This is a genomic window from Thermomonas sp., from assembly GCF_041919455.1.
Taxonomy (GTDB): Bacteria; Pseudomonadota; Gammaproteobacteria; order Xanthomonadales; family Xanthomonadaceae; genus Thermomonas.
In genome coordinates this window covers 55682-160372 of sequence record NZ_JAYRTQ010000008.1, presented here as the reverse complement: position 1 = coordinate 160372, position 104691 = coordinate 55682, and the positions used below count along the sequence as shown (strand labels likewise).

Below are 104691 nucleotides of genomic sequence, written 5' to 3'. Positions count from 1 at the left end.
CCCAGCGAGCTGGGCAATACAATCGCCGTCGGCCACGGCCGACCCCCGGTTTGTTGTCTCGACAACGACAAACTAACCGGGTCGGCCGTGTGCCTCTTCCCTCAGTTGGGAGATGAACCAAAAAAAATCCCGGGCCATTCACATTTGTGCCCGAAAACAGGTTATGGTGCGCCCACTGTTTCAAGCGGGATCACGGTACATCGTGACCCGATGCGGTAGATCCGAGTGATCCGCTACATCGTGTGCGTTACCCCTTGCTCGACAGTCGCGACTTGTACCCGGTTCCCCCGGCGGGTCGTGTCACCATTTCAAACTGTTCTAGGAGTAATACAACATGTCGGATCGTCAGACTGGTACCGTCAAGTGGTTCAACGACGCGAAGGGCTTCGGCTTCATCACCCCGGAAAGCGGCCCGGACGTTTTCGTCCACTTCCGCTCGATCCAGGGCACCGGCTTCAAGTCGCTGCAGGAAGGCCAGAAGGTGACCTTCAAGGTCGTGCAGGGCCAGAAGGGCCTGCAGGCCGATGAAGTGCAGGCCTCGTAAGAGACCCGCGCATCGCGCTGAAAAAACCCGGCTTCGGCCGGGTTTTTTTTATGCGCGTCGTTCTCTGCATCGAAACGACTGCATCCACCCGACCGGTGATCAGGCATCATGGCGGTCGTCCGGTCCCATCCCCCGATTCGTCCAGACCGCCCATGATTCGCCGTACCCCGACCTTCGTCCTCGCCCCCGCATTCGCCCTTGTCCTGCTGTCCGGCTGTGGCCGCGAAGGCGGTTCGCCTGCGCCCGCCGTGGCTGGTCCCGAGGCGATGCAACCAGGCACCGTGGCCGCCCCGGTTGCGCTGCAGGACGTGATCGAGACCAAGCCGGACTACATCGTCGGCATCAGCTATCCGCAGGGGATCGGCAAGCACCCGATGCTCGCGCAGGCCTTGCAGGCCTACGCCGAGTCCGCCCGCGCCGACTTGATGCAGGCGGTGGCGGGACTGAAGGGCAGCAAGCCCACTGCTCCGTATGACCTCAGCCTGCAGTTCACCGGCCTGGTGGACACGCCGCGGATCGTCGCGGCCGCGGCCGACGGCAGCAGCTATACCGGTGGTGCGCACGGCAACCCGCTTGTGCAGCGCTTCGTCTGGCTGCCCCAGCGCAACGAGATGCTCGGCTCGCAGCAACTGATCGTCGATGCGTCGGGTTGGAAAACCGTGTCCGACTATTGCCGCGAACAACTGATGACCGCGCTGTCGCAGCAACTGGACGAGGATGCGCTGGAGGGCGACGAGCGCGCCCAGGCGCTGCGCAGCGGCAGCAGGATGATCGACGACGGCACCGCGCCGGCCGCCGCGAACTTCACCCGCTTCGAGCCGGTGATGAACGCCGATGGCAGCATCCGTGCCCTGCGCTTCGTGTTCCCGCCGGCGCAGGTGGGACCGTATTCGGACGGCACGCGCACCGTGGACGTGCCGGCGCAGGTCCTGGTGCCGCTGGTGGCGCCCGACTACAAGCCGCTGTTCCGCGCCGGCTGATCGTTCTCATCCGCTGAGACCGCATCTGCGCACGCTGCGCGGGTGAACGCGCAGATCCGCTTCGATTTCAGCCCGACGGCTCGCACCGTGCGTGGCAGCCATGCCGATGCGGCGGATAATCCGGGCATGCACGTGCGACCTCCCGCTGCCTCGGTGCTCGACGGCTTCCACCCGGCCGTCGCCGACTGGTTCGCGCGCCGCTTTCCCGCGCCCACCGAGGCCCAGCAGCAGGCTTGGCCGGCGATCGCGTCGGGCCACGACACCCTCGTCGCCGCGCCGACCGGTTCCGGCAAGACGCTCACCGCGTTCCTTGCCGCGATCGACGCGCTGGTCCGTGAAGGGCTGGCGCACGGACTGCCGGACGCCACCCTGGTGCTGTACGTGTCGCCATTGAAGGCGCTGTCGAACGACATCCATCTGAACCTCGACGCGCCGTTGGCCGGCATCCGCGAGGAACTGGCCGCGCAGGCATTGCCCGATATCGACATCCGCACCGCGGTGCGCACCGGCGATACCCCGCAGTCCGAGCGTGCGGCCTTGCGCAAGCGGCCACCGCACATCCTGGTGACCACGCCCGAATCGCTTTACGTGCTGTTGGGCTCCGAGTCGGGCCGCACGATGTTGGGCGGCGTGCGCACGGTGATCGTCGACGAAATCCATGCCCTGCTGCCAGGCAAGCGTGGCAGCCATCTCTCGCTCTCGCTGGAACGCCTGGATGCATTGGTCGGCCAGCGAGCGACGCGCGTCGGGCTCTCTGCCACGCAGAAGCCGATCGTGGACGCGGCGCGATTCCTGGTCGGCAGCGCCTGCGTGGATGCGGACGGCCAGCCCGATTGCCGCATCGTCGACGTCGGCCACGACAAGCCGCGCGACCTTGCGCTCGAACTGCCGCTGTCGCCCTTGAGCGCGGTCGCCAGCGGCGAGCAGTGGGAGCAGGTGCACGATCGCCTGCAGGCGCTGGCCGGGGAACATCGCACGACGCTCGTCTTCGTCAACACGCGGCGGATGGCGGAGCGTGCGGCGCGCCACCTGAGTGAGCGACTCGGCAAGGAGCACGTGGCCGCGCACCACGGCTCGTTGTCGAAGGAACTGCGGCTGGACGCCGAGCAACGCCTGAAGCGCGGCGAGTTGAAGGTGCTGGTGGCCACCGCGTCGCTGGAACTCGGCATCGACATCGGCGACGTCGACCTGGTCTGCCAGCTCGGCAGCCCGCGCAGCATGGCGGCGTTCCTGCAGCGCGTGGGTCGCGCCAGCCACCATGTCGGCGGCGTCCCGAAGGGACGGCTGTTCGCGACCACGCGCGACGACCTGATGGAATGCACGGCGCTGCTGGACGGCGTGCGTCGTGGCGAGCTGGACCGCATGCCGATGCCGGAAGCGCCGCTGGACGTGCTGGCGCAGGTGATCGTGGCGGAGGTGGCCAGCCGCGACTGGGACGAAGACGCGCTGTTCGCGATGCTTCAGCGCGCCTGGCCGTATCGCGCACTCACCCGCGAGGCATTCGACGGCGTGCTGAAGATGCTGGCCGAAGGCTATGCCAGCCGCTTTGGCACCCGCGGTGCGTGGGTCCATCGCGATGGCGTCAACCGGCAATTGCGTGCACGTCGTGGCGCGCGCCAGGTGGCGATCCAGAGTGGCGGCACGATTCCCGATGTCGGGGATTATTCGGTGCTGCTGGAGCCGGAAAGCGTGGGCATCGGCACGGTCAACGAAGACTTCGCGATCGAGAGCCTGGCCGGCGACATCTTCCAGTTGGGCAATGCGAGTTACCGGATCCTGCGCATCGAGCCCGGCCGCTTGCGGGTGGAGGACGCGCAGGGTGCACCGCCGTCGATCCCGTTCTGGCTGGGCGAAGCGCCGGGCCGCACGGATGCGCTCTCGCACGCCGTCTCGCGGTTACGCGAGGAACTGCAGGCGAAGCTGGCGGAAGGCGAGGGCATCGCACAACGCTGGCTGGTGGACGAGGTCGGGCTTTCGGCGGAAGGCGCGCGCCAGCTGCTCGAGTACTGCGCGTCGCAGGTCGCCGGCTTCGGCCTGCTGCCGACGCAGCGGCAGTTGGCGATGGAACGCTTCTTCGACGAGGCCGGCTCCACCCACCTGGTGATCCACGCACCGTTCGGAAGCCGCATCAACAAGGCGTGGGGCCTTGCCCTGCGCAAGCGCTTCTGCCGCAGCTTCAACTTCGAATTGCAGGCGGCGGCGACCGAGAACGCGATCGTGCTGTCGCTGTCGACCAGCCACAGTTTCCCGTTGCTCGACGTGGCGTCGTTCCTGCATTCGAATACCGCCCGCGACATCCTCGTCCAGGCGCTGCTCGACGCGCCGCTGTTCCCGACGCGTTTCCGCTGGAACGCGAGCACCGCCTTGGCATTGCCGCGTTTCAGCGGCGGCAAGAAAGTCGCGCCGCAACTGCAGCGAATGAAGTCCGAAGACCTGATGGCGACGGTGTTCCCGGACCAAGTGGCCTGCCTGGAGAACATCGTCGGCGACCGCCAGGTGCCCGATCATCCGCTGGTGCAGCAGTCACTCACCGATTGCCTGTGCGAGGCGATGGATGCCGAGGGCTGGCTGGAGGTGCTGCGCGGACTGGAAAGCGGCCGCATCGACATCGTCGCCCGCGACCTCACCGCGCCGAGTCCGTTTGCCGCGGAGGCGCTGAATGCCGCGCCATATGCTTTCCTCGATGATGCGCCGCTCGAGGAACGCCGCACGCAGGCGGTGCAGTCGCGGCGGTTCGGCGATGCAGGCGCGGTGCGCGACCTCGGCCTGCTGGATGCCGGCGCGATCGCCGGCGTGCGTGAGGACGCCTGGCCCGATGTGCGCAACGCCGACGAGATGCACGAGGCGCTGGTGCAGCTCGGTGCGATCGCTGCCGCCGAAGCCGTCTCGTCGCATTGGACGCCGCTGCTCACGCTGCTGGCCGCGGGCCGTCGCGCGACCTGCGTGCAGGTTGGTGGCGGCTTGTGGACGGCGGTCGAACGGCTTCCGCAGTTGCAGGTGCTGCATCCGGATGCACCGCTCGCCCCGCCGCTGGAACTCACGCATGGCGCGGAGGTTCCGGCGACGCGCGAGGACGCCCTGCGCGAACTGGTGCGCGGCCGCTTGAGCGCAAGCGGGCCGACACGTGCACTCGATCTCGCGGCCGTGCTGCAGGTGCCGGCCAGCGACATCGAATGCGCGCTCGCCGCACTCGAAGTGGAAGGCACCGCGATGCGCGGCAGCTTCGATCCCGCGCTGGTCGGCGAACAGTGGTGCGAGCGCCACCTGCTGGCGCGTATCCATCGCAACACGCTGGGCCGGTTGCGGCGCGAGATCGAACCGGTCTCTCTGGCCGATGCGATGCGTTTCCTCTGCGACTGGCAGCACCTGTCGGCGCGCAGCCGATTGCGCGGGCCGGATGCACTGGCCAGCGTCCTTGCGCAACTGGAAGGCTGGGAGTGCGCGGCCAGCAGTTGGGAAGCGGAGGTCTTGCCCGCAAGGCTGGCCGATTACGGGATCGACTGGCTGGATGCGCAGTGCAGCGCCGGCCGCATCGCATGGGCGCGGCTGCGCATGCAGGCCGGTGCCGATACCGGCAAGGGCGGTCGCGCGCCGGTGCGGGCCACGCCGCTGGTGCTGGTGCCGCGACGCGAATTGCCGCGCTGGGCCGCGATCGCCGGCACCACGGCGAACAGCGACGGGATCTCCTCGCGCGCACGGTTGGTGGTCGAGGCGTTGCGTTCGCATGGCGCATCCTTCTTCGACGAGTTGCTGGATGTCTGCCGCCTGCTGCACGTCGAACTGGAAGAGGCGCTGGCCGAACTGGTGGCGCGCGGCATCGCCCATTGCGACAGCTATGCCGGCCTGCGTGCGTTGCTGCTGCCGCAGGGCAAGCGGCCGAATCCCGGCAGCCGGCGGATGCGCCGCGGTGCGATTTCGGGAATCCGCGATGCCGGGCGCTGGAGCCTTGCGCGCAGCGCGGCCGGTCCGCCTGATGCGGATGCCATCGAGTACGTGGCGCAGGTGCTGTTGCGCCGCTACGGCGTGGTGGCATGGCGCCTGCTGGAACGCGAAGCCGCCTGGCTGCCGCCGTGGCGGGAACTGGCGCGGGTGTACCGGCGCATGGAAGCACGCGGCGAACTCCGCGGTGGGCGCTTCGTGGCCGGTATCGCCGGCGAGCAGTTCGCCTTGCCGGAAGCGGTGGCGGGCCTGCGCGAAACCCGCAGCCGGCCCAAGGATGGCGAACTCATCATGATTGCCGCCAGCGATCCGTTGAATCTGGTTGGCACGCTGCTTCCGGGCGAGAAGCTGCCGCGCCAGTCGGGTGCGCGACTGCTCCTGTGCGACGGCGTGCCCGTGGCCCGCAAGATCGGCAACACGGTCGAGATGCTGGTAGCGCTTTCGCCGTCCGATGCGGATGCGGCACGCCAGCGATTGCTGCGCGATCCGCGCCTGTTGTCGCACGCGCAGGTCGCGATGCAGGCGTCGGTCGAGGGCTGAGCTCAACGCGCGCCGAGGCTCACCAGCGCGCTGCCATTGCAGAGCACGGCCACATCGCCACGGCCAAGCCGCAGCGGATGGCCACCGGTGAAGGCCGAAAACGCCGGCAATATCGTGCAGCCCGGCTGCAACCAGAACGCCTGCGTGCGTGGCTGCCCGGGCAGTTTCAGCACCGGATGCAGATGCCCGCACAGCACATGGCCACGCGGGTCGAACGCCGGTGCATGCCGCAGCACGAACGGACCGTCGCGCACCGCATCGCCAAGAAGTTCGATGTCCAGTCCGGCGTGGTGCAGGGCGCGATCGTGGTTGCCGTCGACGACGGCGATCGACAGGCGCGGATGTCGCTCTCGAAACGCGTCCCAAGCGGTGCGCCACGACGACAGGTCGGTGCGCCCGTGCAGCATGTCGCCGAGTATCCACACCGAATCGGCCTCGGCGGCATCGACCAGCGCGGCGATGCGGCTGAGGTCCAGTGCGGTACCGCCACGCGGCAAGGCAATGCCGGCGGCACGGAAGGTGTCTGCCTTGCCCAGGTGCAGGTCGGCGATGAACAGGCGTCGCCGCGCTGGCCAATGCAGCGCGCGATCGGCGAGCAAGCGAACCGGTTCGCCGGCAAGGACGATGTCCATCGACTCAGGCATGCGTGCGTTCCAGCGCGTCCGCGGCGCGCCGCATCCGCGTGCTCCAGTCCTCGGTGCTCAGGCTGCCGCGCATCGCCTCGGCCCACAGTGGGAATGACAGTGGTGTGAGCGAGGCGGGTTGCTGCAGCGACAACGTGCGCCGCGTGCAATCGGCCAGCGTGGCGCGCAGCGTCTGCACGTCCAATTGCGCTTCGAAGACCTCGCGGCGCGCCTGCTCCAGCAGCAAATGGTCGGTATCGAAGCGCGACAGCACGTCGAACAGCAGGCCACTCGAGGCCTGCAACTGGCGCATCGAGCGCGGCGCGCGGCCGGGCAGGGCAGGCGACAGCAGGCCCGACACCCGCGCGATGTCGCGGAACTGGCGGCGCGCCAGTTCCGCCAGGTTGAGGCTGGACTGCAGGTCGTCGAAGAGGTCGCCTTCTTCCAGCAGCGCGCGCAACGCATCGGCGTCCAGCACATGGCGGGCCTGCGCGGTGATAGCCAGTCCGTAGTCGTTCACCGCGAACGCGAAGGTGTTCGGGTGCAGGCGACCCCAGCGCAGCGCGAGCAACGCGGCCAGGCCTTCGTGCACGGCGCGACCGGCGAAGGGATACAGGAACAGGTGCCAACCCTCGCGCGTGGCCAGTTGTTCGACCAGCAAGGTGTCGGGTGTCGGCAGTGCGGACAGCCGCGCCTGGGTATCCAGCATCGGCGCGACGGCGCGCAGTTCGGGCGTATCGCGCGGGCCCGCCAACGTGGCCTGCACCGCGTCGGCCAGCATGCTCGACAGCGGCATGCGGCTGCCCTGCCAGCGCGGCACGATGCCGTCATTGCGCTTGGCCAGGCGCACGTAGGCGGTCATGTCCTTCAGCTGGATGAGATCCAGGGTCTTGCCGGCGAACTGGAAGCGGTCGCGCGGACGCAGGCGACCGATGAAGCTTTCCTCGACCGAACCGAGGCGCCCGCCCTTGGCGAACTGCACGGACACGTGGCCGTCGCTGGTGATGGTGCCGATCGACAGCCGGTGCCGGAATGCGAGCTTGCGATCGACGACGCGATACGTGCCTTCTTCGTCGCGGACCACGCGGTGGTAGTCGGGGTAGTGCACCAGCGCCTTGCCGCCCTGCACGATGAAGTCGAGCACGGCCTGCCAGGTGGCGGCATCGAGGTCGGCGAAGGCATGCGTGCCGCGGACTTCCGCGAACAACGCATCGGCGTCGAAGCCACCCCCGAGCGCCAGGGTCACGCAATGCTGCGCCAGGACATCCAGCGACAGGCGTGGCGGCACTCGCGCCTCGACCTTGCCGGCGTTGAGCGACTTGCGCGCGGCGGCGTACTCGACCAGTTCCAGCGCGTGGGTCGGCACGCACAGGATGTGGCCGACTTCGCCGGGACGATGACGCGCGCGCCCGGCGCGTTGCAGCAGTCGCGCCATGCCCTTCGGGCTGCCGATCTGGATGACCTGGTCCACCGCCGGGAAGTCGACGCCCAGGTCCAGGCTGGAGGTCGCGACCACGCAACGCACGCTGCCATCGCGCAATCCCTGTTCGGCGGCATGCCGGAGTTTCGGGTCGATGGAGCCGTGATGCAGTGCCAGCATGCCGGGGTCGTCCAGCCACACCGACTGCAAGGCCTTGTGCCACAGCTCCGCCTGCGAGCGCGTGTTGGCGAACAGCAACGTGCTGCGCACACCCTGCAGGCGCGCGACCACGCGTTGCAATTGCGACAGGCCCAGGTGGCCCGCCCACGCGAAACGCTCGTGGGCCTCCGGCAGCAGCGTTTCCAGCGTCAGCGAACGCGGCTTGGCGGCGTCGATGATCGGTGCATCGGGCGCGTGCGGCAGCAGGGCGTCGCGTGCTTGCTCGAGGTTGCCGAGTGTCGCCGACAGTCCCCATGTGCGCAGCGTCGGCGACAACGCCCGCAAGCGCGCCAGGCAGAGTTGCAGCAACACGCCGCGCTTGCTGCCCAGCAGTTCGTGCCACTCGTCGACGACGACGGCGCGCAGTCCGCGCAATTGTTCGGCGGTTTCCGCATACGACAGCAGCAGGGCGAGCGATTCGGGCGTGATGACGAGTACATCGGACTGGCCGTTGCGCGACAGTCGCTTGTCTCGCGCATTGGCGTCGCCGGTGCGCATCGCCACGGTCCACGGCAGGCCGAGCGCTTCGATCGGCGCGCGCAGCGCACGCGTGGTGTCGTTTGCCAGTGCGCGCAACGGGCTGATCCAGAGCACGCGGGTACGCGCGGGAACCAGTTCGCCACGCTTGCGCTTGGGTGCAGGCGGATCGCGCAAGGCCTGCAACAGCGGTCCCCCGAACGCAGCCAGGGTCTTGCCGCTGCCGGTCGGCGTCACCAGCAGGCCGTCGCGCCCGGCCAGGTAGTGCTTCCAGGCGGCGCGCTGGAACGGCGCGGGTGTCCAGCCCTGGTGGGCGAACCAGGCCGCCAACGGTGCGTCGAACGTGGTGCGTGGCCGGGTCGTCGCCTTCATCGCGCAAGCGCCTGCAACGTTTCGAGGCGGTCGGCTTCCTGCATCGGCTTGTCGTGGCGCCAGCGCAGGATGCGCGGGAAGCGGACTGCGATGCCGGATTTGTGCCGGCTGGAACGATTCACGGCCTCGAAGCCAAGCTCGAATACATGCTGCGGCGTCACTGCGCGCACCGGACCGAAGCGCTCGGTGGTGTGGCCGCGGATCCAGGTGTCGAGTTTCAGGATTTCCTTGTCGTCCAGCCCCGAGTAGGCCTTGGCGACCGGCACCAGCGCCTCGCCATCCCAGACGGCGAAGGTGTAGTCGGTATACAGCGTGCTGCGGCGACCGTGCCCGGCCTGCGCGTAGATCAACACCGCATCGATGGTCAGTGGGTCGATCTTCCACTTCCACCAGTCGCCACGCTTGCGTCCGTGCTGGTACGGCGCGGCCAGGCGCTTGAGCATCAGGCCTTCGACACCGCGTGCGCGGCTGCCTTCGCGCAACGCTGCGGCCTCGTCCCATGACGCGGCCTCAATGCGCGGTGAGATCACGATCCGCGGATCGCCGTGCGTCGCGAGCAATTCTTCCAGCAACGCCCGTCGCTCGGACAAGGGACGCGCGCGCAGGTCCTCGCCATCGAGTTCCAGCAGGTCGTAGGCGAGCACGCGCACCGGCGTGTCGGCCAGTGTCTTCGCACCGGGCTTGCGACGCTGGATGCGGGTCTGCAAGGCGGTGAACGGCATCGGCTGGTCGCCGTCGCGCCAGGCGAGCAGTTCGCCATCGATGACCGAATGGCGCGGCAGTGTGGCGAGGGCGGCTTCGATTTCCGGGAAGCGACCATCCAGGCGTTCCTCGCCGCGCGACCACAGGGCGATGTCGCCACCGCGGCGGATCAGTTGCAGGCGGATGCCGTCCCACTTCCATTCCAGCAACCAATCCTCGATTGCACCGAGCGATGCCGCGCCGGCTTCCAGCGGCGAGGCCAGGAAGAACGGATAGGGCGATGCCGCATCGCCCGGTTGCGCCTCGCGCGAGGTCAGGCGTTGCAGGAAGTCCGGCGTGGGCGACCACGCGCCGAGCATGCGTTGCGCGATCAGCGCGATGTCGACGCCCGATGCTTCCGCAAGTGCCTGCTGCACGAGTCCACGCGACACGCCGACGCGCAATGCACCGGTCAGCAATTTGTTGAAGACGAAGCGCTGCGCGAACGGCAGCGTGCGCCAGGCATCGACGACCATTGCGCGGCGGATCGACGGATCGGCATTGGCCACCGGCGCGATACGTTGTTCGATCCACGCGTGGAGGGGGGCGTCGTCGGCCGTTTCGAGCGGATCATCGAGCAGCAGCGCCAACGTTTCCGCGAGGTCGCCGACCGCGTCGTAGCTCTCGTCCACCAGCCAGGCGGGCGTGCCGCTTTCCTCCGCGACCCAGGCGCGCAACTCCGCGCTGCCCGCGATCCGCGCCTTGGCGCCGCCGATTTTTTCGCCGGCCAGCAACCACAAGGCCCACGCGACATCTTCGGGTGGCGCATCGCGGAAGTAGTCCACCAACGCGGCGCGCTTGTCGGAGGTCGCGGTACTGCGATCCAGCCGGGTGAACAGGTCGGTGAAGCGGCGCATCAGTCTTCGCCGCCGAAGTCGGTGCGGAACACGCCGGTGTCGATGCCGTCTTCGTTGAGCGCCCGTACCAGCGCGTCGGCCGCGCCATGGGTCGCGATGATGCGACGCGCGCCGGTCTGTCGTACGGTCTGCAGCAGCGCCGGCCAGTCGGCATGGTCGGAGACCACGAAACCGCGGTCGTAGTTGCGCCGGCGGCGGTTGCCGCGGATCCGCATCCAGCCCGAGGCGAAGCCCTGCTGCGCATTGCGGAAGCGGCGGATCCAGCTGCTGCCGGCGGCCGAGGGCGGGGCCAGCACCAGTTCGCCGGCGAAGTCGCTGCCGCGCGGTTCGTCGGCGATGCGGCGTGTCTCCAGCATCGGGATGCCGGCCTCGCGGTAGATCGCGGTGCCGGTGTCGATGGCGCCGTGCAGGAAGGCGGGGCGATCGGTGTGCGCCGCGAGTTCCGCCAGCAGGCGCTGCGATTTGCCCAGCGCGTAGCAATACAGGATCGCGGTTTCGCCACGCGCCGCGCATTCGTCGCGCCAGGCGACGATGTCGCGCGCGACGTCACCGGTGTCGGGCCAGCGGTAGATCGGCAGGCCGAAGGTCGCCTCGGTGATGAAGACGTCGCAGGGCACGACCTCGAAGGGCGCGCAGGTGGGATCGTGCTGGCGCTTGTAGTCGCCCGACGCGACCCAGACCTCGCCATCGACCTCGATCCGGACCTGTGCGCTGCCCAGCACATGGCCCGCCGAATGCAACGAGACGCGTGCATCGCCGAGCGTGAAAACCTCGCCGTAGTCGTGCGGGTGATAGACCTGTTCACCCAGCCGCCACTGCAGGATCGGCAGGCCCGGCGCGGCGGCGTGGTATTCGCCCATGCCGATGCGCGCATGGTCGCTGTGGCCATGGGTAATGACGGCGCGCGTGACGGGTCGCCACGGATCGATATGGAAATCGCCCGCCGGGCAATACAGGCCTTCGGGGCGCAGGACGACGAGATCTGGCATCGGGCAAGGATGGGGGCGGGCGTGTGCAGGCCAAGCGATGAATGATTCAGCTTGCTGACCGCCCATCGCAGGGATTGCGACCAGATTCCTGCAGACTTTGGCCGTGGAAACCATCAAGAAACTGGCGATCCTGGCCGACGCCGCCAAGTACGACGCCTCCTGCGCGTCCAGCGGCGCGAACAAGCGCAATTCCAGCAAGACCGGCGGGATCGGCAGCACCGAGGGCATGGGCATCTGCCACAGCTACACGCCGGATGGGCGATGCGTGTCGCTGCTGAAAATCCTGCTCACGAACTTCTGCGTGTTCGACTGCGCCTACTGCGTCAACCGGGTGTCCAGCAACGTGCCGCGCGCGCGTTTCGCGACGGACGAAGTGGTGCGCCTGACCCTCGATTTCTACAAGCGCAACTACATCGAAGGCCTGTTCCTCTCCAGCGGCATCATCCGCAGCGGCGACTACACGATGGAGCAACTGGTCGAGGTGGCGCGGTGCCTGCGCGAGGACCATCGCTTCGCCGGCTACATCCACCTCAAGACTATCCCGGATGCGTCGCCGGAATTGCTTGCCGCGGCAGGCCGTTACGCGGATCGCCTCTCGATCAACGTCGAGTTGCCGACCGAGGGCGGCTTGAAGCAGTTCGCACCGGAAAAATCCCAGGCCGGCATCCGCGGCGCGATGGGGCAGCTGCGCTGGCGCATCGAGGAAGCGAAGGAGGCGCGCAAGCCGGCCAATGCCGGTATCGCCACGCCCACGCGCAAGGCGCGCCCGCCGCGCTACGCACCGGCCGGGCAGAGCACGCAGATGATCGTGGGGGCGGATGGGGCGAACGATCGCGATGTCCTGATCGCGTCGGATCGCCTGTACGGCGATTACCGCATGCGCCGCGTGTACTACTCGGCCTTCAGTCCGATCCCGGATGCGTCGAAGGCGTTGCCGGTCATCGCGCCGCCACTGCAGCGCGAGCATCGCCTGTACCAGGCCGACTGGCTGCTGCGCTTCTACGACTTCAAGGTGGAAGAGATCGCGCCGCCGTCCGCCAGCGGGATGCTCGACCTCGACATCGATCCCAAGCTGGCCTGGGCGCTACGCCACCCGCAAGCGTTCCCGGTCGACCTCAATACCGCACCGAAGGAAGCGTTGCTGCGCGTGCCCGGGCTCGGCGTGCGCAACGTCAAGCGCGTGCTGATGGCGCGCCGGCACACGCGGTTGCGGCTTGCCGATATCGCCCGCCTGCGCGCACCGATGAGCAAGCTGATGCCGTTCATCGCGACCAGCGACCACCACCCGCGGCAACGGCTGGACGATCCCGTGGCGCTGCGTGCGCAGCTGGCGCCGAAGCCGCGCCAGGCCGACCTGTTCGGATGAGCGTGTCGGCATGAGTTGGCTTCGATGAGCATGTGGTCGGCGGTGTTGGCGCTGTCCTGGTCGGTCGAGTCGTTCCGCGAGGCCGCGCGTGCCGCGTTGCGCGCCGGCATCGCACCCGAATGCATCGAGTGGCTTGCCGATGGCCAGGGCGGTCTGTTGGCGCTGCCCGACGTGCGCGATGCGCCTGTGTTGCACCCGTCGCCGCGGGTGCCGCGTGCGTTCCTGGGCATCGCCGAAACCGTGCTCTGCCATCGCGACCCGCAACGGCATGCCTTGCTGTATCGCCTGCTGTGGCGCATCGCCCACGGCGAGCCGCATGTGCTGGCGACGCCGACCGATGCCGATATGCGGCGGGCGATGCAACTGGCGCAGGAGGTCCGCCGCGACGCGCACAAGATGAAGGCCTTCGTGCGCTTCCGCGAGGTACCGGGCGACCACGACAATTTCATTGCGTGGTTCGAGCCGTCCCACCACATCCTGCAACGCGTCGCGCCGTTCTTCGCGCGCCGCTTCGCCGGCATGCGCTGGGCGATCCTCACGCCCGAGGCCAGCGCGATCTGGGACGGCGAGGCCTTGAGTTTCGGACCCGGTGGCACGCCCGCCGATGCGCCCGATTTCGATGCCGGCGAAGAGCTCTGGCGCACCTACTACGCGCACATCTTCAATCCGGCGCGACTCAATCCGCGGATGATGACCCAGGAGATGCCGCAGCGTTACTGGAAGCACCTGCCCGAGGCGCACCTGCTGCCGTCGCTGATCCAGGGTGCCGGCATGCGCGTGCGCGAGATGGCGGAACGCGAACACGCCGCGCCGAAGCGGCGCATTCCCGCACCGCCATTGGTTCTGCCGAGCGAGGACATCCGCCGCGAGGAATCGTTGGCCGCGCTGCGCAACGCCGCGCAAGGCTGCCGCGCCTGCCCGCTTTGGGAGCCGGCGACGCAGACCGTGTTCGGCGAAGGCCCGGAGGACGCACGCGTGCTTTTGCTGGGCGAACAACCGGGCGACATGGAGGATCTGTCCGGCCGGCCATTCGTGGGACCCGCCGGCAAGTTGCTGGATCGCGCGCTGGCAGATCTCGGCATCGATCGCGCGCAGCTGTACCTGACCAATGCGGTGAAGCATTTCCGCTTCGAGCGGCGCGGCAAGTTCCGCCTGCATCGCAACCCGGAGCCGTCGCACGTGCAGGCGTGCCGCAGTTGGCTGGCCGGCGAAATCGAACGCGTGCGCCCGCAGGTCATCGTCTGCCTGGGCGGCACCGCCGCACTGGCGGTGTTCGGCAACGGGTTCCGGCTGATGGAGCAGCGCGGCACCTGGCAGACCTTGCACGATGGCACCCGCGCGTTCGCGACCGTGCATCCGGCGTGGATCCTGCGGCAGCCGGCGGATCGGCAGCAGGAGGCGTATGCGAACTGGCTTGATGACTTGCGCCTGCTGCTCACGCTGCCCGCAGGGAATGCGGCGATCCCGCATCGCTGACCGCACCAACGAAAACGCCGCCAAGCGGCGGCGTTTTCGCATCGCAAACGGCGTCTGTTACTTCGAGGTCAGGCCACGCTTCTCCAGCAGCGGCTCGATCTTCGCTTCGTAGCCGGCGAAGTTCGGGAACAGCTTGCCGGCTTCGATCTCGCCGCCAGGCGCCAGCACGAACTTGCGCAGGCGATCGCCGTTCTGCAGGGTCAGGCCGCCGTTCTTGCGGATCCATTGCTCGGTGTTCGCGCCCAGCACTTCCGACCAGATGTAGGCGTAATAGCCGGCCGCGTAGCCGCCCATGATGTGGCTGAAGTACGGTGTCTTGTAGCGTGGCGGCACCGGCGCGTAGTCGAAGCCGTCGGCCTTCAGCGCCTGCGCCTCGAATGCCATCACGCCGGATGCCGCCGGAATCCGGTCGGCCGGCAACTGGTGCCAGCGCTGGTCGAGCATCGCCGCTTCCAGGTACTCGGTGGTGGCGAAGCCCTGGTTGAACTTGGCGGCGGCGATCACCTTGTCCAGCAGCGCCTTCGGCATCGGCTTGCCGGTTTCGTAGTGCTTGGCGTAGTTGCCCAGCACGCTCGGCCAGTCGGCCCACATCTCGTTGACCTGCGACGGATACTCCACGAAGTCGCGCGGCACGTTCATCGAGTAATACGGGTAGCGCACGTCCTGGAAGAAGCCGTGCAGGGCGTGGCCGAACTCGTGGAAGGTGGTGGTGACCTCGTCCCAGGTCATCAGCGTGGGCTTGCCGGCCGAGGGCTTGGGGATGTTGAGGTGGTTGGCCACCACCGGCTTGTCGCCGGTCAGGGCGGACTGCGCCACGTAGGTGTTCATCCACGCGCCGCCGCGCTTGGAGGAGCGCGCGTACGGATCCCAGATGAAGATCGACAGCAGGCTGCCGTCCTTGTCGTAGACGTCGTAGATCCAGGTGTCCGGGTGGTACTTCGGCAGGTCGGTGCGCGGCTTGAAGGTGATGCCGTAGAGCTTGGTGGCGGCGAAGAACACGCCGTCCTCGAGCACGCGCTGCATCTCGAAATACGGCTTGAGCTGCGATTCGTCGAAGCTGTACTTCTGCGCGCGCACCTTCTCGCTGTAGTACGCCCAGTCCCACGGCGCCAGCTGGAACGAGGGCTGGCCCTTGGCCTTCTGGTCGGCGTCGATCATCGCCTGCAGGTCGGCGCCCTCGCGGCGTGCGTTCTTGACCGCGGCCGGCGCGAGCTGGCGCAGCAGGCGGTTGGCGTTGTCCTGGTTCGCCGCGGTCTCATCGGCCAGCACGTAGTTGGCGCTGGTGTCGTAGCCGAGCAGCGCCGCGCGTTCGGCGCGCAGCTTCAGCACCTGCGAGACGATCCCGGTGTTGTCCCACTGGTTGCCGCGGCTGCCGCGCGCCACCGAGGCCTTGTGCAGGCGTTCGCGCAGGGCGCGGTTCTCGAGCTGCGCCTCGGCCGGCTGGCCGGTGGTGTTGAGCAGGGCGATCACGTACTTGCCTTCCAGCTTGCGCGCCTTGGCGGCCTCCGCGGCGGCGGCGATCTGTTCCTCGCCCATGCCCTTCAGCTCGTCGCGGCTGTCGACCACGATGGCGGAATCGTTCACTTCGGCCAGCACGTTCTGGTTGAACTGCGTGCCCAGCTTGGAGAGGTCGGTATTGATCGCGCGGATGCGCGCCTTCTGCGCGTCGTTCAATGCAGCACCGCTGCGCACGAAATCGGTGTAACGGCGTTCCAGCAGGCGCAAGTCGATGGCATCCAGGCCGAGCGTGGCGCGGGCGTCGTGCAGCGCCTTGATCCGCGCGAACAGCTTCGGGTTGAGGGCGATGGCATCACGGTGCGCGGAGAACTTCGGCGCGTATTCGGATTCCAGCTTCTCGCGGGCGTCGTTCTTGTCGGTGCCGATCAGGTTGAAGAACACGTTGGTCGCGCGATCCAGCACCTGGCCGCTCTTTTCCATGGCGACGATGGTGTTCTGGAAGGTCGGCGCCTCCGGGTTGTTGGCGATGGCGTCCATCTCGCGCAGCTGTTCGGCCATGCCGGCATCGAAGGCCGGGGCGAAGTCGCTGTCCTTGATGCCGTCGAACTGCGGGTAGTGCAGGTCGAGGGTGCTCGGGGCGGCGAATGGACCGCTGTAGGCGGCGGTGGCGGGCATGGTGGCCTCCGAGGCAGTGGTCGCAGGCGTGGCGGTGGCGCAGCCGGCCAATGCGGTGGCGATCGCGAGCGCGAGCGCGCAGCTGATGGGATGCTTCATGGGATCCTCGACGGGCGTTGTGGCGACCGCAGAGCCTAGCGCAGCGGGCCGGGCAGGGCGCGTGACGAATGGCAGGGGCGTTGTCCGGGCTTGTCGGAATGTCCGTCGGCGGACGCATCGGGCGTTCACACCCGGTGTCAGGACTGCCAGAATCGCGACTCCCCCGACGACGATACGACCATGTCCACCACTGCCTACGATTTCGACGCCACTGCCCTGGATGGCAGCCCGCAACCGCTCTCGGACTGGCGTGGCAAGGTCCTGCTGATCGTCAACGTGGCCAGCAAGTGCGGCTTCACCCCGCAGTACGCCGGGCTGGAGAAGCTCTGGCGCGACTACGGCGACAAGGGCCTGGTGGTGCTGGGCTTCCCCAGCGACCAGTTCGGCCACCAGGAACCGGGCAATGCCGAGGAAATCCGCAATTTCTGTTCGCTGACCTATGACGTCAGCTTCCCGATGTTCGCCAAGATCGACGTCAACGGCACCCACGCGCATCCGCTGTGGACCTGGCTGAAGGACGAGAAGGGCGGCCTGCTCGGCTTCGACGGGATCAAGTGGAACTTCACCAAGTTCCTGGTCGGCCGCGATGGCAAGGTGATCAAGCGCTATGCGCCGACCGACAAGCCGGAATCGCTGGCGCGCGACATCGAGAAGGCGCTGGGATGACGTCGTCGTCGCCAGGCGATGCCTACCGGCTGACCTTCAAGCACCAGCCACCCTTGCTGCTGGCCTGGGTGTCCGGCGGCGAGGACACCCGGTTGGAAGTCACCTTCGACTACTGGATGCGGATCGCCGCCGAAGTGCGTGCCACCGGTGCCACCCAGCTGCTGGTGGTCGACGAGATGCAGGGCGAGGTCATGACCGATGACGACCTCGAGCGCTTCTTCACCGGCGTGCGTGGACAGGGGCTGGAGGGTGTGCGGATCGCCTATGTCGAGGGTCGTCCGGACCAGATGCAGCGCATCGAGTTCGTCGAGCAGATGGCGCTGGAGCGTGGCTACACGATCCGCATGTTCGGCAATGAGCGCGACGCGGTGTTCTGGCTGCGCCACGGCCTGCAGTAGCGCCGGCTACGACGGCGCGGGCGTCACTTCTCGACGAACGCGCGCTCGAACACGTACTCGCCGGCGGTGCCGATGCGCGGCGAGGCGGTGAAACCGCGGCGATCGAGGATGCCGCGGAAATCCGCCAGCATCTGCGGGCTGCCGCAGATCATCGCGCGGTCGCGCGCGGGGTCGAGGTCTTCGATGCCCAACGCCGCCGCGATGCGGCCCTGGTCGAGGTGGTCGGTGATGCGTCCGTGGTGGTCGCGGCCGTTGTACGCGAACGGTTCGCGCGAGACCGCCGGGTAGTAGAGCAGGCGGTCGCGCAGGGTGTCGCCCAGCAGTTCGTGGTGCGGCAGTTCGCGCTCGATGTAGTCGCGATACGCCAGGTCGTCGGCCCCGCGCACGCCGTGGCAGAGCACCACCCGCTCGAAGCGTTCGTAGGTGTCCGGATCCTTGATCACCGACAGCCAAGGCGCGAAGCCGGTGCCGGTGCCCAGCAGGTAGAGGTTGCGGCCAACGTGCAGGTCGGAGACCAGCAGGGTGCCGGTGGGCTTGCGGCCGATCAGGATCGAATCGCCCGGCTGGATGTGCTGCAGGCGCGAAGTCAGCGGGCCGTCCTGGACCTTGATGCTGAAGAACTCGAGCTGTTCTTCCCAGTTCGCGCTGGCGATGGAATAGGCGCGCATCAGCGGCTTGCGCGCGCCGTCCGGCTGCTCGACCTCCAGCCCGATCATCACGAACTGGCCGTTGTCGAACCGGAAGCCGTCGTCGCGGGTGGTGGTGAAGCTGAAGTACGCGTCCGTCCAGTGACGAACGTCGAGCACCGTCTCGGTGCCGAACGGGGAGGCCATGCGGGGGTCTGGGGAAAGCGGGGCAGGCAACCATTTTACGCTGCGGCGCAGCGTGGTGCGTCTTGACTTGGCGCATCGGGTTGCCGCGCCATGATGACGGCATGGCGCACCGAACCACCGGGACCCTCTGGACCATCGGACACTCCAACCGCAGCTGGGAGGTGTTTGCGTCGATGCTGTCCGACGCCGGGATCGAGATACTGGCGGACGTCCGGCGGTTTCCCGGGTCCCGCCGCCATCCGCAGTTCTCGCGTGATGCGCTGCCAGCAGCGTTGGCACAGGCCGGCATCCGCTATTGGCCGCTCCCCGCGCTGGGTGGGCGCCGCGCGCCGCGGGCGGATTCGCCCAACACCGCATGGCGGGTGGAGGCTTTCCGTGGCTATGCGGACCACCTGGCCAGCAAGGAATACACAGAGGCCGGCGACGCGTTGATGGCGACCGCGCGACGGAGCAGGACCTCCGTGACGTGTGCCGAGGCGCTCTGGTGGCAATGCCACCGCCGGCTCATCGCCGACGATTTCGTGGCCCGCGGCTGGGCCGTGCAGCACCTGATGGCCCCGGGCAAGCACGCGCCGCACGCCCTGCATCCCGACGCGGTGATGGTGGATGGCGTACTGCGATATCCGGCCACGCAACCGCCGTTGATCTGACGGCGGTCGATCAGGACCCGGGCGCGGCGCTGTCGACCGCCTCGGCCAGGGCCGCCTCGCCCAGCGTCGGGCGGGCCCTGTCACGCGCGACTTCGGCATCGACCGCGGCGATCGTCGCCCCGTCGACCAGTCCGAGCGAAGCTGCGTGTCGGGCGATCGCGGCGCTGTCGGCGACCCGCAGCATGGGGACGCCCGTGCCTTCCACCCGATGGATGTAGCCGTCGACGCTGAGGTCGCGCGGCGAATCCGCGTCGGGATCGACATCGCGGATGTAGATCGCGGCAATCCGGTCGCGGAACATGCGCGCCGCCTCGGCATAGAGCTCGGCGTCGGCCTGGCCGGAATCGCCCAGCAGCACCCAGCGCAGGCGCGGGAAGCGCTCGATCAGCTGGATTGCACGTTCGAGCTTGTGCGCATGCCCCGGCGTCTTGATGAACTTTCCGGTGTCGGTGCCGATGTCGCGCAGGTGGATCGGACCTAACGGGATGCCGTTGAGCTCCATGAAATCTTCCAGCAGGTCGTACAGGTTCCACGGCGAGCTGGACACGTAGAAGATCGGGTTGCGTTGCGCCTGCAGCGCGCGATAGAGCGCGGCGACGCCGGCCAGCGGCTTGCGGGTGCGGGCGTTGTGCAGGAAGGTCAGCTGGGCGGCGGTTTTCCAGTCGGTGATCCCGCTGTGCAGGATGGTGTCGTCGATATCGGAGATGATGCCGATCCGGGCGCGCGGGCCCACCTGCAGCACCGGTTGCGGAGTCAGCAGGCTGCCGTCGGCGAGGCTGGCGATCGCGTTGTCCCAGAGCAGGTCGCTCATCGCACCCGTCGCGTCGAAGCGCGCGTTCCAGTAACCCTCGTGGTCGCTGCGCACCTCCAGCGCGCCGCCGCGGAACTGCAACCGCAAGGGGACATCGGGCACCTCGTCGCTCTCGAAGCGGCGGTAGGTGTCGAGCAGGTTGTCCCACCAACCGGCGTCTTCGAGCGGCCCGCCTTGCGGCTTCTCCGCAAGGACGCGGCCGATCAGCTCCACGCCGTTTTCGTCCGCGAATCCACGATACGCGGCGAGGTGGCGTGGCTTGCCGCGTCCGAGGCGGGCGTCGAAGCGGCGCCACATCGCGTCCAGATGATCGTCCGCGTCGATGACCGAGCTTTTCAGGTGCTGCAAGGCCCGACCCGGCCAGCGGTGCGCGGGCGCACGGCTCATGGGACGGCGGAACGTGGCGGCACCAGTTCCAGCAATTGGCCATCGTCCTCGTCGGTGAGCACGTAGACCTTGCCATCGGCGGATACCCGTACGTCGCGGATGCGCTTTTCGAGGTCGCCGAGCAGGCGCTCCTCGGACACGATCCTGTCGCCATCCAGGGTCAGCCGGATCAGGTTGCGATCCGCCAGTGCGCCCAGCAGCAGGCTGTTGTTCCAGGGATGCCCGGGGCGGCCCACGTAGAACGCCATGCCCGACAGCGCCGGCGATTTTTCCCACACATGATGCGGTGGTTCCATGCCGGCCTTGCTCTTGCCCTCTGCCTCCGGGATCTTCAATCCGGAATAGTTGATGCCGTGGGTGATGACCGGCCACCCGTAGTTCTTGCCGGCCTGCGGCAGGTTGAGCTCGTCGCCGCCGCGCGGACCGTGTTCGCTCTGCCACAGGGTGCCGGTGCGTGGATCCACCGCCATGCCCTGCATGTTGCGATGGCCGTAGCTCCAGATCGCCTTGCGCACGCCCACGCCGCTGGCGAAGGGGTTGTCCGCAGGCTGGGTCCCGTCGAGGTTCAACCGCACCAGCTTGCCCTGCAGCACTTCCAGGTCCTGCGCCATCGCGCGTTCGTTGCGTTCGCCCTGGCTGATGAAGACGTGGCCCTTGCCGTCGAACGCGATGCGCGACCCGAAGTGGTTGCCGCCTTCCAGTTTGGGCAGTTGCCGGTAGATCACGCCCACGTCGGTCAGCGCGGCATCGCCCAGCGTCGCGGTGGCCACCGCGGTGCCGGCGGTATCGCCCTCGCCGGGTTCGGCGAAGCTCAGCCAGATGCGCCGGTTGCGGGCGAAATCCGGATCGAGCACCACGTCCAGCAAGCCGCCCTGGCCCTGCGCGAACACCGTCGGCACGCCCGCGATCGGTGCCGAGACCGTGCCGTCGGCCGCGATCCGGCGCAACCGGCCGGGCCGCTCGGTGACCAGGAAGTCGCCGCCCGGCAGCACCGCGACCGCCCAGGGATGATCCAGTCCGGAGGCGATCGGCCGCACCTGCAGGGCACCGGCCTGGCTCGGCAGCGTGCGCGCGGGGTCGGCCGAGGCTACCGGCTGCGCCGGTGCGCTTGATTGTGCGCAGGCGTTGAGTGCCAGCGACATCGCGATGCAGGAAGCGACGATGCGGAGTCGGTGCATGGGGAGTCCTTGTTCAGCGATAGCCGGCGGCTTGCAGTTCGAACAGTTCGGCATAGCGTCCGCCCTGGGCCATCAATTGGTCGTGAGTGCCGCTGGATTCGACCTTGCCGTCGGCGAGTACCAGGATGCGGTCGGCCATGCGCACGCTGCTGAAGCGATGGCTGATCAGCACGGCGGTCTTGCCGTCCGACAATTCCTTGAAGCGTTCGAACACTTCGAACTCGCTGCGCGCGTCGAGTGCGGCGGTGGGTTCGTCGAGGATCATCACCTGTGCGTCGCGCATGTAGGCGCGGGCGATCGCGATCTTCTGCCACTGGCCGCCGGACAGGTCCACGCCTTCCTTGAAGCGCCGGCCGATGATCTGGTCGTAGCCCTTCGGCAGCGCCGCCACGACCTCGTCTGCCATGCCCTTGCGCGCGGCCATCTCCACCCGCGCGCGGTCGCCCATCGCCTCGATCAGGCCCACGCCGATGTTCTCTGCCGCGGTCAGGTGGTAGCGCACGAAGTCCTGGAAGATCACCCCTGTGTTGGCGCGCAGGTCGTCGAGGTCGTAGTCCTTGAGGTCGCGGCCATCCAGCAGGATGCGGCCTTCGTCCGGGTCGTACAGGCGCGCGAGCAGTTTCACCAGGGTGGTCTTGCCGGCGCCGTTCTCGCCGACCAGGGCCAGCACTTCGCCGGCATGCAGCTCGAAGCTCAGGCCGCGCAAGGCCCAGCGTTCCGCGCCTTCGTAGCGAAAGCCGACATTCTCGAACACGAAGCCGCTGCGGATCGGATCCGGCACTGCGATCGCATCCGGCTTGCTGCGGATCTCCGGTTCGATCTCGAAGAACGAATACAGGTCGTCGAGGTACAGCGCCTGCCCGGCCACCTGCGAAAACCCGACCAGCAGGCTTTCCAGCAACTGGCGCAGGCGGCGGAAACTGCCGGCCAGGAAGGTGAGGTCGCCGATGCTGAAGTCGCCGCGCACCGTGCGCCACGCGATGTAGGCATAGGCCACGTAGTAGCCCAGCGTGCCCAGCGCGGCCAGCAGCACGCCCCAGAACGCGCGCTTGCCGGCCAGCTTCGCGTTCGCTTCGTAGAACTTCTGCGAGAGCGTGCGGAAGCGCCCGATGAAGAAGCGGTTGAGGTTGAAGATCTTGACCTCTTTCGCAGTCTCCACGCTGGCGCCGACCTGGCGCAGGTATTCCAGCTGGCGGCGTTCCGGCGTCCACTGGAAATTGAGCGAGTAGTTCAGCGCGTTGAAATGCGATTCGCCGACGAAGGCCGGGATCAGCGCCACCGCCAGCAGCACCATCAACCACGGGGCGTAGGCGAGCAGGCCGATGGCGAAGCTGACCACGGTGATCGCGTCCTGGGCCTGGCCGAACAGCTGGCCCATCAGGTTCATCCGGCCCATGGTCTGCCGGCGTGCGCGATCCAGCTTGTCCTGCAGCTCGGCGTCCTCGAAATCCTCCAGGTCAAGGGTGGCCGCGTGTTCCATCAGGCGCACGCTGGTCGCATTGGTGAAGCGCTCGGACAGCAGGGTGTCGACATAGCTGGTCAGGCGGCCGAGCAGGTCGGAGCCGATCGCCAATCCGAATTCCAGCGCCAGCAAGGCCAGCAGGTGGTCGAGCGCACCGGAGCGCCAGGCCTCGCCCAGCGCAGTGCCGACATCCAGCCCGATCAGGCGGATCGCTTCGTCGATGATCAGCTTGCCGACGTACAGCGTGGCGATCGGCAGGAAGGCGCGCACCAGCCGCAGGCCGATGGAGGCCAGGGTCAGCGGCTTGCTGGTCGCCCAGATCTCGCGCAGGAACGGTTTGATGTTGCGCATCGCGTTGAAACGCTGGCGCAGGTTGAGCTGGGCGGCGGGGAGGGGCGGCGGCATCCGCCGATTGTGCGGGAAACGCCCGTGCAGGGCGTTTCACGATGGGCATCGCGGCGTTGCATCGGTGCGTGTCGACGCGACGTGCGGATCAGGCATCAAAGCGAAGCGCCCGCCCCGCGACGGGCGGGACGGGCGCAAGGGTGGAACGGTCAGCGCGGCGCGGGTGGTGGCAGGCGCGCGTACAGGGTTTCCGGCGGCAAGCCGAGCGATTTGGTGATCTGCGCCATGACATCGTACTCGCGCTGGTCGAGCTTGGAGTCGGACGCCGCGAGCCGCACCAGCACGTCGTACAGGCGCTTGGAGTCCTCCGAACCGGCCGGATGCGCATCGGTGAAGCGCAGCAGTTCGCCCTGCAGGTTGATGTTGCGGTGCATGCCGCGCTCGAAGGCTTCCGACGCGACGCGGCGCGCGGCCATCGAGAGGTCGAGTTCGTCCATGAAGCGGTTGGCCAGGTCGGACTCGTGGCTGGTGACCAGGCGGTCCGCCTTGGCCAGGTACCCCATCACGCTGAAGAACACTTCGATGACCATTTGCTGGTCGGGCGTGGGCCGGCCCATCGCCAGCATGTCGCCCAGCATCAGGCGCAGGTCGTTGAGGATCCCGCGGATCCCCTCGAAGCGCCTCGAAACCTCGTCGTTGCCGCTCATCGTGTCCCCCTCCAGAACGTTGGCCAAGGAGTCCATCCTGCGCCACCCGCGGCCTGCTGAAAAGGGCGGCGCGATATCATTCGCGTCCCCCCGCGTCCAGCCAGCCAGATCCGTGACCGCCATCAAGCAGGAAGACCTCGTCCAGTCCGTCGCCGACGCCCTCCAGTACATCAGCTACTACCATCCGGTGGACTACATCCGCAGCCTCGCCGCCGCCCATGAGCGCGAGGAATCGCCGGCCGCCAAGGACGCGATGGCGCAGATCCTGATCAATTCGCGGATGTGCGCCGAAGGGCACCGCCCGATCTGCCAGGACACCGGCATCGTCACCGTGTTCCTGGACGTAGGCATGGACGTGCGCTGGGAAGGCTTCACCGGTTCGCTGGAGGATGCCGTCAACGAGGGCGTGCGCCGCGCCTACAACCACCCGGACAACAAGCTGCGCGCCAGCGTGCTGGCCGACCCCGCCGGCAAGCGCACGAACACGAAGGACAACACGCCGGCCGTCGTCAACATGAAGATCGTCCCCGGCGACAAGCTGGACGTGATCGTGGCGGCCAAGGGCGGCGGCTCGGAAGCCAAGTCCAAGTTCGCGATGCTCAACCCGTCCGATTCGATCGTCGACTGGGTGCTCAAGACGGTGCCGACGATGGGCGCCGGCTGGTGTCCGCCGGGCATGCTCGGCATCGGCATCGGCGGTACCGCGGAGAAGGCGATGCTGCTGGCGAAGGAATCGCTGATGGAGCACATCGACATCCAGGAACTGATCGAACGCGGTCCGTCCAACAAGGTCGAGGAACTGCGCATCGAGCTGTACGAAAAGGTCAATGCGCTCGGCATCGGTGCGCAGGGCCTGGGCGGCCTGACCACGGTGCTCGACGTCAAGATCAAGGACTACCCGACCCATGCCGCGAACCTGCCGGTGGCGATGATCCCGAACTGCGCGGCCACCCGGCATGCGCATTTCACCCTCGACGGCAACGGCCCGGTCGCGCTGGAACCGCCGGCGCTGGAGGATTGGCCGACGCTGACTTACAACCCGCAGAACGCGCGCCGGGTCGACCTGGACACACTCACCCGCGATGACGTGCTGACGTTCAAGCCCGGCGAGGTGCTGCTGCTCAACGGAAAAATGCTCACCGGCCGCGATGCCGCGCACAAGCGCATCGTCGAGATGCTCGACAAGGGCGAGCCGCTGCCGGTCGACCTGGCCGGCCGCTTCATCTACTACGTCGGCCCGGTGGACCCGGTGCGCGACGAGGTCGTCGGCCCGGCCGGCCCGACCACGGCGACGCGCATGGACAAGTTCACCGAACAGGTGCTGGCGCAGACCGGCCTGCTGGGCATGATCGGCAAGGCCGAGCGCGGCCCGTTGGCGCTGGAGGCGATCCGCAAGCACCAGTCGGTCTACCTGATGGCGGTCGGTGGTTCCGCTTACCTGGTGTCGAAGGCGATCAAGGCGGCGCGCGTGGTCGGATTCGCCGACCTCGGCATGGAGGCGATCTACGAATTCGAGGTCAGGGACATGCCGGTGACCGTGGCGGTCGATTCGCAAGGCACGTCGGTGCACGTGACCGGTCCGAAGGAATGGCAGGCGCGGATCGCCGGCGGCACCCTGGGCGGCATCCCGGTGGTGGTGGCATGAGCAATACCCGCGTCGTCAACGGGCCGGGCTTCAAGGTCTGCTACGAGGACGAGCCGGGCTACCTGCGTGCCTACGTGTTCGACGGCACCGACTCGGTGGCGATCTCGATCGCGATGTGGCGGATGCTCGCCGCCGAAGGCGCGGCAGTCGGCGCCACGAAGATGCTCATCCTCGAGGACCTGGTGTCGACGGTGGGACTGGAGGATCTCGGCACGGTGATCGACGGCATCGAGGCCGCCGGCATGGGCCGCTTCCGCAGCGCCTTCGTCGAACTTCGCGACGACATCCAGGGCAGCGAGCTCGGCGAGATCCTGCTGCAGGAGCGCGGCATCACCATCCGCATCTTTTCCAACGAGAACGAAGCGCGGCACTGGCTGTTGTACGGCAGCTGATTCAGCCCGGTGGCGCGGCCGGCGGCGGTTGCAGCAGGTCGCCACCATCCTCCAGCCGTTGCGCGCTGCCGACCTGCGCGTCCAGCGCACGATCCACCGAGGTGTCGCGCGGCCGGGCGGTTTCGTGGACATGCGGTTCGTCGACCTCGCCGCGCTGCAGGATCATCTTCTGAACCGTTTCCGGCGGCATGATGCCGGCCTTGCGCACGGCCTTGCGCACCTGCCGCATCGCCTCGCTGCGGGTCCGCGCCAGGTCGTTGCTGCGCTGGTCGATCCAGCCGCTGAACTGCAGGATCGCGCCGTCGCTCGACAGCGTGCGGATCAGCGCGCCCGGCGGTGGATCGGCCAGCACGCCGTCGATCGCCGCGATCGCACCGATGCCGGTGTCCATCGCGTCATGCCAGGACGCACGGTTGTCGATGCTGGTCTCGAAATCGAAGCGGCGCTTGGGATTGCGGCTGTAATTGAGCAGCACCGACTTGAACACCAGGCTGTTCGGCAATTGCAGGTGGTTGCCGTCGGCGGTCATCAGGATCGTCGCGCGCGCGGTCAGCGCGACGACCTTGCCCTCGAAACTGTCGATGCGCACGGTGTCGCCCGGCGAGAACGGCTTGCGCAGGCTGAGCAGCACGCCGGCGATGTAGTTCTCGGCGATGTCCTTGAAGCCGAAGCCCAGCACCAGGCCGATCACGCCCGCCGAGCCCAGCACCGCGCCGACCAGCGAGGTGGCGTTGAGCAGGTCCAGCGCGACCACCACGCCAGCCACGGTGATCACGATCCGTACCGTGCTGCGCAGCAGGCCTTCCATGTAGGGATTGGTGCTGCTCAGCCGCTTCACCACGCGCATGCGCCGGCTGATGAAGCCGCCCAACCAACTGGCGAACAGCACGATCACCAGGGCCACCAGCAGCAGCGGCGCGCTGGCCACCAGGTGCAGCAACTTGTCCTGGACCTGCTCGAGCGCCTGCATGAAGCGCTCCCCGAGGCTGCTGGCGGTGGGGAGTTTGTCGGGATCGAGGATCGGCATCGGCTCTCGTCAGAGTTGGGACTTGATCGGGAGGATGAATTTCTCGGCCAGCTTGTCCTTGAGCGGGCGTTCCTTCCACATCCGGTAGGTGAACTGCACGGTCGGCTTGAGGTCCGCCTCGAACACCTCGGTCATGCGCGCGGCGAACCCGGCGTCGTAGACATTGAGGCTCGCCTCGTCGTTGAGTTGGAACGAGCGCACGTCGAAGTTGGTGGATCCCACCGATGTCATTTCGCCATCCACGATCAGCAGCTTGTTGTGCATCATCGTCGGCTGGTACTCGTAGATCTCGACGCCCCCGAGCAGCAATTCGCCCCAATGCGCCTTGGACGCCAGGCGCACGGTTTCGGAGTCGATGTGCTTGCCGGGAAGGATCACCCGGACCCTGACGCCACGGTGGCGGGCCGCGAGCAGGGCCTTGATGATCAGCTCGTCGGGGACGAAATACGCCGCCTGGAGGTCGATGCTGCGTTCCGCGGCAGCGATCGCCATCAGGTACATCAGGTGCATGCTCTCGCTGCCGCCGGCAGGCGAGGCCACGAACATGTGTGCGTCCATGTCGCCGGCTCGCTCCAGCGGCGGGAAGTAATCCGCGCCGTTCAGGACCTCGCCGGTGGTCTTGATCCAGTTGTCGTTGAATGCCGCCTGCACCTGCGCCACCACCGGGCCTTCGATGCGGAAATGCAGGTCGCGCCAGTGGTCGGGATCCTGTGCATGGCCCTCCCACTGGTCGGCGATGCCCACGCCGCCGGTGAATCCGACTTTGCCATCCACCACCAGCAATTTGCGGTGGGTGCGATTGTTGAGGCGGCCGAGGTTGTACCACTTCAAGGGACGGTACTGGCGGACGTCGATCCCGGCATCCTTCATGTCCTGCAGCAGGCTGTCTTCCATCTTGATGCTGCCGGCCCAGTCGATCATGACCTTGACCTTGACCCCGGCGCGGGCGCGCTCGGCCAGCGCATCGGCGAACTTCGCGCCGATGTCGCCGGACCAGTAGATGTAGGTCTCGAAGGTGATCGTCTTCGTCGCGGCGCGGATCGCCTCCAGCATCGCCGGGAAGATTTCGTCGCCGTTCTCCAGGTCGGTGACCCGGTTGCCGGGGATGATGCCGGGGCCGAGCAGGACGCCCATTTCGCGGCGGAACTGCGGATCGGCCACCGCGTAGCGATGCTCGATCTTGCGCTCCAGGGTTTTTTCCGAGGTCTTGAAGTTCATCGCCAGGGTGACCACCAGCAGGGTCACGAGGGCGGTAATGGCAATCGTCCAGGCCATGCGTTTGCGGCTCCAGCGTTTGGGCATCGCGGCGATCCGGTGTGGATGCAGTGGCCGCGAAGCTTGGCGCTGTCGCATTCAGCGTGGCGTGAAAGCCGCGTCGCTACAGCCACCAGGCCAGTGCGAACAGGCCCAGCATGGTGAAGGCCAGCGCGAGCTTGAGCACGGTGCCGAACAGGATGCCGAACCAGGTACCGAACCCGATCTTTGCAGCCTGTCCAAGGTCCTGCTTCTGCAGGCTGCGCCGATGGATCAGCTCGCCGGCGATCGCTCCGCCGAATGGCCCAAGCAGCAGCCCGATCGGCCCCAGGAACAAGCCCGCCAGGGTGCCGACCATCGCGCCGATGATCGCCAGTTTGCTGGCGCCGACGCGCTTGGCGCCGAGTGCGGTCGCCCAGAAGTCGACGGCAAGCGAGAACACGGTCAACAGTCCCAACGCCACCAGCATCGGCACGCCGACCTGCTGGAAATCGCCGGCCCATGCGGCAAGCAGCATCCCCGCGAACACCAGCGGCAGGCCCGGCAGGGCGGGCAGGATCGTCCCGGCGATACCGACCAGCACCAGCAAGACGGCAAGCACGTAATACAGGGTGGTCGGTTCCATGGGGATTCCAGCGGAGGGGCGGCGACATTCTGCAGGAATGCAGGGTCATGCAAGCGAACGGCCCGCAGTGCGGGCCGTTCTGGTGGAGCATGAAGCGCGTCTTGGTGGCTTACTGCAGGTAGGCACGACCGTCGGAGACGCGGACGCGCGAACCCTCGCGGAAGCCGGACACGTCGCCTTGCGTCACCGCGGTGGTGCGGCCGTCATCCATGCGGACATGCACCGTGTAGCCATCGCTGCGGTTCTTCTGGATCGCGTTGCCGGCGGCGGCGCCGGCGACCGCACCTGCGGCAGCGGAGATGTTCTGGTTGCCTTTGCTGCCGCCGGTCTGCGCGGAGATCTCGTGGCCGGCGACCGCGCCGATGATGCCGCCGATCACGGCACCGGCCTTGCCCGACTCGCCGCCCACGGTGATGCGGGTGACGGTGCCGCAGTTCTGGCAGGTATTGCCATAGTTGCCGCCGTAGCTCGGTCCGCCGGAATACCCGGACGAACCGGTGCTGGCGCAGCCGGTGCCGGCGGCAAGGGCGAGGCCAAGCATGGCCGCGCCGAGGGTGCGGAGGTGTGGGGTGCGGATCGTCATGTCGGGTCTCCTTCCGATGGATCGAATGTGGGAGTCGCCGATCTTGGCGACGAACCGATCCTGTTACCCCTCGCGTGAACGAAGTCCGAAATTGGCGTGTGCCACGCCATCGCTGCTTACCGGTGATTTACCGACGTGGAAGCGCCGTCAACGCGGATTTGCGCATTGCCGAAACGACGAGGCCGCCCTTGGGCGGCCTCGTTGGAAGGCATCGCGAGAACTGTCAGCCGCGGAAATCCTGGTGGCAGGCCTTGCACGCTTCGTCGATGGATTGCAACGTCGCGCCGACGCCTTCACAGGTCAGCGGCGGATTGGCGATCGCCTTGTCGGTGGCGGCACGCATCGCCGCGCTTGCGGTGGTGAAGCGGGTGTCGTCGCGCAGATCGGGGAACGCGGCATCGAGATCGTTCGCGGTGACCCGCAGTGCCTGCAGCCGCGGCAGGATGTCGGTCGCGTTGCAGCGGTTCGCGTCCATGGCGGCCTTCAGTTGCCCCATCTGCCATTGCTGCACGTGCATCAGCGCATCGGGGAAATGATCCTTGCGCTCGTTGAGTGCGCGCATCGCCATGACCGTGGCGATCACGCCCAGCACCAGGCCGAGGATCAGCAGGAAGGCGTAACGGCCGGCATTCGAGGGGCGGCGGTTGGGATCGACGTTGGACATGGGGGCTCCGTGGCGGTGTGGCTGGGGCGATGATTCGGATCGATTTTGTCACAGGCAGCGTATTGGTGCCCCAGCCCCCTGAGTCAGGGGGCGATTCGCGCCGCGGGCGCGAATGGGGGGTGAGCAGGGAACTCGAGCGGCGAAGCCGCGAGCCTGCGAACGCCCGCCGGCATGCAGGCCGGCGGGCCGGGCAACTGCTTACCAACCCATGTGGTGCCCACCGTTGATGTCCAGGTTGGAGCCGGTGATCCAGCCCGCCTGCTCGTCGGCGAGGAAGCCCACGCCATACGCGATCTCTTCCGGCGTGCCCAAGCGTCCGGTCGGGATGTCGGCCACGATCTTGGCGCGGACTTCTTCCGGCACCGCCATCACCATGTCGGTGGCGATGTAGCCCGGCGAGATGGTGTTGACGGTGACGCCGTTGCGGGCGTTCTCGCGCGCCAGCGAGATGGTGAAGCCGTGCATGCCGGCCTTGGCCGCGGCGTAGTTGGCCTGGCCGTACTGGCCCTTCAGGCCGTTGATCGAGCTGATCTGGATGACGCGACCCCACTTGCGGTCGCGCATGCCCTCGATCACCGGGCGGGTGACGTTGAACACCGAGTTGAGGTTGGTGTTGATCACGTCGCCCCACTGGTCGGCCTTCATCTTGTGGAAGGTGCCGTCGCGGGTGATGCCGGCGTTGTTGACCAGGATGTCGACCGGGCCCAGCGTCGCTTCGACTTCGCGCACCATCGCGTCGGCTTCCTCCGGCGAGGTCACGTCGCCCTTGACGATGGCGATGTCGTAGCCGGCCGCCTTCATCTGCTCCTGCCAGGCGCGCGCCTTCTCCTCGTTGCGGTAGTTGGTAGCGACCTTGTGGCCCATGTCGGCCAGTCGCTTGACGATGGCGGTGCCGATGCCGCCGGTACCACCGGTGACGAGTGCGACGCGGGAAGTCATGGGTAAAACTCCTGGAAAGTGGGCAGGTGTGAGCTCGGATTCTAGCGGCGCGATGTTGCATCGGTGTTGTGCGCTGCGGCGGATGCAGGCAACGCCGAGCGCGGAACGCGGTCGATGCGGAAGGCCTCGGTCGCAGCGGTGAGGAAGTCGGCAGGGGACTCGATCGATGCCGGCAACGCGGATTGCCCAAGCGATGACCAGCAAGCGCGCAATCCGGGCAACGGATCAGCGGGATCGACCGGCATGGACGCGCTGGACTTCGACAGCTTGCGACCATCGGTGTCGAGCAACAGCGGCAGGTGCGCGTAACCCGGCGTCGGCAAGTCCAACGCGCGCTGCAGCAGGATCTGGCGCGGGGTGGAGTCCAGCAGGTCGGCACCACGGACGACGTCGGTGATGCCCTGCGCGGCATCGTCCACCACCACCGCGAGCTGGTACGCCCACAGGCCATCGGCACGGCGCAGGACGAAGTCGCCGACCTCGGCATCGACCCGTTGCACCACGTGGCCATGCACCAGGTCGTCGAAGCCAATCTCGCAGCCGTCGGATACGCGCAGGCGGATCGCCGGATCTGGCCGTTGGGCGCCTGCCACGCAGTAGCGGTGAATGCCGCCGCTCGCGATCAGGTCGCTCCGGCTGCAATAGCATTCGAAGGCCAGCTCGTTCGCCAGCAGCCGATCGAGTGCCTCCTGGTACATCCGTCCGCGCCTGCTCTGGTAGACAACCGGGCCGTCGTGGTGCAGCCCGAAGGCGGCCAGTGCGGCGCGCTGTCTGTCGGCCGCGTCGGCGATTTCGCGCGGCGGATCCACGTCCTCGATCCGCAGGAGCCATTCGCCGCCGGCCTGCCGCGCCAGCAGCCAGCTGCCCAAGGCGGCCAGCAGCGAGCCCGCATGCAGCGGGCCGGTGGGAGAGGGGGCGAAACGGCCGCGGTAGGCGGGCAGGGGCATCGTGGGTCGGTCGTCTTCAGATTGAATTTACAGGCGCGTGGCCACACTTCCACCGCAAGCCGCGCCTTCCCTGCGGCAGGATGGCAGATCGATGTTCAAGCGCATGTTCCTCTTCCTCGCCACCAACCTGGCGGTGCTGGCCCTGGTCAGTATCGTGATGTCGATCCTCGGGGTGAGTTCGGCAAGCTTCGGCGGTCTCTTGATCATGGCCGCGCTGTTCGGTTTCGGTGGCTCGATCATCTCGCTGCTGGTGTCAAAATGGATGGCCAAGCGCGCGACCGGCGCGCACGTGATCGAGACCCCGCGCAACGAGGCCGAACAATGGCTGGTGACCACGGTGCGCCGCCAGGCCGAGGCCGCCGGCATCGGCATGCCCGAAGTGGCCATCTACGACGCCCCCGAGATCAACGCCTTTGCCACCGGCGCCAACCGCAACAACGCGCTGGTGGCGGTCTCCACCGGCCTGTTGCGGGCGATGAACCGCGACGAGGCCGAAGCGGTGCTCGCCCACGAGGTCAGTCACGTCGCCAATGGCGACATGGTCACGATGGCGCTGCTGCAGGGCGTGCTGAACACCTTCGTGATCGTGCTGTCGCGGGTGATCGGACGCGCCATCGACGGCTACCTGGGCAATCGCGACGGTTACGGCATCGGTTACTACCTGGGCGTGTTCGTGCTGGACATGATCTTCGGCCTGTTCGCGTCGATGATCGCGATGTGGTTCTCCCGCCACCGCGAGTTCCGCGCCGACGCCGGTGGTGCTGCGCTGGCCGGCAAACAGAAGATGATCGCCGCGCTGGAGCGGTTGTCGCAGACCTACGGCCATAGCAGCCTGCCGAAGCAGGTCGCGGCGTTCGGTATCAGTGGTGGCGTGGGCAGTGGGCTGAAGCGCCTGCTGATGAGCCATCCGCCGCTGGAGGAGCGCATCGCCGCGCTGCGCAATGCGCAGCCGGATGCCGGCGCGGTGCGGCAGGGCGTGGTGGCCTGATCGCACCATCGAACACCCGGATGCAAACGAAAAGCCCGCCGCAAGGCGGGCTTTTCCATGGTGGCGACACGGCTGCGATCAGCTGAAATCGTAGGTCATCTCCGGACCGGCCGGAGCCAGGAAGTCGCCCTGCACGTAGTCCACGCCGGCCGAGAACAGCAGGGTCATGCTGGACGCGTCCAGCACCCGTTCGGCGACGGTGCGGATGCCGCGCGCACCCGCCGTGGTGGCGATCTCGCGCACGCGCGCCTGCGAGTCCGCGCTCTTGGCCAGGTCGTCCATGAACTGCGGGTCGATCTTGAGCAGGGCCGGCTCGAAGTGCTGCAGGGTCTGCAGCGAATTGAGCCCGGCGCCGAAATGCTCCAGCGCCATCCTGCTGCCGAAGCCCGCCAGTGCCCCGGCGAATTCCTGCGCCGCGTGCAGGTTGGTGAACACCTTCGCTTCCGGCACCGCCAGGATCAGCTGCTCGCCAGGCACGCCGGCCTCGGCCAGTTGGCTGGCGATGAAGGCCGGCATGCTGGGGTCCAGCAACGCTTCCTGCGACACCGACAGCAGCAGGCTGGTGCGCTTGCCATGGCGTAACCGTTCGCTGATCAGGGCGATCGCACGGGAAACGGCCCAGCGATCGATCGGACGCAGCAGGTCATGCTCTTCGGCGATGGGCAGGTAGGTGCTGGCCTCGACCGGCACGCCATCGCTGCCGTGCAGGCGCAGGAACATCTCGTAGGTTTCGCTGCCGTCGCCCTGCAGGGCGATCACCGGCTGGAAGTCCAGGCGGAAGCCTTCGCTGTCCAGCGCGCCCTGGATGCGCGCCACCCAGGCGGCGATGCGCTCCTGCTCGGCGCGATCGACGGCGCCGGGATCGAACAGCTGCACGCGGTTGCCGCCCACGCCGACTGCGGACACCACTCCCTGGCTGGCCTTGGCCAGGACCTGGCTGGTGCTGGCGATCTTCTCGCCGATCTGCACGCCACCGATGCTGACGGTGGCATTGAGGGTGTTGTCGCCGACCTCCAGCACATGCCCGGCGAACGCCGCGCGGACGCTCTCGGCGAGTTCGCTGGTGCTGCGGTAGTCGCTGCCGCGGGCGAGCAAGGCGAGCTGGTGTTCGCCGAAGCGGGCAGTGGTCGCGCCATTGGCGACGCTGTCCAGGCGCTGGCCCATCGCCGCCATCAGGTCGTCGGCCGCATCCAGCCCGATCACGTCGAGCAGTTGTGCGTAGTGGTCCGGTTCGATCAGCAGTAGGCCATGCACGGCCCCTTGGCCGGCGGCTTCGGCGACCGCGCTATCCAGCTGGCCGAGGAACGTCGGGCGGTTGTACAACCCGGTCGCCTGGTCGCGTTGCTTGAGTTCCTCGACTTGGCGGGCCAGTTCGGGATCCTGCTCCACGGCCTGGCGGCGGAAGATCACCTGTTGGCACGCCTCGCCCTCGTACTGCGCGGCGGTGAATTCCATCACGGCCGGAAAGTCGTCGCCGTCGATGTCGCGCGCGGTGAGTTCATGCCGAGGCGGTGGCGGCTCGCCCTTGGACAGCCGCTTGAGCAGGGCCTTGAACTCCTCCACGTCCTTCGGCGCGATCAGGTCCAGCAGCGACATGCCTTCGATGTCCTCGAAGCTGTCGTAGCCGAACATCTCCAGGTAGGCCTGGTTGGCGCGGATGTGCATGCCTTCGTGGATGTAGGCGATCGGCTCGCGGGAGGAGTCGATGAGCATGTCGCAGCGGCGTTCGGTCTCGCGCATCTGCGCCTCGAGGTGCCGCTGCGAGCGGCGGGCGTCCAAGTCGTGCCATTCGGTACGCACGATCTTCAGGAACTGCTGCGGGCGGCCGCGCAGGGCGACTGTCTGCGCACCCTGCGCCTGCACGCTGTCCAGGATTTCGTCGGTGATGCCGTCGAGCACGGCGAGCAGCGGCACGTCGCGCCCGCAGCCCATGACCACCATCGCTACTTCGGCGAACGGCATCTGCGTGGACGCGTATTCGGCCAGGACCATGTCGACCGGTTGCTGGGCCAGGATGCTGGCCAGCTCGTCGATGGTTTCCGCGCGCAGCGGGCGCACGGCGATGCCGGCATTGCGCAGGCTGCTGACGATGGCCTCGGCCTCGTTGACCTGGTCGTCGACGAGCATCAGTCGTAGAGCGGTGTCCTTGCCGATCGCCATGCGGGGGCTGCAATCCATGCGTGATGGGGCAAGGCTACATCATCCGCCAACGGGACTGCCTGCGTCCACGGCCACCAGCGGGGTCTTGCCCGGCGCACCGGCGACCTCACGCACCAGTTTCGGAACCAGGTAGCCAGGCAGGCGGGCCGCCAGCCCGGCGTGAAGGGCCAGTGCCTGCGCATCGTCCACCTCGAAATGGGCGGCACCGGCCACCCGATCCAACTGATGCAAGTAGTACGGCAGGACGCCGGCCGCATGGCCGCGTTCGCACAGGTCGGCGAGTGCTTCCAGCGAATCGTTGACCCCGCGCAGCAGGACGGCCTGGTTGAGCAACGTGGCCCCGGCGTCACGCAGGGCAGCCATCGCGGCATCGACAGCGGCGTCGAACTCGTTGGCATGGTTGGCATGGACCACGATGGCGACCGGCCACCGCAGTCCGCGCAGCCAGGCCAGCACGCCGGCATCGACCCGCTCCGGCAGCACGATCGGCAGGCGGGTGTGGATGCGCAGGCGGCGGAGGTGCGGGATACCGCGCAACGCATCGGTCAGTTCCGCCAGTTTGTGGTCGGCCAGCGAGAGCGGGTCGCCACCGGACAGGATCACCTCGTGGATGGAAGCATCGGCGCGGATCGTCTCGACCGCTTCGCGCCAGCCGGCCGCGGCCGCGGTGTCCTCGGCATACGGGTAGTGGCGACGGAAGCAGTAGCGGCAATGCACGGCACAACTGCCGGTGGCGATCAGCAGGGCACGCCCGTTGTACTTGTGGATGACCCCGCCACCGCGACGGGCCGCGCCATCGCCCACGGCATCCAGGCCGAAGCCGGGGACGATGCGATCCTCATCGAGGATCGGCAGCACCTGCCGCAACAGGGGGTCGGTCGGGTCGCCATGGCGCATGCGGGCGACGAAGCCGCGCGGCACCCGCAACGGGAACTGGCTGGCTGCGGCATCGGAAAGGCCCTCGGCCAGCGCGTCAAGGCCCAGCATTGCCAGCAATTCGCGCGGATCGCGCACGGCCTCGCGCCATGCCTGCTGCCAGCGCAGGGCGGGGGAAGGCTGCAAGGCCAAGGGGGCAGCGGGTATCATGTGCGTCTGCGATCCAAATCCGCGGTCCGGTCGAGCCGGAATCCTCAAACCACATATTTTAGCCGCCCGGCGGGTGGCGCGAAGGAGCACCCATGGCCACCCTGGGCATGAACGACGTCAAGAACGGGATGAAGATCCTGGTCAACAACGAACCCTCGGTCATTTTCGAGACCGATTACGTGAAGCCCGGCAAGGGCCAGGCCTTCACCCGCGTGCGCTACCGCCAGATCCGCACCGGCCGCGTGCAGGAAATCACCATGAAGTCCACGGATTCGGTGGAAGCCGCCGACGTGGTCGATACCGACATGCAGTTCCTGTACGCCGATGGCGAATACTGGCACTTCATGAACCAGGAGAGCTTCGAGCAGGTGCAAGCCGACAAGGCCGGCGTGGGCGATGCCGCCAAGTGGATCAAGGGCGAAGAGGACTGCGTGGTCACCCTGTTCAACGGCAACCCGATCCAGGTCACCCCGCCGAACTTCGTCGAACTGAAGATCACCGAGACCGATCCGGGCGTGAAGGGCGACACCGCCGGCACCGGTGGCAAGCCGGCAACGCTGGAAACCGGCGCGGTGGTGCGCGTGCCGCTGTTCGTCGGCCAGGATGAGGTCATCAAGGTCGACACCCGCAGCGGCGAATACGTCTCCCGCGTGAAGTAAGCCGATGACCGAACTCGCCCGGCAGGCCTGCGATCTCATCATCGAAGCCGGCTGGGTGGTGCCGGTCGTCCCGCACGGCGTGGTCCTGGCGGATCACGCCGTCGTCGTGTCCGGCGGCGCGATCGTCGCCGTGTTGCCGATCGCGGAGGCCCGCGCAGGCTTCCAGGCGAAGCAGATCGTGTCGCGCCCGGACGCCGCGTTGATCCCCGGCCTGGTCAACGCGCACACCCACAACCCGATGACCCTGCTGCGTGGCGTCGCCGACGACCTGCCGCTCAAGGTCTGGCTGCAGGAACACATCTGGCCGATCGAGGGCGCGGTGATCGGCCCCGGCTTCGTCGCCGACGGCGTGACCCTGGCGATCGCCGAAATGCTCCGCGGCGGCACCACCTGCTGCAACGAGAATTATTTCTTCCCCGACGTGCAGGCCGCGACCTACAAGCGCCACGGCTTCCGCGCGCGGGTTGGCCTGCCGGTGATCGATTTCCCGACTGCGTGGGCGAGTTCCGACGACGAATACTTCGACCGCGCCGGTGAAGTGCACGACCAGTGGCGCGACGACGCGCTGATCCGCACCGCGTTCGCCCCGCACGCGCCGTACACGGTGAACGACGCCAACTTCGAGCGCGTGCGCATGCTCGCCGACCAGCTCGACGTGCCGGTGCACCTGCACCTGCACGAGACCGCGCAGGAAGTGCAGCAATCCCTCGAACAGCATGGCCAGCGCCCGATCGCGAGGCTCGACCGCCTTGGGTTGGTCAACGACCGCCTGATCGCGGTGCACATGACCCAGCTCACCGAGGCCGAGATCCATCTCTGCGCCGAACGCGGCGTCAGCGTGGTGCATTGCCCGGAATCCAACCTCAAGCTGGCCTCCGGGTTCTGCCCGGCCTGTGCGCTGGAACGCGCCGGCGTGACCCTGGCCATCGGCACCGACGGCTGCGCATCGAACAACGACCTCGACATGGTCGGCGAAACCCGCACCGCGGCCTTGCTGGCCAAGGCGGTGGCGAACGATGCGGCCGGCTTCGATGCCCACGCCGCCCTGCGCGCGGCCACGCTGGGCGGTGCCAAGGCGATCGGATTCGACCATCTGGTCGGCAGCCTTGAGCCCGGCAAGCAGGCCGACATCGCCTGCGTGGATCTGTCGGCGCTGGAAACCCAGCCCCTGCACAACGTGGTCTCGCAACTGGTTTACGCCACCGGCCGCCACCAGGTCAGTGATGTCTGGATCGCCGGCGACCAGAAAGTGCGCCAGCGCGTGCTGGTCGACATGGACCTGGACGGGATCATCGCCAACGCGCGCCAGTGGCGCGAACGCATCGCCACCGTGAGGCCCGCATGACCGCATCCGCCCGGAATTTCTCGCAGGCCGAACTCGACAAGTTCGACGAACTGGCCCAGCGCTGGTGGGATCCGGACGGCCCGCAGAAGGCCCTGCACGCCTTGAACCCGGCGCGCCTCGGCTATGTCGCGGAGCGCACCTCGTTGCGCGATGCCGCGGTGCTCGATGTCGGCTGTGGCGGCGGCCTGCTGAGCGAAGCGCTGGCGCAGGCCGGCGCAAAGGTCACCGCCATCGACCTCGCGCCGAACCTGCTCAAGGTCGCGCGGCTGCATGGGCTGGAGTCGGGGATCAAGGTCGACTACCGCGAGATGCCCGTCGAACAACTCGCGGAGGAAGCGCCGGGATCGTTCGACGCGATCACCTGCATGGAAATGCTGGAGCACGTGCCGGAGCCGGGTTCGGTGATCCAGGCCTGCGCGACGCTGTTGAAGCCGGGCGGACGGCTGTTCCTGTCCACCCTCAACCGCACGCCGGCCGCTTTCGCGCTGGCCATCGTCGGCGCCGAGTACGTGGCGCGGCTGCTGCCCAAGGGCACGCACCAGTACCGCGACTTCATCAAGCCCTCGGAGCTGGCGAAGTGGCTGCGCGATGCCGGCCTGGAGCTGGAGGATGTCAGCGGCCTGATGTACGAGCCGTGGCGCAACAGCGCCCGCGTCATCGCGCGCACCGACATCAACTACCTCGCCTGCGCGCGCAAGCCTGGATGAGTGCGGGTACCTTCCCACGACTGGTGCTGTTCGACCTGGACGGCACCCTGCTGGACAGTGCGCCGGACATGGTCGCCACGGTCAATCGCATGCGCGCCACGCGCGGGCAGGCCCCGATGCCGCTGGCCGAACTGCGTCCGCATGTGTCGAAGGGCTCGCGGGCGATGAGCGCGGCGGCGTTCCCGGAACTCGGCGGCGACGTGCCCGCGCCGATGATCCGCGAGTTCCTGGACACCTACGAACAGGAGCTCGGTCGCAGCAGCGTGCTGTTTGCAGGCGTGCCTGAACTGCTGGACGCGATCGAGGCCGACGGCGCGCGCTGGGGCATCATCACCAACAAGCCCGAATACCTGGCCCGGCAGGTGATGCCGCAACTGGGCTGGGACACGCGCAGCGCGATCCTGCTCGGTGGCGACACCCTGGCCGAGCGCAAGCCGCATCCGCTGCCGCTGCTGCACGCGGCGGAGCAGCTCGGCGCGGCCATCGAGGACTGCGTCTACATCGGCGACGACCAGCGCGACATCGACGCCGCGCGGGCGGCTGGCATGCGTTCGGTGGTAGCGTTGTGGGGGTATCGGGACGAGGGGGAACGCCCGGACGAGTGGGGCGCCGACGCGCTGGCGGACAGGCCGGGCGACTTGGTGGCCCCCACGTTCTGGGCGCGATTGCGATGAGCGAAACCGACGCACTCCGGGGTTTCCTGGGCAAATGGGAAGCGCAGTGGCCCGAGTGGAAGGTGGCCGAGGCGTTCGTGCCCGCGTCCCAGCGCGAGCGGGCGCAGGCCTGGTTCGCCCTGCGCGAGGAACTGGCGGAAGCGGCCTGGGGCGAGGGCGATGCACGCCCCGGCGATGCCAAGCTGGGCTGGTGGGCGGAGGAACTGGATGGCTGGTCGCGCGGGATCCGCCGGCATCCGCTGGGCCTGACCCTGCAGAAACTGCCTGCACCTTGGGCCAACCTGGCGGCCTGCCTGCCGGCCTTGCGCGCAAGCCGCGAGCGTCCGCAAGGACTGGTGCCCGCGATGTTCGCGCTGGAGCCGTATGCCGAGGCCCTTGCCGGCGTGGCCCAGCACCTGTTCGACAGCGCCACGCCTGCGCCTGCCCGCAACGTCGTGCTGTCCCTGCTGGCCGAACGCGTGCTGCGGCATCCCGACGCGGCGACGCCGCTGGGCGACCTCGACGTGCGCGGCTGGGCCCGCGGCTTGCTGGCGCAGTGGCCCACCCCGGCGCAGGGCTCGCGTCCGGGCCGCATCCATGCCGCCATCGTCCGCGGCCGCCTGCAGCGGTTCGCCGGCGGCAAGCCGGTGCCGATGAGCCGCCCCGGGGTGTTGTTCACCGCCTGGCGCGCCGCCCGCGGCTGAGCCTACCCCGCGGCACGCAGCGTTGCGCAGGCGCTCACCGCCGCGCCGGTACAATGCGGCGATGCACAATGCCACCCGCCATGCCTCGCTGCCCGACGTCGCCTTCGACACCGCCGCGCTCGGCCGCCCGCTGGACTGGGTCGGCATGGACGCGATGGCGATGCCGATCCGCCTGCAGGGCGAGGCCGGCCAGGCCCTGCACGTGCCGGCCAGCGTGGACGTCGCCGTGGACCTGCGCGACGCCACGGCGCGTGGCATCCACATGTCGCGGCTGTACCTGCAGTTGCAGCAGTCGCTTGCCAACGAGGCGCTGAGCGCGCCGGGACTGCGCAAGCTGCTGGAAACCTGCATCGCGACGCAGCAAGGGCTCTCGACGCGTGCGCGCCTGCGCCTGCGCTACGACCACCTGCTGCTGCGGCCGGCACTGGCCAGCGCCAACGCCGGCTGGAAGCACTATCCGGTGACGCTGGACGCCGAATTGCGCGATGGCCACCTGCAGTTATGGCTGGGCTTTTCGGTGGAGTATTCGAGTACCTGCCCGGCCTCCGCGGCGCTGTCGCGGCAGGTCAATGCGGCTCGCTTTGCCGCCGATTTCGCCGATGCGCGCGCGCTGTCCGCCGACGCGGTGCGCGACTGGCTGGCGTCCGAGCGCGGCCTGGCCGCGACCCCGCACGCGCAGCGCAGCCGCGCCGAAATGCGCGTCGAGCTTAAGCCCGCGTTCGATGAGTTGCCGCTGCGCTCGCTGGTCGATGCGGTGGAAGCCGCGCTGGGCACGCCGGTGCAGACCGCGGTCAAGCGCGAGGACGAACAGGCCTTCGCCGAACTCAACGCGGCCAACCTGATGTTCTGCGAGGACGCCGCGCGCCGCGTGGCCGCCGCGTTGGCAGGGGATGCGCGCGTGGCCGCCTGGCAGGTGCGTGTCGCGCACTTCGAGAGCCTGCATCCGCATGACGCGGTGGCGAGCGTGAGCGGCAGGAATCTGCCGTAGCCCGGACAAGGCCAAAGGCCGCATCCGGGGCTTCGTGGAAATACGGTCCCGGGTGCGCTGCGCTTACCCGGGCTACAGGGCTTTCCAGATGAAGAGCTGGATCCCGGCTTTCGCCGGGGTGACGAGCACAAACCGTTTCGGTTAGTCGCGCTCCAGCACCAGCAACGGATCGATCCGCACGTCGAACCAGTTCATGCCCCAGTGCAGGTGCGGGCCGGTCGCACGCCCGGTGGCGCCCACGGCGGCGATGATGTCGCCCTGTTTCACCACGTCCCCGACTTTCGCGTCGATCCGCGACAGGTGCAGGAAATTGCTGCTGATGCCGTGGCCGTGGTCGAGCACCACGGTGCCGCCGGTGAGGTAGAGGCCGGTGTCCGCGAAGGTGACCATGCCGTCGGCGGGGGCCTTGACCGGGGTGCCGTTCGGCGCGGCGATGTCCATGCCGGAATGCGGCGATTTCGGCGTGCCGTTGTACACGCGCTGGTTGCCGAAGCGGCCGCTGATGCGGCCTTGCACGGGCCAGCTGAAGGTTTGCGCGAAGCCGGTGCGGGCATCGTCGCGGGAACGCACCGCGACCACGCGTGCCTGCTCGCGTTCGATGCGTTCTGCGATCGCCTTGGGCGGGTTCACCGTCGCGGGCGGCACGCCGTTGATGCGTTCGATCGGCCAGTCGCGCGGTGTCACTGCGATGCTGATGTCGCGAGCGGGCGCATTCGGCGCCTGCACCTGGACCTGCAGTGGCCCGGCCGCGTCGCGGCCCACGCCGAACACCACGCTGCCGTACGGCGTGACCCGCAGTTCGCGGTCGCCGTAGCGCACCTTGCTGCCGGCGGGCACCTTGCCGACCACCATCGCGCCCTGGGAGACGGAACCCGGGAACACGACGCCGAGCACATCGCCGCGGTCGCGCAGGGTGAGTGGCGGCGGCAGGGCGGTGTCGGCGCGCTGCTGCGCCGGCGCCACGTTGGCCATGGCGAGGCAGAGCAGGGCGAGCAGCGGACGCAACGGCATCAGCGGTCGAACTGGAGGCGTTGCCCGGCAGGCTCACCGACCAGTGCTGAACCGTCCCACGCCAGCACGCCGTTGACCCAGGTCGCGGCGATCCGCGCGTGGAAGGTGGTGCCTTCGAACGGCGACCAGCCGCACCGGCTCAGGACGTCGCTACGTTGCACGGTGAACGGGGTGTCGTCGATCAAGACCAGGTCGGCCGCATAGCCTTCGCGCAGGAAGCCGCGGTTGGCCACGTCGAACAGCTGCGCCGGCGCATGCGCGAACTTCTGCACGACCTGCGCGGTGCTCAGCCGGCCCTCGTGCACCAGTTCCAGCGCCGCGTTCAGGGCGAACTGCACCAGCGGCAGGCCGCTGGGGGCGCCCGCATAGGGCTTCGCCTTTTCTTCCAGCGTGTGCGGGGCGTGGTCGGTGGCGAGGATGTCGATGCGGTCCTGCGCCAGCGCGTCGATCAGCGCTTCGCGGTCGGCCTCGTCCTTGATGGCGGGATTGCACTTGATCAGGTTGCCCAGCCGCGCGTAGTCGCCGCGGGCGAAGCGGGTGAAATGCACGCAGGTCTCGGCGGTGATCCTCTTGCGGCTGCCGTCGGCGCGGATCAGCGGGCCCTGCTCGAACAGTGCCAGTTCGTCGGCGGTGCTGATGTGCAGCACGTGCAGTTGCGTGCCGTGCCTGCGCGCGAGTTCCAGCGCGAGTCGCGTGGACTTGATGCAGGCCTCGCGGCTGCGGATGTCCGGATGGCATTCGACCGGGATGTCGTCGCCGTACTTCGCCTTGTACACGGCGAGGGTGGCGTCGATGGTCGGGGTGTCTTCGCAATGGGTGATGATCGGCACCGGGGTGTCGCGGAAGATCGCGTCCAGCGTCTCCGGGTTGTCGACCAGCATGTTGCCGGTGGACGCGCCCATGAAGACCTTCAGGCCGGGCGTGGCCTTCGGGTCGATCGCACGGACATCCGCCAGGTTGTCGTTGCTCGCGCCCATGTAGAAGCCGTAGTTCGCGTGGCAGCGCCCGGCGGCACGGCGGTATTTGTCTTCCAGCGCGTCCTTGTTCAGCGTCGGCGGCGCGGTGTTGGGCATGTCCATGAAGCTGGTCAGGCCCCCGGCGACCGCCGCGGCCGATTCGATCGCCATGTCCGCCTTGTATTCCATGCCGGGTTCGCGGAAGTGCACCTGGTCGTCGATCATCCCGGGCAGCAGGCGACGGCCAGCGGCATCGATGACGGTTTCTCCAGCGCGTGCAGGCAGGCCGTTGCCGATCTGCTCGATGCGGCCGTCCGCGAAGCGCAGGTCGCCGTCGAATTCGCGGCCTTCGTTCACCAGCCGGGCGTTGACGATCAGGGTGGAGGTCATGTCGGTTCCTTGGCGGGCGGGACGGGATCGTGCCCGCCGGGATGCAGGGGATGGCAGCGGCCGATGCGGCGGATCGCCAGCCAGCTGCCCTTGAGTGCGCCGAACCGGCCGATCGCCTCCATCGCGTACTCCGAACAGGTGGGCACGAACCGGCAACGGGTGCCGAGCAGGGGGCTGATCCAGCGCTTGTAGCCGCGCAGCAGTGCGATGAGGGATTGACTGATCAAGGATGGGTCGATCACGGGCCTTGCGCGCGGCGGGGCGCAGTCTGTCGCGGTTGCCGCTGTCTGCCCGGCAGGGTATAACAGCGCGCTTTCCCGTCTCAAGGGAACATCGAGGAATACCTGCTCGTGGCAGCGAAGAAACCCGTGAAAAAGGCCGCCAAGCCGGCCAAGAAGGCCGCTCCGGCGAAGAAGTCCGCCCCCGTGAAGAAGCCGGCCGCCAAGCCCGTGGCCAAGAAGGCCGCCCCGGCGAAGAAGCCGGCAGCCAAGCCGGTGGCCAAGAAGACGGCTCCGGCGAAAAAGCCGGTCCCCGCCAAGAAGCCGGCAGCCAAGCCGGTGGCCAAGCAGGCCGCACCGGCGAAGAAGCCGGCACCTGCGAAGAAGGTGGTTGCAGCTCCGGCCCCGAAGCAGGCCGCCGTGACCAAGCCGGCACCCGCGAAGGTAGCGCCCGCGAAGACGGTTGCGCCCGCGCCGGCAGCCGCCAAGCCGGCACCTGCGAAGGCCGCGCCGGCCAAGACCGCCCCCGCCCCGTCGAAGGCCGCGCCGGCACCGAAGAAGGAAGCAGTGCAGGTCGCCGCTCCCAAGCCGGCCACGGTCGTGCGCAAGCCGCAGGGCAAGGTCGCGGTGGCGGTGGTCTCCAAGCCCGCCAGCCCCGCGCCGAAGGGCAAGCTCAAGGTCGTTCCGTACCAGACCGACGAGGCGACCGGCCGTCCGATCCTGCCGGTGGGCTACAAGCCCGCGGCAGACGAGGAATACATGAGCCCGTTGCAGCTCGAGTATTTCCGCCAGCGCCTGTTCAACTGGCGCAGCGACCTGGTCGAGGAATCCAAGCAGACCATCGAGAACCTCAAGGAAGAAGTGCGCGATGTCGGCGATGAAGCCGAACGCGCCACCCGCGAGACCGAGAACTCGCTGGAACTGCGCACCCGCGACCGTTACCGCAAGCTGATCGGCAAGATCGACAGCACGCTGAAGCGACTGGACGGCGGGGACTACGGCTTCTGCGTGGATACCGGTGAGGAAATCGGCCTGGATCGCATGGAAGCGCGGCTCACCGCCGAGCGCACCATCGATGCGCAGGAACGCTGGGAGCACATGCAGAAGCAGATGGGCGACTGATCTTTCCCGTCCTGCCAGTTCATGAGACGGCGCCGAGAGGCGCCGTCTTCGTTTTCGGCTGAACATCCGTTGGTGTTCGTGAGTGTCGGCTAACGAAACCTGCACCTGCCCGCTACACGGGCAGGTGCAATCTGTGCGGGTGGCAACAGACAGACACGACCGCCTTGTTGCCGCGTCATTCCCCCAAAGGAGCACTGCACATGAACAAGGACATCATCGCCGGCAACTGGAAGCAGCTGAAGGGCAAGGCCCAGGCGAAGTGGGGCGACCTCACCGATGACGTGTTCGACGTCGCCGAAGGCAACAGCGAATACCTCTCCGGCAAGCTGCAGGAAAAGTACGGCTGGCAGCGCGATCGCGCCGACAAGGAAGTCTCCGACTTCCGCAATACGCTGAACTGATTCCAGCGGAATCAGCCATCAGTCGAAACGAAAGCCCGGCGCATGCGCCGGGCTTTTCCATGCGCGCAGATGCGGACTTACGCTACTGCAGCTCGCGTAGATCCAGCTTGCGCAGGCGCGGTGCCTTCCACGCTGTGATCCCCACCACGCCAATGGTGACGAAGCCGCCCACAACGACGGCCGGCACCAGACCCAGCAGGCGGGCCATCGAACCGGCATAGAACGCGCCGAGTTCGTTCGACGAACTGATGAAGATGCTGTTGACCGAAGACACGCGTCCACGCATCTCGTCCGGCGTGCACAGCTGCAGCACGGTCGAGCGCAGCACCACCGACACGCCATCGAACACACCCGACAGCAGCAGGAAGAACACCGACAACCAGAATGCCGTGCTCAGACCGAAGCCGATCATGCACGCGCCGAAACAGGCGACGGCCGCCAACATGATGCGCCCGGCGTTCGCCTGTAGCGGATGCCGCGCCAGCCACAGCGCCGCTGCCACCGAACCGAGGGCGGGTGCACCACGCAGGATGCCGAGCGCCTCCGGGCCGGTGTTCAGCACCTCCTTGATGAAGGCCGGGGCGAGTGAAATCGCGCCACCGAACAGCACCGCGAACATGTCCAGCGCCAGCGCGGCCAGCAGGATCTGGTGGCCGAACACGAAGCGCAGGCCCTCGCCGATGCTGGCGAACACCGGGCCGCGTTGCAGGGGCTGCGGCGGTTCGCTCACCGGCATGCACAGGAGTGCACCTGCTGCGGCCAACGCGAACACCGCGGCCAGCGCATAGGCCACCCATTTGCCGGCGGCACCGACCAGCAGGCCTCCGATCGCCGGTCCCAATACCAGGCCGGTCTGGAACACCACGCTGCCGATGCTGGCCCCGCGCGCGAACTGATCGCGGCGCAGGACCCGCGCGAACAATGCGTTGTGCACGGGGCCGAGGAAGGAACGGCCCACGCCGCCAATGGCGATCGCCAGGTAGATCGGCCACAGGCCTTGCAGCGGCAGGACACCGGTCGTGAGCAGGGCCAGCACGATCGCATTGAAGGCGAGCACGGTGCAGGCGATCGCGCCCAGCCGGCGTCGGCGCAGGTGATCGACCAGATAACCGGAGAACGGTGCCACGCAGAAGAACGGAATGACCTCGGCCAGGCCGATCAGGCCCAGCGACCAGGGGTCGCGGGTGAGCTCGTAGACATGCCAGCCCACGGTGACCGCGACGATCTGGTAAGAGAACAGCGTGCAGATCCGATACAGCATCAACCAGCGGAAACCGATGCTGGCCAGCGGCGACATCGGCAGCGCGCTCATTCGTGCAGGGTGGCCCTGGCCTGCATGTGCATGGCATGTTCGCGGATGAAGGCCAGCAAGGCGGCCAGGCCGTTGCTGCGGGTCGGCGACAGGTGTTTGGCCAGGCCGATGGCGGCGATGTAGTCGGGATCGGTGGCCAGGATCTCCTGGGCGCTGCGCCCCGAGTAGACGCGCAGGGCCAAGAACACCAGGCCCGAGACGATGGCCGAATCGCTGGCGGCGGCGAATTCGAGCTTCGCTGCGTCACCCGATGGCACGATCCAGACCATCGACTGGCAACCGAGCAGGCGATGCTCCTCACTCTTCCAGGCATCGGGGAAGGGCGGCAGCTTGCGGCCGAGGTCGATCAGGTACTGGTAGCGCTCCGACCAGTCGCCGAAGAACGCAAATTCTTCGGCGATGGCGGCCTGCGCTTCGGCCGGCGTCGCTTCGAGCGGGAAGGGCGAGTCGCTCATGCGCGTTTCCAGCGCACGCCTGCCGTGGTGTCTTCGAGCAGGATGCCTTCTTCGGCAAGCTGCTGGCGGATCGCATCGGCGCGGGCGAAGTCGCGCGATGCCTTGGCGGCGATGCGTTCGTCGATCAAGGCCTGGATGCGCGCGTCGTCATCGTTCGAGGCGCCGCGGGCGAACCATGCAGTCGGCGTCTGTTGCAGCAGGCCGAGCACCCTGCCTGCGCCAAGCAGCTGCGATTTCAGCGCGGCCCGATCTTCGGCCGATGCGGCCTTGCGCGCTTCGCCGGCGATGCGGGCGATTTCGGCCAGCGCCGCGGTCGTGTTGAGGTCGTCGTCGAGCGCGGCTTCGATGCTGGCGGGAATCACCGCTTGTGCATCTACATCGGCCAGATCGCGCAAGGTGCCGTACAGGCGATCCAGTGTGCGCACCGATTGCTCGATGAGCGAATCCGACCATTCCAGCGGCTGTCGGTACTGCGCGGACAGCAGCGCGTAGCGCAGTGCTTCCGGCGGATGCTCGCGGACCAGGTCGTGGACGCGCTGGATGTTGCCGACCGACTTCGCCATCTTGGCGCCGCCGAAATTGAGCATGCCGTTGTGCAGCCACCAGCGTGCGAACGGGGCACCGCCATGCGCGCACTCGCTCTGCGCGACTTCGTTCTCGTGGTGCGGGAACTGCAGGTCGATGCCGCCGGCGTGGATGTCGATGGTCGCGCCGAGATGCGCCTCGGCCATCGCCGAGCATTCGATGTGCCAGCCCGGGCGGCCGCGGCCCCAGGGCGAGTCCCAGCCGGGCAGGTCGTCGGTGGAGGGCTTCCACAGCACAAAGTCGCCGGCGTCGCGCTTGTACGGCGCCACCTCTACGCGCGCACCGGCCAGCATCTCGTCGGTATCGCGGCGCGAGAGCTTGCCGTAGCCGTCGAAGCTGGCCACCGCGAACAGCACGTGGCCTTCGGCCGCATACGCATGGTCCTCGGCGATCAGCCGCTCGATCATCGCGATCATCTGCGGCATGTGCGCGGTCGCGGCGGGCTCGATGTCGGGGGCGAAGTCGCCATCCACGCCGAGCATCGCCATGTCCTCGCGATACGCCGCCGCGTACTTGTCGGTGATCGAGGAGATCGGCGTGCCGAGTTCCCTGGCCGCCGCATTGATCTTGTCGTCGACGTCGGTGATGTTGCGCGCGTAGCGCAGGCCGCCGTAACGGCGGCGGAGCAGGGCGGCGAGCACCCCGAACACGACCGGCCCGCGGGCATTGCCGATGTGGACGTAGTTGTAGACCGTCGGCCCGCAGACATACATCGTCGGGCAGGCGGGGTCGAGCGGCGTGAACGGTTCGGTCCGTCGGGCAAGGGTGTTGTAGAGATGCAGTGTCATGGGGGCGGGCGCATTGGACAACGCATTGTAACGGCCAGTGCGCCGACGACAGGCTTGATTCATACCCGTCGAGCCCCGCGCCGATAGACTTGCACGCATGATCCTGCGCCGCGCCTTCCTTTCGAGCCTGTCCGCGACCGCCCTTCTGGCGTCGGCGATGGCGTACGCGCAGGATCCGCCGCCCGAGGTCGTCATCCCGCCCGAGAACGTGCGCTACGACTACGCCCAGGTCCTGGGGGTAAAGCCGATCTACCAGGTCCTGCGCACCACCAGCCAAGAGCGTGTCTGCGACGCAAGCCGGCAGGGCGATTCGAAATTGTCGCGTGTTGTGAGCTCGGTGAAGGGCCGTTTGAGCGGCAACACGACGCCCGAAGAGCGCAGGGCTGGCCTGAGCAATTGCCGAATGGAGCCGGTGTCGCGCGAGTTCCGCCGGCCGATCGCTTACGACGTGGACTACGTCTACAAGGGAAGCAAGTTCCGCACGCGGATGGCGCGCGACCCGGGCAACCGCTTGCGGGTGCGCGTCTCGATCACCCCCCAACCGCACGACTGAGGCCGCCGCTTGCATGCTGCGACGCGGCATGTCAGCATCCGCGCCCTGATGCACGCATCCCTCGCCACGCGCTACGCCAGTTCTGCCCGGATGGCCTCCGGCATGACGTCGCGTGCGCGCCGACCGGAACCTTCCCGAACCGCTGGGTAGACCGGATCGCGTTGTCGTGCATCTCCCGTCAAGACCCAGCCCGCAGGCTGGGTTTTTTCGTTTTGCCGTGCAGGATGCACGAATGCCGCGGGCGCAGGATGCGCAGGAGCGGCACCCTAGGTTTCAAGCGCAACCGTCCTCCTTCCACCGCCCCGATCCAAGGAACCGATGATGCAGCCCAAGCATTTCCTCAACACCCAGGACTGGAGCCGGGCCGACCTCGACGCCCTGTTGACCCAGGCGGCGCTGTTCAAGCGCAACAAGCTCGGCAGCGAGTTGAAAGGCAAGTCGATCGCCCTGGTGTTCTTCAATCCTTCGATGCGGACGCGTACCAGTTTCGAGCTCGGGGCGTTCCAGTTGGGCGGGCATGCGGTGGTGCTGCAGCCGGGCAAGGATGCGTGGCCGATCGAGTTCGACCTGGGCACGGTGATGGATGGCGACACCGAGGAGCACATCGCCGAAGTGGCGCGGGTGCTGGGCCGCTACGTGGACCTGATCGGCGTGCGCGCATTCCCGAAATTCGTCGACTGGCAGCGCGACCGCGAGGACATCGTGCTGAAGGCATTCGCGAAGTATTCGCCGGTGCCGGTGATCAACATGGAGACGATCACCCATCCCTGCCAGGAATTGGCGCATGTGCTGGCGCTGCAGGAGCACTTCGGCAGCAGCGACCTGCGCGGCAAGAAGTACGTGCTGACCTGGACCTATCATCCGAAGCCGCTCAACACGGCCGTGGCGAATTCCGCGCTGACCATCGCCACCCGCATGGGCATGGACGTGACCCTGCTGTGCCCGACGCCGGACTACGTCCTCGACCAGCGCTACATGGACTGGGCCGCGCAGAACGTGGCCGAGAGCGGCGGTTCGCTGGCGGTCAGCCACGACATCGAAAGTGCGTACTCCGGTGCCGATGTGGTCTACGCCAAGAGCTGGGGCGCGCTGCCGTATTTCGGCAACTGGGAGCCCGAGAAGCCGATCCGCGACCAGTTCAGGCACTTCATGGTCGACGAGGCCAAGATGGCGCTGACCAACAACGGCGTCTTCAGCCATTGCCTGCCGCTGCGCCGCAACGTCAAGGCCAGCGACGCGGTCATGGATTCGCCGAATTGCATCGCCATCGACGAAGCCGAGAACCGCCTGCATGTGCAGAAGGCGATCATGGCTGCGCTGGTCCGCTGAACCTTTCAACCCTCATCCGAGCCCTCTCCCGCCAGCGTGAGAGGGAGTCAACCAACGAGATATCGAAATGACGTCCCCCAATGACTCCCGCGACATCGTCCTGGCCTTTTCCGGCGGCCTTGATACCAGTTTCTGCGTGCCGTACCTGAAAGAGCAGGGCTGGAACGTGCATACGGTGTTCGCCGACACCGGTGGCGTGGATGCGGACGAACGCGCCTTCATCGAGCAGCGTGCCGCGGAACTGGGCGTCGCCAGCCACGTCACCGTGGATGGCGGGCCGGCGATCTGGAGCGGCTTCGTCAAGCCATTCGTGTGGGCGGGCGAGGGCTACCAGGGCCAGTACCCATTGCTGGTGTCGGACCGCTACCTGATCGTCGATTCATCGCTGGCGCGCGCGAAGGAACTCGGCACCAATGCCATCGCCCACGGCTGCACCGGCATGGGCAACGACCAGGTGCGCTTCGACCTGGCGGTCAAGGCCAGCGGCGATTACCGGATCGTGGCGCCGATCCGCGAGATTCAGAAAGAGCACACCCAGACCCGCGCTTACGAGCAGGCTTACCTGGAGCAGCGTGGCTTCGGCGTGCGCAGCAAGCAGAAGCAGTACACGATCAACGAAAACCTGCTGGGCCTGACCATGTCCGGCGCCGAGATCGACAGCTGGGAAGCGCCCGGCGATGGCGCGCGCGGTTGGTGCGCGAAGCGCGAGCATTGGCCCACCGACGCGCTGGAAGTCAGCCTGCGGTTCGTCGGCGGCGAGGCGGTGGCACTGGACGGCGTCGACCTGCCCGGCGACAAGCTCCTCGCCAAGCTCAACACCATGTTCGCGCAGTACGGCGTGGGCCGCGGCATGTATACCGGCGACACCACCATCGGCCTGAAGGGCCGCATCGTGTTCGAGGCGCCCGGCCTGACCGCACTGCTGGCGGCGCACCGCGCGCTGGAGGAAGCGGTGCTGACCAAGCTGCAGAACCGCTTCAAGCCGGACATCGCGAGGAAGTGGGTCGAGCTGGTCTACGAAGGCTTCTACCACGACCCGCTGAAGACCGATCTCGAGGCCTACCTGGCCTCGTCGCAGGCAACGGTCAATGGCGAGGTGGTGTTGCGTACCAACGGCGGTCGTGTCGATGCGGTGGCGGTGCGTTCGCCGCACATCCTCAACAGCAAGGGCGCGACGTACGCGCAATCGGCCGACTGGGGCGTCGAGGAAGCCGAAGGCTTCATCAAGCTGTTCGGCATGAGCAGCACGCTGTGGGCGCAGGTCAATCAGGAAAAATGAGCGAACGTAGCCCGGATAAGCGAAGCGCATCCGGGGTGCCACACGGAGTTCCCGGATGCGCTTCGCTTATCCGGGCTACAGATTCCAGCAGTTGTCCTCCGGAACAGACACATGCTCGATGATGTTCTAACCCACCTCGAAGCGCTGGTGTCCTTCGACACCCGCAACCCGCCGCGCCTGATCGGCACTGGCGGGATCTTCGACTACATCCGCGCGCAACTGCCGGGTTTCCGCGTCGAGGTCAGCGACCACGGCGACGGTGCGGTCTCGCTGTTCGCCGTGCGTGGCAACCCGCGTCGGGTGTTCAACGTGCACCTCGACACCGTGCCCTCGTCGGAGGCGTGGACGGCCGATCCGCATGTGATGCGCCGCTTCGATGATCGCGTAGTCGGCCTGGGCGTCTGCGACATCAAGGGTGCGGCTGCAGGATTGATCGCGGCGGCGAATGTCACCGAGGGCGATGCCGCCTTCCTGTTCTCCTCCGACGAGGAAGCCAACGATCCGCGTTGCATCGCCGCGTTCCTGGGCAGCGACCACGGATTTTCCGAAGCGATCATCGCCGAGCCCACCCGCTGCGAGGCGGTGCTGGCGCATCGCGGGATCAGCTCGGTGCTGATGAAGTTCAAGGGCGAGGCGGGTCATGCATCCGGTGCGAACGCGCTGACCGCCAGTGCGCTGCACCAGGCAATGCGCTGGGGTGGCAACGCGCTGGACCTGGTCGAAGGCGAGGCGAACGCGCGCTTCGGTGGCCTGACCGGGCTGCGCTTCAACATCGGCAAGGTCGAAGGCGGCATCAAGGCCAACATGATCGCGCCGAGCGCCGAGGTGCGCTTCGGGTTCCGCCCGCTGCCGTCGCAGGACATCGATGCGTTGCACCTGCGTTTCGGCTCCTGCGCGACTGCAGGTGCGCTGGATCGCTACGAGGAAACCTTCCGCGGCCCGTCGCTGCCGGCCGGCGACGTGGCCAGCGCAGAGGAGCGCCGCCTGCTGGCGCGCGATCTTGCCGATGAACTCGGTTTGCCGATCGGCAATGCGGTCGATTTCTGGACCGAAGCCTCGTTGTTCTCGCAGGCCGGCCTGACCGCCCTGGTCTACGGGCCGGGCGACATCGCCCAGGCCCATACCGCCGACGAATTCGTCACGCTCGATCAATTGCAGCGTTACGCCGGCACCATCACCCGCCTGCTTCAAAACAACTTGTCTGGAACCACCACGCCGTGACGCCGATGTTGACCACGAATGCCATCCACGATCCGCAGACCCGCCAGACCATCGTGCGCCTGCTGTCGAGCATGGGCAGCGCCAAGGAAATCAACCAGTACCTCAAGCGCTTCTCGCAGCTCGATGCGGCGCGCTTCGCGATCGTCAAGGTCGGCGGCGCCGTGCTGCGCGATGACCTGGATGCACTGGTGTCATCGCTGGCCTTCCTGCAGGACGTGGGCCTGACCCCGATCGTGATCCACGGCGCCGGTCCCCAGCTCGATGCGGAACTGTCCGCCGCCGGTATTGTCAAGCAGACCATCGACGGGCTGCGGGTGACGTCGCCGGAAGCGTTGGCGATCGTGCGCCGCGTCTTCCATGCGCAGAACCTCAAGCTGGTCGAAGCCCTGCAGGCGAGCGATGCGCGCGCCACCAGCATCGTCTCCGGCGTGTTCGAAGCCGACTATCTCGATCGCGAACGCTTCGGCCTGGTCGGCGAAGTGAAGCGGGTCGACCTGGCCCCGATCCAGGCCAGCCTGCAGGCGGGTTCGATCCCGGTGATCGCGTCACTGGGCGAGACCGTCGGCGGGCAGATCCTCAACGTCAATGCCGATTTCGCCGCCAACGAGCTGGTGCAGGTGCTGCAGCCGTACAAGATCGTGTTCCTGACCGGCACCGGCGGCCTGCTGGATGCGGACGGCAAGGTGATCGACTCGATCAACCTCTCGACCGAATACGAGCACCTGATGCAGCAGCCGTGGATCGAGGGCGGCATGCGGGTGAAGATCGAGCAGATCAAGGACCTGCTGGACGGCTTGCCGCTGGCGTCGTCGGTGTCGATCACGCGGCCGGCGGAACTCGCGAAGGAGCTGTTCACCCACAAGGGCTCGGGCACGCTGGTGCGGCGCGGCGAGCGCGTGGTAGAGGCCTCGTCGTGGGATGCGTTCGACCTGGACCGCCTGCGCGGCCTGATCGAGTCCGCGTTCGGTCGCAAGTTGCTGCCGGATTATTTCGAGACGACGACGCTGCATCACGCCTATGTCAGCGAGAACTACCGTGCTGCGGTGATCCTCACCCGTGAGGGCGCCGGCACCTACCTCGACAAGTTCGCGGTGCTCGACGACGCGCAGGGCGAAGGGCTGGGTCGCGCGGTCTGGCAGGTCATGCGTGACGCAAATCCACGCCTGTTCTGGCGTTCGCGCCATGGCAATCCGGTCAATCCTTTCTATTACGCGGAATCGGACGGCTGCATCAAGCAGGACAAGTGGAAAGTGTTCTGGTACGGGCTGTCCGCGATGGACGAGATCGCGGATTGCATCGCGTACTGCGCGAGCCATGCGGCCACCCTGAAGGATCCGGCATGAACACCTTGCGCGTCGGCATCGTCGGTGCCCGCGGTTACGTCGGCGCTGAATTGATCCGCCTGCTGGCCGCGCATCCGCGGTTCGAGCTCGCCTACGTGACCTCGCGCGAGCTGGTGGGGCAACCGTTGGCCGCGCATATCGCGGGTTATGTCGGCGACGTGCAGTACACCTCGCCTGCGTATGAAGACCTGCCTGCGCTCGGTGCCGATGCGGTGGTGCTGGCATTGCCGAACGGCAAGGCCGCACACATCGTCCAGCAGTTCGATGCCGCCGGCGCTGATCCCGCGATCATCGATCTGTCCGCCGACTACCGCTTCGATCCGTCCTGGTACTACGGCCTGCCCGAGCTGACCCGCGCGCGGTACGCCGGCCAGCGCCGGATCAGCAATCCCGGTTGCTACGCCACTGCGATGCAGCTGGCGATCGCGCCGATGGCGAACGTGCTGGACGGACCGGTGCAGTGCTTCGGTGTGTCGGGCTACTCCGGCGCGGGCACCACGCCCGGCGACAAGAACAACACAGAGCTGCTGCGCGACAACCTGATGCCATATGCGCTGACCGGGCATGTGCATGAGCGCGAGGTGTCGAAGCAGCTTGGCCATCCGGTCGAGTTCATGCCGCATGTCGCGCCGCATTTCCGCGGGCTGACGATCACCGCGAACCTGCGGTTGTCGATCGCGTTCGACCTCGAGGAAGTCTTCGCGCGCTACCGTGGCCGCTATGCCGGCGAACCGCTGGTGCGCGTCCTGGACGCGGCGCCGTGGGTCAGCCGCATCGCCGGTGCGCACCATGTCGAACTGGGCGGCTTCACCCTGAGCGGCGATGGCAAGCGGCTGGTCGTTGTCGCCACCGAGGACAACCTGTTGAAGGGCGCGGCCACGCAGGCCCTGCAGAATCTCAACATGGCGTTTGGTTTGGACGAATTCCTCGGGATTCCGCTGTAATCCTCCGACAAGGAAAAGGCGACGATGGCTGACCTGTTGTGGCAAAAACCCGGCGTCGCCGTCGATGCGCGGATCCAGGCGTTCCTGGCCGGCGACGACGTGCTGCTGGACCGCGAATTCTTCCTGCACGACATCACCGCCAGCACGGCGCATGCCGAAGGCCTGGAGCGCATCGGCATCCTCACCGCCGATGAACTGGCTGGTCTGGAGCGCGAGCTGGCGGTTCTGGCGGATGATTTCCGCAGCGGCGATTTCGTCCTCGACGAACTCTTCGAGGATGGCCATTCCGCGATCGAAGCGCGCCTGACCGAGCGGCTGGGCGATGCCGGCCGCAGGATCCATACCGGCCGCAGCCGCAACGACCAGATCCTCGTCGCCACGCGGTTGTGGCTGAAGGAAAAGCTGGCGCGCGTCGCCGAACTCAGTCGCGAGATCGCCAAGGTCGCGCTGGATCGCGCCGACGCCGAGAAAGGCCTGCCGATCCCCGGCTACACGCATATCCAGCGCGCCGTGGTCTCGTCGGCGGGGATGTGGTGGGCGGGCTGGGCCGAGGCCTTCATCGACGATGCGATCCGCGCCGCCGATACGCTCAAGCTGGTCGATGCGAATCCGCTGGGCACGGCCGCCGGTTACGGCGTGAACCTCACACTGGATCGCGAGCACACCACACAGGCGCTCGGCTTCGCGCGCATGCAGGTGTCGCCGGTCTACGCGCAGCTCTCACGCGGCAAGTTCGAGCTGGCCGCGCTGGAAGCGCTGGGTAGCGCGACGCTGGACCTGCGCCGCCTGGCCTGGGACCTGTCGCTGTACACCACCGCCGAATTCGGCTTCGTCGCCTTGCCGGCGCAATACACCACCGGCAGTTCGATCATGCCGAACAAGCGCAATCCCGACGTCATCGAACTGATGCGCGCCACCCACGCCAGCGTGGCTGCGGCGCGCACCGAGATCGAGCAGTTGCTGTCGCTGCCGTCCGGCTACCAGCGCGACCTGCAGGCCTCGAAGGGCGCGATCTTCCACGGCTTCGGCCGCGGCTTGGCCGCACTGGAATTGCTGCCTGATCTGCTGGCCAACCTCGAATGGCGCGAAGACCGGCTGCGCGCGGCGATCGACTCCGGCATGTACGCCACCGATGTCGCGGTGGAGGCCGCCGTCGCCGGCGTGCCATTCCGCGAGGCCTACAAGGCTGCCGCCGCTTCCGCCGATTCTGCAGGGGTTGGCAGGACGCCGGAAGGCTCGCTGGCCGTGCGCACCTCGCCCGGCGGAGCGGCGGATCTGCGCCTCGACACTTTGCGCGCGCGTTTCGACGCACTGGCCTGAACGATGAATATTTTCGCACCGCAACCCCTGCCGACCTGGCGACGCGCGGTGCTGAAGGTCGGCAGCAGCCTGCTTGCCGGCGATGGCGGGCTGGATCCCGTGCATGCACGCGGCTTGGCCGGGTTCATCGCGGCGTCGCGTGCGCAGGGCCGTGAGGTCGTGCTGGTCTCGTCCGGCGCGGTCGCCGTGGGGCGTGGGCGGATTGGTGCGGCCGGCAATGGCATCGTCCAGCGCCAGGCCCTGGCTGCGCTCGGGCAGGCTTCGCTGATGGGCTTCTGGCAGGTGCTGTTCGAAGCGCCGGTCGCGCAGGTACTGCTCACGCATGACGACCTGCGCAATCGCCGCCGCTATCTCAACGCGCGCACCGCGCTGCAGGAACTGCTGCGCCTGGGCGCGCAACCGATCGTCAACGAGAACGACACCGTCGCGGTGGACGAACTCAAGCTGGGCGATAACGACAATCTTGCAGCGGCTGTCGCGTCGCTGGTCGAGGCCGACCTGCTGCTGATCGCCACCGACATCGCCGGCCTGTACAGCGGCCATCCGCAACGCGATGTCGATGCGCGTCCGATCGAACGCGTGGACGTGGTCTCGCCGGAGGTGCTGGCGATGGCGGGCGGCGCAGGTACGCTCGGCACCGGCGGCATGCGCACCAAGCTGGAAGCGGCGTCGAAGGCATCGGCGGCCGGCATTGCCACGGCGCTGTTCTGCGGCCGCGACGCGGCGACGGTCGATGCGCTGGGCGAGAATGTGTTGCATGGCACCTTGATCGCCGCGCACGGCAGCCGGATCAGCGCACGCAAGCAGTGGCTGCGGCATTCGCCGGCGTCTGGTGCGATCCGCGTGGATGACGGCGCGAAGGTGGCACTGCTGCGTGGCGCGTCGCTGCTGCCTGGCGGCGTGCGGCATGTGGAAGGCGATTTCCGTCGTGGCGACGTGGTCGACGTGCGTGCAGGCGACGGCACGTTGCTGGCGCGCGGGCAGGCGCAATACAACGCAGGCGAAAGCACGCGCATCGCCGGCCACCACAGCCGCGACATCGAGGCGATCCTCGGCTTCCGCTACGACGAAGCGATGATCCATCGCGATGATCTCGTCCTGCTGCAACATACCGATCCCCGGAAGGAAGCGAGCTCATGACGACGGCTTTCGCCAGTGGCTATGTGCGCGGGCTGGCGCTGGCGGCCCGCGAGGCGCAGGTCGCCGTTGCGATGGCCGATGCGGAAGCGCGGCGCACGCTGCTGGAAGCGATGGCCGACCAATTGCTCGCCGGGCAAGGCACGATCCTGGCCGCGAACGCCGACGATCTTGCGAAGGCGGCCGCGAACGGTGCGACCAAGGCGACGCTGGATCGCCTCGCATTGAACCCGGAACGCGTGCAGGGCATGGCCGATGCCTTGCGGGAAGTCGCGGCGCAGCCTGATCCGCTCGGCGAGATCACCCGCAGCGACACGCGACCGAACGGCCTGGTCATCGAACGCCAGCGCATCCCGCTGGGCCTGGTGGCGATGATCTACGAAGCGCGTCCGAACGTGACCGCCGAGGCCGCGGCGCTGTGCCTGAAGGCGGGCAATGCGGTGCTGCTGCGCGGCGGGTCGGAGGCTGCGGCCAGCAATGCAGCGATCGCCGCCTGCCTGCATGCAGCATTGCGCGAGGCCGATTTGCCGGAAGCAGCGGTGTCGCTGGTCGCGGACACTGCACGCGAACACGTGCTGGAGCTGCTACAACTGTCCGACCTGGTCGACCTCGCCATCCCGCGCGGTGGCGAGAGCCTGATCCGCTTCGTCGCCGAACATGCGCGCGTGCCGGTGATCAAGCATTACAAGGGCGTCTGCCATCTGTACGTGGACCGCGCCGCCGACATCGAGCTGGCGCTGGGCTTGCTGGTCGACGGCAAGACCTCGCGCCCCGGCGTGTGCAACGCGCTGGAAACCCTGCTGGTCCATCGCGACATCGCCACCGATTTCCTGCCGCGTGCATTGGCTGTGCTGGCGTCGCATGGCGTGGAGGTGCGCGCCGACGAGGCGACCCGCGGTTTCGATTCGTCGCTCGCGCCGGCCACCGACGCCGACTACGACGCCGAGTTCCTCGATCTCGTGATCGCAGTGAAGGTGGTCGATGACCTTCATGCCGCACTGGCGCATATCGCCCGGTTCGGTTCCGACCATACCGAGGTGATCGCGACCACCGATGACGCAACGGCGCAGGCTTTCGTTCGCGGCACCCGCAGTTCGGCGGTGATGGTGAATGCCTCCTCGCGCTTCAATGATGGCGGCCAGCTGGGCCTTGGCGCGGAGATCGGCATCTCCACCACACGCCTGCATGCCTATGGCCCGATGGGCGCGGAAGCGCTGACCATCGAGCGTTTCGTGGTGCGAGGCGAAGGGCAGCGGCGCCACCCGCCGATGGGCTGAAGCCCGCACGGCAAACCCTCGACGCGAGTGGATGGAACGGCGTGAGCCGATTGGCCTCCGCTTTGCGCTTCTACAAGGCAGGGCGGTGCTGCATGCCCGTTCATCCGGTTCAGCCGACTAGGCCATTTGGTCGATAGGCGGTCGGACGGGGGCGGCACTACCCTGCGGGTGGCCACCGGGTCGCCGGGGCTGTTATCGAACGTAGGGGACGGGCGATGGACTCTTCATTGCGATGCGCAAGGCATCGTGCGTTGTCGTTGCTGGTTGCCTTAGGCGCATGCCTGGGCATGGTCGCCAGCCCCATGGTCCACGCGAGTTGCGCGCCGTTGGGCGGTGCGGTGTCGACGTCGACGTCGCTGGTGTCGGGGGCCGTGCTTGCGCCGCAGACCGCGCCGGCGGCTGCGGTCCCGTCGGCTGACGTGCAGGGAGAAGCGCGTCAGGCGCTGGCGGCGATTGGCCGGTTGGAGGATGCCGATACGGCGTTGTCGCTGGCGGCGGAAGGCGCGGCGGGATCGGCGAGGGCAACCAGTTCATCTACCAGGAGCAGCGCTTCCGGCAATCGCCGACCGCGCCGGAATCGGTGGCCGAATGGTTCGATGACGACGAACTGGAAGGTTCGGTGGTGGACCTGATGCAGGCGGCGATCTGCCCGGTGCCGGATCCGTCCGACCCGTTGCAGTCCGCGGCGAGCCGGGACGAGCTGGGGCAGGAATGGCTGAAGTCCCGCCACCGCTTGCGGCTGAGCAACTGCATCGACAACAGCAACGCCCCTGGATGCCGATTCTGAGGGGTGTGTAGGCGGGCGGGATACGCGAGATGGCGAGGATTCCGGACAGCGGATCCTCGTCGTGACGGGCTATGCCTTATCGACGATGGGCGATGTCCTGCACGGTTCCTAGACTTCGTTGAATTCGAAAGCAGGTGTTCGCCTGTGCTCGATTCACCTCTGGGAGCACCCCGCATGCGTCGTACCGCGTCGTCCTCCACCGGCCTTGCCGTTTTCCTGCTGGCACTGTCATTCGCCAGCCCCATGGTCCACGCGAGTTGCGCGCCGTTGGGCGGTGCGGTGTCGACGTCGACGTCGCTGGTGTCGGGGGCCGTGCTTGCGCCGCAGACCGCGCCGGCGGCTGCGGTCCCGTCGGCTGACGTGCAGGGAGAAGCGCGGCAGGCGCTGGCGGCGATTGGCCGGTTGGAGGATGCCGATACGGCGTTGTCGCTGGCGGCGGAAGGCGCGGCGCTGTACGAGCGCGAAGCGGTGAAGCTGGACGGGTATGCGTACTGCAGCCAGGCGGTGGAGCTGGCGGAGAAGGGCGAGTTCCGGGAGAGCACGCGGGCGGCGAGCAAGGCGCTGCACGTGGCGCTGCAGACGGGGAACACGGACCTGCTGGGCAAGGCGTACCGGGACCTGGCGATCGCGTTCAGCTATGCGGGGCAACTGGAGCGCGCGGAGCAGTTCGCCAACCTGTCGCTGAAGTATCCCGGCGTCGACCCGACCCAGGTGAACGGCCCGAGCAAGAAGGTGCTGGGCGACGTGCGCACGCGGCAGAAGCGCTTCGCCGAAGCGATCGCGCTGTACGACCAGGCCCGCACCGAGAGTTCGGACCGCTTCCGCCCGCTGGTGGACACCTCGCTGGCCAATGCGCTGATCCTGTCCGGCGACCTCACCCGCGCGCGCAGCACGCTGGACGCGCTGGCGGAGCCCGGCGATCCCTCGCAGCAGGCCCAGCTGCAACGCACGCGAGGCCGCCTGCTGCTGGCCGAGAACAAGCCGGCCGAGGCGCTGGTGCTGTACCAGCAACTGGCCAATGCGCCGGTCAACGGCGATGAAGGCTTCTACCGCGCCTGGGCGCTGGACGGCATCAGCAAGAGCGAGGCCGCGCTCGGCAACGAGGCGCAAGCCGCGCAGGCGCTTGACCAGGCGATCGACGTGTTCGACAAGGCGCGCGCGAAGTTCCGCAGCGACGAGTTCAAGATGGGCCTGTTCTCGGACCTGCAGGTGGTGTTCGAGCGGGCGATCGGCATGCACAGCCGGCTCGGGCAGCCGGCCAAGGCCTTCGACATCAGCGAGCGCAGCCGCGCCCGCGCCTTGCTGGACGCGGTGGCCGGCCGCGCCGAAGTCGGCAACGGCGAAGCGGTGGCACTGGATGCGGCGACGCTGCAGGCGATGCTCAAGGCGGACGAAGTGGTCGTGGCCTACCACGCGCTGCCGGACCGGCTGGTGGCGTGGGTGCTGTCCAGCGAGGGCGTGCGCGAAGCGACCCTGCCGGTGGCGGTCAAGCGCGCGGACCTGGCCCGGCTGGTGGATGCCTACCGCGATGCGCTGATCAACCTGAAGCCGGCGACGGACGTGGGCGACAAGATCGGCACGCTGCTGCTGGCCCCGCTCGACATCCCGGCCGGCAAGCGGATCATCATCGTGCCGCACGGCCCGCTGCACTACCTGCCGTTCCAGGCGCTGCGGCTGGACGGGCAGTACCTGATCGAACGCAACCCGATCTCGATCGCGCCGTCGATCAGCATCGCGGCCAGGCTGGCCGAGCGCACGCCGACGGTGGCCGCGCAGCTGGTGGCGTTCGGCAACCCGACGATCAACCCGGACGTGGCCGACCCGCTGCCCGGCGCCGAGCGCGAGGTGCACGCGCTGTCGCAGCAGTTCCCCGGTGCGACCCTGTTCTTCAAGGAGCAGGCGAACAAGACCAACTTCCAGGGCAGTGCGCCCAATGCGCGCCTGCTGCACGTGGCCGCGCACGCGGTGGCGGACACGCTGGATCCGCTGCACAGCAAGGTGCTGCTGGCCGACGAGAACGGCCAGCCGAACTACCTGGAGGCGAAGGACGTGATGGGGATGGACCTGAAGGGCACCGCGCTGATCGCGCTGTCGGCCTGCGAGTCGGGGCTGGGCCGGGTGGAGGACGGCGACGAGGTGCTGGGCTTCACCCGCTCGTTCCTGTCGGCGGGCACCAGCACGCTGCTGGCCTCGCTGTGGCCGGTGTCGGATGCGGCCACGGAGACGCTGATGACCACGCTGTACGACGACCTGGCCAAGGGCGAGCAGGTGCAGGACGCGATGCGCGACGCGCAGCGTGCGGTGCTGGCGAACCCGGAGACCGCGCACCCGTTCTTCTGGGCCCCGTTCAACCTGATCGGCAACTGGCGCCTGAAGGTGCAGAAGTGAGTACGTCGATGACCTGTCGCGGAAGAGTTCCCATGCACATGCAGACCCCGCGGCGCAGGCCGCTGACGATGAACCTGCTGGCGCTGTCGCTGCTGGCCTGCATGCCCGTCGCCTGGGCCGGCGAGGCCGCAGATGCCGACGCTGCCGTACCGGCGCAGGACACCCCCTCGGCTACCCCGCAGCAGGCACAGGCCCTGCCGGAGCCGCAGATGGCCGGCCAGGCCAGCTTCGTGCTGCAGGGCGTGCGCTTCACCGGCGTGAGCGGGGCGACCAATGTCCCGGAAGCGGAACTGCAGGCGGCGGTGGCCGGCAAGATCGGCCAGTCGGTGACCTTCAGCGACCTGGAGCAACTGGCGGCCAGGGCCAGCGCGGTGTACCGCAAGCACGGCTATGCGCTGGTGCAGGTGTTCGTGCCGGTGCAGGAAGTGGTGGATGGCCAGGTCACCTTCAACGTCAGCGAAGGATCGCTGGGCAACGTCAGCATCGAGGTCGCCGAGGGCGCGCCGGTGCAGCAGGAGCGGGTGGCGAAGACGCTGGCGGTGCTGGAACCGGGCAAGCCGTTGAACGGGCAGCGCTACGAGCGGGCGATGCTGCTGCTGTCGGACCTGCCGGGGATCAAGCCGCAGTCGGCGATCTCGGCGGGTGCGGTGAACGGCACCACCGACCTGACGGTGAAGGTGGGGCAGCGCGACCGCATCCAGTACGGGCTGGAGCTGGACAACTTCGGCAGCCGCGACTCGGGCCGGCACCGGATCACCGGCAGCCTGCGCTGGGCGAGCCCGTTCGAGCGCGGCGACAACCTGGACCTGCGGGTGATGCTGGCGCAGGGCATGCACACGGCGTTCGGTCGGCTGTCGTACGAGACCCCGGTGGGCTACACCGGCCTGCGCATCGGCGGCGGCATCGCGCGGGTGCAGTACGAACTGGGCGGCCCGTTCGCGGCACTGGAACCGACCGGCGTGGGCAACGTGGCGGACGTGTCGTTCAGCTATCCGCTGATCCGCCAGCGCACCACGAACCTGTTCCTGCGCGGGGCGCTGGACAACAAGGACCTGACCGACCGCTTCGAGGCGGTGGGGTTCGAGTCGAAGAAGCGGATCCGCGGGATCAGCCTGGGGATCGCACTGGAGAAGCGGGATGCGTGGCTGGGCGGTGGCTACACCAGCCTGAACGCACAGGCCTACCGCGGCACGCTGGATATCCGCGATGCGATGAGCGAGGCGTTCGACAACCCGCCGTTCGGCTACGACACGGAAGGCAGCTTCGGCAAGCTGACGGTGCAGTTCGCGCGGCTGCAGTACGTGATGCAGAAGCTGAGCCTGTACCTGGGCGGCGGCCTGCAGCGGGCGAGCAAGAACCTGGACACGTACGAGAAGTTGTCGCTGGGCGGGCCGAAGGCGGTGCGCGCGTACGCGACCGGCGAGGTGCTGGCGGACGACGGCTGGCTGGGGACGGTGGAGCTGCGCTATGCGCTGAAGTCCGAGGCGTCGCTGTTCGCGTTCTACGACGCGGCGAAGGGGGACTTCTTCCACGACCCGCGGGCGGTGGACGTGGTGACCAGCCGGAGCCTGCGCGGGTATGGCGTGGGCTTCAACTGGAGCAAGCCGGGGCAGGTGACGATGAACCTGAGCGTGGCGTGGCGGGGCACGGGTCCCGGGCTGACGGACGGCGGCGATCGCAATCCGCGGGTGTACTGGTCGATCCAGAAGGCGTTTTGAGGAGCATGGCGATGCGCATGAAGAAGACGACACGGAAGCAGCTTCGGACGATCCGTCGCCGGCGTTTGGCGTTGGCGCTGGTGGGCGCGATGGCGATGCCGCTGCTGCCGGCGCTGGCGCAGAGCCTGCCGAGCGGGTACACGGTGGTGAATGGCGATCCGACGATTGCAAGCGCCGGCAACCAGATGACGGTGACGCAGACCACGAAGGGCGCGATCATCGACTGGGGCAGCTTCAACGTCGGCGCGGGTTACGGGGTGACGTTCGACCAGCAGTTCGGGACGAGCAGCGTGACGTTGAACCGGGTGGTGGGGTTCGGTTACTCGAGCAGCCCGTCGAACATCAACGGGACGCTGACCAGCAACGGCAACGTGTTCATCATCAACCCCGCGGGCATCACCTTCGGCAGTGGCGCACAGGTCAACGTGGGGGGCATCGTCGCGTCCACGTTGTGGATGAACGCCGGCGACTTCATCAATGGCCTGGCGACCGGTCGCTATGTGTTCACCGGCTTCAACGGCGATACCAGCACCGATCATCAGGTACGCAACGAGGGCGAGATCATCGCCGGTGCCGGTGGCGTCGGCCTGGTGGGCCAGACCGTGTGGAATCGCGGATCGATCACCAGCAATGGCGGCAACATCGTCGCCGGCGCGGGCACCCAGGTCACCCTGGACCTGGTCGGCGATGGCCTGACCCAGGTCACCGTCAATTTGCCGCCGACGGTGGATTCCGGGATCGTCCAGGAGCGCACGGGGTCGATGACCGCCGATGGCGGGCAGATCCTGCTGCGCAGCGCCGCAACCGCCGGCGGAACCGGTGGTGTGATTTATGCCTCCGGCACGCTGCAGGCGCGGTCGATCGCCAACGTCAACGGGCGGATCGAGCTGACCAGCAACGGCGGGTCGGTGTTCGTGGGTGCCCCCGGCATTTACGACGGCTTGAAGTCGCCTTTCACCGCAGGCTTGATCGACGTGTCCGGTGGTCCTGGCGAATCCGGCGGCTCGGTGCTGATCCAGGGCAATGGTGTGCAATTCGTCAACGACGATGCCACGCCCACCAATCCCACCGATCCGTTCTCGGTCGGCAGCATGATCAATGCCTCCGGCGACGCCGGTGGCGGCCAGGTGGAGATCCAGTCCAGCGACGGCGTGACCATGCTCGGGTTGTCGCGGATCATCGCGGATGCGGATGCCGGGACGGCCGGGCAAGTCAGCGTCGCCGCAGTCGGAAGCATCCTCATCCAGGGTGACATCAGTGCCACGACGAAGGTCGACGGCAACGGCGGCAGCGTGGGCCTGTTGTCCAGCACCGGCAACCTGTTCCTGATCGGCACGGTCTCCGCCACGGGTGCCAACAATGGCGGCTCGGTATTGATGTCGGCGATGAACGGCGGGCTTGCGATTGATGGCTTCGTCAGCGCCAATGGCGGCGCGGGCAATGGCGGCCAGGTGGCAGGCGTGGCTGACACCGTGATCCTCACCGAGAATTCCGAAGTGAGCGCGGATGGCGGCGCGGGCGCGGGCGGCCTGGTCGGTTTCCGCGGCACCAATGCGCTGGCGGCGTATGGCCTGTTGACCGCACACGGCAACACGGCCGGCGGCAGCATCTTCACCACCACCGACGGTACCTTCGATGTCCGCGGATTGCTCGTCGATGCCGGTGCCGATGCCGGTACCGCCGGTACCTGGCTGCTTTCTGCACCGTCGCTCAGCGTGGTCAATGGCGCAGCGATCGGTGGCATCGGCGCGCCTGTGCTGGGCACCGCAGTCCAGGACGCGGAGATCAATTACGCATTCGAGACTGGGACCAGCGTGGTGTTGGAGTCGCAGTCCGATGTCGATTTCAACGGCGCGCAACTCCTGTCGACGTCCGCATCGCCGCTGTCCTTCACCGTGAATGCCGAGGGCGCGATCTTCGGTAACGATTTCTCGATCGGCAGCTTGGGTGGTTCGTTGGACATGGCGTTCAATGCCAATGCTTCAGGCGGGGATGGTGCCATCTTCTTCTCCGATGCGACGTTGTCCAGCAATGGCGGGAACATCGCGATGTACGGCGATTCGGATCCTGTCGTGGGCACGGCCAGCAGCTACGGCACCGGTATCGCGCTCGCGGACACCACGATCACGACGGATGGCGGCGATGTGCTGATTCGCGGCAGCAGCAACGGTGCCCGCGCAGGTTTCGACGATGCGGGTGTGGTGCTGGACGCAACCGACATCGATGCCGGTAGCGGTGCCATCGACATCTACGGCTTGGGCGCGGGCGACACCAGCGGCGTGATCGCACTGAATTCGCGGCTCGTTGCCGGCAGCGTCGGCATCGACGGCACTGCAGAGGACGGGGGCGATGGCGTCTCTCTCTATTACGCCGACATCAGTGCCGGCATTGGCGATGTCACCATCGATGGCCAAAGCGTTGATGGCGATGGCCTGTACGCCTATTCCAGCAACATCGTGACGGCGGGCGGCGACATTGCGTTGACGGGCATCGGCGGCGCGCGGGGCGTGATTTTCGACGGTGACTCGAACCAGCTATACAGCTACGGCGGCGACATCGACATCAGTGGCGAGGGCGGTACTGGCGCAGGTGTGTATTTTTCCGGCCAGGTCAACAGCGATGGTGGCGACATAACCATGTATGGCCTGAGCGCCGCTGCAACCGGGCTTGATTTCGGAGGCGGTTATTACAGCGGCATGATCAGCAACGGCGGCGACATCGTCCTCACCGGCATCGGCGCGACCCTAGGCGTGCAATTGCGCCTAAGTGCATTCATCGACAACGAGATCGACAGCGCCGGCGGCGCGATCACGGTCACCGGCAACGCGTCCGCGCCTGATGGTATCGGCGTTTACTCGGAGGGTGTCGACTTGATTGGCGGCACGGGCGACGTGACCGTGACCGGCATCGCGCCGCTCGGCATCGGCATCCTGTTCGGGGACGGCGCCGGCGTTTCCACCACGACCGGCGCGATCGGCCTGTACGGCACCGGCGCGGACTTCGGTCTGGATATCACCGACGGCGCACTGGATACCGACAGCGGCGACATCACGCTGGAAGGCACCGCAACATCGGCGACGGCGATTGCCGGCGTCCGGGTGACCGGCGATGGCTTGGTCACCAATGGCGGCGACATCCGCGTGACCGGCAGCAGTGCCGGTGGCGTGGGCGTGCAACTGGGCGACGGCAGCACGTTCGCGATCGGCAGCGGTGGCGGCGCGATCGTCATCGAAGGCACCGGCATCGATGCCGGCGTGCTGATGGATGGCAACCAGGTGGCGAGCGGCGGCGGTGCGGTGTCGATTACCGGCAGCGGCGCGGATGTCGGCGTGTCGCTGGATGGCAGCGACATCGACAGCGCGGGCGGCGATATCGATGTGGACGGCACGGCGACGGGCACGGGTGCCGCGGGTGTATCGCTGTATGCGGCGCAGCTGGTCGGTGGCGCGGGCGACGTGAACGTCACCGGCAGCGCGGTGGCCGGCATCGGCATCGCCATGGCCAATGGCAGCAGCGTGTCGACCACCACCGGTGCCATCGGCTTGTACGGGACCGGCGCGGACTTCGGCCTGGACATCGCCGATGGCGCACTCGACACCGACAGCGGCGACATCACCCTGGATGGCACGGCAACCGCAGCAGATGCCGTTGCCGGCGTGCGCGTGACCGGCGATGGTCTGGTCACTAATGGTGGCGACATCACCGTGACCGGCAGCAGTGCCGGTGGCGTGGGCGTGCAGTTGGGCGATGGCGGCGCGTTTGCGATCGGCAGCGGCGGTGGCGCGATCACCATCGACGGCACCGGCATCGATGCCGGCGTGCTGATGCAGGGCAACCAGGTCGCGAGCGGCGGCGGTGCGGTGTCGATCACCGGCAGCGGCGCGGATGTCGGTGTCTCGCTGGATGGCAGCGAGATCGATAGTGTCGGCGGCGACATTGACATCGATGGCACTGCATCCGCGGCTGGCGGCGTCGGCATCGACCTGGCCGGCGCACGGCTGCTGGCCGGCACTGGCCAGGTGAACATCTTCGGCAATGCGGTCACCGGCACCGGCGTGCGCTTCGACAGCGCGTCCGCCATCGCCACCACCACTGGCGACATTTCCCTGACCGGCATCGGCGAGGACGTCGGCCTGACGCTGGATGGCGGTGAGTTCACCACCGACAGCGGACATATCGACCTGCGTGGACGTGGCACGGGTGCGGAGTCTGCGGGCCTGGTCATCGGCAATGGCGTCAGCATCGTCACCGATGGTGGCGGCATCGAACTGAGTGGCGAGGGTGGCAATGGTGCCGGCATCAGCATCGGCACCGGTTCGCTGGTGGATGCGGGGGACAGCCTGATCGTGCTGCGTGCGGCCAACGACGGCGGCAGCGACGCGATCCGCCTGCAAGGCGCGATCCGCAGCGGCGTTGGCGTGAACCTCCGGCCCGGTGGCGTGGATGCCAATGGCGGCCTCACGGATCGCGTCGACGACCAGATCCTGCTCGGCGGCAGCACCGGCTTCGCGTTGAGCAACGCCGAACTCGGCCTGATCGACACACCCGAGCTGATCATCGGCAGCAACCTGCACGCCGGCGCGATCCAGGTGCTGGGCGGCATCAGCCGAGATGGCAACCTGACACTGCAGAACACCGGCGGCAGCGGCGGCATCGACCTGCAGGCCGCACTCGACGTCGGCGACTACACGCTCGCCCTCTCCAGCGGTGGTTCGATCACCCAGGCCAGCGCCGGCGTGATCACCGCCCACAGCCTGCTCGCGCGGGCCGGTGGCGACGTGTTGCTGGCAACTGCGCTCAACGACGTGGCCAACACCACGCTGGCGGGTTCGGCGGGCGGCGACTTCGAGTTCCAGGACGCGAACACGCTGGCGATCGGCAGCGTGTCGGCGGTCGGGTTCGATGCGACCTCGGGGCAGTTGTCCAGCGTCGGGGCGACCGGTATCACGGCCGGTGGCGATGCCTTCGTCCGCAACCTGCAGGGAGACCTCACCCTCAATGCCGGGGTGACCGCGACCGACATCGACCTGGTCACCGCAGGACGCCTGCAGAACGTGGCCGGCGCGAGCCTGGTGGCGAGCGGCGACTGGCGGGTTTGGGCCAGCACCTGGGAGGGCGAAACCCGCGGCGGCCTGGCCGGAGAGGGCAACCTACCGAATCTCTACGGTTGCGCGTACCTGGGCGCGTGCGGCGTCACCGTGACAAGCGGCGACAATCACTTCATCTATGTGCAGCAACCGATCGCGACGGTGACGTTCGATAACGCGACGCGCGAATACGGCCTGCCCAACCCGCTGTTCACCTTCAGCGTGACCGGCGCGATCCTGGGCGACACCGCCGCCAACGTGGCCACGGGCGTCGCGACCACAACCGCCACGATCGGAAGTGACGTGGGCCTGTATCCGATCCTGGGCAACTTCACCTCGGCGGCCGGCTACCAGATCCAGTTCGTGCCCGGCACCCTGTCGATCACGCCCGCAACGCTGCTGTTCACCGCCGATGGTGCTGTCCGCTATCTCGGGTTCCCCAACCCCGAGTTCACCGGCACCGTCACCGGCTTCCGCAATGGCGATACCGTGGCCAGCGTGTTCGGGGACGCGGTGATCTGGTCGTCGCCGGCCGGGCCGCTGTCGCCGATCGGCTACTACCCGATCATCGGCGGAACCAGCGCGAGGAACTACGTCTTCGCGCAGGCGCCCGGCAATGCGACCGCACTGCAGGTCATCCTGCTGCCATCGGTGCCCGGCAGGCCGGTGAACTTCATCCGCGAGACCGTGAACACCTACGTCTACGACCGCAACTTCGGTGGCGCACCGGTGTGCGCGGTGAATGCCTCGATCGACGACACCGGCCTGGCATCGTCCGGCGATGGCCTGTACACGGAATGGACCAAGGTGCGCTCGCGCCCGAACCTGACCAACTGCTTCGACAGTGAGCGCGAGAACGGCTGCGGCAACTTCTGACCGCGACTGCCGGCGTCGCCGATCAGGCGGCGCCGGCGAGCGCGGTCACGCCGCGCTGGGCCAGCAGGGCACGCAATTTGGCGGGTGCCAGCGGGCGCAACAGCACGCGTGCATGCGTCCGTCCGGCACGTTCGAAGATCTCGCTGCTCGCGGTCGCCGACAGCACGATGCGGATGGCGCGCGGATGTTGCCGGGCGATCGCATCCAGTGCGGCCCATGCCGGATCATCGACCTCATCGATGGCGCAGATCACCGCATCGATGCCGTCCTTCCCGCCCTGTGCGGGTTGCGCCAGGCGCGGGCCCGCGGCGAACACCGCGGCATAGCCCCAGGCCTGCAGCATCGCCGGCAGGACCTCGGCATCGGCCGGCACGTCCGACAGCAGCAATGCCTGCGGCATGCGCTTGCCCGAGGTCGCACGCGGCAGGTCGAGCAGGAAACAACTGCCGCCATGCAGGCGCGAGCGCAGTTCGACCCGGCCGCCAAGCAGCGTGGCCAGCCGGGACACGATGGCCAGGCCCAGGCCGAAGCCCTTGCGATGGTCGCGTTCGGGGTTGCCGACCTGGAAGAATTCGTCGAAGACCCGCGGCTGGTGCACCGGCGCGATGCCGATGCCGCTGTCGCGCACTTCGATGCGGACGCGCTCGCCGCGCACGCGCGCGGCCAGCAGCACGCGACCGCCGGCCGGGGTGGCGTTGATCGCGTTGTCCAGCAACCGGCCGAGCAGGCCGGCCAGCAACCCGGGATCGGTGGTGACCGCCAGCGCCTGCGCGTTCGCGTGCAGGCTGACGCCGGCCAGTCGCGCCCGCTCGTGGTGGGCCGCCAGCAGTTCCGCGAACAGGCCCTGCAGCTCGCAGGTCGCAGGTTGCGCCTGCAGGCTGTCGGCTTCGAGCTGGGAGAGCAGGAGCAGGCCGTCGAGGATGTCGGCCATCGTGCGGATGCCGTCCTGCAGGCCGTCGATGTCCGGCAACTGCGCGGGAGGCGCGTCGCGGCGCAGGCGGGCAAGGGCCAGGTCCATTGCCTGCAGCGGTTGCCGAAGGTCGTGGTTGCTGGCGGCCAGGAAGCGTTCCTTCGCGCGTTGCGCGCCATCCGCCTGCTGCATCAGCCCGACCATCTCGGCGGACAGGCGCCGATACTGCGCGGCGTGGGCTTCGCCGCCGGCCTGCAGCGCGTCCTGTCGCTGGCGCCAGGCCTCGAGCAGCGGGGCGAGCTCGCTCAACCCGGTTTCATGGAGCGCAGTCGGTTCTGCATCCACCAGCGATGCCAGGCGCGCGGCTTCCCGCCTCGTGCGTCGCGATGCCAGGAACCAGGACGCAAGCGCGCCCGCCAGCCCGCCGCAGACGGCGATGCCCGATGCCAGCAGCAGTTGCCGCATCGCTTCCATGGAGCCCCCGGATTTCCGTTCAGGGTAGGCAGTGGCCCGGGCGGCGGCGATATCCCATCGGGGCTAGCCGGGACGCGGGCCGCACACGCCGGAACTAGGCCGAACGGGGTATCGAATCGTTGCCGCGCGCGGTGCAGACTTCCGGGAAAGGACGGGCACCGGCCCGTGCCTCCAATGCATTCCGGCCGCAAGGCCACCACGTTACGAGGATGGGACGATGAGCATGACCAAGTATCTCCGCACCGCCGTTGCGATCGCCGTCTTGGCTGCGTGCGGCAACGCGTTCGCACAGGATCCGCAGAGCGCGCCGTCGGTGGATTCGATCATCGACAGCCTGAAGGCGGACACGCCGGCACCGGCCCAAGGCCAGACCCGTGCGTTGCGCCCGGGCGCCGCTTCGATGGCAACCGCGCCGGCGCCCGCTCCGGCCGCCCCGGCCAAGCCGGCGTCGATCAACATGCAGATCAACTTCGAGTACAACTCGGCCGAGATCGCCGGCAGTTCCGAGAAGACCATGGCCACCCTGGCCAAGGCGCTCGCATCGCCGCAGCTGGAAGGCCGCAAGTTCACCGTGATCGGCCACACCGACGCCAGCGGTTCGGCGGCCTACAACAAGGCGCTGTCCGATCGTCGCGCCGCAGCGGTGCGCCGCTACCTGATGGACAACGGCGTCGCCTCGTCGCGCCTGCGCGCGGTCGGCAAGGGCGAAAGCCAGTTGCTCGACAGCAGCGATCCGGATGCCGCCAGCAACCGTCGCGTCGAGATCCAGGCCACCGGCGGCTGAGGCAGCAGGAAGGAGGGCGCTGGCATGCCGATCCAGGTCGTCAACGGCGCCATCCTGACGTGCCCCTTCGGGGTGGCGCCATCCACCTTCGTGGTGACGCCCGAGAATCGGGTGCTGTCGGGTAACCAGCCCGCCGCGAACATCATGGACTTCGTGCCCATGAAGAACATCATGCCGTTCGGCATGTGCACCACGCCCAGCAATCCTACCGTGGCTTCCGCCACGGCTGCCGCATCGGGGGTGTTGACGCCGATGCCCTGCATCCCGGTGACCACGCCCTGGAAGCCGGGTGCGCCGACGGTATTGCTGGGTTTCATTCCTGCGCTGGACAACACCTGCACCTGCCAGTGCACGTGGGGAGGGGTGATCACGGTGACCAGTCCCGGCCAGGTCACGGAAATGATCCCGTGATATCGAACCGCTCCTGACGAGTCGTCATTCCGAGCGTGCGAAAAAGCCGGCCATTGGCCGGCTTTTTCATCCCTGGATGCACCCGCAGCTTATTTGCGCATCACCACCATGGGGCCGTTCGCGGCGAACCAGTCGGTAGTGTGCCAGCGGTGGTAGCCGCCATCCGGGTCCATGTAGGACACATGGTTCTGGGACGGGCCGCTCAGCCGGTAGATCAGGACGGCGTGGGCAAAGCTTTCGCGTTTGTAGGCGCAGAAGACATGCGAATGCGGCAGGTGTTCCTGCAGGTAATGCTGCAGTTCCTGGCCGACGAACACCCGGTACTCCAGGCCGAATGCCCTGCACAACGCCGGGATCTTGGTGGTCGGGGTAATGCCGCCGCTCGGGCCCTCGCCGTAGGTCTGGATCAGGGTGGCCTGCGCCTGCGCCGCGATGCGCGAATCGATCTTCGACCAGCTTTCCAGCACCGCGGCCCAGCAACTGTCGGTCAAGGTTTGGCTGACGCGGGGAGGCGGTTGGCGCAGGATGCCGTGCCCTTTCCCGTTGAGCAGGGTACCTGTCCCGTTCCTGCTCATCCGAACAGGTTGCCCAGCGAATTCGCGGCATTGCCCATCGCACCAGCCGCGCCGGTGGCCGCGGATTGCGCGGCGCCGACGGCCCCCTGAGCGGCTTGTCCGACTGCAGCAGAGGCTTGACCAATCGAAGCCTGTGCATTGGCAATGGCGCCTTGCGCGGCTTCGCCTGCCTGTGCCGCAGCGCCTTGCGCGGCGTTCTGTGCATTGTTCAGGGCGCCCTGCGCGGCACCGCTCAGGGCCTGCTGTGCTGCCTGTGCTCCCTGGTTGGCCTGAGCAAGCCCTTGCTGCGCGGCTTGGGTGACTTGCTGTTGTGCCTGCGCGGCCGCGCCCTGTGCACTGGAAATGGCCTCCTGCGCGGCGTCTCCGGCTTGCTGCTGCACTGAATCCACAGCTGCCATGGCTTGGTCGATGGCGCCTTGCGCGGCGTCCTGCGCCTGCTGCTTCATGCCGTTGACCGCATCCTTGATTTGCGCGATCGCCGCGGCCGCCTGGTCGCGAACCGCCTGCTGCGCCTGCTGTACGGCGTCCTTGGCCGCGGCAAGCGCCTCTTGCGCTGCGGCGTTTGCCGTGGCCTGTGCCTCGTCCAGCGCGGCCATCGCGTCGTCCATTGCCCCGAGCGCCTGGTCGGCAAGGGCGTCGGCCTGATCCAAGGCGTTGTTGGCCTGGTACAGCAGTGGCCCGGCAATGTCGTTGAGTGCGCCGGTGGCGCTGCCCAGGGCATTGCGGGCCTGGGCGGCGCGGCGCGCGAGCTCATCCTGCAGCGCACGCACGTAAGGACAGTCCGAGGCCGGGAAGTCCATTGGCAGGTTCGGGAAGCTGGTCGGCAGTGCATCCAGCGCGGCGGCGACCTGGCCGAGGGCGTCGCGGGCGTTGTCCAGCACCGCACTGCGCACCTGTTGAAGGGCATCCGTGGCCGCATTGCGCAGCATGTCCTGGGCCTGGTCGATGGCGGCGTTGGCGGCATCCAGCGCATCGCCGACCCCGTCCTCGATCAGGCCCATGGCGTTGTCGACCATGCCCATCGCGTTGTCGATGGCGTCCTGCGCGGCCTGCTCGGCGGACTGCATTGCGCTGTCGAGGGCTTGCGAAGCGGCACTCAACGCGCCTTCCGCGATCGCCTTGGCTTGGTTCTTCGCATCGTTCACAGCCGCTTGCGCCTGCGCCAGCGCATTTTGCGCGGCAGCACCGGCCTGCTGGCTGGCATCGCTCAGCGCCTGGTTGGCTTGCGCCAGCGCGTTCTGGGCCATGTCATTGGCGGCGGCCCGCGCTGCATCCATGGCCTGGTTGGCCTGGTTCAGTGCGCCCTGCGCTGCGGCGCCGGCTTGCGCGGCGGCCTGTTGTGCAGCCTGCTGCGCTTGCGCGACCGCGCCATTGGCCGCGCCGGCGGCCGCGGCGGTGGCATTGGAGACTGCGGTCTGCGCTTCGGCAATCGCGCCCTGCGCGGCGGCGCCGGCCTGAGCCGCCGCCTGGGTCGCGGCCTGCTGTCCCTGCTGCACGGCTTGGCCGGCGGCGGGGCCGATGCTCGACAGGCCTTGGGTGGGTCCTCCGAACATGTCAGCCTCCCTGTGTCCGGCGATAGTCGCTATAGGCGGTTGCCGTCCACATCTCGATCAGCAGGGCACGGTCGATCTGCGCGCTGCTGCGATCAGCGAGGATCCCAACAATGGACGGGTCGCCGGCGACGCGGTCGTTGCCGAACAGCGAGCAGGCCAGCGCGTATGCCGCCACCGCCCGCTGGCTCTTCAGGCCGGCCTTGCGGCAATGCGCGATGACCGCGTCGAGCTGCGCATCCAACTGGTCCAACTGCAATGGCGCTTTTCCCCCCAGGTGCTGGTTGAGGAAGTCGGCCAGGTTGTTGCGCAGCTGTACCTCGCCGATCGCCGCCATCTGTTTGCGCTTGACTGCCAGCACCGTTGACTCCTTCAAGCCGCCGTGGACAACGGCAGCGCCTGTGGCTCGGCCCGGCCGTCGCGGGCGAAGAACAGCACGCTGTCGGGGCTGCGGCTTTCGGCGTAGACGCCATGGATCGGGCCGAAGAATTCCTTGCGCGCGGGTGCATCCAGGGCCGGGATGACAGTGCGGAAGGCGCGCGGGTCGTAGAAGCGGAACAGCATGCTGCTGCCGTCCGGTGCGCGTACCCGCAGGACCCGGCGCAGGTGCGCACGCACGCTGCGCAGGTCGAGCCCGGCATCTGTGACCAGGACGATGCCCCAGTGGCCATTCCAGCCCTCGCGCAAGGCCATCTGCGCGGCAGCGCTGTCCGGGTCCAGCTTGACCAGCCACGGCGCGGCGGCGCTCAGCATCGGATCCAGCGCGCCCTCGAACAGGCAGGCGGCATCGGGTGCGACCTGCGCCAGCCGGGCGGGGAGGTCGTCGATCATGGCCCCGTCCATGACCGCATACACCGCACGCGCGGGTTGCCCGAAGACCATCCTGTGCAGCGACTCGTACTGGCCTTGCGGGATCACCTGGTCCTGTCTCCAAGCGTTCATCGGCAAGACCGACGACGTCGGCGGCCGTTGGCGGCAGGCGGGTTGCGTCGAAGGCCCTGGCGCGGGCGATGGACGTGCGCCATCCCCGTGCCACAAGGTTTACGCAGGCCGGTGCGGAAACAGGTCATGACCGGAGGGCCTCCCGCGCGGCGCGGGCGGCTTCGCATTCGGCGCAGAACGGCTGGCCCGCAAGCGCGGCATTGCGCAAGGCCTGCGCCTGCAACTGCTGGACGGGGTCGGTGACCTTGCCGTCCTTCGTGGAATGGGCACCTTGGGCGATATCGGTATTCGAGGGACTTACTTTCTTCGCACCACTGGGCGAACCACCCGAATTCAGCCTGATCATCGTGCCGATGACGCTGACACCGCTTGGGTCGATCACGATGCCGTTCGAACCCACCTTGAGGCTGATGAAAGTATCCGCCTCGATCACCGTCTTGCCACCGAAGATGTCGACCGATACCGGGCTGGAGACGCAGACCTGGTTGTTCCCGACCACGCGGACTTCCTGCTCTGCATGCAGTTGCAGGTCCGCCTTGGTGCCCTGAAGGAAATCACCGACCACGAACGTGCTCGAATCGGCATCGACCCGCAGGTCGTGCTCGCCCTTGATGTAGGTTCGACCGTATCCGCCGATCTTGAGGTCTGAGTTGCCGCCGATGCCCTCGTGCTTCGACGCCTTCACGTTGACGTTGAAATCTTTCTGCGCCTGAATGAACAGCTCTTCGCTGCCCTTCTTGTCCTCGAAGCGCAGTTCGTTGGTTCCTCCGCCACCCTTGGACGACAGCGTCTTGATCGTAGACTTGGTCGCTTCGCCGGGCAGCGCGTAAGGCGGTTTGTTGATGCCGTTGTAGACGCAGCCCACGGCGATCGGCTTGTCCGGGTCGCCCTCGAGGAAGTCGACCACGACTTCCATCCCGACACGCGGGATGAACATCGTGCCGTAACCGTTGCCGGCCCACATCTGGGCGACGCGGATCCAGCACGTGGCCTTGTCGTCCGGCATGTCGGTGCTGCGGCCGGGCACCTTGCGATCCCACGGGAAGCGCACCTTGATCCGGCCGAGATCGTCTGTGTAGATCTCCTCGCCCGGTGGGCCGACCACGATCGCGGTCTGCGGGCCGCGCACCTGGCCCTTGCGCGTCGCCAGCGGTGCGCGATAGACGGTGTCGTGCGGCTGCAGGGTGAATTCGTTGCCGTAGTCGCCGCCCCCGCCGCTGGCGGTGAGGTTGTTGCGGCCGTGGTGCCAGACCGACAGCAGCAGGTACTCGACGTTGAATGCGTCGAACGGGTGGTCGTACAGGGTGAAGGTGTGGCCCGGCGCCAGCGTGCGGATCTGGCTGTCGCCGCGGAAGCGCAGGTGGCTGGATTCCTCGGCCTCCATGATCACCTTGGACAGGTGCTTGCCGGCACTCGCATCGGCCGCGCCGCTCTGGGCGACGAAGCCACCCGGGTAGCGGTAGCGCTCCAGCTCGTGGTCGCTGCCGATGTCGAGCACGGTCGGCGTGTTCTCGCCCACCGAGCCGCGCTTCTTGTAGTCCCAGTCGTGCAGGGTGACCTTGCGCGTGCGCATCTGCTCGTTGCGCGACAGGCTGCGGATGGCGTCGAAGTCCTCCGCGTGGCCGTCGTGGTGGAACGGCAGTTCGTCCGGATCCAGCGCGGGATTGCTGTCCTTGTTGTCGGTGAAGACCAGGATGTGCTTCGACTCGCCGCCTTCGTCGTTGTGGCGGAAGTAGTAATGGATGCCTTCGCGCTCGATCAGCCGCGAGATGAAATCGAACGTGGTCTCGTTGTACTGGGTGCAGTACTCGAGCTGCGGATGGGTTTCGGTGAGTTCCAGCTTGTAGTCGCTGAACGCGAATTCGCCGAAGATCGTCTCGACTATGTCCGGCACCGACAGGTTCTGGAAGATCCGGCAGTCCTCGTGCTGGGTCAGCATCCAGAACCACGGGACGATGTCGCATTCGTAGGTGTAGAGGTCGCCCTCGCCATCGGCGGACGGCGCGCGGCCGGTCTGCGCGAAGCGCGAGACATACCCGTTCCAGTGGCGCTCGCCGGCCATGTGCCGGCTGTCCCAGGTCTCGATGCGCAGGATCGCCCACTTGCCGATGATCTTGCGCGGGTCGATGTCGTCGTGTTCGGACAGCAGGCGCAGGCGGAACTCGAACAGTTCGGAGACCGCTTCGTGCCCGGACATTTCCTCGATCAACAGGTCGTCTTCCCCGTATTCCTGCAGGGTGAGGAAGTACATCCGGTTGCTGGTGGAAAGACTGAGGGGCATGAGTCGATGCCTGTGGCGTGTCGCTATCGTCGGCGCTGTCGCGCCTGCGCGACATTCGTCCGAAGTGCTATGCGTGGCCGATGTCGCGGGTCACGGCATAGCGCGAAGGGGGTAGAACCCACGCTGCCGTCCCTGGCGGCGCAGGCAGGTGGTGCGGTGGGGCTCAGTCCACCGCGTAGGTGAAGTTGCCGTCCTCGCCCGCGCCGATGCGGATGGCGTTGATGCCGCCGCCGGCTGCCATCCGCTCGAGCACGTGGCCGGACACTTCCGGCAGCACGGTCCCGGTCAGGATGTTGTCGATGTTGCGGGCGCCGGAATCGACCTCGGTGCAGCGCTGGGCGATGGCATCGACCACGGCCTCGTCGTACTCGAACGCGGCGCCATGGTTGGCCTTGATCCGCTTGCCGATCTTGTTGAGCTTCAGGCGCACGATCTTGCGCAGGTTCTCGTCGCGTAACGGGTAGTACGGGATCACCGCGGTGCGGCCGAGGAATGCCGGCTTGAAGGTGCGGTTGAGTTCGGGTTTCAGCAGGTCGTTGAGGTAGGCCACCGTGGGCAGCTCCTCGGACTCGTTGCAGGCCTGCATGACCAGGTCGGTGCCGGCATTGGACGTGAGGATGATCAGGGTGTTGCGGAAGTCGATCTCGCGGCCTTCGCCATCCTCCATGCGGCCCTTGTCGAAGACCTGGAAGAACAGTTCCAGCACGTCCGGATGCGCCTTCTCGATTTCGTCCAGCAACACCACCGAATACGGCCGGCGACGCACCGCCTCGGTCAGCACGCCACCCTCGCCGTAACCCACGTAGCCCGGGGGCGAACCCTTGAGGCTGGAGACGGTGTGCGCCTCCTGGTACTCGGACATGGCGATGGTGATCATGCTGCGCTCGCCGCCATACAGCGCGTCGGCCAGGGCGATCGCGGTTTCGGTCTTGCCCACGCCCGAGGTGCCGACCAGCAGGAACACGCCCTTCGGCTTGTCCGGGTCTTCCAGGTTGGCGCGCGAGGTGCGCACGCGCTGGGCGATGGCCTCGAGCGCATGGCTCTGGCCGATCACGCGTTCTTCCAGCGAGTCCTTGAGCTTCAGCACGGCCTGGATGTCGTCGGCGACCATGCGGCCCACCGGAATGCCGGTCCAGCCGGCGATGATCTGCGCCACCGCACTGGAATCCACCACCGGCAGGATCATCGGCTCGAAGCCCTGCAGTGCCTTCAGTTCGGCGCGCAGGCCATTGAGCGTCGCCACCGCATCGACACGCGCGGGATCGTCGGCGGCCAAGGCCTCGACCTTGTCGAGCTCTGCATGGATCTTCGTGACCAGTTCCTTTTCCTGGGCGAAGCGCGCTTCGTCCGCGGCCAGTGTTTCGCTGACCCTGGCGGTTTCCTCGGCGATCTCGCCGAGGCGCTTGCCGTGCTCCGCGCCGCCGGCGGTTTCCTTGTCGAGTTGCGCGCGTTCGGTGGCGAGCACGTCCAGCCGCCGGCGTGCGTCTTCGAGCCGGGCCGGCGTGGCGTTCTGGCCGATCGCGATCTTGGCGCAGGCGGTATCGAGCACGCTCACCGCTTTGTCCGGCAGCTGGCGGCCGGGGATGAAGCGCGAACTCAGCTTGACCGCCTCGGTGATGGCTTCGTCGAGGATGCGCACCTTGTGGTGTGCGGCCATTGCCTGGCCCACGCCGCGCAGCATCGACACCGCCTTGTCGTCGTCCGGCTCATCGACCTTGACCACCTGGAAGCGGCGGGTGAGGGCGGGATCCTTCTCGAAGTATTTCTTGTACTCGGACCACGTGGTCGCCGCGATCGTGCGCATCTCGCCGCGCGCCAGCGCCGGCTTGAGCAGGTTGGCGGCGTCGTTCTGGCCGGCCGCGCCACCGGCGCCGATCAGGGTGTGCGCCTCGTCGATGAACATGATGATCGGCTTCGGGCTGGACTTGACCTCCTCGATCACGCCCTTCAGGCGATTCTCGAATTCGCCCTTCACCGAGGCGCCGGCCTGCAGCAGGCCCAGGTCCAGCGACATCAGTTCGACGCCGCGCAGCTGCGGCGGCACGTCGTCCTGGGCGATGCGCAGGGCGAGGCCTTCCACCACCGCGGTCTTGCCGACACCGGCTTCGCCGGTGAGGATCGGGTTGTTCTGCCGACGCCGCGTGAGCACGTCGACCATCAGGCGGATTTCGGAGTCGCGGCCCAGCACCGGATCCAGCTTGCCTTCGCGTGCGCGCTGGGTCAGGTTGATGCAGTACTGGTCCAGGTTCGGCGTGCGGCTGGGCTTGCCGCCGGCCGGCGCGCTGCCGGGCGTGCCGGCATCGCCACCGATCGCGCCGCCGGCATCGCCCAGCGCACGCGCGTCGCGGGCTTCGCTGGAGGCTTCGGTCAGCGCGTGGAAGTTCTTGGTCAGGGTCTCGAGGTTGATCTTCTCCAGCGAACGCGCACTCACGCTGACCAGCCGGCGTAACTCATTGTCGGCGAGCAAGGCGACCAGCAGGTGGCCGCTGCGCACCTTGGCCTCGCCGAATTCGATCGAGGCCCAGCCCCAGCCGGATTCGAACAGCTTGGGGATCATCGCGGACAGCGCGGGCGTGCGCTGGTTGCCGGTCTTGAAACCGTCCAGCGACTTGCCGAGCTCGCGTTCCAGCGCTTCCGGGGCGATCTCGAACTGGCGCAGGATGCGATGGATGTCGCTGTTCTCGACTTCCAGCAACTTGACCAGCAGGTGCTCCACCTCGACTTCGTAGTGGCCGCGCGACATGCAGAGGCCGGCGGCGCCTTCCATCGCGCCCCGGCAGGTGGTGTTGAGTCGCGCGATCAGCGACCGAAGATTCAGCGCCATGATTGGCCTCCCATTGCGGAAAAGTGGAATTCGCAGTCGTTTGCCGGCCGGGGGTCGCGACGACCGCCCAGCCAGGTGTTCCAGCCCAGTTGCGGGCGGTCTTGGTCGCGCGCGCCCAGCCGCAGCGGCGGCACCTGGTCCGCGCGCAGCGACAGCCGCACGCGCAGGTCGATCGCCAGCCCGGTCAGGAAGCGGGTGAGTTCGATGACATCGCCCAGCTTCGGACCCCGCGGAAGCAGGGTGTTGAAGCGCGCGCGGTCGAGCGGGCCGATGGTGAGTCGCAGGGTGGTCTGCCGATCCCAGTAGCGCGTGCCGAGCACGCAACCGTGGCCCAGGCGATGCGCATCGCGGCCCAGCCGGGTGCGCGCGTCATCGGAAATCGTCTGCCAGGTCCCCAGGCAGCCCGCGGCCTGCACTGGCGCGCCGACGACGGCCGACACCACCTGCGCGATTGCGCGTTCGCCATGCGGGCGTTGCGCGACCAGGCCCGAGAAATACACCAGCGCGGCGCCGGGCAGTTCGCGCGTCTTCTGGGCGACGCGCTTGTTCGGATGCAGGCGCGCCTGCAGTGCCGGCGTGCCCAGGCCGACCACGTATTCCAGGTAGCGCAGCACCGAATTCTGGAAGCCGAACTGGCGGCCGATCTCCGGGCGGTGCTTCGCCCAGGCCAGCCAGAACAGCGAGACCAGCCTGTGGTTGAAGACGTCGAGGAATTCCTGCGCGCTGCGATCGCGATGGGTCTTCCGCGCGATCAGCAGTTCCGTGTAGGTGCGCGGCAGCACGCCGGACGGGCCGGTCAGGCCCATGAAGTTCACGCACACGCGGGTATTGCTGTCGCCGGTTTCGATCGAATGCAGTTCGGATGGCGGGAACGCCAGCGACGCGGGGGTGGTGAAGCGCAACGGACCGGGACGCGCGCCGGTGCCGCGCCCATCGAAACCGTTCGCCGAATACAGCAGGCGGACCGCCTGGAAGAAGCCGAAGCGGCCCGGCTCCGCGTGCAGCCGCTCCAGCGCCGGCTGCATCGGGTCGATGCCGGCCACGTGCTCGCGATGCGCTGGCGGCGGGACTGCGTTCTCGCTGCTCATACCAGTGGCAGGCTCCCGCTGCGGGGCTCGAAGCGGACCATCCATTCCTCGCGCTGCTGGGTGCGCACGCTGAGGCGTGTGTAGGAATTCGCCGTGCAGTACAGGCCGAAGAAGCGATCGAGCACGCAGGCCATGAGGTACACGCCGGAGCCAACGTACTGGTTCTCGTCGAATTCCAGCTCGATCTCGGTGCCACGCACGAAGGCCTGGCGCGGCGCCTGGCCAACGCGGGTCGTGGACGGCTTGCCACCCACGCGGGTGATCCCGGCGATCTGCTTGCGCAGGGTGCTGGAGTCCGCGAAGTTGTAGAGGCTGAGGATTTCCAGCAGCGCCTCGCGGCCGCCATCGACGATCGACAGGTGGTTGAGCGACAGATGCGAGATCAGCCGCCACTGGTTGGCCTGGCGCATCGGCGCGCGCCAGGTCGCACTGGGTTTCTTCAGCAGGCGCGCACTGGCGATCACGCCACCCTGTTCCAGTTGCAGCAGGCTTTCCTCGCCACCGAACGGCAACGCCGAAGGCAGGTCGCGGTTGGTGCAGGTCAGGCTGACCGAGAGCGTCTCCACCGCGGGCGTGCGCGGGTTCATCTCGCGGTCGACCAGGCTCAGCATCACGTCGGAGCCGTCGTCGTTCGGCAGCAGCGACGGTCGCCGTTGCAGGTACCAGTAGTGGCCACTGCCGTCGTCGTGCAGGCCGTGCTGCACCGAGTAGGCGGGGTAGAACTCCACCGAGTCGTTGCCGGTGGGCGTGCGGCTGAACTTGCGCACCCAGTCCACCGAGTACACCTCCAGCCCCAGCGGGCGGCGCACGTCGGGGACCACCTGGTATTCGTGGCGTTCCTGCGACAGCCGGATCGGTTCGCCCTGCTGCTTGAACAGGTTGACGATCGGCGTGCAGAACAACCGGAAGGTGTCCGCGGTGACGGTCTGCTCCAGCCGCTGCAAGCGCTCCGGACGGCCGAAGGCACCGAGTTCGATGGCGATCTCCATCGCGCCATCGAAGCGCGACAGGTCCAGGCCGGTCACGTCGATGAACAGGAATTTCTCCGGCAGCACGAAGTATTCCTGGATCAGGCGATAGCCCAGGAACGAACGCGGGTCGTAATCAAGCAGCGCGTCTTCTTCCTCGAAGCCGACCGGCTTCAGGGCCGATGCCGGCAGGCGCAGCGGCGGCACCTGCGGGGCGTCGTCGGGCGCGCGCAGGGTGATGCTGGCGGTGGCGTTGAGCAGCAGTTCGTGCAGTGCGTGGACGAGCGGGCTCTCGCCGTCCAGGTACAGGCGCAGGCGCTGGATCGGCAGCTTCGACAGCGGCAGTTGCGCGGTCGGTTCGATGCGCAGGCGCAGGGTGGCGACGGTATCGGTGCGGGTCACGGCGAAGGCGGAGCGCTCGGCCGCTTCCAGGCGCGCGTCGGCGATGCGGATCGGCCAGACCTCGACCGGGTAGCCGGTGCGATAGCGGATCGGCAGGCCCTGCACCGGGCGGGTCAGCAGCTGGCTGTGCCGCGGCAGTTCCTGCATCGTGCTGATTTCGGCACCGGGTGCGAGCTGCAGTTGCGCGACCGACATCGACGGCACCGGCCGCAGGAAGTGCGGGTAGAGCACCGAGAGCATCGCCTCGGTGATCTGCGGGAATTCGTCGTCGAGTTTCTTGTGGATGCGCGCGGTCAGGAACGAGAACGACTCGATCAGCCGCTCCACGTGCGGGTCTTCGCAGACCTCGCCCTCCATCTGCAGGCGCGAGGCGATCTTCGGGTACTTGGAGGCGAACTCCTTCGACAACCGCCGCAGGTAGGTGAGTTCGTTCTCGTAATACGGCAGCAGCTCGTCGAGCATGGCGATCCCGCGGCATGGGTCGGAGCGCGCGTCATGCGCGACCGATGGCCCATACAGGCTAGATAGCCACCGCCGGGGCAGCCATTCGCCGGAAGGTGTATGCCCTCTGGTGCGGGCCGGATGGCGGCCTGGATGGCCGGCCCGGCGCCGCGATTGCGTGCGCGCCTACAAGCCGGGAAGCAGCTCGTCCAGGGTGGTGCCATCATCCTCGGCGCAGAATTCGTCGTCCGGTACTGCGCAGTCACGCAGTATCTCGGTGCCACCGGCGCTACGGGTCTTGATGCCGCTGGCGGCGGCGCTGCCGGCCACCGATTTCGGCAGCAGCAACCACATCCGCACCGGCTGGTTGGTGGCCAGCGCCATCTTGCCGGCCTTGTCGCCGAAGCCCCAGAAGAAGTCGCCGCGCACGCTGCCGCGGATCGCGCCGCCGGTGTCCTGGGCGAAGACCAGGCGCCGCATCGGGCCCTTGTTGCCCGGCTGCATGCCGTCGATGAACACCGGCGCGCCGAGCGGGGTGGCGCGCGGATCCACCGCCATCGAGCGACCCGCGCTGAGCGGCACGCCGAGCGCGCCGATCGGGCCTTCCGGACCGTCGCCGATGCGACGGAAGAACACGTAGCTGGGATCGGGGATGCCGGTGCGCGGCACCGCAACACCGCTGCCCACGGCCTGGCCCGCGGCCTTGCCGCCGCCCTTGCCCTCGAACTCCGACATGTCCATCTTCGGCCCGCTGGCCGATGTGGACTTGCCCGCAGGCTTGCTGCTCGATGCCGGCCGGGCATCCGCGACCATCGCGAGTTCTTCTTCAGGCGCCACGTAGCTTTCGTCGGCGACCGGCGCGGTCAGCAGCGCCTGGATCATCGCCTCGACTTCGGAGGATTCGACCTCGATGGCAACGCTGGTGTCGACGTCCTGCGCGGCGGGGGCGGCGGGGCGCTTGGCCTTGGGGCGCGGCTTCGGCTTGGCCTTGGCGACCGGGCGCGATCCGCTGCTGGCACTGGCCGTGCCGCCGCCCTGCAGTGCGGCGACGATGCGCGCGACTTCGTCATCCACCGCATCGCCGGACGCTTTCTTCTTGCCGCCGCGGGTGCCGCCGGGGATCTCGATGTCGTTGGTCGTCTCCGCGACCAGCGGTTGCTGCAACGCGCGTGCCTTGATCGCCAGCAGGATCGCGTCGGAATCGCCGCGGGTGGCATTGGGCATGAACGGATGGCCGTTCTGCTCGGCGTAGGCCAGGCGGATCAGGCCGCCGTCCTTCAGCTGGATCTTGCCGGAGCCCTGGATCTGCATCGAATACAGCTTGAACGGGTCGGCCACCCAGGCCAGCACTGGCGCGTCGATGCCGTTGGCATCGATCGCCTGGCGATTGGGGTAGGGCTTGATGGTGTTGCCGACCACGCGCACGCGGTAGCGCTTGTCGCGGTTGTTCGGCGAGGTACCGACCAGGTCGATCTTGTACTGGCGCGCGCCGGCCGCGCCGGCATCCGCACCGACCAGGCGGCCATCGGCGATCTTCAGCCAACGGCTGGACTGGCCGGCCACGGTCCGCGAATCGACCATGTACATGTCGTTCGGGATGCCGTAGATCGGGAACTTGTAGGCGCCCTGCTGCTGCAGCGAGCCGGCGATCAGCGGCTCGAAGTAGCCGGTCAGCTTGCCGGTCGCGCTGCGCGTGGAGGTCAGCATCTGATAGGCGTAGAACTCGTCGTGCATGAACTGGCGCAAGGCCTCGTCGTTGCGCGGCAGCTTGGCCAGCCTTGCGCACAGCGGCGCCCATGCCTTGCGGCGTTTCATCGCCTTGCAGTTGGTGCTGAAGCTGGCGTAGGTCTCGTCGAAGCTTTCATCGCCCCAGCCCGGGATCTCGTCGAACAGGACCGGCACGTAGGCCGCGGTCTTGGTGGCGAAGGCGGGCCCCAGGTCGGGATTGACCGGTCCCTCGGGGGCGCTCTGCGCAGCGGCGAAGCTGGACAGTGCGATGCCCAATGCGAGCAGCGGGGCACGCAGGCGTTGCAGGCGGGAAGTATGTGCGGTGCGCGTCATGGCCTTGCCTCGACGGCCACGAAAACGGGCCGTACACGATGCGATCAGGCTGCGCCCGGCCCACCGGCCGGACAATACGGCGTACGCACTAGACGTTCGGGCAGACGTGGATGGCGTCTGCCGTTCGGTGGTTCGGCAGGTGCGGCACGCGTGGCCGTCGCCGCTACAGACCCTGCAGCTTGCGCGAGGCGACCACGGCCTCGACCCGGTTGCGCACGTTGAGCGCGCGGAAGATCGCGGCCAGGTGGATCTTGACCGTGCCCTCGCTGATGCCCAGGTCGCGCGCGATCAGTTTGTTCGGCTTGCCCTGCGAGAGCAGGCGCATGACGTCGATCTGGCGTTCGGTCAGCAGCTTGCGCAGGCCGTCGATCCCGCGTGCCGCTTCGCCCGGCGCAGGTGCGGGTGCGGCCTCGGCCGGTTGCCAGCCCTGCGCCTGGGCATTCGCCAGCAGCAGTGGCGGGATGTAGATGCCGCCGGCCAGCACCAGCCGGATCGCCGACAGCATCACGTCCGGGGAGTAGGCCTTGGGGATGAAGCCGAGCACGCCGATTTCCATCAGCGAGCGCATCAGGTCGACGTCCTCGGAACCGGACAGCACGATCACCGGCAGCGCCGGGGCCTGCGCGCGCAGGCGGTTGACGTGCTGGTGGCCCTGGGTGCCGGGCATGGTGATGTCGACCAGTGCCAGGTCGAGCGAATCGGCATGCGTCGACGCCATCCGGTCGAGCTCGTCCAGGTTCATCGCCACCACCGTCTCCACGGCGGGATCGAGCTCGGCCAGCTTGAGCTTGACCCCCTCGATGATCAGGCGGTGGTCGTCCGCTATGAGCACTTTCACTGCGGCACCTTCATGCGTGTCCTGTCCCCGTCGCGCGATGTCGCGCAGGCTGCGGCGAGCGCAGCTGCGCTCGATGGCATCCACCATAGTCGCTGGCGCAAGCGGCCAGCAAGCCATGCGCGCCGTTCCAACGGCATAGCTCCTACGGCATATGGTTGAGCGTGGCGCGCACGCCGAAGAATGCCCGGCAGTGTGCGCCCCGTCGGCGCAGCGAATCCGAATGCCCATGACCGGGATGGCCCGCCAGCGCGATGCGTTCCTGCATGCCCCCGTGGTGGCGCGCGCGCTGCTCGTGGCCTTGCTGCTGATGCCGGGATGTGCGATGGCCGGCGGGCAATCAAACGCCACGCAACAGGCGCCAGCGGAGGTGCCGGCCACCCAGGCACCGGCGACACGCGGCGTGTCGGCGAATGCCGCGCGCGAGGCCGCATCCGCGCAGCTGGAACAAGTGCGTCCGGTCGCGACCACGCCGGTCGATCCGTCGTTGCCGCAACCGCCACAAGCAGCGCCTGTCATCCCGGTGGATGCCGATGCCGCAAGACCCGTCGATGCCGATACGGCGGTCGCGCCCACCGTTGCGGGCGTCCCGCCGCAGCGCGGCGTGATCTTCCGCATCATCCCGCCTGCGGTCGCATTGTTACCGGCTGAAGCCGGGCAGGCGAGCGCCACCGGGCCCGGCCAGGCCGCAGCGGCCACGCCCGCCCCGGGCGCGCCAGCGCCACGCGCCAGCTATCTGCTGGGCACGATCCACTTCGGCACACCCGAAGAACAGGGCATCGACTACGCCAGGCTGGAAGAACTGCTGGGCGAAACCGAAACCTTCGTCAACGAAGCCAACCTCGATGAGGCATGGAAACCGGAGTACGACGGCTATCGCTGGCTGCCGGTGGAGACCCCGCTGGAAACGATGATCGGCAAGGACGCGATCACCCTGGCCAATGCGCTGCTGCCGCAGGTGCGTCCGCAGGACCTGCAACGGATGAAACCGTGGTCGGTGCTGGCGCTGCTGGAGGCGCGCGGCGAGAGCGGCGGCGAGGCGACCATGGACGCGCGCCTGCAACGTATGGCCAGCGGCGCGGGCAAGCGCCTCGCGCACCTGGAGACGCTGGAACAGCAATTGCAGGCGCTGGATTGCGTGCCGGCGCAGGAACATTCGCTGGTGCTGGCCGAGCGGCTGCGCACGTCCTGGATCCTGCGCATCGAATCGGCGGAGGCGATGGCCTTCTACCGCAGCCGGAACCTGGACGCATGGCTGGCCAGCATCGACCGCATGGAAGGGCTGGGCGAGCAGGCGAAAGCGATCGAACAACGTTCGCGGCATTGCCTGCTGGAAGAACGCAACGCACGCTGGATCGGACCTCTGGAAACGTTGTTCCAGGACGGGCCGAGCCTGGTCGCGGTGGGTGCCGTGCACCTCGTCGGCAACGACGGCCTGCTGGCGGCCTTGCGCCGCGACGGCTACACGGTGGAGGCGCTGCCGTGGTGAGTCGCTTTTTGCGTTATCGCACGTGTGGCATCGAGCAAAGCTTAAGGGAGCGATCGGAATGGCATTCGGCATGAACGGTGATCGGCAGGTCCATTGGGGGCAGGGGGCATTCCTCAGTCCGCAACACCTGCAGGCGCAGGATGCGTGGGAGCAGGCCTGCCGGCATGCGCTGCACTTGCGGCTGACGCCGTTCCCCTGGGGCTATGAAGCGCTGCGCGTGCGCGAGGATGCGCTGGGCAGCGGCGTGGTCGATGTCGAGCATTTCTCGCTGGTCACCCGCACCGGCGAACGCCTGGTCGGTGGCTCGGTCGAGACCGCCGGCGGCAACACCCGGCTGCCCCAGCGCAACATCGCCGAGCTGCGCGTGGCCGGCAACGATCCGATCCCGGTGTGGCTGGTGTTCAACCGCGAGCGCGCGATCCAGGGCTTGTCGCAGCGCGAGTCCGAGCGCCTGCAGGCGCGGCATGCGCTGGCCACCGACACCCTGGCCGATCCGTTCGATCCGCAGGCGCCCGAGGCCGATGTCGATTTCCTGCTGTACCAGCCCAACATCGTCACCGGGCTGGACGAGAACGCCGAGGCGATCGTGCGGTCCTCGGACAGCTACAAGTTCGCCGAGCTGCTGCCGGCAGGACCCGGCAAGTTCAAGCTCTCCCACGACTACATCCCGCCGACCACCGCGATCGTGGCCTCTCACAACCTGCTGCGCTGGACCCGCGCGTTGCGCGACCTGCTGGTCTCGCGCGGGCAGGACTTCGCTTCGGTCAAGCGCCAGCGCGGCATCCGGGCGGCGTCCACCAGTGCGCAGGAAGTCATGCGCGTGGTGATGATGCAGACCTTCGGCCGGCATATCCCGCTGTTCCAGGAACACGCGCGGCTCAACACGGTGTCCGCGTATGCGATGTACCAGGACCTGCGGACGCTGGTGGCCGAGTTCTCGGTGTTCTCCGAGGACATCGGCTACTTCGGCGAACTCGCCGGCAAGCCTCGCGAAACCGAATTGCCGGACTACGACCACGAAGACCTGCGTCGCTGCTTCCGGATCGGCTTCGACCGCGCCGAAACGCTGATCAAGGCGTTGACCGTCGGTGCCGAGGTCGGCATCACCCTGACCCACGATGGGCGCTTCTACCGCGCCGACCTGCCGGTCAACCTGTTCGAGAACGACAAGACCCGGTTCTACCTGGCGTTCGAGTCCGAGCAGAAGGGCGCGGAATTGTTCGCGCGGCTGTCGCGCACCGGCAAGATCGCCTCGATGGACGAAATGCCGCGGCTGCTGTCGGCGGCGCTGTTCGGCCTGAAGATCGACCTGCTGCCGGTACCGCCCGAAGAGCTGCCGCAGAAGAGCCCGAACACCACGTACTTCCTGGTCGATACCACCCATCCCTTCTGGCAGATGATCAAGAACGGCCGCAACATCGCGGTGTTCTCCGACCTGCCCGCCGATTCGACCGTGATCAAGCTGTTCCCGGTCGCGACCCAAGACTGACGGCAGGACTGAACGCATGGCCCGACTCCTGCACCATTTCACTCCGCTGTTCTCGTATGGCCTGGCGCTGGACGAGAAGGTCAGCGCGAACCAGGCCAGCGAGCCGGCACCGTCGGTCATCGCGCGCGCGCGCGAACTGATCGACCGCGCCAAGGCGGCGGCGCTGGCGGATGGCAAACGGCCCGAACAGGTCGACGGCGCGGCGTTTGCCGTGGTGGCGTGGATCGACGAGATCATGGCACGCAACCCGTCGTGGCTGGTCAGCGGCGCGCCGCCGTTGCAGGTGACGATGTTCAACACCAACAACGCCGGCAACGAATTCTTCCAGCACCTGTCCGCGCTCAAGCAGGACCAGGACGAGGTGCGCGAGGTCTATTACCACGCGATCCTGTGCGGCTTCGTCGGCCAGTACTACTACGAGAACGGCGATACCGGCGAGCTCGGCAAGCTCAAGGAATTGCATGGCCGGCAACTGCCGATCGCGCCTGCGCCGATCCATACCCTGCGCGAAGAGAAGATCACCCCGCAGCCCTACGGCGTCGCCGATCCCTCCGGCCCGAAGTACCCGCGCCAGTGGGATCGCACCCTGCTGCGCATCGGTGCGCTGATCGCGCTGCTGATCCCGATCGGTTACCTGATCTACATCCTGATCGCCCAGCCCAAGCCGACCATCGAGGCACCGGTGCAGCAGGCGCTGGCCGGCTTCCCGTGTTCGGACCTCACCGCCAGCGTGGACGAGGACAAGCGCACGGTGAAGATCGGCGGCTACGTGTCGCGCGCGGACGACATCAGCGGGGTCAAGCAACGCATCACTGCGCTGGAAGGCGTGAAGTCCGCCGACGTGCAGGTGCAGCTGCGGATCTGGCCGCATTGCGAGGTGGTGAAGATCCTGGAGCCGTTCCAGGCCCGCAACAACGACTCCGGCTACGGGCTCACGGTCACCCCGAGCACCGGCCACTCGGATCGCTTCATCGAGGGCGAGAAGGTCACGATCAAGGTCACCCAGCCGAACTACGACGGTTACCTGTACGTCGACTACTACTTCGTCGACGGCAACATGGCGCACATCTTCCCGCACCCGAACGAGCCGGAAAGCGGCCGTCTGGTGAAGGCCGGGGAAACCCTGGTGATCGGCAACACGCCGGAAGGCTGGATCGTTGGCGCGCCGTTCGGCCAGGAGCTGATCACCGTGATCAGTTCGCCCACGCCGCTGTACGACGGCGCCCTGCCGACCTTCGACAAGGCCGAGGACTACCTGCCCAAGCTGCGGCAGATGGTCGATGCCAACCGCGGCAACACCAAGCTGGTCGCGACCTACCTGTTCATGCAGACGGAGCCCGCACGATGAATCCGCTGGACTTCGTGGAACGCCTGTTCTCGAACATCGGTTCGGTGTTCACCCGGATCGGCTACCTGTACGAGAAGAGTTCCGATACCGCCAAGAAGCCGTGGCTCCGCCGCATCGTGGTGACGCTGGTGCTGCTGGTCGTCGTCGTCGGCCTGGTGTTCCTCGGCCTGGCCCTGATCCCGATGGTGCCGATGCGGTTCTGGCAGGTGCTGGCGATCTGCCTGGTCGCACTGGTGGTGTTGTGGTGGTTCACCGCCGGCCAGCGCAAGGCCTCGCTGAAGGGGCGCACGCGCAAGCGCATCGGCGACCTCGGCCCCGGCAACGCCGAGGACGAGAAAGTCCCGACGCAACGCATGAACGCGGCGATCGCGGAGGCCAAGCGAACCATCGCGCGCTCGCCGGAAATGGACAAGGGCCGCAATCCGCTCTACCGCATCCCGTGGATGCTGTTCGTCGGCGACCAGCCCGCGGACGTGCTGGGCATCCTGCGCGCCGGCAGCGAAGTGTCGCCATTCCCGGCCTCCGACAAGCCGGCGATGGACGCGGACGATGTCTGGCGCTGGTGGTTCCACAAGTCGATGATCGCCATCGAGATGCATCCGCGCGTGGTCGCCGATGCCGGTGCGCGGCTGGATCGCGGCCTGTGGTACCAGGCGCTGATGCAGCTGGCCAACGAGCGCGAGAAGCTGCCGCTGAACGGCATCGTGGTCACGGTGGCCGCGCAGACCTTGATCGGCCCGGCCGACAAGCTCAAGGAGACGGCAACGCGCCTGCGTCGCCTGGTCGACGAGGCGATGGAACACCTGCAGGTGCAGATGCCGGTGTACTTCGTGGTCAGCGGGCTGGATCGCCTGCCGGGGTACGCGCAGGTGCGCGCCACCTTGCCGGCCGAAGCGTTCTCGCAGGCGCTCGGCCATCGCTTCGCCGACAACGAAGTGGTGAGCGCGGCCAGCAGCGGGCGGATCGAGGACGTGTTGCGGCCGATCGAGGAGCGCCTGCATGCCCTGCGCATGACTGCCATGCGCGCGCAGCACACGCCACAGGCGCGTCGTGCCGTGTTCGAGTTCATCGAATCGCTGCGCCAGGCGGGGCAAGGACTGAACCTGTTCGTCGGCCTGATGCTGGAAGACAACCCGTTCCAGCGCACGCCGCGCTGGCGCGGCCTGTACTTCGCCGGGGGTGCCGACACGAACAATCGCGGTGGTGCCTTCGTGGCCGACCTGTTCACCCGCTTCCTGCCCAGCGACCAACCGTTGGCCGGCGCCAGCTTCAAGGGCAATGCCGGGAGGATGGCGATCGCCGGCGTCGGCGTGCTGGCGATGCTGGGCCTGTCGGCGTCGATCGCCTACGGCCTGTCCTCCGCGCGCCGCGACGACACCACGCTGTTGGCGCAGACCCGCAGCGCCTGCGCCGAAGTCGCCGACCGCACCTCGAACGGGCGCATCACCTGGGTCGCCGGTTGCGGACGCACGGTCGAGGCGCTGGATGCCGCGGCCAGCGAGAGCCTGCTGAGTTTCGGCATCCGCCGTGCCGACGCCGACATCGAGACGCTGCGGCAGCGCGTCATCGACGATTTCAACAACCTGATCCTCGCCCCCGAGGACCAGATGCTGGCGACCGACATCGAGCAGCGCCGTGCCGGCATCGAGCATGCGCTCGCGATCACCCAGCGCCTGCGCCTGCTCGACGACTGCCGCGACGGCAACGACGACTGCCGCAAGCGCGAACTGCCGAACAACGTCAGCTTCGATGCGCGCTCGCGGCTGTTCGCGCCCTTCGTCAGCCCCGACCACGACACAAGGCGAGACCGCGACAACGCCGACGCCCTGTTCGCCACCTACCTCGGCTACCTGCGCTGGCAAAAAAAAAACGTCCTTGACGCAGAGCGTGAACGCCTTGAAGGCCTGCTGACCAAGCTGCTCGCCAACTACACCCCGCGCGCCGCCGACCTGCAGAAATGGGCCGACACGCGCGGGCAGGGCGTCAACCTCGCGACCTTCTGGTTGCCCGAGGGTGCGGTGGTCGGGACCGATGGCGGCGAGATGCCCGGTGTGTCGCGCGCCTACACCCGCGATGCATGGGAAGGCATCGTCGAGCCGCTGCTGGTCACGCTGAAGGCGCAGGCCCCGGACAAGCAGGCGCGGGTCGACGACCTGCGGACCAGCTACTTCCGCGACTACTTCGCCAGTTGGGCCAAGTTCCAGTCGCGCTTCCAGGACGGCATCGGCCTGTGGCGAGGCCGCTACGGCGACCTGCAGGCACGCGCGGCCGGCCACCAGAATCCGTACGCGCTTTTTTTTCAGTCCGCCCAGCGCAACCTGCATGAACTGCCGCTCGACTGGCCGTTCTCGTCGCGCTGGGCGGCCACGTGGGCGCGGATGAAGAGCGACTGGATGTCGTCGTGGCGGCCGTTCGGCCGCTTCGTGGCGGACTCCTTCAAGTTCGGCGGCGAGAAGGTCACCCCGCCGGTGTGGCTGCTGGCAATGCACGACACCGAAACCCGCGTGCTTGCTGCCGCCGAAGCCGACTACGCGCGCGCCTACCTGCGCCTGCAGGCGGAAGGCTCCGGCGAGGATGTCTACCAGTTGGCTTCCGACCTGTTCGCCAGCAAGGGCAAGGCGGACAAGCCGCCGGCATCGGACTACACGGCGATGCTCGACGCGGTCGACAAGCCCGGTGAACAATTCGCCACAGCGTTCAAGGGCAACGACCTGGGTGCGTGGTCGGTGGTGCAGGGCCCTGCAAAGCTGATCCTGTTCCTGACCGTGCACCGCGCCGGCGAGTACGTGCAGGAACGCTGGCGCGACAGCGTGGTCAAGCCGCTGGAGGCGTTGCCGCAGGAGCAGCAGATCGAAGCGCTGTACGGCGAGCAGGGCAAGCTGGGCGCCTTCGTCAACGACTGGCTCAAGCCCTTCATCACCGAGAAGGAACGCCTGCCGGTCAAGGTCGGCGGGGTGGCGATGCCGCTCACGCCCGGTTACCAGAACATGGTCGCGGCGCAGCGCAAGTTCCTGCCGGTGCTCGACAACGGCCCGCCGTTCCTGGCCGGCAGTTTCACCCTGACCCAGCCAAGCCAGCTGGGCGCGCTCGACGAGGGCGACGGCGGCACCGTGTTCGAGGTCGAATGCCGCGAGCGCGTGTATCGCGCCAGTTCCGCCGGCGAATCCCTGGCCGACGCCACCGCCCAGGTGTTCTGGTCGGCCGGCAGCTGCCTGCAGGCGCGGATCCGCCTGAGCATCGCCGCGCCGCCGGCGGAAGATGCCGAGGTCGTGCAGGAATTCGATCCCGCCACCAGCCAGATGGTCGATGCCGCGCCGGCCGGCGAGCCGATCAGCCTGACCCGCATCTATGCCGGGCCGGAAGGGTTCGCGAAATTGATCGAGGAATTCGCCGGTGGCTCGCGCGTGTTCGCGGTGGAGGACTTCCGCGAGAGCTACAGCCCGGCGCAATGGTCCGAGCTGCGCCAGCGCCTGGCCGAGGCGAAGTTCCGCAGCGCCCGCGTGTTCCTGCAGGTCGAACTGTCCGACCAGATGAAGCAATACCTCGGCGCCAGCACCGCGCGCGCCGAAGTCCCGAGCGTGATCCTCGAATAACCGCCATCCGGAGCCTGTCATGCCGATCGACGTCAACGAACTCCTCGCCCCGATCCCGGGCAGCGACCCGGCGGGCAGCGATGCCAGCTTCTCCGACCAGTTCGACCGCATCCGCGAGGCGCGCCGCGCGGACGATCCCAACCTGGCCCAGGGCGAATGGCAGACCGAACTCAAGGTGGCCGACTGGCGCGAGGCGCAGAGCCTGTCCGAGGACATCCTGCTGCGCACCAGCAAGGACTTGCAGGCGGCGGTGTGGCTGGCCGAGGCGGCGATCTCGCGCGACGGACTGGAGGGCGCGCGCGACAGTTTCGCGCTGCTGGCCGGCCTGCTGGAAACCTACTGGGAGGGGCTGTACCCACGCGCCGATGACGGCGACCTGGAAGAACGCGCCGGCAAGCTCGCCTGGTTCGCGACCTACGGCGCACGCGCCCTGCAGGCGATGCGGTTGAACGACGACCCGCAGGCACCCCTGACCCTGGCCGGCTGGATCGATTCCCGCGAGGTCGACAATCTCGGCCGGCAGAACGCCGAGGCCTACCAGGGCGCGCTCGACGAGGGCCGCATCAATGGCGAAGCCTACGACGCGCGGATGGTCGCCACGCCGGAGGCCATGCTGATGGAACGGCTGGTCCAGGTGCAGGCCGCGCGCGATGCATTCACCCGCTTCAGCACGACCTCGGACGCGAAGCTGGGCCGCGACGCCCCCAACCTGGCCGCGATCGACGACGGCCTGAAGAAGATCCAGCAGATCTACGCCAAGGTCGCCACTGCCAAGGGCATCGGCGGGGTGGCCGCGGTCGCCGATGACGGCGCGGGCGAGCAAGCCGTTGCCAGTGGCGGTGTCGCCAGCGGTGGGGCATCGGGCGGTGGCGTGGCCCTGGACCTGGGCGGCGGCAGCCTGGCCTCCAAGCAGGCTGCGCTGCGCGCACTGGGCGAGATCGCCGGCTTCTTCCGTCGCACCGAGCCGCACAGCCCGGTCGCCTACCTGCTGGAACGCGCAATCGTCTGGGCCGACATGCCGCTGGAGCAGTTCCTGGCCGAACTGATCCGCGACGAAAGCACCCTGTCCTCGATCCGCGAGCGGGTCGGCCTGCCGCCGTCCTACTGACATGCGGCGCGGACGCATTCGCGTGCCGGGGACGGCCACGCCTTCGCTCCGGTCGAATGGCATATGCCCATTTCTGGCCGTCCGGCGGATTCTGCAGGACGGTCGCGGTTCCTAGACTCGTTTGCATGATGAGCGGAGGCCGCCTTCGGCGCGCAGTTCCGTTCGGATCGATAGCAACACCCACCCAACACCACGCGCACGGGGAACGTCATGGCCAAGAAGGAAAGCACCCAACACAAGCTCGACCGCGTGCGCGCACCGCGCGTGCAACTCACATACGACGTCGAAGTGGGCGATGCGATCGAGAAGAAGGAACTGCCGTTCGTGGCGGGCGTGCTCGGCAATTTCAGCGGTCAGCCGGCCGAGCCGCTGGGCAAGCTGAAGGACCGCAAGTTCGTCAACGTCGACAAGGACAACTACGACGACGTGCTCAAGGGCATGAAGCCGCGCGTGCAGATGCAGGTCGACAACAAGCTGGCCGATGATGGCTCCAAGCTCGGCGTCGAACTGAATTTCCGCAGCCTGGAGGATTTCTCCCCGGAGCGCGTGGCCAACCAGATCGAACCGCTGCGCAAGCTGCTCGAGGCGCGGCAGAAGCTGGCTGACCTGCGCAACAAGGCCGCCGGCAACGACAAGTTCGAGGACCTGCTCAACGACGTGCTGCAGAACACCGACAAGATCGCGCAGCTGTCGCGCGAAGTGGGCGGGAAGCCCGAGGAGTAAGCGTCCCGCGCGCCGCATTGCCACCGTCGATCCAACACGCCCAGACCCTACGAGCAGAGACATCATGGCCAATACCGAAACCCAGGCGGCGGGCGCCGCTGTAGCAGAAGCTGCCGATGGCGGCCTCCTCGACCAGATCCTCACCCAGAGCAAGATCGCCCGTTCCGACACCGAGCGGACCCGTGCCCGCGACCTGATCGCGGAGCTCGTTTCGCAGGTCAGCGACGGCGCGATGGTGGTGTCCAAGGACGCCATCGGTGCGCTGGACGCGCGCATCGCCGAAATCGACCGCGTGCTTTCCGAGCAGCTGTCCTCGGTCATGCATGCGCCGGAATTCCAGCAGCTGGAAGGCAGCTGGCGCGGCCTGAAGTACCTGGTCGACAATTCCGAGACCAGCACCAGCCTGAAGATCAAGGTCTTCAACACGACCAAGAAGGAACTGGTCAAGGACTTCAAGAGCGCGTCCGATTTCGACCAGAGCACGCTGTTCAAGAAGATCTACGAAGAAGAGTACGGCACCTTCGGTGGCGCGCCGTTCGCCACCCTGATCGGCGACTTCGAGTTCGGCCGCCATCCGGAGGACATGTACCTGGTCGAGGAAATCTCGCATGTCAGCGCCGCGGCGCATGCGCCGTTCCTCAGCGCGGCCTCGCCGGAACTGCTGGGCTTCGACGACTTCACCGAACTGTCCGGCCCACGCGACCTGGCCAAGATCTTCGACACCGTCGAATACGCGAAGTGGAAGAGCTTCCGCGCCTCCGAGGACTCCCGCTACGTCGGCCTGGCGATGCCGCACGTGCTTGGCCGCCTGCCGTACGGCCCGGACACCGATCCGGTCGAGGCGTTCAACTTCGTCGAGCGCACCGACGGCACCGACCACAACAAGTACCTGTGGATGAACGCCGCGTATGCGCTGGGCACCAAGGTCACCGACGCGTTCGCCAAGTACGGCTGGTGCGCGGCGATCCGCGGCGTCGAGGGCGGTGGCCTGGTCGAAGGCCTGCCGACCCACACCTTCGCCACCGATGACGGCGAAGTGGCGCTGAAGTGCCCGACCGAGATCGCGATCACCGACCGCCGCGAGAAGGAACTCGCCGACCTCGGCCTGATCCCGCTGGTGCACTGCAAGGGCACCGACTACGCGGCGTTCTTCTCCACCCAGTCGGCGCAGAAGGCCAAGGAGTACAACACCGACGCGGCCAACGCCAATGCGCGCCTGTCCTCGCAGCTGCAGTACATCTTCGCGGTCAGCCGCATCGCGCATTACCTGAAGTCGATGATGCGCGACAAGATCGGCAGCTTCGCCAGCAAGTCCAGCGTCGAGCTGTTCCTCAACAACTGGATTTCGCAGTACGTGCTGCTGGACGACAACGCCTCGCAGGAAGCCAAGGCGCAGTACCCGCTGCGCGAGGCACGCATCGAGGTGACCGAAGTCCCCGGCAAGCCGGGCGCCTTCAAGTCGGTTGCCTTCCTGCGCCCGCACTACCAGTTGGACGAACTCAGCGTCTCGTTGCGCCTCGTCGCCGAGCTGCCGAAGTCCGCCCGCTAAAACCGCATTCCCTTTCCAACCTCTGAGGAGATACCACCATGGCTTCCGATTACCTGCTCGAGCTCGAAGGCATCAAGGGCGAATCGCTCGACGAAAAGCACAAGGACAAGATCGAGATCGACTCGTTCAGCTGGGGCGTGTCGAACGACGGCAACATGGGTCGCGGCGGCGGCGGCGGCACCGGCAAGGCCAACTTCCAGGACGTGCATTTCACCAAGCAGACCGACAAGTCGAGCGCCCTGCTGGTGAAGTCCGCGGCCAGCGGCGATCACATCAAGAAGGCGGTGTTGACCGCGCGCAAGGCCGGCGGCAAGGGCGGCCAGGTCGATTACCTGGTCATCACCATGGAAGACGTGATGGTGAGCTCGTTCCAGACTGGCGGCAATGCCGGCAATTCCTCGATCCCGATTGACCAGTTCGCCCTGAACTACACGAAGATCAAGTACGAGTACAAGCCGCAGAAGGCCGATGGCGGCCTGGAAGGCGCGATCATGGCGCAGTACGACCGCGCCCTGAACAAGGCGACCTGATCCGTCCGTTGCTGAAACAGGCCCGCCGCGCACCACGCGGCGGGCCGTTTTCGTTCCGGGATCGCGACTGAAACGGAGCCTGTTGCATGCGTGGATTGATGGATCGCCTGGTCGATGCGCCGTTGCCGGAAGACGGCGGGCGGCGGGTGTCCGTTACCGACATGCGCAATAGCGTGTCGCGCGACCTCGAGAACCTGCTCAACACGCGTTCCGAAGGCGCGCGCCTGATCAGCGACAGCTTCAAGGAATGCCGGGCGTCCTCGTTGACTTACGGCATCCTGGATTTCTCGTCCTACAGCTTGCTCAGCCCGCACGATCGCGACCGCATCCGGCGTTCGCTGGAACTGGCGATCGGCTTGCACGAGGGCCGTCTCACCCGCATCCGGGTCACCCTCGAGCCGCAACGCGAACTCGATCGCGCCCTGCGCTTCCGGGTGGACGCATTGATGGAACTGGGGCCGGACAACGAGAAAGTGCAGTTCGATGCCGTACTGCAATTGAACACCCAGACCTACGTGGTGCGTTGAGCGGCATCGCCCGCGCGTCAATCCGCTTCCAGCAAGCCCATCCGCGCGGTCTGCGACAACCCCGCTTCCAGTTGTCCGGCCAGCGCCGCGCGCCACCAGGCGGCATCACGCAACGCATGGTCGCCACCAACACTCGCGTCGACCGGCAATGCCGCCATGCGTTCGGCAAGGTCGTGCATGAGTGTGGCGCGATCGCGACTGCCGTCGAGCAAGCGGATCAACTCCAGCGCGAGTGGGCTGTCGATGCGGATCATCGACGGACGCAGGCTGGTGATGAGGTCGGAGCCGGCCTCCACCTGCATGCGTGCCAACGCATTCGCCTTCGGTGTTGCGCCGGCTTCGGTCGCGAAGCCGGGCGGATCGCAATGCAGGATCATCAGTCCCAGTTCGAACGCGGCCAGCCACGTGTGGGCGAGCGCATCGGCATCCGCCTCGATCGTGTTCTGGCTCTGGCTGGCCTGTCGCGCGGCGATCAGGACCTCATCGAAGGCGGGTGCCGCCGGGAAGGCATTGCCGACCATCGCCAGGGCGGCCTTGATCACCGGGTGGTCGGTGGTCAGCATCGCGCCGTCGCCGCTGTGGAAGCGCACGGCCACGCCTTCGGCGAGATCCAGCGCATTGCCTTCGGCATCGTCGGTGCGCAGGTGCCCGACCGCTGACAATCCGCGCGCCATCGCCGCATCCGCCAGGTCCTGCATCGGCGCATCGGCCCGGCAGAGCAGGGTTTGCCGGAAGCGCCGGCCCTTCAGGTAGTCCAGGTATTGCTCGCGCTGCAGGCGGTCGCCGCCGGCGCGCGCGTCCAGGCGCGCGCCGGCATCGTCGGTCAGCCCGGCATCGCTCATTTCGTGGTAGTCGGCCTCTCCGAGATAGCGCAGGCCGTGGCCGCCGGCACGCGCCGCGAAGTCGCCGATCGAGAACGGCTGGTTGGTGTCCGCCAGGTCGTCGTGGAACAGCACCGAGGTCTCGGGGCGGCGCAGCAGGTCGCGGGCTTCGCTGCGCACCGCGTCGCCGTAGACCTGCGAACCGGCGACGTCGGTCTCCAGGCAAGCCAGCAGGTCGCGTGCCGCAGCGATGCGCGCGCGCGGGTCGTCGATGCCGCGCACATGGTGGCGCAGCATGTCCCACATCAGTCGCCGCAGGTGGCAGCCGGGCAGGGCGTTGTAGCTGACATAGGCGATGCCGGCGGGCGAGAGCGCCTGTCGGCACAGCCCGAGCAGGCAGTCGCGCACGACGTCCGGCACCCACGAGAAGAAGCCGTGGGCAACGATGTAGTCGAATGGATCGAGGCCCGGATCCCATGTGGTCAGGTCCGCTGCGACCAACTGCAGGTTGTCGAGGCCAAGCCTGCGCCGTGTCGCTTCGCCGCGGGCGATCGCGGCCTGCGACAGATCCACGCCGACGAAGCGGCTCTGCGGATACGCCATCGCCAGGGTCAGCAGTTGCAGGCCATCGCCGCAGCCGACTTCCAGCAGGTGGCAGTCGCGCGGCGAGGCGGCATCGATGCCGTGCAGTCGGCCGATCGCGGCCAGCCGGGACGGATGCGCCTGCGGATGCACGTGGGACGGATATTCAAGGACGTCGTAGGCGAAGCCGTCGCTCATTCTTCGGATTCCATGGGCATGACCCGGGACGCCAGCACGGTGGCCAGCATCGCCTCGCGCAGCCGGGATGGGGAGACCGGCTTGAACAGCACCGGGATGCGATTGGCGGCGATTTCGCCGATCCGGTCGGGGCGGGTTTCGCCGGTGACCAGCAGGCGCGCGAACGGCGGGCGCTGTGGATCGGCACCGTAGTGGCGGGCCAGCGTGCGCAGCACGTCCAGGCCGCTGCGGCCCTCGCGCAGGCGCAGGTCGCTGATCACCAGGTCGGGCGGCTGCCGCCAGCCGGCGACCGCGGTGGTGGCGCTGGCCTCGTCGTCGGCGATGCGGATCTCGCAGCCCCATTCCTGCAGCAACGCGCGCAGGCCTTCGAGGATGCTGGCTTCGTCGTCGACCACCAGCACCCGCAGCCCGCTGATGTCCAGCGGCATGTCCGCCGGTTCGTCGCCCGCCCCGGCACCGACCTGGCCCGCATCCAGACGCAACGAGACCACGGTGCCGCGGCGCAACCGCGAGGCCAGGCGCACCTCGCAACCAACCAACTCGGCGAGCCGGCGCACCGTCGCCAGTCCCAATCCCAGGCCACGCTTGCGTTCACCGGTTTCGTCGCTGCACTGGCTGACCTGGTAGAACTCGTCGAACACCTGCGCCTGGTGTTCGGGTGCGATGCCGCTGCCGGTATCCCAGACGTCGATCCGCAGGCGGCCATCGTGCTGGTGGCGCACGCCGACCAGCACGCCGCCCTCGTCGGTGTAGCGCAGCGCATTGCTGACCAGGTTGTTGAGGATGCGCGCCAGCATGGTGCGGTCGGTGCGCACCCAGGCATCGGTCTTGCGCACGATGAGGCGCAGGCCGCGCGACTCGGCGAGGATGCGGAAATTGCGGCTGACTTCATCGAAGACATCGTCCAGGCGCACGTCGCCGACTGCCGCGTGCATCACCCCGGCCTCGAGCCTCGACAGGTCGAGCAACTCGGAGAACAACTGGTCGAGCGAGGACACGCACTCTTCGATGTGCATGACCCGGGTCAACTTGTCCGGGTCGGTCTCGCCGGCGCGCAATGCAGAAGAAAACAGCGTGAGCGCGTACAGCGGCTGGCGCAGGTCGTGGCTGGCTGCGGCCAGGAAACGCGCGCGCGACTGGCTGGCGGCCTCCAGCCGGGTGTTCTTGTCGGCCAGTTCGATCGCGGTGCGGCCGAGCTCGCTCTGCATGCGGTTGCGCGCATCGGCCAGTGCCTGCGAGGCATCGTTGACCCCGCGCTGCAGTCGGCCCAGCAAGGCATCTTCCTCCACCTGCATGCGCACCTGCTCGCCACGGCCCAGGCCCTCGATGGCGTCGGTCAGGGCCATCACCGGCCGCGACGCCCGCACCGCGATGCTCCAGCCGATCGCGGCCACCACCGCCAGCGCAAGCAGCAGCAACACCGCGATGCGCCAGAGGATCGAGAACAGCGCCGCGTCATCGCCGGGCAAGGCCAGGCTGGCGGCATAGGCCAGCAGGCAGAACGCCAGCGTCACCGCCAGCGACAGCGGGATGACCACCCGCACCGCCCACAGCCGCAGCAGCGCCGAGCGGTCGTGCGGTCGGGCCTGGGCAAGCGACGCTTCGGTGACTTCCGACATGCAGGGATCCGGCGTGCGATGCCGTTACAAACGCGGAAACGCGCCGCGGCTGGACATCGCACGCGGCATGCCAGCGGCGATCGGGCGCCGTCGCGCACGCCATCGCCCACGAAAAAACCGCCTTTCGGCGGTTTTTTCGCAAATCATTGATTTGATTGGTCGGGGAGACAGGATTCGAACCTGCGACCTCTACGTCCCGAACGTAGCGCTCTACCAGGCTGAGCTACACCCCGACGGCAGAGCCGCGCATTTTAGGGACATGTGGCGCGGTCGGCAAGGGGGCCGGTGTTCGCCAGCCGTCGGCAGCTAAACTAGCGCCATTCCGTGACGGAGTTCCTGCCTTGATCAAGCCACGCACCCCGCCCGGGGTCATGGAGCTGTTGCCCCGCGACCAGATTGCCTTCCAGCGCATGCTGGACACGATCCGCCAGGTGTTCGAGCGGTTCGGCTTCCTGCCGGTGGAAACCCCGGTGATGGAACTGTCCGAGGTGCTGCTGACGAAGTCCGGTGGCGAGACCGAGCGACAGGTGTACTTCGTCCAGTCCACGGGTGCGTTGGAGAAGGGGGCAGAAGGCCTCCCGGAACTGGCACTGCGCTTCGACCTGACCGTGCCCTTGGCCCGCTACGTGGCCGAGCACGAGCACGACCTGGCGTTCCCGTTCCGTCGCTACCAGATGCAGCGCGTGTACCGCGGCGAGCGCGCCCAGCGCGGCCGTTTCCGCGAGTTCTACCAGTGCGACATCGACGTGGTCGGCAAGGACGCGCTGTCGCCGCGCTTCGATGCGGAAGTGCCGGCGGTGATCGCGGCGGTGTTCGAGCGGTTGGCGATCGGCGAATTCACCATCCAGCTCAACCACCGCAAGTTGCTGCGCGGCTTTTTCGAAGGGCAGGGGATCGAGGGCGAATCGCAGTTCGCGGTGTTGCGCGAACTCGACAAGCTGGACAAGCGCGGCGAGGACGCGGTGCGCGCGACCCTGGCGGGCGAGGGCTTCGCTCTGTGCGGTGACGTGATCGACCGGCTGATGGCTTTCTCCAGGGTGCGTTCGACCGGGCACGACGACGCACTGGCGAAACTGGATGCGCTCGGTACCGGGACTGTGCTGTTCGAGGAAGGTCGCGACGAGCTGCGTGCGATCGTCTCGCAGCTGAAGGCGTTGGGCGTGGCCGAGTCGCGTTACGCGTTGAACCTGTCGATTGCGCGTGGGCTGGATTACTACACTGGCGTGGTCTACGAGACCACGCTGGATGCGTATCCGCAGATCGGTTCGATCTGCTCGGGTGGCCGCTATGAAAATCTTGCCGGCCACTACACCAAGTCGAAGTTGCCCGGCGTTGGCATTTCCATCGGCCTGACCCGGTTGTTCTTCCAGCTGAAGGACGCTGGACTGGTCGATACCGCCGAGAGTTCGGTCGACGTGCTGGTCGCGCTGCTGGACGATAACGGCCTGTCGCATGCGCTGGGCCTGTCGCAGCGCCTGCGCGCGGCCGGTTTGAACGTCGAAACGCAACTGGAGCCGCGCAAGCTGGCGAAGCAGTTGCAGTACGCCGACAAGGCCGGCATTCGCTTCGTGGTGATGCATGGCGAGGACGAGGCCGCGCGCGGCGTGGTCGCGGTGAAGGACCTGCGTCGCGGCGAGCAGTTCGAAGTGTCGGAGGCCGAGTTGGCCTCGACCCTGCTGGTCGAGCGCGAACAATTGCGCAGCATCGGGGGAGCAGGGCGATGACGATCAGGCTCGATGGCGTCTCGCTGACGCGCGCACAACTGGTGCAGGTCGCTCGCGGCGAAGGCGTCGAACTGGACGAAGCTTCACTGCCACGCGTCTCCCGCGCGGCCGACTTCCTCGCCGCGCAGGTCGCGCGCGAGGAACCGATCTACGGTGTCTCCACCGGCTTCGGCAGCAATGCCGACAAGCTGCTAGGCGCGCATCCGCTGCGCGACGAATTGCCAGGTGCGACGCGGTCCGGGCAATCGCCGCATATCGAACTGCAGCGCAACCTGATCGTCACCCACGCGGTGTGCGTGGGCGAACCGTTCGCGCCTGACGTGGTGCGGGCGATGCTGTGCATCCGCATCAACACGCTCCTGCGCGGGCATTCCGGCATCCGCGTGCAGACCCTGCAGGCGCTGGCGGCGATGCTCAATGCCGGGATCGTGCCGGTGGTGCCGCAACTCGGTTCGGTGGGTGCATCCGGTGACCTCGCGCCGTTGTCGCATCTCGCCATCGTGCTGCTCGGGGGCGGGGAAGCCTTCGTCGACGGCGAGCGTGTTGCCGGCGCCGAGGCCCTGCGTCGCAAGGGCCTGCAACCGGTCACGCTGTCCTACAAGGAAGGCCTGGCGCTGAACAACGGCACCGCGCAGATGCTCGCCACCGGCGTGCTGGCCGTGCAGCAACTCGAAGACCTGCTGGACACCGCGGATCTCGCCGCAGCGATGACGATCGATGCCTTCGCCGGCCGGCTTGGTGCGTTCGCACCGGAAGTCCACGCATTGCGT

Annotated in this window: 82 protein-coding genes, 1 tRNA gene and 1 pseudogene (1 of these 84 running past the window's edge); 45 read left to right on the top strand and 39 right to left on the bottom strand. The window is 67.6% G+C overall.

Going from position 1 to position 104691, the window contains the following annotated elements; translation table 11 throughout:
* Positions 1-334: 334 nt before the first annotated feature.
* The 3 genes from ACE3T8_RS07805 (at position 335) to ACE3T8_RS07795 (ending at position 6003) form a co-directional block, all read left to right on the top strand.
* On the top strand, positions 335-544 hold the full coding sequence (locus ACE3T8_RS07805; protein WP_374357576.1) for a cold-shock protein: 210 nt from the start codon (positions 335-337) through the stop codon (positions 542-544).
* Between the two features lie 152 nt (positions 545-696).
* Positions 697-1524 carry a PdaC/SigV domain-containing protein gene (locus tag ACE3T8_RS07800; protein WP_374608215.1) on the top strand — a complete coding sequence of 276 codons (828 nt, stop codon included), beginning with the start codon at positions 697-699 and terminating at the stop codon, positions 1522-1524.
* 126 nt (positions 1525-1650) lie between these two features.
* The gene (locus ACE3T8_RS07795) at positions 1651-6003 is read left to right on the top strand and encodes a DEAD/DEAH box helicase (RefSeq protein WP_374608223.1); all 4353 of its coding nucleotides are present in this window, start codon (positions 1651-1653) and stop codon (positions 6001-6003) included.
* A 2-nt stretch (positions 6004-6005) separates the two neighbouring features.
* On the opposite strand, the gene pdeM is transcribed toward ACE3T8_RS07795, so the two are convergent.
* Genes pdeM through ACE3T8_RS07775 form a run of 4 tightly spaced genes read right to left on the bottom strand, consistent with a single transcriptional unit; the run spans position 6006 to position 11701 of the window.
* Positions 6006-6647, bottom strand: coding sequence for a ligase-associated DNA damage response endonuclease PdeM (pdeM, locus tag ACE3T8_RS07790; RefSeq protein WP_374608213.1), 642 nt, complete (start codon positions 6645-6647; stop codon positions 6006-6008).
* Positions 6640-9114, bottom strand: coding sequence for a ligase-associated DNA damage response DEXH box helicase (locus tag ACE3T8_RS07785; protein ID WP_374608212.1), 2475 nt, complete (start codon positions 9112-9114; stop codon positions 6640-6642). The genes pdeM and ACE3T8_RS07785 overlap by 8 nt, the downstream gene beginning before the upstream one ends.
* Positions 9111-10712: an ATP-dependent DNA ligase gene (locus ACE3T8_RS07780; RefSeq protein WP_374608210.1), complete on the bottom strand. Its 1602-nt coding sequence runs from the start codon at positions 10710-10712 to the stop codon at positions 9111-9113. Before ACE3T8_RS07780 ends, ACE3T8_RS07785 begins: the two co-directional genes overlap by 4 nt.
* Positions 10712-11701, bottom strand: coding sequence for a ligase-associated DNA damage response exonuclease (locus ACE3T8_RS07775; RefSeq protein WP_374608209.1), 990 nt, complete (start codon positions 11699-11701; stop codon positions 10712-10714). The genes ACE3T8_RS07780 and ACE3T8_RS07775 overlap by 1 nt, the downstream gene beginning before the upstream one ends.
* Positions 11702-11804: 103 nt before the next feature.
* Here ACE3T8_RS07775 and ACE3T8_RS07770 point away from each other — a divergent pair, with 103 nt between their 5' ends.
* Positions 11805-13067 carry a putative DNA modification/repair radical SAM protein gene (locus ACE3T8_RS07770; RefSeq protein WP_374608207.1) on the top strand — a complete coding sequence of 421 codons (1263 nt, stop codon included), beginning with the start codon at positions 11805-11807 and terminating at the stop codon, positions 13065-13067.
* Positions 13068-13097: 30 nt separating this feature from the next.
* A complete protein-coding gene (locus ACE3T8_RS07765) occupies positions 13098-14543 on the top strand; it encodes a UdgX family uracil-DNA binding protein (RefSeq protein WP_374608222.1) in 1446 nt (481 codons plus the stop codon).
* A 57-nt stretch (positions 14544-14600) separates the two neighbouring features.
* Here ACE3T8_RS07765 and ACE3T8_RS07760 read toward each other — a convergent pair whose 3' ends face one another.
* Positions 14601-16775, bottom strand: coding sequence for a M3 family metallopeptidase (locus ACE3T8_RS07760; RefSeq protein WP_374608205.1), 2175 nt, complete (start codon positions 16773-16775; stop codon positions 14601-14603).
* A gap of 180 nt (positions 16776-16955) precedes the next feature.
* Here ACE3T8_RS07760 and ACE3T8_RS07755 point away from each other — a divergent pair, with 180 nt between their 5' ends.
* Both ACE3T8_RS07755 and ACE3T8_RS07750 read left to right on the top strand, forming a co-directional pair.
* Positions 16956-17441 (top strand): glutathione peroxidase, encoded by a 486-nt coding sequence (locus ACE3T8_RS07755; RefSeq protein ID WP_374608203.1) that lies wholly within the window; start codon positions 16956-16958, stop codon positions 17439-17441.
* Complete coding sequence (locus tag ACE3T8_RS07750; protein WP_374608201.1) at positions 17438-17839, top strand: hypothetical protein; 402 nt, start codon at positions 17438-17440, stop codon at positions 17837-17839. The genes ACE3T8_RS07755 and ACE3T8_RS07750 overlap by 4 nt, the downstream gene beginning before the upstream one ends.
* A gap of 23 nt (positions 17840-17862) precedes the next feature.
* Here ACE3T8_RS07750 and ACE3T8_RS07745 read toward each other — a convergent pair whose 3' ends face one another.
* The gene (locus tag ACE3T8_RS07745) at positions 17863-18672 is read right to left on the bottom strand and encodes a ferredoxin--NADP reductase (protein ID WP_374608199.1); all 810 of its coding nucleotides are present in this window, start codon (positions 18670-18672) and stop codon (positions 17863-17865) included.
* A gap of 101 nt (positions 18673-18773) precedes the next feature.
* Between ACE3T8_RS07745 and ACE3T8_RS07740 the strand changes: the two genes are divergently transcribed.
* Positions 18774-19322 (top strand): DUF488 family protein, encoded by a 549-nt coding sequence (locus ACE3T8_RS07740; RefSeq protein WP_374608198.1) that lies wholly within the window; start codon positions 18774-18776, stop codon positions 19320-19322.
* 10 nt (positions 19323-19332) lie between these two features.
* On the opposite strand, the gene ACE3T8_RS07735 is transcribed toward ACE3T8_RS07740, so the two are convergent.
* The 4 genes from ACE3T8_RS07735 to ACE3T8_RS07720 form a co-directional block, all read right to left on the bottom strand.
* On the bottom strand, positions 19333-20481 hold the full coding sequence (locus ACE3T8_RS07735; protein ID WP_374608196.1) for an App1 family protein: 1149 nt from the start codon (positions 20479-20481) through the stop codon (positions 19333-19335).
* Positions 20482-20516: 35 nt separating this feature from the next.
* A complete protein-coding gene (locus ACE3T8_RS07730; protein WP_374608194.1) occupies positions 20517-21698 on the bottom strand; it encodes a PQQ-dependent sugar dehydrogenase in 1182 nt (393 codons plus the stop codon).
* 13 nt (positions 21699-21711) lie between these two features.
* A complete protein-coding gene (locus ACE3T8_RS07725; RefSeq protein ID WP_374608193.1) occupies positions 21712-23565 on the bottom strand; it encodes an ABC transporter ATP-binding protein in 1854 nt (617 codons plus the stop codon).
* A 149-nt stretch (positions 23566-23714) separates the two neighbouring features.
* Entirely contained in the window at positions 23715-24212 is a 498-nt protein-coding gene (locus tag ACE3T8_RS07720; RefSeq protein ID WP_374608191.1) for a TerB family tellurite resistance protein, read from the bottom strand.
* 112 nt (positions 24213-24324) lie between these two features.
* Here ACE3T8_RS07720 and ACE3T8_RS07715 point away from each other — a divergent pair, with 112 nt between their 5' ends.
* Positions 24325-25857, top strand: a complete 1533-nt coding sequence (locus ACE3T8_RS07715) for a fumarate hydratase (RefSeq protein ID WP_374608190.1) — start codon at positions 24325-24327, stop codon at positions 25855-25857.
* The gene (locus ACE3T8_RS07710; RefSeq protein ID WP_374608188.1) at positions 25854-26249 is read left to right on the top strand and encodes a hypothetical protein; all 396 of its coding nucleotides are present in this window, start codon (positions 25854-25856) and stop codon (positions 26247-26249) included. The genes ACE3T8_RS07715 and ACE3T8_RS07710 overlap by 4 nt, the downstream gene beginning before the upstream one ends.
* A 1-nt stretch (position 26250) precedes the next feature.
* On the opposite strand, the gene ACE3T8_RS07705 is transcribed toward ACE3T8_RS07710, so the two are convergent.
* From ACE3T8_RS07705 to gluQRS, 7 genes are all read right to left on the bottom strand, one after another.
* Positions 26251-27276 (bottom strand): mechanosensitive ion channel family protein, encoded by a 1026-nt coding sequence (locus ACE3T8_RS07705; RefSeq protein ID WP_374608186.1) that lies wholly within the window; start codon positions 27274-27276, stop codon positions 26251-26253.
* A 9-nt stretch (positions 27277-27285) separates the two neighbouring features.
* Positions 27286-28551, bottom strand: a complete 1266-nt coding sequence (gene cls, locus ACE3T8_RS07700; protein ID WP_374608221.1) for a cardiolipin synthase — start codon at positions 28549-28551, stop codon at positions 27286-27288.
* 103 nt (positions 28552-28654) lie between these two features.
* The gene (locus ACE3T8_RS07695) at positions 28655-29155 is read right to left on the bottom strand and encodes a DUF456 domain-containing protein (RefSeq protein WP_374608185.1); all 501 of its coding nucleotides are present in this window, start codon (positions 29153-29155) and stop codon (positions 28655-28657) included.
* A 109-nt stretch (positions 29156-29264) separates the two neighbouring features.
* On the bottom strand, positions 29265-29738 hold the full coding sequence (locus tag ACE3T8_RS07690; protein WP_374608183.1) for a peptidoglycan-associated outer membrane lipoprotein precursor: 474 nt from the start codon (positions 29736-29738) through the stop codon (positions 29265-29267).
* Positions 29739-29961: 223 nt separating this feature from the next.
* Positions 29962-30402, bottom strand: a complete 441-nt coding sequence (locus ACE3T8_RS07685; protein ID WP_374608181.1) for a hypothetical protein — start codon at positions 30400-30402, stop codon at positions 29962-29964.
* Positions 30403-30600: 198 nt separating this feature from the next.
* Positions 30601-31341: an acetoacetyl-CoA reductase gene (phbB, locus tag ACE3T8_RS07680; protein WP_374608179.1), complete on the bottom strand. Its 741-nt coding sequence runs from the start codon at positions 31339-31341 to the stop codon at positions 30601-30603.
* A 41-nt stretch (positions 31342-31382) separates the two neighbouring features.
* Positions 31383-32288 (bottom strand): tRNA glutamyl-Q(34) synthetase GluQRS, encoded by a 906-nt coding sequence (gene gluQRS / locus ACE3T8_RS07675; protein WP_374608178.1) that lies wholly within the window; start codon positions 32286-32288, stop codon positions 31383-31385.
* A 91-nt stretch (positions 32289-32379) separates the two neighbouring features.
* On the opposite strand from gluQRS, the gene htpX reads away from it, so the two are divergent.
* The gene (htpX, locus tag ACE3T8_RS07670; protein WP_374608176.1) at positions 32380-33276 is read left to right on the top strand and encodes a protease HtpX; all 897 of its coding nucleotides are present in this window, start codon (positions 32380-32382) and stop codon (positions 33274-33276) included.
* Between the two features lie 78 nt (positions 33277-33354).
* Here htpX and ACE3T8_RS07665 read toward each other — a convergent pair whose 3' ends face one another.
* A complete protein-coding gene (locus tag ACE3T8_RS07665; RefSeq protein WP_374608174.1) occupies positions 33355-35436 on the bottom strand; it encodes an EAL domain-containing protein in 2082 nt (693 codons plus the stop codon).
* Between the two features lie 39 nt (positions 35437-35475).
* Positions 35476-36522: an EF-P beta-lysylation protein EpmB gene (epmB, locus tag ACE3T8_RS07660; RefSeq protein WP_374608172.1), complete on the bottom strand. Its 1047-nt coding sequence runs from the start codon at positions 36520-36522 to the stop codon at positions 35476-35478.
* A gap of 92 nt (positions 36523-36614) precedes the next feature.
* Between epmB and efp the strand changes: the two genes are divergently transcribed.
* The 6 genes from efp (at position 36615) to folE2 (ending at position 41578) form a co-directional block, all read left to right on the top strand.
* A complete protein-coding gene (gene efp / locus ACE3T8_RS07655; protein ID WP_374608170.1) occupies positions 36615-37181 on the top strand; it encodes an elongation factor P in 567 nt (188 codons plus the stop codon).
* A gap of 4 nt (positions 37182-37185) precedes the next feature.
* Positions 37186-38526, top strand: a complete 1341-nt coding sequence (locus ACE3T8_RS07650; RefSeq protein ID WP_374608168.1) for a TRZ/ATZ family hydrolase — start codon at positions 37186-37188, stop codon at positions 38524-38526.
* Positions 38523-39233 (top strand): bifunctional 2-polyprenyl-6-hydroxyphenol methylase/3-demethylubiquinol 3-O-methyltransferase UbiG, encoded by a 711-nt coding sequence (gene ubiG / locus ACE3T8_RS07645; RefSeq protein ID WP_374608166.1) that lies wholly within the window; start codon positions 38523-38525, stop codon positions 39231-39233. Before ACE3T8_RS07650 ends, ubiG begins: the two co-directional genes overlap by 4 nt.
* A complete protein-coding gene (gene gph, locus ACE3T8_RS07640; RefSeq protein ID WP_374608219.1) occupies positions 39212-39907 on the top strand; it encodes a phosphoglycolate phosphatase in 696 nt (231 codons plus the stop codon). Before ubiG ends, gph begins: the two co-directional genes overlap by 22 nt.
* Entirely contained in the window at positions 39904-40590 is a 687-nt protein-coding gene (locus tag ACE3T8_RS07635) for a phytoene/squalene synthase family protein (RefSeq protein WP_374608164.1), read from the top strand. The genes gph and ACE3T8_RS07635 overlap by 4 nt, the downstream gene beginning before the upstream one ends.
* Before the next feature lie 61 nt (positions 40591-40651).
* The gene (gene folE2 / locus ACE3T8_RS07630; protein WP_374608162.1) at positions 40652-41578 is read left to right on the top strand and encodes a GTP cyclohydrolase FolE2; all 927 of its coding nucleotides are present in this window, start codon (positions 40652-40654) and stop codon (positions 41576-41578) included.
* A 141-nt stretch (positions 41579-41719) separates the two neighbouring features.
* On the opposite strand, the pseudogene ACE3T8_RS07625 reads toward folE2, so the two are convergent.
* The 3 genes and pseudogenes from ACE3T8_RS07625 to yidD all read right to left on the bottom strand — a co-directional run.
* Positions 41720-42463 (bottom strand): annotated as a pseudogene (locus ACE3T8_RS07625) (M23 family metallopeptidase); the annotation flags it as partial.
* A 125-nt stretch (positions 42464-42588) separates the two neighbouring features.
* Positions 42589-43935 carry a dihydroorotase gene (locus ACE3T8_RS07620; protein ID WP_374608160.1) on the bottom strand — a complete coding sequence of 449 codons (1347 nt, stop codon included), beginning with the start codon at positions 43933-43935 and terminating at the stop codon, positions 42589-42591.
* Positions 43932-44162 carry a membrane protein insertion efficiency factor YidD gene (yidD, locus tag ACE3T8_RS07615; RefSeq protein ID WP_374608158.1) on the bottom strand — a complete coding sequence of 77 codons (231 nt, stop codon included), beginning with the start codon at positions 44160-44162 and terminating at the stop codon, positions 43932-43934. The genes ACE3T8_RS07620 and yidD overlap by 4 nt, the downstream gene beginning before the upstream one ends.
* A gap of 123 nt (positions 44163-44285) precedes the next feature.
* Between yidD and dksA the strand changes: the two genes are divergently transcribed.
* Complete coding sequence (gene dksA / locus ACE3T8_RS07610) at positions 44286-45275, top strand: RNA polymerase-binding protein DksA (protein ID WP_374608156.1); 990 nt, start codon at positions 44286-44288, stop codon at positions 45273-45275.
* A 200-nt stretch (positions 45276-45475) separates the two neighbouring features.
* Entirely contained in the window at positions 45476-45676 is a 201-nt protein-coding gene (locus ACE3T8_RS07605) for a CsbD family protein (protein WP_187552420.1), read from the top strand.
* Between the two features lie 82 nt (positions 45677-45758).
* On the opposite strand, the gene ACE3T8_RS07600 is transcribed toward ACE3T8_RS07605, so the two are convergent.
* From ACE3T8_RS07600 to cysS, 3 genes are read right to left on the bottom strand one after another with little or no spacing between them, the layout of a single operon-like run.
* Entirely contained in the window at positions 45759-46988 is a 1230-nt protein-coding gene (locus ACE3T8_RS07600) for an MFS transporter (protein ID WP_374608154.1), read from the bottom strand.
* Positions 46985-47443, bottom strand: a complete 459-nt coding sequence (locus ACE3T8_RS07595) for a SufE family protein (protein WP_187552418.1) — start codon at positions 47441-47443, stop codon at positions 46985-46987. The genes ACE3T8_RS07600 and ACE3T8_RS07595 overlap by 4 nt, the downstream gene beginning before the upstream one ends.
* Positions 47440-48816, bottom strand: coding sequence for a cysteine--tRNA ligase (cysS, locus tag ACE3T8_RS07590; protein WP_374608152.1), 1377 nt, complete (start codon positions 48814-48816; stop codon positions 47440-47442). Before cysS ends, ACE3T8_RS07595 begins: the two co-directional genes overlap by 4 nt.
* Positions 48817-48913: 97 nt before the next feature.
* On the opposite strand from cysS, the gene ACE3T8_RS07585 reads away from it, so the two are divergent.
* The 13 genes from ACE3T8_RS07585 (at position 48914) to ACE3T8_RS07525 (ending at position 70075) form a co-directional block, all read left to right on the top strand.
* Positions 48914-49369, top strand: coding sequence for a hypothetical protein (locus tag ACE3T8_RS07585; protein WP_374608150.1), 456 nt, complete (start codon positions 48914-48916; stop codon positions 49367-49369).
* 321 nt (positions 49370-49690) lie between these two features.
* A complete protein-coding gene (locus ACE3T8_RS07580; RefSeq protein WP_374608148.1) occupies positions 49691-50698 on the top strand; it encodes an N-acetylornithine carbamoyltransferase in 1008 nt (335 codons plus the stop codon).
* Positions 50699-50765: 67 nt separating this feature from the next.
* On the top strand, positions 50766-51977 hold the full coding sequence (locus ACE3T8_RS07575; protein ID WP_374608147.1) for an argininosuccinate synthase: 1212 nt from the start codon (positions 50766-50768) through the stop codon (positions 51975-51977).
* Positions 51978-52088: 111 nt separating this feature from the next.
* Positions 52089-53198, top strand: a complete 1110-nt coding sequence (locus ACE3T8_RS07570; protein ID WP_374608145.1) for an acetylornithine deacetylase — start codon at positions 52089-52091, stop codon at positions 53196-53198.
* Between the two features lie 5 nt (positions 53199-53203).
* Positions 53204-54541, top strand: coding sequence for an acetylglutamate kinase (locus ACE3T8_RS07565; protein WP_374608143.1), 1338 nt, complete (start codon positions 53204-53206; stop codon positions 54539-54541).
* The gene (gene argC / locus ACE3T8_RS07560) at positions 54538-55485 is read left to right on the top strand and encodes an N-acetyl-gamma-glutamyl-phosphate reductase (protein ID WP_374608142.1); all 948 of its coding nucleotides are present in this window, start codon (positions 54538-54540) and stop codon (positions 55483-55485) included. Before ACE3T8_RS07565 ends, argC begins: the two co-directional genes overlap by 4 nt.
* A 24-nt stretch (positions 55486-55509) precedes the next feature.
* Complete coding sequence (argH, locus tag ACE3T8_RS07555; RefSeq protein ID WP_374608141.1) at positions 55510-56805, top strand: argininosuccinate lyase; 1296 nt, start codon at positions 55510-55512, stop codon at positions 56803-56805.
* Between the two features lie 3 nt (positions 56806-56808).
* Positions 56809-57945 (top strand): glutamate 5-kinase, encoded by a 1137-nt coding sequence (proB, locus tag ACE3T8_RS07550; RefSeq protein ID WP_374608140.1) that lies wholly within the window; start codon positions 56809-56811, stop codon positions 57943-57945.
* Positions 57942-59219, top strand: coding sequence for a glutamate-5-semialdehyde dehydrogenase (locus tag ACE3T8_RS07545; protein WP_374608138.1), 1278 nt, complete (start codon positions 57942-57944; stop codon positions 59217-59219). The genes proB and ACE3T8_RS07545 overlap by 4 nt, the downstream gene beginning before the upstream one ends.
* A gap of 580 nt (positions 59220-59799) precedes the next feature.
* Positions 59800-60006, top strand: a complete 207-nt coding sequence (locus ACE3T8_RS07540) for a hypothetical protein (RefSeq protein ID WP_374608136.1) — start codon at positions 59800-59802, stop codon at positions 60004-60006.
* A gap of 174 nt (positions 60007-60180) precedes the next feature.
* The gene (locus tag ACE3T8_RS07535; protein WP_374608135.1) at positions 60181-62394 is read left to right on the top strand and encodes a CHAT domain-containing protein; all 2214 of its coding nucleotides are present in this window, start codon (positions 60181-60183) and stop codon (positions 62392-62394) included.
* Between the two features lie 32 nt (positions 62395-62426).
* The gene (locus tag ACE3T8_RS07530; protein WP_374608133.1) at positions 62427-64112 is read left to right on the top strand and encodes a ShlB/FhaC/HecB family hemolysin secretion/activation protein; all 1686 of its coding nucleotides are present in this window, start codon (positions 62427-62429) and stop codon (positions 64110-64112) included.
* An 11-nt stretch (positions 64113-64123) separates the two neighbouring features.
* Positions 64124-70075, top strand: a complete 5952-nt coding sequence (locus ACE3T8_RS07525; RefSeq protein ID WP_374608132.1) for an MBG domain-containing protein — start codon at positions 64124-64126, stop codon at positions 70073-70075.
* A 22-nt stretch (positions 70076-70097) separates the two neighbouring features.
* On the opposite strand, the gene ACE3T8_RS07520 is transcribed toward ACE3T8_RS07525, so the two are convergent.
* Entirely contained in the window at positions 70098-71459 is a 1362-nt protein-coding gene (locus ACE3T8_RS07520) for an ATP-binding protein (RefSeq protein WP_374608130.1), read from the bottom strand.
* A gap of 217 nt (positions 71460-71676) precedes the next feature.
* Here ACE3T8_RS07520 and ACE3T8_RS07515 point away from each other — a divergent pair, with 217 nt between their 5' ends.
* Together ACE3T8_RS07515 and ACE3T8_RS07510 are read left to right on the top strand one after the other, a co-directional pair.
* A complete protein-coding gene (locus tag ACE3T8_RS07515) occupies positions 71677-72243 on the top strand; it encodes an OmpA family protein (protein WP_374608128.1) in 567 nt (188 codons plus the stop codon).
* A 24-nt stretch (positions 72244-72267) separates the two neighbouring features.
* Positions 72268-72654, top strand: coding sequence for a DUF4280 domain-containing protein (locus ACE3T8_RS07510; protein WP_374608127.1), 387 nt, complete (start codon positions 72268-72270; stop codon positions 72652-72654).
* Between the two features lie 89 nt (positions 72655-72743).
* Here the strand turns inward: ACE3T8_RS07510 and ACE3T8_RS07505 are convergent, their stop codons facing one another.
* The 10 genes from ACE3T8_RS07505 to ACE3T8_RS07460 all read right to left on the bottom strand — a co-directional run bounded on the left by ACE3T8_RS07505 (position 72744) and on the right by ACE3T8_RS07460 (position 86624).
* Positions 72744-73145 carry a hypothetical protein gene (locus ACE3T8_RS07505; RefSeq protein ID WP_374351528.1) on the bottom strand — a complete coding sequence of 134 codons (402 nt, stop codon included), beginning with the start codon at positions 73143-73145 and terminating at the stop codon, positions 72744-72746.
* 80 nt (positions 73146-73225) lie between these two features.
* The gene (locus ACE3T8_RS07500) at positions 73226-74782 is read right to left on the bottom strand and encodes a hypothetical protein (RefSeq protein ID WP_374608125.1); all 1557 of its coding nucleotides are present in this window, start codon (positions 74780-74782) and stop codon (positions 73226-73228) included.
* Between the two features lies 1 nt (position 74783).
* Positions 74784-75140 (bottom strand): hypothetical protein, encoded by a 357-nt coding sequence (locus ACE3T8_RS07495; RefSeq protein WP_374351532.1) that lies wholly within the window; start codon positions 75138-75140, stop codon positions 74784-74786.
* Between the two features lie 11 nt (positions 75141-75151).
* Positions 75152-75721, bottom strand: coding sequence for a DUF4123 domain-containing protein (locus tag ACE3T8_RS07490; RefSeq protein WP_374608122.1), 570 nt, complete (start codon positions 75719-75721; stop codon positions 75152-75154).
* A 124-nt stretch (positions 75722-75845) separates the two neighbouring features.
* On the bottom strand, positions 75846-78002 hold the full coding sequence (locus tag ACE3T8_RS07485) for a type VI secretion system Vgr family protein (RefSeq protein ID WP_374608121.1): 2157 nt from the start codon (positions 78000-78002) through the stop codon (positions 75846-75848).
* Between the two features lie 163 nt (positions 78003-78165).
* Positions 78166-80826, bottom strand: coding sequence for a type VI secretion system ATPase TssH (tssH, locus tag ACE3T8_RS07480; RefSeq protein WP_374608119.1), 2661 nt, complete (start codon positions 80824-80826; stop codon positions 78166-78168).
* Positions 80817-81914 (bottom strand): type VI secretion system baseplate subunit TssG, encoded by a 1098-nt coding sequence (tssG, locus tag ACE3T8_RS07475; protein ID WP_374608118.1) that lies wholly within the window; start codon positions 81912-81914, stop codon positions 80817-80819. Before tssG ends, tssH begins: the two co-directional genes overlap by 10 nt.
* Positions 81911-83746, bottom strand: a complete 1836-nt coding sequence (gene tssF, locus ACE3T8_RS07470) for a type VI secretion system baseplate subunit TssF (RefSeq protein ID WP_374608116.1) — start codon at positions 83744-83746, stop codon at positions 81911-81913. The genes tssG and tssF overlap by 4 nt, the downstream gene beginning before the upstream one ends.
* Positions 83747-83911: 165 nt before the next feature.
* The gene (locus tag ACE3T8_RS07465; protein ID WP_374608114.1) at positions 83912-85786 is read right to left on the bottom strand and encodes an MltA domain-containing protein; all 1875 of its coding nucleotides are present in this window, start codon (positions 85784-85786) and stop codon (positions 83912-83914) included.
* Positions 85787-85949: 163 nt separating this feature from the next.
* On the bottom strand, positions 85950-86624 hold the full coding sequence (locus ACE3T8_RS07460; protein ID WP_374608112.1) for a LuxR C-terminal-related transcriptional regulator: 675 nt from the start codon (positions 86622-86624) through the stop codon (positions 85950-85952).
* A 226-nt stretch (positions 86625-86850) separates the two neighbouring features.
* Between ACE3T8_RS07460 and ACE3T8_RS07455 the strand changes: the two genes are divergently transcribed.
* The 9 genes from ACE3T8_RS07455 (at position 86851) to tssE (ending at position 98977) form a co-directional block, all read left to right on the top strand.
* Positions 86851-88110 (top strand): TraB/GumN family protein, encoded by a 1260-nt coding sequence (locus tag ACE3T8_RS07455; RefSeq protein ID WP_374608111.1) that lies wholly within the window; start codon positions 86851-86853, stop codon positions 88108-88110.
* Positions 88111-88180: 70 nt separating this feature from the next.
* Positions 88181-89599, top strand: coding sequence for a type VI secretion system baseplate subunit TssK (tssK, locus tag ACE3T8_RS07450; RefSeq protein ID WP_374608109.1), 1419 nt, complete (start codon positions 88181-88183; stop codon positions 89597-89599).
* Positions 89600-89615: 16 nt separating this feature from the next.
* Positions 89616-90947, top strand: a complete 1332-nt coding sequence (locus tag ACE3T8_RS07445; protein WP_374608108.1) for a DotU family type IV/VI secretion system protein — start codon at positions 89616-89618, stop codon at positions 90945-90947.
* Positions 90944-94540: a type VI secretion system protein gene (locus ACE3T8_RS07440; protein WP_374608106.1), complete on the top strand. Its 3597-nt coding sequence runs from the start codon at positions 90944-90946 to the stop codon at positions 94538-94540. Before ACE3T8_RS07445 ends, ACE3T8_RS07440 begins: the two co-directional genes overlap by 4 nt.
* Positions 94541-94559: 19 nt before the next feature.
* The gene (tssA, locus tag ACE3T8_RS07435) at positions 94560-95648 is read left to right on the top strand and encodes a type VI secretion system protein TssA (protein WP_374608104.1); all 1089 of its coding nucleotides are present in this window, start codon (positions 94560-94562) and stop codon (positions 95646-95648) included.
* 210 nt (positions 95649-95858) lie between these two features.
* The gene (tssB, locus tag ACE3T8_RS07430; RefSeq protein ID WP_374608102.1) at positions 95859-96371 is read left to right on the top strand and encodes a type VI secretion system contractile sheath small subunit; all 513 of its coding nucleotides are present in this window, start codon (positions 95859-95861) and stop codon (positions 96369-96371) included.
* Between the two features lie 64 nt (positions 96372-96435).
* A complete protein-coding gene (gene tssC / locus ACE3T8_RS07425; protein ID WP_374608100.1) occupies positions 96436-97920 on the top strand; it encodes a type VI secretion system contractile sheath large subunit in 1485 nt (494 codons plus the stop codon).
* Positions 97921-97958: 38 nt separating this feature from the next.
* On the top strand, positions 97959-98450 hold the full coding sequence (locus ACE3T8_RS07420) for an Hcp family type VI secretion system effector (protein WP_374608099.1): 492 nt from the start codon (positions 97959-97961) through the stop codon (positions 98448-98450).
* Positions 98451-98536: 86 nt separating this feature from the next.
* Positions 98537-98977 carry a type VI secretion system baseplate subunit TssE gene (gene tssE, locus ACE3T8_RS07415; protein ID WP_374608097.1) on the top strand — a complete coding sequence of 147 codons (441 nt, stop codon included), beginning with the start codon at positions 98537-98539 and terminating at the stop codon, positions 98975-98977.
* A gap of 17 nt (positions 98978-98994) precedes the next feature.
* On the opposite strand, the gene ACE3T8_RS07410 is transcribed toward tssE, so the two are convergent.
* From ACE3T8_RS07410 to ACE3T8_RS07400, 3 genes are all read right to left on the bottom strand, one after another.
* The gene (locus ACE3T8_RS07410) at positions 98995-100578 is read right to left on the bottom strand and encodes a methyltransferase regulatory domain-containing protein (RefSeq protein WP_374608095.1); all 1584 of its coding nucleotides are present in this window, start codon (positions 100576-100578) and stop codon (positions 98995-98997) included.
* A complete protein-coding gene (locus ACE3T8_RS07405; protein WP_374608093.1) occupies positions 100575-102197 on the bottom strand; it encodes a hybrid sensor histidine kinase/response regulator in 1623 nt (540 codons plus the stop codon). Before ACE3T8_RS07405 ends, ACE3T8_RS07410 begins: the two co-directional genes overlap by 4 nt.
* A 156-nt stretch (positions 102198-102353) precedes the next feature.
* Positions 102354-102430: transfer RNA gene (locus ACE3T8_RS07400), tRNA-Pro, on the bottom strand.
* Between the two features lie 108 nt (positions 102431-102538).
* Between ACE3T8_RS07400 and hisS the strand changes: the two genes are divergently transcribed.
* Both hisS and hutH read left to right on the top strand, forming a co-directional pair.
* Positions 102539-103921: a histidine--tRNA ligase gene (hisS, locus tag ACE3T8_RS07395; RefSeq protein ID WP_374608091.1), complete on the top strand. Its 1383-nt coding sequence runs from the start codon at positions 102539-102541 to the stop codon at positions 103919-103921.
* Positions 103918-104691: the 5' end (the start) of a histidine ammonia-lyase gene (hutH, locus tag ACE3T8_RS07390; protein ID WP_374608089.1), read on the top strand. It continues 1119 nt past the right edge of the window; 774 of the gene's 1893 nt are visible here — the first part of the coding sequence; it begins with the start codon at positions 103918-103920; its stop codon lies off the right edge, out of view. Before hisS ends, hutH begins: the two co-directional genes overlap by 4 nt.

What these genes read in the sequence shown, in the direction of transcription:
- ACE3T8_RS07805 (WP_374357576.1), top strand. Translation starts at nt 335, where the DNA reads ATGTCGGATCGTCAGACTGGTACCGTCAAGTGGTTCAACGACGCGAAG.
- ACE3T8_RS07800 (WP_374608215.1), top strand. Translation starts at nt 697, where the DNA reads ATGATTCGCCGTACCCCGACCTTCGTCCTCGCCCCCGCATTCGCCCTT.
- ACE3T8_RS07795 (WP_374608223.1), top strand. Translation starts at nt 1,651, where the DNA reads ATGCACGTGCGACCTCCCGCTGCCTCGGTGCTCGACGGCTTCCACCCG.
- pdeM (WP_374608213.1), bottom strand. Translation starts at nt 6,647, where the DNA reads ATGCCTGAGTCGATGGACATCGTCCTTGCCGGCGAACCGGTTCGCTTG.
- ACE3T8_RS07785 (WP_374608212.1), bottom strand. Translation starts at nt 9,114, where the DNA reads ATGAAGGCGACGACCCGGCCACGCACCACGTTCGACGCACCGTTGGCG.
- ACE3T8_RS07780 (WP_374608210.1), bottom strand. Translation starts at nt 10,712, where the DNA reads ATGCGCCGCTTCACCGACCTGTTCACCCGGCTGGATCGCAGTACCGCG.
- ACE3T8_RS07775 (WP_374608209.1), bottom strand. Translation starts at nt 11,701, where the DNA reads ATGCCAGATCTCGTCGTCCTGCGCCCCGAAGGCCTGTATTGCCCGGCG.
- ACE3T8_RS07765 (WP_374608222.1), top strand. Translation starts at nt 13,098, where the DNA reads ATGTGGTCGGCGGTGTTGGCGCTGTCCTGGTCGGTCGAGTCGTTCCGC.
- ACE3T8_RS07760 (WP_374608205.1), bottom strand. Translation starts at nt 16,775, where the DNA reads ATGAAGCATCCCATCAGCTGCGCGCTCGCGCTCGCGATCGCCACCGCA.
- ACE3T8_RS07755 (WP_374608203.1), top strand. Translation starts at nt 16,956, where the DNA reads ATGTCCACCACTGCCTACGATTTCGACGCCACTGCCCTGGATGGCAGC.
- ACE3T8_RS07750 (WP_374608201.1), top strand. Translation starts at nt 17,438, where the DNA reads ATGACGTCGTCGTCGCCAGGCGATGCCTACCGGCTGACCTTCAAGCAC.
- ACE3T8_RS07745 (WP_374608199.1), bottom strand. Translation starts at nt 18,672, where the DNA reads ATGGCCTCCCCGTTCGGCACCGAGACGGTGCTCGACGTTCGTCACTGG.
- ACE3T8_RS07740 (WP_374608198.1), top strand. Translation starts at nt 18,774, where the DNA reads ATGGCGCACCGAACCACCGGGACCCTCTGGACCATCGGACACTCCAAC.
- ACE3T8_RS07730 (WP_374608194.1), bottom strand. Translation starts at nt 21,698, where the DNA reads ATGCACCGACTCCGCATCGTCGCTTCCTGCATCGCGATGTCGCTGGCA.
- ACE3T8_RS07725 (WP_374608193.1), bottom strand. Translation starts at nt 23,565, where the DNA reads ATGCCGCCGCCCCTCCCCGCCGCCCAGCTCAACCTGCGCCAGCGTTTC.
- ACE3T8_RS07720 (WP_374608191.1), bottom strand. Translation starts at nt 24,212, where the DNA reads ATGAGCGGCAACGACGAGGTTTCGAGGCGCTTCGAGGGGATCCGCGGG.
- ACE3T8_RS07710 (WP_374608188.1), top strand. Translation starts at nt 25,854, where the DNA reads ATGAGCAATACCCGCGTCGTCAACGGGCCGGGCTTCAAGGTCTGCTAC.
- ACE3T8_RS07705 (WP_374608186.1), bottom strand. Translation starts at nt 27,276, where the DNA reads ATGCCGATCCTCGATCCCGACAAACTCCCCACCGCCAGCAGCCTCGGG.
- cls (WP_374608221.1), bottom strand. Translation starts at nt 28,551, where the DNA reads ATGGCCTGGACGATTGCCATTACCGCCCTCGTGACCCTGCTGGTGGTC.
- ACE3T8_RS07695 (WP_374608185.1), bottom strand. Translation starts at nt 29,155, where the DNA reads ATGGAACCGACCACCCTGTATTACGTGCTTGCCGTCTTGCTGGTGCTG.
- ACE3T8_RS07690 (WP_374608183.1), bottom strand. Translation starts at nt 29,738, where the DNA reads ATGACGATCCGCACCCCACACCTCCGCACCCTCGGCGCGGCCATGCTT.
- ACE3T8_RS07685 (WP_374608181.1), bottom strand. Translation starts at nt 30,402, where the DNA reads ATGTCCAACGTCGATCCCAACCGCCGCCCCTCGAATGCCGGCCGTTAC.
- phbB (WP_374608179.1), bottom strand. Translation starts at nt 31,341, where the DNA reads ATGACTTCCCGCGTCGCACTCGTCACCGGTGGTACCGGCGGCATCGGC.
- gluQRS (WP_374608178.1), bottom strand. Translation starts at nt 32,288, where the DNA reads ATGCCCCTGCCCGCCTACCGCGGCCGTTTCGCCCCCTCTCCCACCGGC.
- htpX (WP_374608176.1), top strand. Translation starts at nt 32,380, where the DNA reads ATGTTCAAGCGCATGTTCCTCTTCCTCGCCACCAACCTGGCGGTGCTG.
- ACE3T8_RS07665 (WP_374608174.1), bottom strand. Translation starts at nt 35,436, where the DNA reads ATGGCGATCGGCAAGGACACCGCTCTACGACTGATGCTCGTCGACGAC.
- epmB (WP_374608172.1), bottom strand. Translation starts at nt 36,522, where the DNA reads ATGATACCCGCTGCCCCCTTGGCCTTGCAGCCTTCCCCCGCCCTGCGC.
- efp (WP_374608170.1), top strand. Translation starts at nt 36,615, where the DNA reads ATGGCCACCCTGGGCATGAACGACGTCAAGAACGGGATGAAGATCCTG.
- ACE3T8_RS07650 (WP_374608168.1), top strand. Translation starts at nt 37,186, where the DNA reads ATGACCGAACTCGCCCGGCAGGCCTGCGATCTCATCATCGAAGCCGGC.
- ubiG (WP_374608166.1), top strand. Translation starts at nt 38,523, where the DNA reads ATGACCGCATCCGCCCGGAATTTCTCGCAGGCCGAACTCGACAAGTTC.
- ACE3T8_RS07635 (WP_374608164.1), top strand. Translation starts at nt 39,904, where the DNA reads ATGAGCGAAACCGACGCACTCCGGGGTTTCCTGGGCAAATGGGAAGCG.
- folE2 (WP_374608162.1), top strand. Translation starts at nt 40,652, where the DNA reads ATGCACAATGCCACCCGCCATGCCTCGCTGCCCGACGTCGCCTTCGAC.
- ACE3T8_RS07620 (WP_374608160.1), bottom strand. Translation starts at nt 43,935, where the DNA reads ATGACCTCCACCCTGATCGTCAACGCCCGGCTGGTGAACGAAGGCCGC.
- ACE3T8_RS07605 (WP_187552420.1), top strand. Translation starts at nt 45,476, where the DNA reads ATGAACAAGGACATCATCGCCGGCAACTGGAAGCAGCTGAAGGGCAAG.
- ACE3T8_RS07600 (WP_374608154.1), bottom strand. Translation starts at nt 46,988, where the DNA reads ATGAGCGCGCTGCCGATGTCGCCGCTGGCCAGCATCGGTTTCCGCTGG.
- ACE3T8_RS07595 (WP_187552418.1), bottom strand. Translation starts at nt 47,443, where the DNA reads ATGAGCGACTCGCCCTTCCCGCTCGAAGCGACGCCGGCCGAAGCGCAG.
- cysS (WP_374608152.1), bottom strand. Translation starts at nt 48,816, where the DNA reads ATGACACTGCATCTCTACAACACCCTTGCCCGACGGACCGAACCGTTC.
- ACE3T8_RS07585 (WP_374608150.1), top strand. Translation starts at nt 48,914, where the DNA reads ATGATCCTGCGCCGCGCCTTCCTTTCGAGCCTGTCCGCGACCGCCCTT.
- ACE3T8_RS07580 (WP_374608148.1), top strand. Translation starts at nt 49,691, where the DNA reads ATGCAGCCCAAGCATTTCCTCAACACCCAGGACTGGAGCCGGGCCGAC.
- ACE3T8_RS07575 (WP_374608147.1), top strand. Translation starts at nt 50,766, where the DNA reads ATGACGTCCCCCAATGACTCCCGCGACATCGTCCTGGCCTTTTCCGGC.
- ACE3T8_RS07570 (WP_374608145.1), top strand. Translation starts at nt 52,089, where the DNA reads ATGCTCGATGATGTTCTAACCCACCTCGAAGCGCTGGTGTCCTTCGAC.
- ACE3T8_RS07565 (WP_374608143.1), top strand. Translation starts at nt 53,204, where the DNA reads ATGTTGACCACGAATGCCATCCACGATCCGCAGACCCGCCAGACCATC.
- argC (WP_374608142.1), top strand. Translation starts at nt 54,538, where the DNA reads ATGAACACCTTGCGCGTCGGCATCGTCGGTGCCCGCGGTTACGTCGGC.
- argH (WP_374608141.1), top strand. Translation starts at nt 55,510, where the DNA reads ATGGCTGACCTGTTGTGGCAAAAACCCGGCGTCGCCGTCGATGCGCGG.
- proB (WP_374608140.1), top strand. Translation starts at nt 56,809, where the DNA reads ATGAATATTTTCGCACCGCAACCCCTGCCGACCTGGCGACGCGCGGTG.
- ACE3T8_RS07545 (WP_374608138.1), top strand. Translation starts at nt 57,942, where the DNA reads ATGACGACGGCTTTCGCCAGTGGCTATGTGCGCGGGCTGGCGCTGGCG.
- ACE3T8_RS07535 (WP_374608135.1), top strand. Translation starts at nt 60,181, where the DNA reads ATGCGTCGTACCGCGTCGTCCTCCACCGGCCTTGCCGTTTTCCTGCTG.
- ACE3T8_RS07530 (WP_374608133.1), top strand. Translation starts at nt 62,427, where the DNA reads ATGCACATGCAGACCCCGCGGCGCAGGCCGCTGACGATGAACCTGCTG.
- ACE3T8_RS07525 (WP_374608132.1), top strand. Translation starts at nt 64,124, where the DNA reads ATGCGCATGAAGAAGACGACACGGAAGCAGCTTCGGACGATCCGTCGC.
- ACE3T8_RS07520 (WP_374608130.1), bottom strand. Translation starts at nt 71,459, where the DNA reads ATGGAAGCGATGCGGCAACTGCTGCTGGCATCGGGCATCGCCGTCTGC.
- ACE3T8_RS07515 (WP_374608128.1), top strand. Translation starts at nt 71,677, where the DNA reads ATGAGCATGACCAAGTATCTCCGCACCGCCGTTGCGATCGCCGTCTTG.
- ACE3T8_RS07510 (WP_374608127.1), top strand. Translation starts at nt 72,268, where the DNA reads ATGCCGATCCAGGTCGTCAACGGCGCCATCCTGACGTGCCCCTTCGGG.
- ACE3T8_RS07500 (WP_374608125.1), bottom strand. Translation starts at nt 74,782, where the DNA reads ATGTTCGGAGGACCCACCCAAGGCCTGTCGAGCATCGGCCCCGCCGCC.
- ACE3T8_RS07490 (WP_374608122.1), bottom strand. Translation starts at nt 75,721, where the DNA reads ATGAACGCTTGGAGACAGGACCAGGTGATCCCGCAAGGCCAGTACGAG.
- ACE3T8_RS07485 (WP_374608121.1), bottom strand. Translation starts at nt 78,002, where the DNA reads ATGCCCCTCAGTCTTTCCACCAGCAACCGGATGTACTTCCTCACCCTG.
- tssH (WP_374608119.1), bottom strand. Translation starts at nt 80,826, where the DNA reads ATGGCGCTGAATCTTCGGTCGCTGATCGCGCGACTCAACACCACCTGC.
- tssG (WP_374608118.1), bottom strand. Translation starts at nt 81,914, where the DNA reads ATGAGCAGCGAGAACGCAGTCCCGCCGCCAGCGCATCGCGAGCACGTG.
- tssF (WP_374608116.1), bottom strand. Translation starts at nt 83,746, where the DNA reads ATGCTCGACGAGCTGCTGCCGTATTACGAGAACGAACTCACCTACCTG.
- ACE3T8_RS07465 (WP_374608114.1), bottom strand. Translation starts at nt 85,786, where the DNA reads ATGACGCGCACCGCACATACTTCCCGCCTGCAACGCCTGCGTGCCCCG.
- ACE3T8_RS07455 (WP_374608111.1), top strand. Translation starts at nt 86,851, where the DNA reads ATGACCGGGATGGCCCGCCAGCGCGATGCGTTCCTGCATGCCCCCGTG.
- tssK (WP_374608109.1), top strand. Translation starts at nt 88,181, where the DNA reads ATGAACGGTGATCGGCAGGTCCATTGGGGGCAGGGGGCATTCCTCAGT.
- ACE3T8_RS07445 (WP_374608108.1), top strand. Translation starts at nt 89,616, where the DNA reads ATGGCCCGACTCCTGCACCATTTCACTCCGCTGTTCTCGTATGGCCTG.
- ACE3T8_RS07440 (WP_374608106.1), top strand. Translation starts at nt 90,944, where the DNA reads ATGAATCCGCTGGACTTCGTGGAACGCCTGTTCTCGAACATCGGTTCG.
- tssA (WP_374608104.1), top strand. Translation starts at nt 94,560, where the DNA reads ATGCCGATCGACGTCAACGAACTCCTCGCCCCGATCCCGGGCAGCGAC.
- tssB (WP_374608102.1), top strand. Translation starts at nt 95,859, where the DNA reads ATGGCCAAGAAGGAAAGCACCCAACACAAGCTCGACCGCGTGCGCGCA.
- tssC (WP_374608100.1), top strand. Translation starts at nt 96,436, where the DNA reads ATGGCCAATACCGAAACCCAGGCGGCGGGCGCCGCTGTAGCAGAAGCT.
- ACE3T8_RS07420 (WP_374608099.1), top strand. Translation starts at nt 97,959, where the DNA reads ATGGCTTCCGATTACCTGCTCGAGCTCGAAGGCATCAAGGGCGAATCG.
- tssE (WP_374608097.1), top strand. Translation starts at nt 98,537, where the DNA reads ATGCGTGGATTGATGGATCGCCTGGTCGATGCGCCGTTGCCGGAAGAC.
- ACE3T8_RS07410 (WP_374608095.1), bottom strand. Translation starts at nt 100,578, where the DNA reads ATGAGCGACGGCTTCGCCTACGACGTCCTTGAATATCCGTCCCACGTG.
- ACE3T8_RS07405 (WP_374608093.1), bottom strand. Translation starts at nt 102,197, where the DNA reads ATGTCGGAAGTCACCGAAGCGTCGCTTGCCCAGGCCCGACCGCACGAC.